The organism is Bradyrhizobium sp. NP1 (assembly GCF_030378205.1).
In the GTDB taxonomy this organism is placed as follows: Bacteria; Pseudomonadota; Alphaproteobacteria; order Rhizobiales; family Xanthobacteraceae; genus Bradyrhizobium.
In genome coordinates, this window is sequence record NZ_CP127385.1 from 4,881,810 (window position 1) to 4,994,951 (window position 113,142).

Annotated in this window: 108 protein-coding genes and 2 pseudogenes (1 of these 110 cut by a window edge); 50 read left to right on the forward strand and 60 right to left on the reverse strand. The window is 60.0% G+C overall.

Going from position 1 to position 113,142, the window contains the following annotated elements:
* Positions 1 to 318 precede the first annotated feature (318 nt).
* On the forward strand, positions 319 to 1,188 hold the full coding sequence (locus QOU61_RS23660) for an SDR family oxidoreductase (RefSeq protein WP_289653611.1): 870 nt from the start codon (positions 319 to 321) through the stop codon (positions 1,186 to 1,188).
* 384 nt (positions 1,189 to 1,572) lie between these two features.
* Here QOU61_RS23660 and QOU61_RS23665 read toward each other — a convergent pair whose 3' ends face one another.
* Complete coding sequence (locus QOU61_RS23665) at positions 1,573 to 1,752, reverse strand: hypothetical protein (RefSeq protein WP_289653612.1); 180 nt, start codon at positions 1,750 to 1,752, stop codon at positions 1,573 to 1,575.
* A 559-nt stretch (positions 1,753 to 2,311) separates the two neighbouring features.
* Between QOU61_RS23665 and QOU61_RS23670 the strand changes: the two are divergent.
* Together QOU61_RS23670 and QOU61_RS23675 are read left to right on the forward strand one after the other, a co-directional pair.
* Positions 2,312 to 2,551, forward strand: a pseudogene (locus tag QOU61_RS23670) (tyrosine-type recombinase/integrase); the annotation flags it as partial.
* A gap of 270 nt (positions 2,552 to 2,821) precedes the next feature.
* Positions 2,822 to 3,952 (forward strand): L,D-transpeptidase family protein, encoded by a 1,131-nt coding sequence (locus QOU61_RS23675; RefSeq protein WP_289653613.1) that lies wholly within the window; start codon positions 2,822 to 2,824, stop codon positions 3,950 to 3,952.
* A gap of 93 nt (positions 3,953 to 4,045) precedes the next feature.
* Here QOU61_RS23675 and QOU61_RS23680 read toward each other — a convergent pair whose 3' ends face one another.
* Positions 4,046 to 4,441 (reverse strand): YciI family protein, encoded by a 396-nt coding sequence (locus QOU61_RS23680; RefSeq protein WP_289653614.1) that lies wholly within the window; start codon positions 4,439 to 4,441, stop codon positions 4,046 to 4,048.
* 298 nt (positions 4,442 to 4,739) lie between these two features.
* Here QOU61_RS23680 and QOU61_RS23685 point away from each other — a divergent pair, with 298 nt between their 5' ends.
* Entirely contained in the window at positions 4,740 to 4,967 is a 228-nt protein-coding gene (locus tag QOU61_RS23685) for a hypothetical protein (protein ID WP_289653615.1), read from the forward strand.
* Positions 4,968 to 5,340: 373 nt separating this feature from the next.
* On the opposite strand, the gene QOU61_RS23690 is transcribed toward QOU61_RS23685, so the two are convergent.
* Both QOU61_RS23690 and QOU61_RS23695 read right to left on the reverse strand, forming a co-directional pair.
* Positions 5,341 to 6,069: a sulfite exporter TauE/SafE family protein gene (locus QOU61_RS23690; RefSeq protein WP_289653616.1), complete on the reverse strand. Its 729-nt coding sequence runs from the start codon at positions 6,067 to 6,069 to the stop codon at positions 5,341 to 5,343.
* A 33-nt stretch (positions 6,070 to 6,102) separates the two neighbouring features.
* Complete coding sequence (locus QOU61_RS23695; RefSeq protein ID WP_289653617.1) at positions 6,103 to 6,507, reverse strand: hypothetical protein; 405 nt, start codon at positions 6,505 to 6,507, stop codon at positions 6,103 to 6,105.
* Positions 6,508 to 7,238: 731 nt separating this feature from the next.
* Between QOU61_RS23695 and QOU61_RS23700 the strand changes: the two genes are divergently transcribed.
* The gene (locus QOU61_RS23700) at positions 7,239 to 8,933 is read left to right on the forward strand and encodes an alpha-keto acid decarboxylase family protein (RefSeq protein WP_289653618.1); all 1,695 of its coding nucleotides are present in this window, start codon (positions 7,239 to 7,241) and stop codon (positions 8,931 to 8,933) included.
* 47 nt (positions 8,934 to 8,980) lie between these two features.
* Here the strand turns inward: QOU61_RS23700 and gor are convergent, their stop codons facing one another.
* The 3 genes from gor to rpiA are packed head-to-tail and all read right to left on the reverse strand — an operon-like array spanning position 8,981 to position 11,657.
* Positions 8,981 to 10,366: a glutathione-disulfide reductase gene (gene gor, locus QOU61_RS23705; protein WP_289653619.1), complete on the reverse strand. Its 1,386-nt coding sequence runs from the start codon at positions 10,364 to 10,366 to the stop codon at positions 8,981 to 8,983.
* A gap of 27 nt (positions 10,367 to 10,393) precedes the next feature.
* Positions 10,394 to 10,921: a DUF2059 domain-containing protein gene (locus QOU61_RS23710; RefSeq protein WP_289653620.1), complete on the reverse strand. Its 528-nt coding sequence runs from the start codon at positions 10,919 to 10,921 to the stop codon at positions 10,394 to 10,396.
* Between the two features lie 37 nt (positions 10,922 to 10,958).
* Entirely contained in the window at positions 10,959 to 11,657 is a 699-nt protein-coding gene (gene rpiA / locus QOU61_RS23715; protein WP_289653621.1) for a ribose-5-phosphate isomerase RpiA, read from the reverse strand.
* 304 nt (positions 11,658 to 11,961) lie between these two features.
* On the opposite strand from rpiA, the gene QOU61_RS23720 reads away from it, so the two are divergent.
* The 10 genes from QOU61_RS23720 (at position 11,962) to QOU61_RS23765 (ending at position 21,763) form a co-directional block, all read left to right on the forward strand.
* The gene (locus tag QOU61_RS23720) at positions 11,962 to 12,648 is read left to right on the forward strand and encodes an HAD family hydrolase (RefSeq protein ID WP_289653622.1); all 687 of its coding nucleotides are present in this window, start codon (positions 11,962 to 11,964) and stop codon (positions 12,646 to 12,648) included.
* Between the two features lie 146 nt (positions 12,649 to 12,794).
* The gene (locus QOU61_RS23725) at positions 12,795 to 13,274 is read left to right on the forward strand and encodes a hypothetical protein (RefSeq protein ID WP_289653623.1); all 480 of its coding nucleotides are present in this window, start codon (positions 12,795 to 12,797) and stop codon (positions 13,272 to 13,274) included.
* Positions 13,275 to 13,366: 92 nt separating this feature from the next.
* A complete protein-coding gene (gene moaA, locus QOU61_RS23730) occupies positions 13,367 to 14,401 on the forward strand; it encodes a GTP 3',8-cyclase MoaA (protein WP_289653624.1) in 1,035 nt (344 codons plus the stop codon).
* Positions 14,402 to 14,679: 278 nt separating this feature from the next.
* Positions 14,680 to 15,219: a TRAP transporter small permease subunit gene (locus QOU61_RS23735; RefSeq protein ID WP_289653625.1), complete on the forward strand. Its 540-nt coding sequence runs from the start codon at positions 14,680 to 14,682 to the stop codon at positions 15,217 to 15,219.
* Positions 15,216 to 16,817 carry a TRAP transporter large permease gene (locus tag QOU61_RS23740; protein ID WP_289653626.1) on the forward strand — a complete coding sequence of 534 codons (1,602 nt, stop codon included), beginning with the start codon at positions 15,216 to 15,218 and terminating at the stop codon, positions 16,815 to 16,817. Before QOU61_RS23735 ends, QOU61_RS23740 begins: the two co-directional genes overlap by 4 nt.
* 338 nt (positions 16,818 to 17,155) lie before the next feature.
* The gene (locus QOU61_RS23745; protein WP_289653627.1) at positions 17,156 to 18,088 is read left to right on the forward strand and encodes a catalase family peroxidase; all 933 of its coding nucleotides are present in this window, start codon (positions 17,156 to 17,158) and stop codon (positions 18,086 to 18,088) included.
* A complete protein-coding gene (locus tag QOU61_RS23750; RefSeq protein ID WP_289653628.1) occupies positions 18,085 to 18,633 on the forward strand; it encodes a cytochrome b in 549 nt (182 codons plus the stop codon). Before QOU61_RS23745 ends, QOU61_RS23750 begins: the two co-directional genes overlap by 4 nt.
* A gap of 280 nt (positions 18,634 to 18,913) precedes the next feature.
* Positions 18,914 to 19,210 carry a hypothetical protein gene (locus tag QOU61_RS23755; RefSeq protein ID WP_289653629.1) on the forward strand — a complete coding sequence of 99 codons (297 nt, stop codon included), beginning with the start codon at positions 18,914 to 18,916 and terminating at the stop codon, positions 19,208 to 19,210.
* A 748-nt stretch (positions 19,211 to 19,958) separates the two neighbouring features.
* Positions 19,959 to 20,477 carry an MEDS domain-containing protein gene (locus QOU61_RS23760; RefSeq protein WP_289661710.1) on the forward strand — a complete coding sequence of 173 codons (519 nt, stop codon included), beginning with the start codon at positions 19,959 to 19,961 and terminating at the stop codon, positions 20,475 to 20,477.
* Between the two features lie 89 nt (positions 20,478 to 20,566).
* On the forward strand, positions 20,567 to 21,763 hold the full coding sequence (locus QOU61_RS23765; protein WP_289661712.1) for a sensor histidine kinase: 1,197 nt from the start codon (positions 20,567 to 20,569) through the stop codon (positions 21,761 to 21,763).
* 194 nt (positions 21,764 to 21,957) lie between these two features.
* On the opposite strand, the pseudogene QOU61_RS23770 reads toward QOU61_RS23765, so the two are convergent.
* Both QOU61_RS23770 and QOU61_RS23775 read right to left on the reverse strand, forming a co-directional pair.
* Positions 21,958 to 22,185, reverse strand: a pseudogene (locus tag QOU61_RS23770) (sensor histidine kinase); the annotation flags it as partial.
* 189 nt (positions 22,186 to 22,374) lie between these two features.
* Positions 22,375 to 22,800 (reverse strand): cupin domain-containing protein, encoded by a 426-nt coding sequence (locus QOU61_RS23775; protein WP_289653630.1) that lies wholly within the window; start codon positions 22,798 to 22,800, stop codon positions 22,375 to 22,377.
* Positions 22,801 to 23,056: 256 nt separating this feature from the next.
* Between QOU61_RS23775 and QOU61_RS23780 the strand changes: the two genes are divergently transcribed.
* From QOU61_RS23780 to QOU61_RS23790, 3 genes are all read left to right on the forward strand, one after another.
* Positions 23,057 to 23,572: a phosphate-starvation-inducible PsiE family protein gene (locus tag QOU61_RS23780; protein ID WP_502876814.1), complete on the forward strand. Its 516-nt coding sequence runs from the start codon at positions 23,057 to 23,059 to the stop codon at positions 23,570 to 23,572.
* A 402-nt stretch (positions 23,573 to 23,974) separates the two neighbouring features.
* Positions 23,975 to 24,187, forward strand: a complete 213-nt coding sequence (locus tag QOU61_RS23785; protein ID WP_289653631.1) for a hypothetical protein — start codon at positions 23,975 to 23,977, stop codon at positions 24,185 to 24,187.
* A gap of 331 nt (positions 24,188 to 24,518) precedes the next feature.
* Positions 24,519 to 24,782 (forward strand): hypothetical protein, encoded by a 264-nt coding sequence (locus tag QOU61_RS23790; RefSeq protein WP_289653632.1) that lies wholly within the window; start codon positions 24,519 to 24,521, stop codon positions 24,780 to 24,782.
* A 661-nt stretch (positions 24,783 to 25,443) separates the two neighbouring features.
* Here QOU61_RS23790 and QOU61_RS23795 read toward each other — a convergent pair.
* Positions 25,444 to 26,745, reverse strand: coding sequence for a sensor histidine kinase (locus QOU61_RS23795; RefSeq protein ID WP_289661716.1), 1,302 nt, complete (start codon positions 26,743 to 26,745; stop codon positions 25,444 to 25,446).
* A 22-nt stretch (positions 26,746 to 26,767) separates the two neighbouring features.
* Positions 26,768 to 27,442 carry a response regulator gene (locus QOU61_RS23800; protein ID WP_289653633.1) on the reverse strand — a complete coding sequence of 225 codons (675 nt, stop codon included), beginning with the start codon at positions 27,440 to 27,442 and terminating at the stop codon, positions 26,768 to 26,770.
* A 536-nt stretch (positions 27,443 to 27,978) separates the two neighbouring features.
* On the opposite strand from QOU61_RS23800, the gene QOU61_RS23805 reads away from it, so the two are divergent.
* From QOU61_RS23805 to QOU61_RS23820, 4 genes are read left to right on the forward strand one after another with little or no spacing between them, the layout of a single operon-like run.
* Positions 27,979 to 29,208 (forward strand): efflux RND transporter periplasmic adaptor subunit, encoded by a 1,230-nt coding sequence (locus QOU61_RS23805; RefSeq protein WP_289653634.1) that lies wholly within the window; start codon positions 27,979 to 27,981, stop codon positions 29,206 to 29,208.
* A gap of 40 nt (positions 29,209 to 29,248) precedes the next feature.
* Positions 29,249 to 32,491, forward strand: coding sequence for an efflux RND transporter permease subunit (locus QOU61_RS23810; RefSeq protein ID WP_289653635.1), 3,243 nt, complete (start codon positions 29,249 to 29,251; stop codon positions 32,489 to 32,491).
* A gap of 8 nt (positions 32,492 to 32,499) precedes the next feature.
* Positions 32,500 to 34,080, forward strand: a complete 1,581-nt coding sequence (locus tag QOU61_RS23815; protein WP_502876815.1) for an efflux transporter outer membrane subunit — start codon at positions 32,500 to 32,502, stop codon at positions 34,078 to 34,080.
* Positions 34,064 to 34,432, forward strand: a complete 369-nt coding sequence (locus QOU61_RS23820) for a hypothetical protein (RefSeq protein WP_289653636.1) — start codon at positions 34,064 to 34,066, stop codon at positions 34,430 to 34,432. The genes QOU61_RS23815 and QOU61_RS23820 overlap by 17 nt, the downstream gene beginning before the upstream one ends.
* A gap of 52 nt (positions 34,433 to 34,484) precedes the next feature.
* On the opposite strand, the gene QOU61_RS23825 is transcribed toward QOU61_RS23820, so the two are convergent.
* The 5 genes from QOU61_RS23825 to QOU61_RS23845 form a co-directional block, all read right to left on the reverse strand.
* On the reverse strand, positions 34,485 to 34,805 hold the full coding sequence (locus QOU61_RS23825; RefSeq protein WP_289653637.1) for a hypothetical protein: 321 nt from the start codon (positions 34,803 to 34,805) through the stop codon (positions 34,485 to 34,487).
* A 327-nt stretch (positions 34,806 to 35,132) separates the two neighbouring features.
* Positions 35,133 to 36,221: a TRAP transporter substrate-binding protein gene (locus QOU61_RS23830; protein WP_289653638.1), complete on the reverse strand. Its 1,089-nt coding sequence runs from the start codon at positions 36,219 to 36,221 to the stop codon at positions 35,133 to 35,135.
* A 195-nt stretch (positions 36,222 to 36,416) separates the two neighbouring features.
* Positions 36,417 to 37,505, reverse strand: a complete 1,089-nt coding sequence (locus QOU61_RS23835) for a TRAP transporter substrate-binding protein (RefSeq protein WP_289653639.1) — start codon at positions 37,503 to 37,505, stop codon at positions 36,417 to 36,419.
* Positions 37,506 to 38,194: 689 nt separating this feature from the next.
* Positions 38,195 to 39,319 carry an Mrp/NBP35 family ATP-binding protein gene (locus QOU61_RS23840; RefSeq protein ID WP_289653640.1) on the reverse strand — a complete coding sequence of 375 codons (1,125 nt, stop codon included), beginning with the start codon at positions 39,317 to 39,319 and terminating at the stop codon, positions 38,195 to 38,197.
* Between the two features lie 72 nt (positions 39,320 to 39,391).
* Positions 39,392 to 39,829 carry a VOC family protein gene (locus QOU61_RS23845; RefSeq protein ID WP_502876816.1) on the reverse strand — a complete coding sequence of 146 codons (438 nt, stop codon included), beginning with the start codon at positions 39,827 to 39,829 and terminating at the stop codon, positions 39,392 to 39,394.
* A gap of 197 nt (positions 39,830 to 40,026) precedes the next feature.
* Here QOU61_RS23845 and QOU61_RS23850 point away from each other — a divergent pair, with 197 nt between their 5' ends.
* From QOU61_RS23850 to QOU61_RS23865, 4 genes are all read left to right on the forward strand, one after another.
* Positions 40,027 to 40,896 carry an NAD(P)-dependent oxidoreductase gene (locus QOU61_RS23850; protein WP_289653642.1) on the forward strand — a complete coding sequence of 290 codons (870 nt, stop codon included), beginning with the start codon at positions 40,027 to 40,029 and terminating at the stop codon, positions 40,894 to 40,896.
* Positions 40,897 to 41,028: 132 nt separating this feature from the next.
* A complete protein-coding gene (locus tag QOU61_RS23855) occupies positions 41,029 to 42,627 on the forward strand; it encodes a sensor histidine kinase (RefSeq protein ID WP_289653643.1) in 1,599 nt (532 codons plus the stop codon).
* A 63-nt stretch (positions 42,628 to 42,690) separates the two neighbouring features.
* Entirely contained in the window at positions 42,691 to 42,888 is a 198-nt protein-coding gene (locus tag QOU61_RS23860; RefSeq protein WP_289653644.1) for a DUF1289 domain-containing protein, read from the forward strand.
* 28 nt (positions 42,889 to 42,916) lie between these two features.
* The gene (locus QOU61_RS23865) at positions 42,917 to 43,489 is read left to right on the forward strand and encodes a TIGR02281 family clan AA aspartic protease (protein WP_289653645.1); all 573 of its coding nucleotides are present in this window, start codon (positions 42,917 to 42,919) and stop codon (positions 43,487 to 43,489) included.
* Between the two features lie 19 nt (positions 43,490 to 43,508).
* Here the strand turns inward: QOU61_RS23865 and QOU61_RS23870 are convergent, their stop codons facing one another.
* From QOU61_RS23870 to dusA, 6 genes are all read right to left on the reverse strand, one after another.
* Complete coding sequence (locus QOU61_RS23870; RefSeq protein ID WP_289653646.1) at positions 43,509 to 44,279, reverse strand: ABC transporter permease; 771 nt, start codon at positions 44,277 to 44,279, stop codon at positions 43,509 to 43,511.
* The gene (locus tag QOU61_RS23875) at positions 44,276 to 45,070 is read right to left on the reverse strand and encodes an ABC transporter ATP-binding protein (RefSeq protein WP_289653647.1); all 795 of its coding nucleotides are present in this window, start codon (positions 45,068 to 45,070) and stop codon (positions 44,276 to 44,278) included. Before QOU61_RS23875 ends, QOU61_RS23870 begins: the two co-directional genes overlap by 4 nt.
* 10 nt (positions 45,071 to 45,080) lie before the next feature.
* A complete protein-coding gene (locus tag QOU61_RS23880; protein ID WP_289653648.1) occupies positions 45,081 to 46,067 on the reverse strand; it encodes an ABC transporter substrate-binding protein in 987 nt (328 codons plus the stop codon).
* A 23-nt stretch (positions 46,068 to 46,090) separates the two neighbouring features.
* A complete protein-coding gene (locus QOU61_RS23885) occupies positions 46,091 to 47,479 on the reverse strand; it encodes a dihydroorotase (protein WP_289653649.1) in 1,389 nt (462 codons plus the stop codon).
* 16 nt (positions 47,480 to 47,495) lie between these two features.
* Positions 47,496 to 48,293, reverse strand: a complete 798-nt coding sequence (locus QOU61_RS23890; RefSeq protein ID WP_289653650.1) for an IclR family transcriptional regulator — start codon at positions 48,291 to 48,293, stop codon at positions 47,496 to 47,498.
* Positions 48,294 to 48,606: 313 nt separating this feature from the next.
* Positions 48,607 to 49,620 carry a tRNA dihydrouridine(20/20a) synthase DusA gene (gene dusA, locus QOU61_RS23895; RefSeq protein WP_289661719.1) on the reverse strand — a complete coding sequence of 338 codons (1,014 nt, stop codon included), beginning with the start codon at positions 49,618 to 49,620 and terminating at the stop codon, positions 48,607 to 48,609.
* 184 nt (positions 49,621 to 49,804) lie between these two features.
* Here dusA and QOU61_RS23900 point away from each other — a divergent pair, with 184 nt between their 5' ends.
* Both QOU61_RS23900 and QOU61_RS23905 read left to right on the forward strand, forming a co-directional pair.
* Positions 49,805 to 50,734 carry a tyrosine-type recombinase/integrase gene (locus tag QOU61_RS23900; RefSeq protein WP_289653651.1) on the forward strand — a complete coding sequence of 310 codons (930 nt, stop codon included), beginning with the start codon at positions 49,805 to 49,807 and terminating at the stop codon, positions 50,732 to 50,734.
* Positions 50,727 to 51,278, forward strand: coding sequence for a hypothetical protein (locus tag QOU61_RS23905; protein WP_289653652.1), 552 nt, complete (start codon positions 50,727 to 50,729; stop codon positions 51,276 to 51,278). Before QOU61_RS23900 ends, QOU61_RS23905 begins: the two co-directional genes overlap by 8 nt.
* 657 nt (positions 51,279 to 51,935) lie before the next feature.
* Here QOU61_RS23905 and QOU61_RS23910 read toward each other — a convergent pair.
* Positions 51,936 to 52,100 carry a hypothetical protein gene (locus QOU61_RS23910; RefSeq protein WP_289653653.1) on the reverse strand — a complete coding sequence of 55 codons (165 nt, stop codon included), beginning with the start codon at positions 52,098 to 52,100 and terminating at the stop codon, positions 51,936 to 51,938.
* A 435-nt stretch (positions 52,101 to 52,535) separates the two neighbouring features.
* A complete protein-coding gene (locus tag QOU61_RS23915; protein WP_289653654.1) occupies positions 52,536 to 53,423 on the reverse strand; it encodes a sugar phosphate isomerase/epimerase family protein in 888 nt (295 codons plus the stop codon).
* Between the two features lie 250 nt (positions 53,424 to 53,673).
* On the opposite strand from QOU61_RS23915, the gene QOU61_RS23920 reads away from it, so the two are divergent.
* Positions 53,674 to 54,579 carry a polysaccharide deacetylase family protein gene (locus tag QOU61_RS23920; protein ID WP_289653655.1) on the forward strand — a complete coding sequence of 302 codons (906 nt, stop codon included), beginning with the start codon at positions 53,674 to 53,676 and terminating at the stop codon, positions 54,577 to 54,579.
* A gap of 141 nt (positions 54,580 to 54,720) precedes the next feature.
* Here QOU61_RS23920 and QOU61_RS23925 read toward each other — a convergent pair whose 3' ends face one another.
* The 5 genes from QOU61_RS23925 to QOU61_RS23945 all read right to left on the reverse strand — a co-directional run bounded on the left by QOU61_RS23925 (position 54,721) and on the right by QOU61_RS23945 (position 59,946).
* A complete protein-coding gene (locus tag QOU61_RS23925; RefSeq protein WP_289653656.1) occupies positions 54,721 to 56,160 on the reverse strand; it encodes an amidase family protein in 1,440 nt (479 codons plus the stop codon).
* 184 nt (positions 56,161 to 56,344) lie between these two features.
* Entirely contained in the window at positions 56,345 to 57,214 is an 870-nt protein-coding gene (locus QOU61_RS23930) for an ATP-binding cassette domain-containing protein (RefSeq protein ID WP_289653657.1), read from the reverse strand.
* Positions 57,207 to 58,091 carry an ABC transporter ATP-binding protein gene (locus QOU61_RS23935; protein WP_289653658.1) on the reverse strand — a complete coding sequence of 295 codons (885 nt, stop codon included), beginning with the start codon at positions 58,089 to 58,091 and terminating at the stop codon, positions 57,207 to 57,209. The genes QOU61_RS23930 and QOU61_RS23935 overlap by 8 nt, the downstream gene beginning before the upstream one ends.
* Positions 58,088 to 58,939 carry an ABC transporter permease gene (locus QOU61_RS23940; protein WP_289653659.1) on the reverse strand — a complete coding sequence of 284 codons (852 nt, stop codon included), beginning with the start codon at positions 58,937 to 58,939 and terminating at the stop codon, positions 58,088 to 58,090. The genes QOU61_RS23935 and QOU61_RS23940 overlap by 4 nt, the downstream gene beginning before the upstream one ends.
* Positions 58,939 to 59,946, reverse strand: a complete 1,008-nt coding sequence (locus QOU61_RS23945) for an ABC transporter permease (RefSeq protein ID WP_502876817.1) — start codon at positions 59,944 to 59,946, stop codon at positions 58,939 to 58,941. Before QOU61_RS23945 ends, QOU61_RS23940 begins: the two co-directional genes overlap by 1 nt.
* A 388-nt stretch (positions 59,947 to 60,334) precedes the next feature.
* On the opposite strand from QOU61_RS23945, the gene QOU61_RS23950 reads away from it, so the two are divergent.
* Positions 60,335 to 61,288 (forward strand): polysaccharide deacetylase family protein, encoded by a 954-nt coding sequence (locus QOU61_RS23950; RefSeq protein WP_289653661.1) that lies wholly within the window; start codon positions 60,335 to 60,337, stop codon positions 61,286 to 61,288.
* A 169-nt stretch (positions 61,289 to 61,457) separates the two neighbouring features.
* Positions 61,458 to 61,958, forward strand: a complete 501-nt coding sequence (locus tag QOU61_RS23955; protein ID WP_289653662.1) for a MarR family winged helix-turn-helix transcriptional regulator — start codon at positions 61,458 to 61,460, stop codon at positions 61,956 to 61,958.
* Between the two features lie 59 nt (positions 61,959 to 62,017).
* On the opposite strand, the gene QOU61_RS23960 is transcribed toward QOU61_RS23955, so the two are convergent.
* The 5 genes from QOU61_RS23960 to QOU61_RS23980 form a co-directional block, all read right to left on the reverse strand.
* Entirely contained in the window at positions 62,018 to 63,244 is a 1,227-nt protein-coding gene (locus QOU61_RS23960; protein WP_289653663.1) for an NAD(P)/FAD-dependent oxidoreductase, read from the reverse strand.
* A 14-nt stretch (positions 63,245 to 63,258) separates the two neighbouring features.
* Positions 63,259 to 64,569, reverse strand: a complete 1,311-nt coding sequence (locus QOU61_RS23965) for a Rieske 2Fe-2S domain-containing protein (RefSeq protein WP_289653664.1) — start codon at positions 64,567 to 64,569, stop codon at positions 63,259 to 63,261.
* Positions 64,570 to 64,989: 420 nt separating this feature from the next.
* Positions 64,990 to 65,526, reverse strand: a complete 537-nt coding sequence (locus QOU61_RS23970; RefSeq protein WP_289653665.1) for a flavin reductase family protein — start codon at positions 65,524 to 65,526, stop codon at positions 64,990 to 64,992.
* 40 nt (positions 65,527 to 65,566) lie between these two features.
* Positions 65,567 to 67,102 carry an ABC transporter substrate-binding protein gene (locus QOU61_RS23975; protein ID WP_289653666.1) on the reverse strand — a complete coding sequence of 512 codons (1,536 nt, stop codon included), beginning with the start codon at positions 67,100 to 67,102 and terminating at the stop codon, positions 65,567 to 65,569.
* Positions 67,103 to 67,209: 107 nt separating this feature from the next.
* Positions 67,210 to 68,331 (reverse strand): LLM class flavin-dependent oxidoreductase, encoded by a 1,122-nt coding sequence (locus tag QOU61_RS23980; protein ID WP_289653667.1) that lies wholly within the window; start codon positions 68,329 to 68,331, stop codon positions 67,210 to 67,212.
* 517 nt (positions 68,332 to 68,848) lie between these two features.
* Between QOU61_RS23980 and QOU61_RS23985 the strand changes: the two genes are divergently transcribed.
* Positions 68,849 to 69,640, forward strand: coding sequence for an SDR family NAD(P)-dependent oxidoreductase (locus tag QOU61_RS23985; protein ID WP_289653668.1), 792 nt, complete (start codon positions 68,849 to 68,851; stop codon positions 69,638 to 69,640).
* Between the two features lie 407 nt (positions 69,641 to 70,047).
* Here QOU61_RS23985 and QOU61_RS23990 read toward each other — a convergent pair whose 3' ends face one another.
* Genes QOU61_RS23990 through QOU61_RS24000 form a run of 3 tightly spaced genes read right to left on the reverse strand, consistent with a single transcriptional unit; the run spans position 70,048 to position 73,928 of the window.
* Positions 70,048 to 71,217 carry a CaiB/BaiF CoA transferase family protein gene (locus QOU61_RS23990; RefSeq protein WP_289653669.1) on the reverse strand — a complete coding sequence of 390 codons (1,170 nt, stop codon included), beginning with the start codon at positions 71,215 to 71,217 and terminating at the stop codon, positions 70,048 to 70,050.
* Positions 71,214 to 72,746: a class I adenylate-forming enzyme family protein gene (locus QOU61_RS23995; protein WP_289653670.1), complete on the reverse strand. Its 1,533-nt coding sequence runs from the start codon at positions 72,744 to 72,746 to the stop codon at positions 71,214 to 71,216. The genes QOU61_RS23990 and QOU61_RS23995 overlap by 4 nt, the downstream gene beginning before the upstream one ends.
* Positions 72,747 to 72,803: 57 nt before the next feature.
* Positions 72,804 to 73,928, reverse strand: coding sequence for an ABC transporter substrate-binding protein (locus QOU61_RS24000; protein WP_289653672.1), 1,125 nt, complete (start codon positions 73,926 to 73,928; stop codon positions 72,804 to 72,806).
* 303 nt (positions 73,929 to 74,231) lie between these two features.
* On the opposite strand from QOU61_RS24000, the gene QOU61_RS24005 reads away from it, so the two are divergent.
* The 4 genes from QOU61_RS24005 (at position 74,232) to QOU61_RS24020 (ending at position 77,999) form a co-directional block, all read left to right on the forward strand.
* Positions 74,232 to 75,254 (forward strand): zinc-dependent alcohol dehydrogenase family protein, encoded by a 1,023-nt coding sequence (locus QOU61_RS24005; protein ID WP_289653673.1) that lies wholly within the window; start codon positions 74,232 to 74,234, stop codon positions 75,252 to 75,254.
* Positions 75,251 to 76,042, forward strand: a complete 792-nt coding sequence (locus tag QOU61_RS24010; RefSeq protein WP_289653674.1) for an enoyl-CoA hydratase/isomerase family protein — start codon at positions 75,251 to 75,253, stop codon at positions 76,040 to 76,042. The genes QOU61_RS24005 and QOU61_RS24010 overlap by 4 nt, the downstream gene beginning before the upstream one ends.
* A 14-nt stretch (positions 76,043 to 76,056) precedes the next feature.
* Positions 76,057 to 77,244, forward strand: a complete 1,188-nt coding sequence (locus tag QOU61_RS24015; protein ID WP_289653675.1) for an epoxide hydrolase family protein — start codon at positions 76,057 to 76,059, stop codon at positions 77,242 to 77,244.
* Between the two features lie 95 nt (positions 77,245 to 77,339).
* Positions 77,340 to 77,999: a TetR/AcrR family transcriptional regulator gene (locus QOU61_RS24020; RefSeq protein WP_289653676.1), complete on the forward strand. Its 660-nt coding sequence runs from the start codon at positions 77,340 to 77,342 to the stop codon at positions 77,997 to 77,999.
* A gap of 424 nt (positions 78,000 to 78,423) precedes the next feature.
* On the opposite strand, the gene QOU61_RS24025 is transcribed toward QOU61_RS24020, so the two are convergent.
* Positions 78,424 to 79,497: a hypothetical protein gene (locus QOU61_RS24025; RefSeq protein ID WP_289653677.1), complete on the reverse strand. Its 1,074-nt coding sequence runs from the start codon at positions 79,495 to 79,497 to the stop codon at positions 78,424 to 78,426.
* Between the two features lie 539 nt (positions 79,498 to 80,036).
* On the opposite strand from QOU61_RS24025, the gene QOU61_RS24030 reads away from it, so the two are divergent.
* Complete coding sequence (locus QOU61_RS24030) at positions 80,037 to 80,753, forward strand: GntR family transcriptional regulator (protein ID WP_289653678.1); 717 nt, start codon at positions 80,037 to 80,039, stop codon at positions 80,751 to 80,753.
* Here QOU61_RS24030 and QOU61_RS24035 read toward each other — a convergent pair.
* The 13 genes from QOU61_RS24035 to QOU61_RS24095 form a co-directional block, all read right to left on the reverse strand.
* Complete coding sequence (locus QOU61_RS24035; RefSeq protein WP_289653679.1) at positions 80,750 to 81,115, reverse strand: RidA family protein; 366 nt, start codon at positions 81,113 to 81,115, stop codon at positions 80,750 to 80,752. The two genes, QOU61_RS24030 and QOU61_RS24035, sit on opposite strands and share 4 nt — an antisense overlap.
* 46 nt (positions 81,116 to 81,161) lie before the next feature.
* Positions 81,162 to 82,028: an alpha/beta fold hydrolase gene (locus QOU61_RS24040; RefSeq protein ID WP_289653680.1), complete on the reverse strand. Its 867-nt coding sequence runs from the start codon at positions 82,026 to 82,028 to the stop codon at positions 81,162 to 81,164.
* Positions 82,029 to 82,046: 18 nt separating this feature from the next.
* The gene (locus QOU61_RS24045; RefSeq protein WP_289653681.1) at positions 82,047 to 83,264 is read right to left on the reverse strand and encodes an MFS transporter; all 1,218 of its coding nucleotides are present in this window, start codon (positions 83,262 to 83,264) and stop codon (positions 82,047 to 82,049) included.
* A complete protein-coding gene (gene dmpG / locus QOU61_RS24050; RefSeq protein WP_289653682.1) occupies positions 83,257 to 84,306 on the reverse strand; it encodes a 4-hydroxy-2-oxovalerate aldolase in 1,050 nt (349 codons plus the stop codon). The genes QOU61_RS24045 and dmpG overlap by 8 nt, the downstream gene beginning before the upstream one ends.
* Positions 84,303 to 85,238, reverse strand: a complete 936-nt coding sequence (locus QOU61_RS24055; protein ID WP_289653683.1) for an acetaldehyde dehydrogenase (acetylating) — start codon at positions 85,236 to 85,238, stop codon at positions 84,303 to 84,305. The genes dmpG and QOU61_RS24055 overlap by 4 nt, the downstream gene beginning before the upstream one ends.
* Positions 85,231 to 86,031, reverse strand: a complete 801-nt coding sequence (locus QOU61_RS24060; protein ID WP_289653684.1) for a 2-keto-4-pentenoate hydratase — start codon at positions 86,029 to 86,031, stop codon at positions 85,231 to 85,233. Before QOU61_RS24060 ends, QOU61_RS24055 begins: the two co-directional genes overlap by 8 nt.
* Complete coding sequence (locus tag QOU61_RS24065) at positions 86,031 to 86,750, reverse strand: class II aldolase/adducin family protein (RefSeq protein ID WP_289653686.1); 720 nt, start codon at positions 86,748 to 86,750, stop codon at positions 86,031 to 86,033. Before QOU61_RS24065 ends, QOU61_RS24060 begins: the two co-directional genes overlap by 1 nt.
* Before the next feature lie 98 nt (positions 86,751 to 86,848).
* Positions 86,849 to 87,601, reverse strand: coding sequence for a dienelactone hydrolase family protein (locus tag QOU61_RS24070; RefSeq protein WP_289653687.1), 753 nt, complete (start codon positions 87,599 to 87,601; stop codon positions 86,849 to 86,851).
* Positions 87,598 to 89,784 (reverse strand): hydantoinase B/oxoprolinase family protein, encoded by a 2,187-nt coding sequence (locus QOU61_RS24075; RefSeq protein WP_289653688.1) that lies wholly within the window; start codon positions 89,782 to 89,784, stop codon positions 87,598 to 87,600. Before QOU61_RS24075 ends, QOU61_RS24070 begins: the two co-directional genes overlap by 4 nt.
* 14 nt (positions 89,785 to 89,798) lie before the next feature.
* Positions 89,799 to 91,883, reverse strand: a complete 2,085-nt coding sequence (locus tag QOU61_RS24080) for a hydantoinase/oxoprolinase family protein (protein ID WP_289653689.1) — start codon at positions 91,881 to 91,883, stop codon at positions 89,799 to 89,801.
* A gap of 211 nt (positions 91,884 to 92,094) precedes the next feature.
* A complete protein-coding gene (locus QOU61_RS24085) occupies positions 92,095 to 92,925 on the reverse strand; it encodes a GntR family transcriptional regulator (protein ID WP_289653690.1) in 831 nt (276 codons plus the stop codon).
* 240 nt (positions 92,926 to 93,165) lie between these two features.
* Positions 93,166 to 93,423, reverse strand: a complete 258-nt coding sequence (locus QOU61_RS24090) for a hypothetical protein (protein ID WP_289653691.1) — start codon at positions 93,421 to 93,423, stop codon at positions 93,166 to 93,168.
* Positions 93,420 to 94,229 carry a DODA-type extradiol aromatic ring-opening family dioxygenase gene (locus tag QOU61_RS24095; protein WP_289653692.1) on the reverse strand — a complete coding sequence of 270 codons (810 nt, stop codon included), beginning with the start codon at positions 94,227 to 94,229 and terminating at the stop codon, positions 93,420 to 93,422. Before QOU61_RS24095 ends, QOU61_RS24090 begins: the two co-directional genes overlap by 4 nt.
* 221 nt (positions 94,230 to 94,450) lie before the next feature.
* Here QOU61_RS24095 and QOU61_RS24100 point away from each other — a divergent pair, with 221 nt between their 5' ends.
* The gene (locus QOU61_RS24100) at positions 94,451 to 94,810 is read left to right on the forward strand and encodes an autoinducer binding domain-containing protein (protein WP_289653693.1); all 360 of its coding nucleotides are present in this window, start codon (positions 94,451 to 94,453) and stop codon (positions 94,808 to 94,810) included.
* Positions 94,811 to 94,928: 118 nt separating this feature from the next.
* Here QOU61_RS24100 and QOU61_RS24105 read toward each other — a convergent pair whose 3' ends face one another.
* A complete protein-coding gene (locus tag QOU61_RS24105; protein ID WP_289653694.1) occupies positions 94,929 to 96,341 on the reverse strand; it encodes a tetratricopeptide repeat protein in 1,413 nt (470 codons plus the stop codon).
* A gap of 141 nt (positions 96,342 to 96,482) precedes the next feature.
* Entirely contained in the window at positions 96,483 to 96,893 is a 411-nt protein-coding gene (locus QOU61_RS24110) for a hypothetical protein (RefSeq protein ID WP_289653695.1), read from the reverse strand.
* Between QOU61_RS24110 and QOU61_RS24115 the strand changes: the two genes are divergently transcribed.
* Both QOU61_RS24115 and QOU61_RS24120 read left to right on the forward strand, forming a co-directional pair.
* Complete coding sequence (locus QOU61_RS24115) at positions 96,882 to 97,397, forward strand: tyrosine-type recombinase/integrase (protein ID WP_289653696.1); 516 nt, start codon at positions 96,882 to 96,884, stop codon at positions 97,395 to 97,397. The genes QOU61_RS24110 and QOU61_RS24115 overlap by 12 nt on opposite strands.
* Positions 97,301 to 97,522: a tyrosine-type recombinase/integrase gene (locus QOU61_RS24120; RefSeq protein WP_289661721.1), complete on the forward strand. Its 222-nt coding sequence runs from the start codon at positions 97,301 to 97,303 to the stop codon at positions 97,520 to 97,522. The genes QOU61_RS24115 and QOU61_RS24120 overlap by 97 nt, the downstream gene beginning before the upstream one ends.
* Before the next feature lie 90 nt (positions 97,523 to 97,612).
* On the opposite strand, the gene QOU61_RS24125 is transcribed toward QOU61_RS24120, so the two are convergent.
* Positions 97,613 to 98,392 (reverse strand): IclR family transcriptional regulator, encoded by a 780-nt coding sequence (locus QOU61_RS24125; RefSeq protein WP_289653697.1) that lies wholly within the window; start codon positions 98,390 to 98,392, stop codon positions 97,613 to 97,615.
* Between the two features lie 33 nt (positions 98,393 to 98,425).
* On the reverse strand, positions 98,426 to 99,514 hold the full coding sequence (locus QOU61_RS24130; RefSeq protein WP_289653698.1) for a mandelate racemase/muconate lactonizing enzyme family protein: 1,089 nt from the start codon (positions 99,512 to 99,514) through the stop codon (positions 98,426 to 98,428).
* 140 nt (positions 99,515 to 99,654) lie between these two features.
* On the opposite strand from QOU61_RS24130, the gene QOU61_RS24135 reads away from it, so the two are divergent.
* From QOU61_RS24135 to QOU61_RS24180, 10 genes are all read left to right on the forward strand, one after another.
* Positions 99,655 to 100,626, forward strand: coding sequence for a Bug family tripartite tricarboxylate transporter substrate binding protein (locus QOU61_RS24135; RefSeq protein WP_289653699.1), 972 nt, complete (start codon positions 99,655 to 99,657; stop codon positions 100,624 to 100,626).
* Between the two features lie 20 nt (positions 100,627 to 100,646).
* A complete protein-coding gene (locus tag QOU61_RS24140; protein WP_289653700.1) occupies positions 100,647 to 101,189 on the forward strand; it encodes a tripartite tricarboxylate transporter TctB family protein in 543 nt (180 codons plus the stop codon).
* Between the two features lie 10 nt (positions 101,190 to 101,199).
* A complete protein-coding gene (locus QOU61_RS24145; RefSeq protein ID WP_289653701.1) occupies positions 101,200 to 102,750 on the forward strand; it encodes a tripartite tricarboxylate transporter permease in 1,551 nt (516 codons plus the stop codon).
* A gap of 31 nt (positions 102,751 to 102,781) precedes the next feature.
* The gene (locus tag QOU61_RS24150; RefSeq protein ID WP_289653702.1) at positions 102,782 to 103,852 is read left to right on the forward strand and encodes an amidohydrolase family protein; all 1,071 of its coding nucleotides are present in this window, start codon (positions 102,782 to 102,784) and stop codon (positions 103,850 to 103,852) included.
* Between the two features lie 3 nt (positions 103,853 to 103,855).
* A complete protein-coding gene (locus tag QOU61_RS24155) occupies positions 103,856 to 104,221 on the forward strand; it encodes a Rieske (2Fe-2S) protein (protein WP_289653703.1) in 366 nt (121 codons plus the stop codon).
* On the forward strand, positions 104,218 to 105,276 hold the full coding sequence (locus tag QOU61_RS24160) for a 2Fe-2S iron-sulfur cluster-binding protein (protein ID WP_289653704.1): 1,059 nt from the start codon (positions 104,218 to 104,220) through the stop codon (positions 105,274 to 105,276). Before QOU61_RS24155 ends, QOU61_RS24160 begins: the two co-directional genes overlap by 4 nt.
* Positions 105,260 to 105,580, forward strand: coding sequence for a Rieske (2Fe-2S) protein (locus QOU61_RS24165; protein ID WP_289653705.1), 321 nt, complete (start codon positions 105,260 to 105,262; stop codon positions 105,578 to 105,580). The genes QOU61_RS24160 and QOU61_RS24165 overlap by 17 nt, the downstream gene beginning before the upstream one ends.
* Positions 105,581 to 105,831: 251 nt before the next feature.
* On the forward strand, positions 105,832 to 106,572 hold the full coding sequence (locus tag QOU61_RS24170) for a sulfite exporter TauE/SafE family protein (protein WP_289653706.1): 741 nt from the start codon (positions 105,832 to 105,834) through the stop codon (positions 106,570 to 106,572).
* Positions 106,573 to 106,584: 12 nt separating this feature from the next.
* Entirely contained in the window at positions 106,585 to 107,574 is a 990-nt protein-coding gene (locus QOU61_RS24175; protein ID WP_289653707.1) for a quinone oxidoreductase family protein, read from the forward strand.
* A gap of 31 nt (positions 107,575 to 107,605) precedes the next feature.
* Positions 107,606 to 108,379 carry an SDR family NAD(P)-dependent oxidoreductase gene (locus tag QOU61_RS24180; protein ID WP_289653708.1) on the forward strand — a complete coding sequence of 258 codons (774 nt, stop codon included), beginning with the start codon at positions 107,606 to 107,608 and terminating at the stop codon, positions 108,377 to 108,379.
* A 163-nt stretch (positions 108,380 to 108,542) separates the two neighbouring features.
* Here QOU61_RS24180 and QOU61_RS24185 read toward each other — a convergent pair whose 3' ends face one another.
* The 5 genes in view from QOU61_RS24185 to QOU61_RS24205 are tightly spaced (at most 49 nt apart) and all read right to left on the reverse strand, a layout consistent with a single transcriptional unit that may run on beyond the window.
* Positions 108,543 to 109,265 (reverse strand): sulfite exporter TauE/SafE family protein, encoded by a 723-nt coding sequence (locus QOU61_RS24185; RefSeq protein ID WP_289653709.1) that lies wholly within the window; start codon positions 109,263 to 109,265, stop codon positions 108,543 to 108,545.
* A gap of 8 nt (positions 109,266 to 109,273) precedes the next feature.
* Entirely contained in the window at positions 109,274 to 110,023 is a 750-nt protein-coding gene (locus QOU61_RS24190) for an SDR family NAD(P)-dependent oxidoreductase (RefSeq protein ID WP_289653710.1), read from the reverse strand.
* A 39-nt stretch (positions 110,024 to 110,062) separates the two neighbouring features.
* Positions 110,063 to 111,373, reverse strand: a complete 1,311-nt coding sequence (locus tag QOU61_RS24195; protein WP_289653711.1) for an MFS transporter — start codon at positions 111,371 to 111,373, stop codon at positions 110,063 to 110,065.
* Positions 111,374 to 111,422: 49 nt separating this feature from the next.
* Positions 111,423 to 112,244 (reverse strand): 3-oxoadipate:acetyl-CoA acetyltransferase, encoded by an 822-nt coding sequence (locus QOU61_RS24200; protein ID WP_289653712.1) that lies wholly within the window; start codon positions 112,242 to 112,244, stop codon positions 111,423 to 111,425.
* Positions 112,241 to 113,142, reverse strand: partial view of a pyruvate carboxylase subunit B gene (locus QOU61_RS24205; protein ID WP_289653713.1) — the 3' portion only. 550 nt of this gene lie beyond the right edge of the window; 902 of the gene's 1,452 nt are visible here — the last part of the coding sequence; the start codon falls outside the window, past its right edge; the stop codon is at positions 112,241 to 112,243. Before QOU61_RS24205 ends, QOU61_RS24200 begins: the two co-directional genes overlap by 4 nt.

Consider the following 113,142-nt stretch of genomic DNA (forward strand, 5'->3'; position numbering starts at 1 on the left):
AAATCACCCGTGACAGGCCATGTGCTCATAGACTGATGATGTCCGCCTAGCCCCGAACAACGGCGCAAAAGCAGACATGCTCTTATCGGCCCTATGGGTCCAGAAGGCGACCTCGCGTACTCGGCCGCTTCTGACGCAAAGCGAATATTGGCACTCGTGCTGGCCAGTAGCGCTAGGCGGCCAGTCCATTTCTTCCCTCTTGTGGGGATGATCCGGGAGGGGATAGCCTTGGGTCCCATTCTTGCGGTACCCCGACTGCGCCCACCCGCAGGGGGATTAAGCGCAGTTGCTCGGTGCGTCCCTTACAGGAGTCCTCCGATGTCATCCCTCAGAGGCAAGACGCTGTTTATCTCGGGCGCGAGCCGCGGGATTGGGCTTGCGATCGCGCTGCGGGCCGCACGCGACGGCGCCAATATCGCAATCGCCGCGAAGACGGCGGAACCGCATCCGAAGCTGAAGGGCACCATCTTTACGGCCGCCGACGAGGTGCGCGCGGCCGGCGGCAAGGCGCTGCCAGTCATCTGCGATATTCGCGATGAGGCCCAGGTGATCGCGGCGGTTGATAAGACCGTCGCCGAATTCGGTGGCATCAATATCTGCGTCAACAACGCCAGCGCCATCAGCCTGACCGACTCCCAGGCAACCGACATGAAGCGGTTCGACCTGATGATGGGCATCAACACCCGCGGCACTTTTATGGTGTCGAAGTATTGTATCCCGCACCTGACGAAGGCCGAAAACCCGCACATCCTGATGCTGTCGCCGCCGCTCGACATGAAGGCGAAATGGTTCGAGCACTCCACCGCCTATACGATGGCGAAGTTCGGCATGAGCATGTGCGTGCTGGGACTATCGGCCGAACTGAAGAGTGCGGGCGTCGCGGTCAACGCGCTGTGGCCGCGCACTACGATCGCTACCGCCGCGGTCGGCAATCTTCTGGGGGGCGATGCCATGATGCGCGCGAGCCGCACGCCCGAGATCGTGGGAGATGCGGCTTATGTCATCCTCACAAAGCCGTCGCGCGAGTTCACCGGGCAGTTCTGTATCGATGACAAGCTGCTGTATGCCAGCGGAGTGCGTGATTTCGACCGCTATCGCGTCGATGCCTCGGTCCCGCTGGCGTCGGACTTCTTCGTGCCTGACGATGACGCGCCGCCGCCCGGCGTCACGGTAATGCCCCTGCGCTAAGCCGGCGCCTTTGCCACTGCGTCAACGTCGGCTTCGGGGCCAATGACAGACATCAGGCTGCGGGCCATGGTGCAGGAGCGGCCTGTCCGGGTCATCCGGACGAGGATCGATAGCCCGGGATCAACGAAGTCGACGCTTATGCACGGGGCACGATCCGCAAAAATCGGACTACCAACTTGTTGGCGCGCGCCAGATCCTCCAGTGCGTCGGCCAAATCAAGATCGGCTCATCGGCCCAAGCATTGTACCAAACCCCCAATTTTCGGCGGCATGGAAAACGCAGTGGCGCAACGCCAGTCTTATCGAGTTCGCCGACTTCTAAATCGCAATCTTCCGGCGCGAGTTGGATCGGTAGCCACGGCATGGCCCACACGAAATCTAGCGCCTAGAGGGTGCGTGTAACTAATGCCGCCACCCGCCTCTGGAAGCCACTGATCTGTCTGAACGCATCCCGCCGCTCTGACCCTTCAGGCAGCCGTTGTGCGGCTTCCCATAGGGTCACCAGCAACCGCGCCATATCTATCAGTTCATTAAATTCGAGCATTCCAACGATGCGTTGGCTCAATGTTGAGTCCTCCTGGTAGGAACGGATCAATGTAAGGGAGGATCGCGGCTTGATGGCGCGGTCAGTAAGGGAAGAGAGTAAAGTGCAACTCGCCGTATCGATGCAGTTGCCGCGCGGAACTATTGGCGCAGCAAAAGGTGCTCTTCTCCACGCACGTCGCATAGCATCGATGTCCTTCTCCTACCCATGTCGAATACGAGGATCAGCCAGCATTTGCGGCATTCCGCGCGTCATGAAGTTGTCATACGCAGACTGGCGCATTCCACCCGGCCCTCTGGGTTTCGAAGTGGTAATCGGCGCGACCGGGGCTATTTAAAAAAGCAGTCCCCAAAATCTCCAAATCTTTGAGCGCTGCACCCGAATTGGCGCGGCCGCAGGTGAGCGAAAATTTGCCCAATGTGCGCTGGCAGGCACCGCCCCTTGGCCCCAGACAGCTGAAACGACTGCATCCATCACGGAACCGCTGCTGTTGGGCCAACAACCGACCTTTCTATAATCAGTTCGACGCCCGAGCGTTGAGCATCCACAACGATCTCACCGTCGCGGTGCAAACACCAGTGTGACTACCCGCCAATATGCGCGCCTCGTTTCAGAGTGGATCGGCGGCGTGGGGCTGAACCCGAGGCTGTTTGGGACTCATTCCCTGAGACGCACCAAAGCAACCCTGATCTATCGGCGTACCGGCAATCTCAGGGCCGTCCAGCGCTTGCTCGGGCATACCAAGATCGAAAGCACGGTCAAATATCTCGGCATCGAAGTAGATGACGCCCTCGCAATAGCGGAACAAGTTGATGTCTGAAGTGCCCGGGCAGAGCGGACATGCTCTGCCCGTCCTCTAACCGCCGGTTTGTGCCATGAACGGACTCATGCGCCGCAGCAAAGGGCATCTCTGTTCGATCACCTTGCTTCCAAGCAGTGAGGGCCGCAAGGCGAGACTGGGTACCTTGGCGGTCTTGAGGTTGACGATAAGCTCGGACTTCGTCGGGGCCTGCACCCATCTGGGTTTGCCTTACGAAAGCCACCGACTATAGGCTCCAGATAGGAAAGGTTCCACGTCGGAGGTCCAGCAATGATCCGCGCCATGGTACTCCGTGCACTTGTGCTGACGGCGGCTTTTGCCGCGGGCTTGACGCCAGTCACGTGCCTTGGCGAAAACAACAATCGGTTGCCGACCAAGGCAACAAAGGAGCTACCGCCCGAGCTGCTCTCGCTGCTCCGACAAAAGAAGATGCCAAAATATTCACCTATCGTTGTGCGCCTTTTCAAGGAAGAGGCGGAACTCGAAGTCTGGAAACAGGACACCGCCGGCCGTTTCCAGATCCTCAAGATCTATCCGATCTGTCGGTGGTCGGGCGATCTTGGGCCGAAGTTGCAGGAGGGCGACCGTCAGGCTCCAGAGGGATTCTATACAGTTACACCCGAGTTGATGAATCCCAACTCCAACTTCTATCTTGCGATCAACGTTGGCTACCCCAACAGCTTCGACAAAGCGAACAACCGCGACGGCAGCTTGCTCATGATCCACGGCGACTGCTCGTCGAGTGGTTGCTATGCCATGACCGACGCGCAGATAAGCGAGATCTATTCGCTGGCGCGCGACTCATTCCTCGGCGGCAGGCCGTCATTCCAGGTCCAGGCCTATCCGTTCCGCTTGACGCCGGCGAACCTGGCGCGGCATCGAAATAATCCGAACTTGGCCTTCTGGAAAATGCTCAAGATCGGCAACGATCACTTCGTGACGACGCATCTCGAACCTAAGGTAGATGTGTGCAATCGCCTCTATGTATTCGATGCGCAACCTCCCCCAAATTCGCCCAATCCACTTGTGTTCAATCCCACCGATAAATGCCCCGCCTTTGTCGTGAATCCGAAAATCGCGCGGCGGGCGCTGGAGAAAAAACGCACCGACGAGCTCGAATACGCGCAATTGCTCAAAGACGACGTGCCAGCCGCCCCAATCTACAGCGGACTGGACGGCGGAATGAACAAGGCTTTCCTCGCACAGTATCCGGGCAGAGTGACGCTTGCGAAAGTGATGCCGTATGCATCTTACCTGCCGCAACTGCCACCGATCCCTTGGGTCGACAACGATGCTTCGTTGACGAGTAAATGGTTTGGCACCTTGTTCTCTAAACCGATTGTATGTGACCTGGCTGGTGCCAGCTTCCTATCGACCGTCGTGGAAGGAGACGGGTGCTAAAGCAAGCGCTGGGAGACGGAGTAGTGATGCCCTTCCGACCGTAAGTCTCAGCGGAGCTAAGCGACATTGTATGCTTCTCTCGGTCGCATTTGATCAGATTGTGACTAGCCACCGGTGTACCGTGAATTCATTCTCAATGAACCCCGCCTTGTATAAGGGGTCTTCCTCCAAAACGCGCCGGGCCTCGCGCTCGTTCGTGGCGTTACAGAGATACATCCCTTCCTTGAGGCCCTCGAAGGGTCCGGCCGCACGCAAGACGCCAGCTTGCCGCAACCCCACTAGGTAACTGAGCCGCTCGGAAAACAATCTCGCAAATTCTTCTGTTTGCCCCAAGGACACTAGTTCCCGAACGGTCGGGGCGTGGCCCGCGCCGGCTGCCTTCGCCACGGCGCCTCTCACGCCGGGACGAGCAATTTGCGCGGTGAACTCAGGCGAGAGCTTGAGGATGATGGCATAGACCGAGGCTCTTGGCTGCTGTTGTGTATCCATAGCTGGGCATCCCATCGCTTGACCCGTCACTTCCGATCTCCCCCGATGATTCGACGGCTTCGGTATCGGTCGCCACTTCGCGAAAGGGCCAAAAGGCGACGTCGCTTTGGCCACCTTGGAGCTATCAGCTCGTCCTTGACACCAGCTACGAGATTTCGCCCGCGCCCCTCGCGCATCGCTTTTGCTCGCCTGCGAATTGATCGGTGCAATCGGTCAGAACGAGCTTAACAATCGGTTGGACCGTTGCACCCTTGGCGTTGCACGTTCTTAACCGGCGTATTGATAAGGAGAGGGTCAAGTGACATTGCAGACTTCGGCGGAATTCGTGCGCACCTATAATGCGCAAGCCCACGAGATCGTCGACGCGATCACGGCGGCGGTCCATGGTGCACAGGCCGGATTAAACTGGCTGCGCACTGAACCGCCGGATGTAGAAGAAGTGCGGCGCATGCTCGACGGTATCATTAACGATGGTAAGCGAGCAGCCGAAATCGTCGTTCGACTTCGAGCGCTGGCGGATACATAGGCACTTCAAGTAGCCGATGTCTCTTGTGGTTCACGAGCGACAAAAACTCCCATTGAGCACAACGAGTCCGCCCTTACCCTGATCGCCGACATATCGACGGACACGGATTTTCGTCGCTACGGGTCACACCCGGAATAGCTCGCGCCGAGCATAACGAGTCAGCCTTACTCCGAGCAGCCGACATAGAGCTGACATTACGCAAGGTCTGCGTCGGGCCAAAATCGGTAAATCTCACATTGAGGACAACAATTCCGCTTCGCCTGCCAAAGCAGACCTGGGCTGGTCAAAACACTCCGGCGAGCAACCTGGCGCAGCGAAAATTCAACTGCTTTGTTCGACGACCGAGCAAATCAGGGCGATCGTTGAAAGCCGCTCACACGACGAGCAGCAGGCCTGACACCAGCAATAGGCCAAGGATGACGCGCCGAAACATCGCCTCGTTGACGCGCCGGAAAGCGAGGATGCCGAGCGCCGACCCGGCCGCCAAGGCCGGAATGCTCAAGGCCAGATCGACCAGCATCCTGGACGACAGGTCATGCCGCAGCATCATCATGACAAGCGCAAAGATCTGCATGGCGGCGATGAACGGCTGAACCACGCCGCGCTGCTCGCTTTTCGGCAGGCCGTGCAGATCGCACCAGATCGTCGGCAATGCCCCCGGCATCGCCGTCAGCCCGCCGACCAGGCCGCCGCCGAATCCGATCAGGGCATTGCGGCTTCGGTTCATGAGCCGGAGGTAGTTCAGGCTGGGCTTGAACAGCATGTAGCCGGCGTAGACTGCGACGGTCAGCCCGAACACCTGCTGGAACACGCGGCTGTCCGCGTTGTGCAACAGCCAGAGCGCCACCGGCACGCCAAGCAGCCCTCCCAGGATCAGAACGAGGCTCTGCTTCCACAGGATATCCTTGCGCAGCGCCCACAGATTGGCGGCCTGCACGCCGACGCTGCAGGCCATCATCAGGGGTACCGCCTCCAGCGGCTCGAACATGTGGAGCAGGATTGCGCCGGCCACGGCCGAGAAGGCGAAGCCGGCAAGGCCGGAGACGAATGCGCCGAGAAAAACGGCCGCGCTGAGCCATGCGAACGATCCGAGCCCGATCATCAGCGATCTCCAACCGTTCGAAGCGAAGCACGCTCAATCATAGAGCTGCGATTGCATGTCCGCGTCGCGGGGCGGATCGCGGGGCGCGCCATCGCGCAGCAGAATCACGCCCGCGAGAATGTGGAGGAGCAGGAATGCGGCCAGCACGGCTGCCAGCAGCAGCCTTTCGGTCAAAACCGGCGCTGGCGCCGACGATTTGGGCTCAAGCCGTTCACCGACGGGGCGTTCGGAACGCGCGGTCAGCTCGCCAAGAACGCCGTTGCCCTCGGCCGTGTCCATCAGATGACGGTATTGCCGGAGAGTGCGTGTTGCCTGCAGGCGCCGCGAGCGATGCAGCGCCTCAACGATGGCAGCGAAAATGCTTGTCCTGATTGGCCGGCGGCCCAGCGAAGAATTCCTGGAAGTAATTTCTGCTGTAATGGATTGAGCGTGTCTCATCCTTGAAAAACTCCGGCTCTCGAAAAAATGGCGCGGACCTTATCTGATGCGCTCTACGACACCTGTGAACCAGATCACGTGGAGTGCGCCATTCCCGGTCACACACGCGCACGTTGAAAAACTCCCGTGCTTTGACGATGGACCGTCGACGGCTCAAGATCCTTGCTAAAATCCTAAAGGGAAGCAGCGAACACGATCGATGGCGTGCGCACCTGCTTTGGCAAATTCCGGCGCGCATGTCGTCATCCCAACAGATGACGATGTGCCCGCCCGTCAGCGAGCATCGGCCAAGCCTTCGCGTCGGAGTTGTTCTGCCCGCTTGATTGCCTGGTGTGACCCCTGCCCGCGGCGCCCCGCCATGGGGGTCAGGCATCGCGCTTCAGATGCGGACATATTTTTGCGTGAGAGCCGGACATGGCCTTTTAGCGATCTTGCTCGGTCGGCCAATCGGCGTCGAGGCATTGATCCCGCACCACGGACTTGCGCAATCCGGTTACCATGGGCGAAGATGACAGCTCAGGGCCAGGCCATGGTCCGCCGGTTATGCCAGGAGCTGCAACGTCCGCATCGCATATCAGGTCGCCGATGACGGGCCTTCCGACCTCGCGTTGTCCGTGGCCGGGTCTCTCACCTCGAACATCAGTCGGAGGAGTCCGCACCAGCTCGATTTTCTCGCCAAGAAAAGATCGTTTCTCAAGCTGCGCTCGCATCATGCTGAACAGGAGAACGTCATGGCTAGACAAGTTCAAGAGACCGAGACGTCGGGAATGGTGAAGGCGGCCAGCGTGGCCGATTACATCGTCGAGCGCCTTGCCGCGGAGGGAATCAATCACTGCTTTGGCGTTGCCGGCGATTACGCATTTCCGATCTGCGATGCGGTCGACAGCAGCGCGAAAGTGAAGTGGATCGGCTGCGCCAACGAGTTGAATGCGGCCTACGCGGCGGACGGCTATGCCCGCGTCCGGGGCGCGGCGATGCTGGTGACGACCTATGGTGTCGGCGAGCTATCGGCCTTAAATGGCGTGATGGGCGCCAAGGCGGAACGGTCGCTGGTCTTCCACGTCGTCGGCATGCCTTCCTATCAGAACCAGCGCCTGCGCAAGATTGCCCATCACACACTCGGCGACGGCGTCTTCGGCAATTTCGTCGACCTCTCCGCTGGTGCCGCGTGCTGTCATGCCATCATCAATCCGGAGAATTGCATCGTCGAGATGGAGCGCGTCATCGGCGAAGCGCGCCGCAACAATCAGCCCGCCTATATCGCCGTGCCGTCAGACTACGCCCTGTCCCCGGTCATGCCGGCCGACGTGAAGCCGATGGTGTCCCGGTCGAATGAGGTGGCGCTAAAGAAGGCCATGGCGATCATCGCAGAGCGCATCAGCAAGGCAAAATCCGTCGTCGCGTTTCCGGCCTTCACGATTTCACGGCTCGGCTTGCAGAAGCAGGCACAGAAGGCGATCGAAGCGCTCGGCTGTCCTTTCGTCACGACGCTCATGGAGAAATGCATCATCGACGAGGGTCATCCGCAGTTTGCCGGCCTTTATGCCGGCGCCATGTCCAATCCGAAAACGCGTGAGATCATCGAAGGCGCCGATCTCGTCCTTGACCTGGGCGGCGTCAATCTGAACGACATCACCACGGCGGCCTATTCCGCCCAGCTCGATCTGTCCCGGTTTATCACCGTGGGTCTCGACGATGTCAGGATCGGAGACAAGGTCATCACCGGCGTCCGGCTTGCCGACGTTCTGTCCGAGCTCGCCAGGCTCAAACCCTCATCGGCGCCATACCGGGGAACACCGCAAGGTGTTGCGCCGGTGAACGGGAGCCGTTCCGACAAGATCACGATGGCCGCGCTGTATCCTCGTTATGCAGCGTTCCTCCGCCCGGGAGACACGGTCGTTCTCGAGACCGGCAGCACGAGCCTCGGCGTGACGCCAACGACCCTTCCTGACGGCGTCCGGGTGGAAGGACAGGTTCTGTGGGGATCGATCGGCTGGGCGACACCGGCCGCGTTCGGCATCGCGCTTGCCGATCCGGCCAGGCGCACCGTTCTGATTACGGGCGAAGGCTCCCATCAGCTGACCGCGAACGACATCGGCAGCATGGGGCGGTTTGGAGCAAACGTCATCGTCTTCGTTCTCAACAATAGCGGTTATCTGATTGAGCGCGCGCTGGAAGAGAACCCGGACTGGACCTACAACGACCTCGCACCGTGGAACTACGCCGAATTGCCGAAGGCGCTCGGGTGCGCAGATTGGCATACGGCGCGCGTGACCACGCTCGGGGAGCTCGACGATGCGATGAAGGCCGCGCGCGCCAGCAAGACCGGCGCGTATATCGAGATCATCGGCGGAAAAATGGACATGCCGCCGATCCTCGCGTTCGCGAACAGCCGCCTCAAGGAAATGTACGGCGCCGCGCCATAAGCCGCACGCGCGGCTACAGCGAATGGCGAGCGCGGTTCGCCCGAATGCTATTCCGCCGCCTGCCGCACGTGGCGCGCGGTCGGCGTGCGCATGGTCACGAGCTCCTCGGCCGCGGTCGGATGCAGCGCGACGGTCGCGTCGAAGTCGGCCTTCGTCGCCTTCATCTTCACGGCGATCGCCACCGCCTGGATCGTTTCCGCGGCGGCCTCGCCGACGATATGGCAACCGAGCACGCGATCGCTCACGCCATCGACCACGAGCTTCATCAGGATACGGGTGTCGCGCCCCGACATCGTCGCCTTGATGGGGCGGAACGTGGTCTTGTAGATGTCGACATGGCTGAATTGCGCGCGGGCTTCGGCCTCGGTCAGCCCGACCGTGCCGACTTCCGGCTGCGAGAACACCGCGGTCGGAATCGTCGCGTGGTCGACCTGCACCGGGCGGTTGCCGAACACGGTATCGGCGAAGGCGTGGCCCTCGCGGATCGCGACCGGCGTCAGGTTGATGCGGTGGGTGACGTCGCCGATCGCGTAGATGTGCGGCACCGAGGTTTTCGACCAGGCGTCGACCGCGACGCCGTTGTTGGTCGGGCTGATCGCGACGCCGGTCTTTTCCAGGCCTAGATTGGCGACATTGGGATGGCGGCCGATCGCGAACATCACCTTGTCGGAGGCAATGCTCGATCCGCTCGACAGATGGCTGGTGAAGCCCTCGCCGTGCTTGTCGACGGAGGTGATCGTGCAGCCGGTGAGGATGGTGATGCCGCGCTTCTCCATCTCGGCCCGCACGTGCGTGCGCACATCCTCGTCGAAGCCGCGCAGGATATTGTCGCCGCGATAGACCACCGTGACGTCGCTGCCGTAGCCGGCAAAGATGCCGGCGAACTCCAGCGCGATATAGCCGCCGCCCTGGATCACGATGCGCCTGGGCAGCTCCGGCAGATGGAATGCCTCGTTCGAGGAGATCACGTGCTCGATGCCGGGAATGACGGGCCCGTGGTTGGGTGCGCCGCCGGTGGCGATCAGCACGTGTTTCGCCGTGATGGTCTCGCCATTGGAAAGGCGCAGCGCATGCGCGTCTTCCAGCACCGCACGCGCCTTGATGACGCGGGCGCCCGACTTCTCGACATTGCTGGTGTAGGCGGCCTCGAGCCGGGCGATCTCCTTGTCCTTGTTGGCGACAAGCTTCCGCCAGTCGAACGCGACCTGCCCGATGGTCCAGCCGAACCCGCCCGCATCCTCGATCTCGTCATGGACATGGGAGCCGATCACGAACAGCTTTTTCGGCACGCAGCCGCGGATCACGCAGGTGCCGCCCATGCGGTACTCTTCCGCGATCACGACCTTCGCACCATGGCCGGCCGCGATCCGGGCGGCGCGTACCCCGCCGGAACCTCCGCCAATCACGAACAGGTCGACGTCGAAACCGGCCATGTCGCGCCTCTCCCGACCGCTGCCCGGTCAGATCTGCTTGCCGCGCTTGCGCATCTCGGCGCGGAATTGCGCGTTGACGGTTTCGGCGAAGGTCTGCGCCCACTGGTTCATGAAGCTCATGCTGAGCTGGATCGCCTTGGGCTCGTTGGTAAGCAGCTTCTGGCCCAGCGGCGACTTGTAGAACGTCAGCAGATCCTTCAGCTCCTGCTCGGTGAACTCGCTGGCATAGACCTGCGCCATGCCTTCGCCGATCTCCTTCTCGCGGCCCGCCAGTTGCTGGGCCACGATCACGGCGACCTCGTTGAGGTCCTTCTGGTAGTTGAGATTCTGCTGCAGCAGCGAATCCTTGGTCTGGGCGACGAGGTTGGGAACGGCGTTGGCGTACATCGCGCTCGCGTTCTTCATCGCGAGGATTTCCTTGGCCGCGGCGATCGCGGCCGGCGAGGCCGGCTTCTGGGCCGGCGCGGCAGGCTGCTGGGCGAAGCTGGGGACGCTGGCGAGCGCCAGTCCCAGCGCGAGGCCCACGGCCGGCAAAATCCTGAAAACGCTTTTCATTCCGTTTCTCCTGAGGTTGCGCGAGTGGGAAGTACCACTAGCGCGCTTCGATAACGCGAATTCCCTGCTTGCCTGCCAGAATGGCCGTGCTGGCGAGCCCGACGAACAACCCGTGCTCGACGACCCCCGGAATCGCGGCCAGCAGGCGTGCCAGACGCGGGGGGTCCGCGATGCATCCGAGGTGGGCATCGACGATCCAGTGGCCGCCATCGGTGACAAAAACGTGGCCGTCCTTGGCCCTGCGGAGGTCCATTTGCCCGGAAACGCCGGCTTCCGCAAATGCCCCGTTGAGCGCGCGCCGGGTCGCCGCCAGGCCGAACGGGATGACCTCGATCGGCAGCGGAAAACGACCGAGCGTATCGACCCATTTGGTGTCGTCGGCGATCACGATCATGCGATCGGAGGCGGCCGCCACGATCTTCTCCCGCAGCAGCGCCCCGCCGCCGCCCTTGATCAGATTGAGCTTCGGATCGATCTCGTCGGCGCCGTCGACGGTCAGGTCGAGGCGGTCGATCTCGTCGAGCGAGGTGAGGCTGATGCCGCAGCGCAGCGCATCGGCACGGGTGGCTTCCGATGTGGGAACGCCGACCACGTCGAGGCCCGCGCGCACCTTTTCGCCGAGCAGCTCGACAAAGTGCTTGGCGGTCGAGCCGGTGCCGAGACCAAGCTTCATGCCGTCGCGCACCGCTTCCAGCGCGCGCGCCGCCGCCTGGCGCTTCAGTTGATCCATCGTCACGTGCCGGTCACCCCTGTTGCCCCTTTGGGCGCGCCTATGTAGCCCCGTTTGGGGCGCAGGAACAGCGGCTAGTGGTCCTTTGATTCGGACATTCGCATACCCGCTTGAGGAGGCACGTTTGCGAATGTCCGAACCAAAGGACCCCTGGCAAGATATTGATGCCAGTGGGGCGTTCGCTCAAGGCAATCGCGGCGGACGGGTAGCGAACGTCAAATCCGCTCCACTAAAGCTACCGATATCGGGACTTTTTGCGGGTCCGGCCGCCTTGCCAGATCGCATCAAGGCGGCTAGCGCTTGCCTGCCCATGAATCCGCCCCGCACCATCGTGTTCGACCTCGACGGCACCCTGGTCGACACCGCCCCCGACCTGATCAATGCGCTCAATTTCGTGCTTGATCGCGAGGGCCTGCCGCCGGTCCCGCCCGCTTCCGCCCGCAACATGATCGGCGCCGGCGCGCGCAAGCTGATCGAGCGCGGGCTGGAGGTGGACGGCCGCGCCGTCACGGTCGATGAGCTCGAGCGGATGACGCGCGACTTCATCGACCACTATGCCGAGCATATCGCCGACCAGTCGCGCCCGTTCGACGGGCTGGAGGACGCGCTCGACGACCTCGGCGCGCGCGGCTACCGCTTCGCCGTCTGCACCAACAAGCTCGAATGGCTGTCAAAACGCCTGCTCGACCGGCTGGGCTTGAGCGCGCGCTTTGCCGCCATCTGCGGCGCCGACACGTTCGGCATTTCCAAGCCCGATCCGGCCTTCCTGCGCGAGACCGTCGCGCGCGCCGGCGGGCAGTTGTCGTCCAGCGTCATGGTCGGCGATGCCGGGACCGATATCGGGGTGGCGCGCCGCGCCCGGGTTCCCGTCGTCGGCGTCAGCTTCGGCTATACCGACGTACCGATGGAAGACCTCAAGCCGGACCGCCTGATCAGCCATATGGAAGAGCTCGCGAGCGCCGTCGAAGGATTGATGCAAACGCATGATCAAAGTTAAGGAACTGATATTACTTTACTTTATTTCATCGCGCACGTTAACCAATTATTAACGATAAGGTTGCGCTGACCTGCCGAGGCTCCTATGGTCGCGGCCGGGGACTGCGGCGGCTCGCCGCAGCAAGTGGCGATTTAAGCGGATTCACCATGCGTCGTGTCATCGCGATTGCGGTAGCGGGGGCAAGCCTCGGCGGCTGCTCATCGATGCCGTCACTGTCCTGGGATTATTTCAAGGCGACGCCGCCGACCATCCAGGTGCAGCTGGAATCGACGCCCTCCGGCGCCGACGCCAAGACCTCGCTCGGGCCCGGCTGCAAGACGCCCTGCTCGGTGAGCATTGCCCCGCCCGACGCCGGCTTTTCCGTCACCTACAGCCTGAACAAGTTCCAGCCGGCGACCGTGCCGGTGACGGTGGTCCGCACCCCCGGCGACGTCACCACCCCGGCCTCGACCGCGACCGATCCCAATCCGGTGTTTGCGGAACTGCAGCCGGCGGCCCCGCCGCCGAAGGCCGCGCATACCGCGCATCGGGTGAAGAAGCCGAAGACCGCCGCCGCGCCGGCGCAAGCGGGCGGTACGGCCTTCCCCGATCCCAACACGCCGCCACCGCCCGGCACCTCGCGCTGAATCGTGGACGTTGTCCGCGGATGGCATAACGCCTACATGGTAAGGACGGAACGCGCGGCACAGGCTACGCACCGCAGCGACAAGGCTTTTGAATGAGCGACGGACTGCCCGGTCCCCTGCCAGTCGTCTCCCGGCCGATGGTCGACCCGTTCGGCCGGACCATCACCTATTTGCGGGTGTCGGTCACCGACCGCTGCGACCTGCGCTGCTTCTATTGCATGTCCGAAGACATGACGTTCCTGCCGAAGAAGGACCTGCTGACGCTGGAAGAACTCGACCGGCTCTGCTCCGCCTTCATCGCCAAGGGCGTGCGCAAGCTCAGGCTGACCGGCGGCGAGCCGCTGGTCCGGCGCAACGTGATGTCGCTGGTCTCCTCGCTCTCGCGCCACCTTCGCAGCGGCGCGCTCAACGAGCTGACGCTGACGACCAACGGCTCGCAGCTTGCGCGTTTTGCCCAGGAGCTTGCCGACTGCGGCGTCCGCCGCGTGAATGTCTCGCTCGATACGCTCAATGCCGACAAGTTCCGCGCCATCACGCGCTGGGGCGAGCTCGACAAGGTGCTTGCCGGCATCGAGGCGGCGCGCGCCGCGGGCCTCGCCGTGAAGATTAACGCGGTGGCGCTGAAGAACCTCAACGAGGACGAGATCCCCTCCCTGATGCAGTGGGCGCACGGCCTGGACATGGCGCTGACCCTGATCGAGGTGATGCCGATGGGCGAGATCGGCGAAGGCCGCATCGATCAGTATGTGCCGCTGTCGCTGGTGCGGGCGCGGCTCGCCAAGCAGTTCACCCTGACCGACATCGACGACAACACCGGCGGCCCGGCGCGTTATGTCCGCGTCGCGGAAACCGGCGGCAAGCTCGGCTTCATCACGCCGATGACCCACAATTTCTGCGAATCCTGCAACCGGGTGCGCATCACCTGCACCGGCACGCTGCATACCTGCCTCGGCCAGGAGGACGCCGCCGACCTGCGCAAGCCGCTGCGGGCCTCCGCCGACGACGAGCTCTTGAGCAGCGCGATCGACCGCGCCATCGGGCTGAAGCCGAAGGGCCACGATTTCATCATCGACCGCCGCCACAACCGCCCGAGCGTCAGCCGCCACATGAGCGTGACCGGCGGCTAACTGTCCCCGGCTCACCTTCCCGGCTCCCCGCGTCAATATGCCCATTTTCCGATTGACGGCGTGAAATCGCGCTGAAATGGTGCGGCTTGCTTTTCGCCTTCGGCGGGACAAGCCGCTGCGCCTTGTGGGCGCAGCCAATATGGCAAAAGCGACACAGGGGGAGGACTTTCGTTGCAATCGCTCCAGCAGAGCCGTGGCTTCGCGCGACCGCCGCGTTGTGATGCAGCGCTGTCCCTCGAGCCAGCCGGCGCCCTTTAGGCGCGGCCGCGGAGAAGATGATGCGCCCATTGTTGGCAGTCAGTAGTGCCATCGATCTGCTCAACGAGAAGATCGGAAATTTCTGCAACCTGCTGGTCCTGATCTCGTGCCTGGTGAGCGCCGGCAACGCCATGATCCGCTACGCCTTCGGCTACTCGTCGAACGGCTGGCTGGAGGCGCAATGGTACATGTTCGCGATCCTGGTGATGTTCGGCGCCTCCTACACGTTCAAGCGCAACGAGCATGTCCGGGTCGAGATCTTCTATCTGTTCCTGTCCGAGCGCGGCCAGCTCCGGCTTGACCTGATCGGCACGCTGTTCTTCCTGATCCCGTCCTGCCTGCTGCTCGCCTACCTGTCCTGGCCGTTCTTCATGCAGGCCTACAATGTCGGTGAGATGTCCGGCAATGCCGGCGGCCTGATCCGCTGGCCGATCAAGTTCGTGATCCCGGCCGGATTCGTGCTGCTGGCGCTGCAGGGCGTCTCCGAGGTGATCAAGCGGATCGCAGCACTACAGGGCTACGTCACGATCGACGCCAAATACGAGAGACCGACCCAATGATTACGCTGGAGATGATGCCGCCGCTGATGTTCGGCGGCCTGGTTCTGGCGATGCTGATCGGGTTCCCGGTCGCCTTCACGCTCGCGGCCGTCGGCCTGTCGTTCGGCTTCCTCGCCATCCATCTCGGCTTCTTCGACCTGAATTTCCTGCAGGCAATTCCCGGCCGCGTGTTCGGCAGCGTGCTGTCCAACGAACTGCTGCTCGCGATCCCCTTCTTCACCTTCATGGGCGCGATCCTGGAACGCTGCGGGCTCGCCGAGGACATGCTGGATTCGATGGGCCAGCTGTTCGGCCCGATCCGCGGCGGGCTCGGCTATTCCGTCATCATCGTCGGCTTCATCCTCGGCGCCATCACCGGCACGGTGGCGGCCCAGGTCATCGCCATGGCGCTGATCTCGATGCCGGTGATGATCCGCTACGGCTACAACATGCGCTACATCACCGGCGTGCTGGCGGCCTCCGGGACGATCACCCAGCTCGTGCCGCCGTCGCTGGTGCTGATCGTGCTCGCCGACCAGCTCGGCAAGTCGGTCGGCGACATGTACCTCGGCGCCTGGGGCCCCTCGGTGTTCCAGATCATGCTGTTTGCCGGCTACACCTTCCTGCTCGGTATCTTCAAGCCCGACCATGTGCCGCCGGTGCCGAAGGAAGCGCGCACGCTGACCGGCTGGGCGCTGTGGAAGAAGTGCCTGATGGGCATCATTCCCTCGGCGGTGCTGATCTTCGTGGTGCTCGGCACCATGATGATGGGGCTTGCGACGCCGACCGAAGCCGGCGCCATGGGCGCGGTCGGCGCCATCGTGCTCGCCGCCATCCACCACAAGGATTTCAGCGCAGCCGGCCACAAGCTCCTGATCATCGGCACGATCGCTGCGGGCGTCGGCACCATCATCGCGATGCTCTACAGCGAAAACATCTATTTCAAGCTCGCCTACGCCGTCACCTATTTCGCGGTGGTCTGGATCGGGCTCGAGGCGGTGCGCATTCCCGACCTGCGCGCCCTGATCAAGCAGGGCTACGAGACCACCATGCGCATCACCTGCATGGTCACCTTCATCCTGATCGGCTCGACCTGCTTCTCGGTGGTGTTCCTCGGCGTTTCCGGTGGCGTCTGGCTGGAGCACCTGCTCACCTCGCTGCCCGGCGGCGTGTGGGGCTTCCTGATCTTCATCAACCTCTTCATCTTCTTCCTGGCGTTCTTCCTCGACTTCTTCGAGATCGCCTTCATCATCCTGCCGATGATCGCGCCGATCGCGCAGAAGATCCTGGCGCCGTCGGTCGGCGCAGATGCCGCGCTGATCTGGTTCGGCGTCATGCTCTGCGTCAACATGCAGACCTCGTTCCTGCATCCGCCGTTCGGATTTGCGCTGTTCTACCTGCGCGGCGTCGCGCCGAAGGAGGTCAAGAGCTCCGACATCTATTGGGGCGCGATGCCCTGGATCGGGCTGCAGGCGATCATGGTCGCCATCGTGATCGCGTTCCCGGTCACGGTGACCGGCCTGCTCGACAAGCCGCTCAACGTCGACCTCAACAAGGTCAAGATCGAGGTGCCGCAGATCGACCTGCCGCCGCTCGATTTCGGGCCGCCGAAGCAGTAGCGGCTCGTAGAGCGGATTTGACGTTCGCCCGCCGAAAGCGTGGGGCGAATGTCAGGATCGGACCGCTACCCGAGATTGCGGAGCCTCCTCCGCCGCCGTGCGAATTGGACATTGCGACGTAACCCGCTCCCATAGGTTCCCGTCGACCTGCAAAGATTGCTGGAGGTCGAATGTCTGACGAAGAGAATCTCACGCGGCCCCCTCCACTCTCGCCCGCTGCGGCGGCCGGCCGGCTTGCCGTCATTGGTGGGGTCGTCTTCGCATCGGCGCTTGCGTTTGCCTATGCGGGCGGATGGCTCACCCAGGACCGTCTGACCCCGACGCGCATGGTTGAAGCGTTGGGCGACCGTGGCGGGAACCCTCTCGGTCATCGTCGCAACCATTCCAAGGGAATCTGCTTCACCGGCTTCTTCGAGGCCAACGGGGCGGCTTCACAATATTCAGTCGCGCCCATGCTGGTCACGGGCAGATATCCCGTGGTCGGCCGGTTCGCCATCGCAGTCGGGAACCCTGACGCTTCCGATATGATGGGACGAGTCAAAAGCATGGCCGTCCGCATCGTCTCGCCCGACGGCCAGGAATGGCGGAGCGGGATGAACAATTCTCCGGTTTTCGTCGTCTCCAATCCGCGCGACTTCTACGAACTGACGCTCGCTCAGGACATCGATCCGACGTTCGGCAAGCCGGACCCGAGCGCCATGAAACGCTTCTCCGCGACCCATCCGGATTCCGCGCCCTTTATGGAATGGAGCCAAACCGCGCCCTGGACGACAAGTTGGGCGGACCAGGCCTATAACAGCCTCAACGCTTTCCGCTTTATCGACGCCGGCGGCGCGAGCCATCTCGTGCGCTGGTCGATGGAGCCGACGGTTTCGCCGACACCTGTCCCGCACGAGGCTTTGACCTCCATGGGACCGGATTTTCTCGAGCACGATCTGGTCCGCCGCCTCACCGACGGTCCCTTGACGTGGCATCTCATGGTGACCTTCGCCGAACAGGGAGATCCTTCGAGTGATGCCACGAAAGCCTGGCCGTCGGACAGGATGCGCGCGGATGTCGGAACGCTGGTCGTGCAGAAGGCCGAGGCCGAAGCTGATGGTCCGTGCCGCGATTTCAACTACGATCCAACGATCCTGCCAACCGGCATCGCTGTTTCCGATGATCCGCTGCTCGCCGCGCGGTCTGCGGCCTATGCGAAATCGTTCGATCTCCGGACGGCAGAGACCGCAGACTATCCATACTCTCCTCGCCCCGCAGGAGGCCGGCCATGAGACCCGAGCGGGACGGTTTCTCGGGCACGCAACGGGTGCTGCACTGGCTGATGGCGATCATGGTGCTCGCCATGCTTTTCATCGGCGTGTCGATGGTATCGACGCTCAAGCCTCGCTTCCTCATATTGATCTCGATCCACAAGCCGCTCGGGATCGCGATCCTGGTCCTGGCCTTGCTTCGTCTCGGCGTCCGCTTGCGGCTTGGCGCACCCAAATTGCCTGACGATCTGCCGCGGACCCAAGCGCTGGCAGCACAGCTCTCGCACCTTGTCCTCTATGCGCTCTTGATAGCGATGCCACTGGTCGGCTGGGGGATGCTGTCCGCAGGCGGCTATCCCGTCGTGCTCTATGGCTCTTTCCACCTGCCTGCAATTCTGCCGCACGACGACCAGTTGCACGCGATCCTGCGAACGACGCATACAGTGCTCGCCTACATGTTTTTCGCCACCATCCTGCTGCACGTCGCAGCCGCGCTCTTCCACGCCTTGATTCGTCGGGACGGAGTATTTCGAGCCATGGCGGGGGTCGGGCCTCGAAGCCAGTAACGCCTGGGCGTCAAACCTTGGCGGCCACAGATCGACCTGCCACCGCTCGATTTCGGGAGCCTGCTGCAACGGGATGCGAATGTTAGAATTGGACCACCAGGGCGTGTACCTGTAAGCGCCTGACGTCCGCTTTGCCGATCGTTGTCGGGATAGAAGCGGACGTCGTAGGGACATCACAAACTGATGCTTCCGACTCCCGTTTCGGAAGTATGCCCTAGTCCAGCAGCGGCCCGATATGCTTTGATGCGCGGGGCTGTAACTGCGACGCATGGGTGGCCCGATGTACATGTTCATTCGAAAGTACACCAAGGTTCGTTCGGTTGCGGACGCTGCCCGCCGCTCCAAGAGCGGTGTCGGTCAGATACTGAGGGAATCTCACGGATTCAGATCTTATCATGTATTGGATGGGGGCGGCGGCGTCGGCGTCGCGGTGATGATCTTCGAGGACCGCGAAAGCGCTAATGCGGCGAACACCAAAGTACTGGAGTTTGTTCAAGCAAGCCTGCACGATCTTGATCTTGGCGACCCCGAAATCATCGCCGGGGAAGTTTTGGTGAATATAGAATCCGGTGCGTAGCTGTTAGCAGGCTACTCATCCGCTACGTACGCAAGCACGGCGTCGAGAGGCGGCTGTAGCGTTTGCCAACAAGAATACAACAAGAATAGTTGTGTTCACTTTGGCCTCTGCGCGTGAACGCGAAGCCTTCACCCAAATAATTGGCCAGAGGATGCACGCGATGTCGCGTGTTGGCCCATCGCGACAAATTTGGCGGGTCTCGCTTAAGTCTCCTTCCGGAGGCGGAGCTGACGTGATTTGCTGGCCGCGAGTATTACGGCTCGTGACCCGGAGCGGACCTCCCCGAGTGGGGTCACGGTTGGCGCTGCCATGCGGCGGGAATGACCACGTCGGGCGAAGCTCTCGGCAATTCCACCGGCAGCTCGGGCGTGAAAGCGTTGGAGCAAGCGCCTCGGTGCCCAATCTCCGTTGGAGCAGCCAAAACGTGGAACAACGGAACCATTTGAAAATTCGGCCTTGAAAGAATGACTTATGCTCTATGTCGCTGCTGCCGTTAGAGCGTTGGACAAGGTGTCGACAACGACCCGCACCATGTCCGCGCCCGCGGTTCTCACGTCTTGACCGACGGCATTGCGTGGGTGCAAGGTTTGGCATGGGCAGTGGGCACTGGATCATCCTCAGGGAGCGGTGCCATGTCAGGATTGAGATCGGTCCAGCTTGGACAGTCAATATTTAACTGTCCGTGTCACGCCTGCGCGTTTTTCCATAGCCAGGACGAAGAATACGAGCTCCTGCTGCCATTTTCGAAATCCGGAGAGGCAGCCCACGACCGGCTTTTCCAGGTGGTCGATCACGCGCACCTGGCGGAACGGCGCCGAAGGCTTGCCGAAGGCTTGCCGAAGCGGGCGTCGACGTCGAGCAGGCCGAGCGCAATGGGCAGCTTGAGTTGCGGGCATGGGAAAACATCTATTTGCGCGAGAGCCGCTTTGATCAGAATGCGATGCTGACGCTGATTCAAGACGTCCTCAAGGAGGGCCGCTCCAGAGGCTTCGGCATGACCAGGCTTTGGGCCGACATGGAGTGGGCGCTCGAAGACCTGCCAGGGGTTCACGACCTCGTCGAATATGAGACCAGGCTCAACAAATTCCTGCCTGATTACGATGACGTCGTCGTATGCACCTACGACCTCAACAAATTCAGCGCGCCCATCGTTATGGACATCATGCGCACGCACCCGCAAGTGATTATCGGCGGAGTGCTGCAGGAGAATCCGTTTTATGTTCCACCGGAAGAACTTCTCGATGAATTACGACGTCGAAATCATTAGCGGTGCAGGAGATAGTGGCAGCACAGGCTCCGCCAACGCGGGAATCATCGGAAAGACCTGAAGCGGAGCTGCGGCGATGCTTGCGGGACGTGGTGGCATTATCCACCCTTCCGATGATTTGGATCGGGGCAAACCCCGAGCAGATCGCGAACAGCCTCGCCCAATTGATCGTAAGCGTCGTCGATGTCGAGTTCGCGTGGGTCACCATGGGTGAGCCTGCGGTCAACGTGCTTCAAGCCCATAAACGAGCAGACGCGCAATTCGCGCCGCGGACACCCAAGTCAGACTGGGCTAAGCCAAACGCTAGGTTTGCGACGGAGGTCCAGCCTCAACGTAAGATGTATGGAGTCTCGGTGCCGATCGGACGCGAGCCCGGCTCAGTTCTGGTAGCGCTTTGCGGCCGATCCGAGTTTCCAACCGAACTTGAGCATCTCCTCTTGCGCGTGGCGGTCAATCAGGCGGCGGTCGCAGTCCAGCAGTGGCGAACCGAGCAATCACTGAGATCGGAAATGGAGCGGCGGGAAGCACTCGAAGCGCGCGAAAGAGAGCAGCGACAGCGGGAAATGCAGCGGGAGCTTGCGCACGCGAACCGGGTGGCAACCATGGGGCAGCTCACGGCCTCGATCGCCCATGAAGTCAAACAGCCAATCGCCGCGACCGTCGTCGGAGCCATGGCGGCACAGCGCATCGTGAGCGCCAAGCCCGCGGACCTGGACCAAGTACGACGGGTTCTCGATGAAATCGAGAAAGCTGGGAGGCGAGCGGGCGATGTCATCGACCGGATTCGCGCCCTTATCAAGAAGGAACCGCTACGGAAGGATCAACTGGAGATCAACGGTGCAATCCGCGAGGTGCTTGAGCTCACTCGTGGCAAAGCGGCAACGAACGACGTTTCGGTGCAGGCGAAGTTAGCGGACGAGTTACCGCTCGTTGAAGGCGATCGGGTCGAGCTGCAGCAAGTGATGCTTAACTTGATCATCAATGCCATCGAAGCGCTGAGTGAAACGAGCGAAGGGTCACGAGAATTGCTGATCGGCACCGCGAAAACAGAGTCAGGCGACGTGTTCGTGGCGGTGCAAGATTCGGGCCCGGGGCTCAGCCCGGTGACTCTCGAGCACGTCTTCGATGCGTTCTACACGACCAAGCCGAGCGGCATGGGCATGGGATTGTCGATCTGTCGTTCAATCATTGAAGCGCATGGTGGACGATTGTGGGCGAGCGCAAACGTGCCCAACGGCGCTACCTTTCAATTCACGCTTCCTGGCCTCCCATACATTACATCATGATCGGTGGTGGTTTGGCCAACGACCCCAATTTCTGAGCCGGTCACGATCCACGATGGGCCGGAATTGCTGAAGCAACCTTGCTTTCGCCGGCCTCGCACAGGTCATGACCGGTTGTGCCCTTCTCGGACCTCGCGCAATGTCCGCTTCCGCGCCGTTGTTGGAAGCCAGGCGGACATCTCCGATTTATGAGTATGTTACTCCGCAAGCCGGAAGCCGAGCGTGAACTGCGCGCCGCCGCTCGGCAGGTTGGCAACCGACACCGTCGCCGAATGGTCCTCGGCGACGCGCTGCACGATCGATAGTCCCAATCCCGCACCGTCGGTGCGTCTTCGGTCGCCGCGCCAGAAGCGCTGGAAGATCGGGCCGCGCTCATCGGCAGGAATGCCGGGGCCGCAGTCGCGCACGCGAAGGCGCGCACCATCAACCGCGCGCGCACCTTCCTGAAGCGGCATCAGACGGCATAGCGAAACCTGAATCACCAGGATTGTTGCGCTCTGGCGATGTTTGCCGGCATCCCAAAGGGGTTCTCCACGGATTGGAGGCTATCGAAAACTCTGTTGTGGTCGAGATCAAGTCGCCGGCGCCCGAGATCGGCGCCTCCAGAGCCGACTTCAAGCCCGGCGGTAGCCTGCGAGCGAGGAGTCCTCGACATCGGGCAGGTTCACCACGATGTTCTCCGGTGTCCGGCAGGCCAGCCACCAAAGTTCTTCGGTCGTGCTCATGTTGACTTCGAGGTGTGGGATGTAGGGTGGCACGAACATGAAATCGCCTTCCGATAGATCGACGTACTCTTGGAAGTCCTTGCCGAAATAGACACGGGCGCAACCCGACAGCACATAGGCGCCAGTCTCGGCTTCGCCATGATGGTGCGGCAAGGAACGAAAGCCAGGCGGGTTGCTGGCCTTGCCAAACCAGATTTTGGTCGCCGCTGTATGCTGCGGTCCGACCCCGGTCATGAGCTTCAAACCGCCCGATTGACCCGTGTTGCCGTGCTCGTAACCTTTCTTGGTCACTTGCGGTCGATCATTCGCCGTCATTCACGCTCTCCGACTATGCGGTGTGCAGCTGGTGGACTGATTTTCGAGCGCAGAGTGCAATCGAACTGTTGCGCATGCAAGCGCGGCTTTCGGCCGTGTCCGGCATGGTGAAGGTTTGGCATAATGCCCGCTTCTGGCGCATTCCGGTGTCCGCTCGTGACGGTCGAAGGGCATGCTGTTTGCGCTGGCCAGCTTCCGTTTTTGACCCTCAGCGGGCGTCACGACCGTACGGCACTATCATTGTGAAAATCATGCTATGCCTAAACCCCGCTGGCTGACGGAGCCGACGATGCCTTTGAAAAAGGAATTTTCCGATCTGCGCCTGTCGTTCGAGCCGCTGACGCTCTACCAGAAATTCGAGCAAGTTTGCGTCCTGATGCTGACCACGCTGATCGCCATCATCATTGCCCTCGCGCTGTGGAATCTGACGCTGAAAATCCTGCTCAGCGTCTGGGCAACCAATTTCGATCCGACCGAGTATGGTGTGTTCCAGACGGTGTTCGGCATGATCTTTACCGTCATCATTGCACTCGAGTTCAAGCGCTCCCTGCTGGTGGTGGCGGAGCGGCGCGACAGTGTTGTGCAAGTACGCTCTGTCATCCTGATTGCGTTGCTGGCGGTGGTACGCAAATTGATCATTCTCGATCTGTCGAGCACGGATGCCTTCCATCTGCTGGCGCTCGCCGCAGCCATCCTCGCGCTGGGCGCCGTCTATTGGCTGGTGCGCGACCAAGGGCAGCCGCGCGAAATCATCGCGGCGGGAGACGGATGAGGTTGCATTGCGGGGCGGTCGCTACAAAAGCTGACAAAACGAGTTCAAATTCGAAGTTCCTAGCCTGACGCGAGGAAACAGGTTGCCAGCAAACCGACCTGCACTTCTGTCGTTGGCCCTTCTCGGACCTCGTGCGAGGTCCGCTTCCCGTGCGCCCGGCTCGGACAGGCGCGATCGCGATGGGCGCGTCTGCATCCCAAATTCCCACATTGGAGCGTCTGTCACTTTTCGAACAGACAGGTCAAATCCGAAACCGCGTTGATATCGACGTCGGCCACGCCATCATTCGAGGTTGATGTGGACAAATTTCCTGCGCAGTCCTAGAGCTTGATCCCTATCAAAAATGCTCATGTCGGATGAGCTTAGAAGAGGGGGCGCTCACAGAAGTCGCAGGAGGCCCCGATGTCGCACTTCGTCGTCAGTTTCATGAAAGATGTGCTCGGCGAAAACGGTCGGCAGGCCGAGATCTGCCAGAGGATCCTGGAGATCGACGCTCCGACTGAGGGCGAGGCCAAGGAGATCGCCAAGCAGAGCTTCTGCAAAGCCGAAAGGCTTTGCGAATGGTCGCTGCATGCCGACCGCATCCAGGTCACGTCTGCTGACTTTCCGTTGTAGAGACCAGGCAGGTTTGCGCGTGAACGCGAAGTCTTCACCCAAATAATGGCCAGAGGATGCGCGCGATGTCGCCTGTTGGCCCATCGCGACAAATTTGGCAGGTCTCGCTTAAGTCTCCTTTCGGAGGCAGAGCCGACGTGATTTGCTCGCCGCAAGTATTAGGGCTCGTGACCCGAAGCGGACGCACGGTCTCGTGGCCTGGCGCTAGGCAAATCCTCCGTTGATCTAGGTCAAACGTCAGCGATCCTTTGGCGCTCACGCTATGTTCAGCCGCATCTGAGGCGGCTCCCGTCACCTTTCAGTTCCGCAAACACGAAGAGGGAGGTTCGCCATGCATCCGAGGAAGCGTCTTTCGATCAAGTCAGCGACAGTTGCCGGGATTGCGGCTAGCGTCCTGTTGGGGCTTGCAGGTCTCACTCTCAATCCAGCGCCAGCCAGGGCGGTCGTGTACTGCCAGTACGTCAGCTATCCTGCCGGTTGCGTGGCGAGGGCCGGCGTCGTGCTCAGGCCTCGTCCGGTGGCGCGCGCTGCGGTCCGTCATAACGCCGGTGGCAATTTAAATGGCGGCGTCAATCGCGTTGGGGTGCGGCGGTAAAGCACTTGTTTGCGGGTCACGACCTTGGCGCGGCAGACGGCAAGCCAGGTTTGTGACCCGTTAACATTTTTGTCATCAGCTATTCTTCTCGGAGGACGGAAGCCTGTTTATGGCACCTTTGAGACATGCCTGCCTATCCTGAGAATGTCCGTTCACCGGGGTAGACCGGAAGTCGCCGTGATCCGGTCAAACCGACGCGAATGACCCAAGAGCCGACCTCAGTACAGCCCGAGCGCTCAATCCCTATGTCGCTGACAAGCGTCATTGAGGGCGCTGGAGAACTTCGCCGAATTAACTCGCGACAAGAGTGACTATCAAGAGACTCAGCGTTAGCCCAATAGACGACATCATAAGCACCGGCGCAAAGGATTCGAAACCGATTTCTGGATTTGCGCCAACTGTTTCGCGCCCATGAACTCGATGTACGCTTGTCTGCATCGTCATTGTGATTTTCTGTCCCAAGACTCGTCGAATTTGCCGCCGCTTGAAAAACGGTGGAGAGACGCCTTAGCTGGAGCGAATTAGGTGAGACTTAGAGAGGGCTTGCCTCCCTAAGGCATCACTTCCGCACATGGCCCTTCTCGGACCTCGTGCAAGGTCCGCTTCCGCGCCCTTGTCGGGAGCCAGGCGGACATCTCCGAATTATGAGTATACGTCCCAGTTACTCCGCAAGCCGGAAGCCGAGCGTGAACTGCGCGCCGCCGCTCGGCAGGTTGGCAACCGACACCGTCGCCGAATGGTCCTCGGCGACGCGCTGCACGATCGATAGTCCCAATCCCGCACCGTCGGTGCGTCTTCGGTCGCCGCGCCAGAAGCGTTGGAAGATCAGGCCGCGCTCATCGGCGGGAATGCCGGGGCCGCAGTCGCGCACGCGCACCGAACCATCGTCAAGCACCTCGACGTCCACGGAGGTGTCGCGCGGGGTGTATTTGATGGCGTTCTCGGCGAGGTTGAAGATTGCCCGCTGCAGCATCTCCGCATTGCCCCGCACCCGCACCGGCTCCTCGGTGCCCTTGAGCGCGATCTCCTTGTGCTGGGCCAGCGCGTAAGGCGCGATCGAGCCCACCACCTCGGCGCAGACCGCGCGCAGATCGGCAACCTCCGACGGGTTGACCTCGAGCGTGTCGAGCTCGGCGATGTCGAGCAACTGGCCGACCAGCCGGCTCATGCTTTCGATGTCGGCATGCAGCGCCCGCATCTCGTTGCGGTCGCCGAGCGTCTCGATGCGCGTGCGCAGGATCGCAAGCGGCGTGCGGAGCTGGTGCGCGGCATCCGCGGTGAACTGCCGCTGCACCCGGAAGCCGTCCTCGAGCCGGTCGAGCGCCTGGTTGACGGCGGTGACCAGCGGGATGATTTCGCTCGGAATCCGCTCGGTCGGCAGGCGGATGTCGGTCCGCGCCGGGCCGATGTTCCGGGCCGCCTCCGACGCCCTGATCAGCGGCGCCACCGCGCGGCGGAAAATGACGATGTCGATCGCAAGCAACAGCAGCAGGATCGGAAAGGTGATCCACCCCACCCGGCGGAAGAAATTGGCCACGATGTCGTCGATGATGACGTCGCGATGCGACAGGTCCTCGGCGACCTGGATGCGCACCGTCTGCCCGTTGATGGTCTTGCTGACGCCTCCTGCCGACACCGTGCCGGGCGCGGCGTTGCTCGGACGCACGATCGCCGACCCGTTCTTGTGCGACGAGAACAGCACCCGCCCCGAGGCATCGACGACCTCGTATTGGTAGCGGCCGTAGGCCTCCGAATAGAGGTCCTTCAGGCTCTCGGGCAGCGCAAGGGTGATGGAGCCGTCCGGCGCGACGCCGAGATGGTCGCCGAGCGCGTCAGCCTGGTCGCGCATCGCGTCGCTCTGCAGCTGGTTGACCTCCGAGCTGAGCAGCCAGAGCAGGACCAGCGGCAGGAAGATCGCCGCGGTCGCGACCGCCACGATGTGCAGCAGCACGATCCGCGACATCAGCGACTTGATGCGCAGCACGCTATTTTTCCCCGGCCATCATGTAACCGACCCCGCGGATCGTATGGATGACGATTTTTGCGCCGTGCTCGGCGAGCTGCTTGCGCAGCCGCGACACGTAGACCTCGACCGCGTTCGAGGCGACGTCGCCGGCGAGCCCGAAAATGTGGTCTTCGACGTTCTTCTTCGGCACCACGCGGCCGTGCCTGCGCAGCAGGATCTCCAGTACCGAGGTTTCGCGCGCCGAGAAGATCTTCGGCTCGCCCTCGATGAAGATCTGACGGCTTTCGGTGTCGTAGACGAGGTTGGCAAGGCTCAGCGAGGTGCCGAGCAGCTGGCCGGGACGGCGCAGGATCGCTTCGAGCCGCGCCACCAGCTCTTCGAGCGCGAACGGCTTTGCCAAATAGTCATCGGCACCGCTGCGCAGGCCCGTGACGCGGTCCTGCAGGCCATCGCGCGCGGTCAGGACCAGCACCGGCAGCGGGTTGCTGCGCTGCCTCAAGGCGCGCAGGAGCGTCAGGCCGTCGCCGTCAGGCAGGCCGAGGTCGAGGATCATCGCGGCATAGGAGGTGCTGCGCAGCGCGTGCGTTGCCTCCTCGACGCTGGACAGGCAATCGGCCTGGTAGCCGGCGGCATCCAGCCCCTTTGCCAGCAACTCGGCCAGCTCTTCATTGTCCTCGACGATCAACAGCCGCATCTTCCAACCAACGGTCCCGCGACGATTTCGGCGCGCGGCGCAAGCACCGAAATCGCGCTGCGATCCGGCTCGCCGCGGGCAGTGTAGACCCACGGCAAAACGGGGCAAGAAATTCGGCCCGCGCCGTGCCGGGCGCTGCTGTTTCGCGTGGCCGAGCGAGTCGGCGCGCGTCTGTAAGCTTCATGTAAGCTTCACGACATTCCGCGCATTTCGAGCACGGATTGTGTTGATCGAACGAGCGAAATTGTCGCGCCGGAGCGGCCGCCGCCGACTCAGCGCTTGCCCGCCCCTGGAGGAGGAACTATGGAGGTTCTGCCCTGCCCGGAGGGGCCCCGGCGGGCCTTCCGGGCTGAGGCGAATCAGTGGAGCCGCCACGGGGAAAGGTGGGCCCGAATCAAAATGACTGAGATACTTCATGGGCGTGCCAGCGGCGTCTTTCGCAGGGGCCGCTGCCGGGCAGGCCAATCCAGGGGTATGAAGGTGACGCGGCTTGAGCCAATCGTCCGATCGATGGCGGCCGCCTCGGGATATTCGCAATGACGTTCTTCAAGCGGTCTCTGCCAGCCAAGATCGTTGTGACGATCCTGGCAACGATCGTCGTCGTTGTGCTGTTCCTGGCGAAGATATTCGTGCTGCCCTCCTCCTCCGAGGTTACCGACAGGTCGCGCAACGGGGCGCGCCAGCAGGCGCAACGGGCTCCCGCCGCCGACGCTGTCGCATCCATCGACCTGTCGGAAAAGCAGGTCGCCGCGGTCAAGTTCGCGCCGGTTGTGACGCGCGAGTTCACCCTGTTCAAGTCCGCGGTCGGCACCATCGGATTCAACGAGAACATGCTGGTCCAGGTGTTCTCGCAGTATCCGGGCAAGATCATCAAGGCGTCGTTCAATGTCGGCGACGACGTCAAGAAGGGCGACACCCTCTTCACCATCGACAGCCCCGATCTCCTGCAGGCGGAATCGGCGCTGCTGGCAAGCGCCGGCGTGCTCGAGCTGCAGAAGCGGACGCTGGCGCGGGTGTCGGGCCTGCTGAAGGCCGGCGGCAGCGCGCAAAAGGACGTCGACCAGGCGACATCCGACCAGCAGACCGCCGAGGGCAACTTCAAGGCTGCGCGAAACGCGGTGCGCATCTTCGGCAAGACCGACGAGGAAATCGACGATATCCTGAGCCAGCGCCGGGTCGATTCCACGCTGCTGGTGCCGAGCCCGATCTCGGGCCGGATCGTGACCCGCAGCGCCGCGCCGGGCTTCCTGACCCAGCCCGGCAATGCGCCGGCGCCCTACTCCATCGCGGACATCTCCACGATGTGGATGGTGGCGAACGTCATCGAGACCGACGCCCCCGCCTACCGGCTCGGCCAGGAGGTCGAAGTGCGCGTGCCGGCCTACCCGGGCCGCACCTTCAAGGGACATGTGACGGCACTGGGCTCGACGATCGATCCCAACACCCATCGGCAACTGGTGCGTTCGGAGGTCGCCGATCCCGATCACCTGCTGCGCTCGGGCATGTATGCGAGCTTCGTCATTCGCGTCGGAACGCCGGCGCGTTCGCTTGCCGTGCCCGTGAACGGGGTCGTGCGGGAAGGCGACGGCACCATGACGGTCTGGGTCACCAGCGACGGCCGGCGCTTCACGCAGCGCACCGTCAAGGTCGGGCTTCAGCAGGACGGATGGAGCCAGATTCTGGAGGGTCTTCACGGTGACGAAGCGGTCGTTACCGACGGCGCGGTGTTTCTGAGCAACAAGCTCGCCCTGGGCGAAGCCGGCTAGGCTTCAGTCGGGAGCCATCACCAAATGCACGCGGGGTCGCTTGATTAAGTCGCTACTAGCCTTCGGACTGACGCGCAGCGCCATCGTGGTGCTTGGCATTGTCGTATTCTGCGCGGCCGGGCTTGTCGCCTTTTCGAAGCTCAACATCGAGGCCTATCCGAATCCGGCGCCCGTGATCCTCGAGATCACCGCGCAGGCGCCCGGCCTTTCCGCCGAGGAGATGGAGAAGTACTACACCATCCCGATGGAGGTCGGCCTCTATCCGACGCCCGGCGTTGTGAGCGTCAGTTCGAAGTCGTTCTATGGCCTGTCGTTCGTCCGCGTCACCTTCAAATACGGCACCGACTACTACTTCGCCCTGTCCCAGGCGTCGATCAGCCTGCAGCAGAACGTCACGCTGCCGGGCAATCTGGTGCCGACGATCCAGTCGTCGAGCCTGGTCGGCGAGATCTACCGCTACCAGATCGTCGGTCCGCCGCATTTCGGCCTGACCAATCTGCGGACGGTGCAGGACTATATCGTCACCCGCCGCCTGCTCACGATTCCCGGCGTGGCCCAGATCAACTCCTGGGGCGGCACCACCAAGCAGTTCAACGTCGATGCCGACCTCGAGAAGCTCGAGGCCTACAACATCACGGTGCCTCAGCTCATCAGCGCGCTCGGCAACGCCAACATCAATGTCGGCGGCCGCGAGATTTCGATCGGCCAGCAGTCGGTCAACATCCGCGGCATCGGCCTCGTCGACTCCGGCGGCGCCGACGACATCACCAAGGGATACCGGGTCGAGGACGTCGAGAACGTCGTCCTCACGCAGTCGAACGGCCTTCCGGTCCAGGTCAAGGACGTCGCGACCGTCTCGGTCGGCTATGTGCCGCGGCTCGGCATTGCCGGCCGGGATCACGAGGACGATATCGTGGCCGCCATCGTCGTGATGCGGCGCACCGAGCACACCAACGACATCATCCCGCGTGTCGAGGCCGAGGTTGAAAAGCTCAACAACGACGGCAGCCTGCCTCCCGGGGTCAAGGTCGTGCCGTATTACGACCGCAGCTCGCTGGTCGGTGTGACCACGCACACCGTTCTCCACAACATGATCTTCGGCTGTCTCCTCGTCTTTCTGATTCAATGGGTCTTTCTCGGCGACCTGCGCAGCGCCATCATCGTCAGCGTAAACATCCCGTTCGCGCTGTTCTTCGCAATCATCATTCTCGTCCTGCAGGGAGAGGACGCCAACCTGCTGTCGCTCGGCGCGGTCGATTTCGGCATCATCGTCGATTCCGCCGTGATCATGATGGAGAACATCTACCGCAACTTCCAATCCTCGCCCGAGCAGCGGCGAACCCTGCTCAGGCAGCTCACCGAGGGCTATTGGGGATCGGATCCGACGGCGCCCACCGGGCCGGGAGCAGGCCAGCGATGGCCCGAGCGGCTGCGGATGATTTTTGCCAGCGCGTTGCAGGTCGACAAGGCGATCTTCTTCAAGACCGCGATCACCGTAGCCGCCTTCGTCCCATTGTTCACAATGCAGGGCGTGGAAGGCCAGATTTTCGGTCCGATGGCGCTCACCTACGGCTATGCGCTCGCCGGTTCGCTGCTCGCGACCTTTACGGTGACGCCCGTTCTGGCGGCATTGTTGTTGCCGAGGGACATCGCGGAGGTCGAGACAGTCATCGTGCGCGCCTTGCGCGCGGCGTACACCCCGGTGCTGCGATGGGCGCTCACCAATCTCCGGGCTGCCGTCATATTGGGGGTGGCATTCCTCGGGTTGAGCGCACTGGCAGCTTCGCGGCTTGGCAGCGAGTTTCTTCCCGCGCTGGAGGAAGGCAATTTCTGGATCAGGGCGTCGCTTCCGCCGACCGTCTCGCTGGAAGCGGGCACGGCTGCGACCCACAAGATGCGGGAGATCCTGCTGCGGCATCCCGAGGTCATCACCGTGGTGTCGCAGCACGGCCGTCCCGACAATGGCAGCGACGCCTCGCCCTTCTCCAATGTCGAGCTGTTCGCACCGCTGAAGCCGTTCGACGAATGGCCCGCCAACCTGACGAAGGACCAGCTCACCGACGAATTGCAGAAGGAGTTTGCCGAGGCGCTCCCCGGGGTGAGCTTCAATTTCTCGCAGTACATCCAGGACAACGTCGAGGAGGCGCTGTCGGGGGTCAAGGGCGCCAATTCGATCAAGATCGTCGGTCCGAACCTCGAGGTGCTGGAGCAGCTGGCGACCCAGGTGATGGCCGAGATGAGCGGCGTCCGCGGCGTCGCCGACCTCGGCATCTTCCATCTGCAGGGCCAGCCCAACCTCAACATCAAGATCAATCGCGAGAAGGCGGCGCGCTACGGCCTCAACACCGGCGACGTCAACACGGTGGTGCAGGCGGCGCTGGGCGGCACCAACGCCACCACCATTCTCGAAGGCGACCGGCAGTTCGCGCTGGCAGTTCGTCTCGATTCCAAATACCGCAGCAGCATCGACGCGATCCGCACCGTCAAGGTCGCCTACCAGACGCCGTCGGGCATCAATGCCTACATTCCCTTGAGCGAGCTCGCCGACATCTCGCTCGATACCGGCACCGCCTTCATCTACCGCGAGCGCAGCGCGCGTTATATCCCGATCAAGTTCAGCGTCCGCGGCCGCGACCTCGGCAGCACGGTCGCCGAGGCACAGGAGCGCGTCACCAGGACCATCAAGCTGCCCAACGGCTACCAGATCATCTGGGCCGGCGAGTTCGATAATCTGCAGAACGCGAAGAAGCGCCTGCTGGTCGTGGTGCCGATCACGCTGCTCTTGATCCTGGCGCTGCTGTACGGCCTGTTCAACTCCTGGCGCGACAGCCTGCTCTCGCTCGCCGGCATTCCCTTTGCGATCGGCGGCGGCCTGATCGCGCTCTATTTCGCCGCGCTCGACTTCAGCGTCTCCGCCGCGATCGGCTTCATCTCGCTGTTCGGCGTCGCCGTCATGGACGGCATCCTCAACATCACCTATTTCCGCGAGCTCAGGGCGCAGGGCATGACGGTTGCCGAGGCGGTGTTTCGCGGCGCCGAGCAGCGCATGCGGCCGATGCTGATGACGGCGTTGTCCGCAGGCGTGGGCCTTGTTCCGGCGGCGATCTCGCACGGCATCGGCAGCCAGGTGCAGCGGCCGCTGGCGACGGTGGTGGTAGGCGGCATGTTCATCGGCCCCCTGCTCCTGCTCGTGGTCGCGCCTGCACTGCGCAGGATCTTCCTCACGGGAGAACTCGCGAGTTTGCCTGACGAGGAGGAGACGACGGATGCTGAACAGATCTAGCCGGAGCAATGGACGGTTTCGATGACGATGACGAGCATTTGGGGCGGACAAGTCTGATGTTCGGCATGGGCCATCACCGGCGACGGATGGCCTGCGGCGTGCTGCTCGGCACGCTGGCCGTTTCCGGCTGCGCGGTCGGCCCGAACTTCAACCCGCCGCCGGCGCCGGACACCACCGGCTATGTGCCGGGCAAGCTCGCATCCCCCGATCCCGGAAAGGGCCCGCCAAAGGTTGCCGGCCAGCACTTCGTTACCGGTGCAGAGGTTTCTGCCAAATGGTGGGCCGCCTTCCGCTCCCAGCCGCTCAACGATTTGATCCGCCAGGCCGTCGATCACAATCCGAGCCTGCAATCGGCAGAGGCCGCGATCAAGGTCGCCTACCACAATGCGCTGGCCCAGCGCGGCGTGTGGTTTCCACAGGTTGGCGCAAACTACGCGGGCGCCCAGCAGCAGATTTCCGGCGCCTCGCCCGGGGGGCCAGGCAGCCAGACGCCGTCGGTATTCATGCTCCATACCGCGCAAGTGACCGTCGGCTTCGTGCCTGACGTCTGGGGCGCCAACTTCCGCGCCGTCGAGAACCTCGATGCGGTCACCGAGCAGCAGCTGTTCCAGCTCGAGGCCGCCTACCTGACGCTGACCAGCAACGTCGTGGCCGGCGCGATCCAGGAGGCTTCGCTGCGCGGCCAGATCGCGGCGACCGAGCGCATCATCGCGATCGAGCGCCGCCTGCTCGATATCCTCAAGCGCCAGCAGAATCTCGGCCAGGCCGCGCTGGCCGACGTGCTGGCGCAGGAGGCAGCGCTCGCCCAGGCCGAGCAGCTGCTGCCGCCGCTGCAAAAGCAGCTCGCCCTGCAGCGCGACCTCTTGACCGCGCTCGCCGGCCGCCTGTCGGCCGACGAGGTGGCCCAGAAATTCGACCTCACCCATTTCAGGCTGCCGGCCAACCTGCCGATCAGCCTGCCGTCAAAGCTCGTCGATCAGCGGCCCGACGTGCGGGCGGCGGAAGCCAACATGCATTCCGCAAGTGCGCTCGTCGGGGTTTCGATCGCGGCGCGGCTGCCGAACATCACGATTTCCGGGAATGCCGGGTCTGCCGCGTTCACCCTTGCCGAGCTGTTCACGCCGGGAACCAACTTCTACACCATCGCGGCGAGCGCAACGCAGCCGATCTTCGACGGCTTCACGCTCTACAACAAACAGAAGGCAGCCGAAGCTGCGCTCGAGCAGGCCGAGGCGCAGTACCGCTCGACCGTGATCACCGCGTTCCAGAACGTCGCCGATGCGCTGCGGGCGCTGCAGGCGGACGCGCGCTCGATAAAGGCCGCAGTGCATGCGGAGGAGACGGCGAAAGCAAGCCTCGACATCGTCGAGAAGCAGCTCAATGCCGGCCAGGTCAACCAGCTCGCGGTGCTCAACGCCCAGCAGACCTACCTCACCGCCTCGGTGATCCGGGTGCAGACCGAGGCCAACCGGCTCGCCGACACCGCGGCGCTGTTCATGGCGCTCGGCGGCGGCTGGCCAGTGACCTGCACCAGCCGGGTCTGGCGCGAATGCGCAATGGGAGATGAAGCCGTTGCAACAGGCAATTGAGCGCGTGACCGACCGGGCGAGGCCAAATGCCGTGAAGCGCGCGATCCTGGCAGGCGCCCTGCTGCTCGGCGCTGCGCCGTTCGCCTGCGCCGCCGAGCCGGGCCGGCCCGACGCAGGCGCCGACCGCCGCGTCCCCTGCACGATCGAGGTGCTGCAGTCCGAGGAATTGCCGGGGGCGCCGATCTTCAATCACCACCTCAGGGCGGTCCTGCGGGTCACGCTGCCGGATCGGGCGCCGTTCGAGACCACGGTCGAAAGGATCATGCCCTGGCAGGTGCCGCCGCCGCGCCGCGGACAGCGGCTGCAGATGCTCTGCGACCCCGCGACGATGGGCTGGCCAGCCTTCTACTGATTGCCATGAGAAACGTGATCGAGAGCGGCAGCGTTGCGAGGCCGCCGTCGACCTACCAGATCACGAAGGCGCAAAGCAGCGACAGCGGCAACAGCGCCACGCCGAGATAGAGCCAGGTGCGAAACCCGCCCGGATCCTTCGGCAGGATGAAGAGGTGGACGGCCAGCCATACGCACACCACAAGGCCCAGAAGGACGCGAACAAGGTCGCTCGGGGTTTCGTGCAGCGAAGACAGGTGCTCGAGCTGCGGGCTGGCGACGCGGATCGTGATGACGATCAGGATGCTGATGAAAAGCGTTCGAAGCACCAGCCCGCCGAGCCACACGGAGGTGGGCAGCTTGGCCTGAGGCAACTTCTGGTTCGCCGTATTCACTGGCAACTCACTTTGAGCAAATTGCGCGCTTTTCGACGCTTACCCAGAATAGATATAGCTCGCTCCCACCCGCGGCAAGGTCGGCCCCCTTTGCGCCCCCGGAAATACGCCGCCTGGCTCACGGAATCGGCCGCGGCGGCCCAAACAGCAGGCCGATTGCCTCCGGAACGTGCGCCATGCGCCGCAAAAAGCGGCGCCCGGCCGCCCTTCCCGGGCCCAGGCGCCGTGCGATTCCGCGGCGGCCTCGGGGCTGATTCGCCCGGCCACAGCGAAAACCCCGGCGCGCAAGCGCCGGGGTTTCATCTGCCTGTCAGGTCTCGGTGGCAGCTAGCTCTGCGAGTGGCGCGCCATGAAGTTGTCGTAGCCGACCTCGGCGACCTGGAACCACGAATAGCTGTTGTTCGAGTAGTTGGTCAGCGATTCATAGACCTTCTTGAAATTCGCGTTGGTCGCGGCGACCTCGTTGTGCAGCTCCTTCGCCGCCTTGAAGGAAGCTTCCATGATCGGCGGCGAGAACGGATGCAGCTTGGTGCCGTTGGCGAGCAATTTGCGCAGCGCCATCGGATTGACGCTGTCGTACTTCGCCATCATCCAGTTGTTGGCGAGGTGGCCGGCCTGCTCGAGAACGCTTTGATAGGATTTCGGCAGCGCGTTCCATTTGTCGAGATTGACCATGGCGAGCAGCATCGGACCGCCCTCCCACCATCCGGGATAGTAATAGTGCGGCGCGACCTTGTAGAGACCGAGCTTTTCGTCGTCATACGGACCGACCCATTCGGCCGCGTCGATCGTGCCTTTTTCCAGCGCGGGATAGATGTCGCCGCCGGCGAGTTGCTGCGGCACGCAGCCGAGCTTCTGCATCACGCGCCCGGCGAAACCGCCAATGCGGAATTTGAGGCCGTTCAGGTCGGCGACGGTATTGATCTCCTTGCGGAAGAAGCCGCCCATCTGGCAGCCGGTGTTGCCGGCGAGCAGCGAGATCACATTGTAGTTCTTGTAGAACTCGTTGAGGATTTCCCGCCCCCCGCCGAGCAGGTACCAGGCCTGGTTGATGCGCATGTCGGGACCGAACGGCACCGACGAGCCGAAGGTGAAGGTCGGGTCCTTGCCGAAATAGTAATACGAGGCCGTATGCCCAATTTCGACGGTGGCGCTCTGCACCGCGTCAAGCACCTGCAGGCCCGGCACGATCTCGCCGGCGGCAAAGGTCTGGATCTGGAATTTGTTGTCGGTGGCCTCGCCGACTACCTTCGCCATCATCTCGGCGCCGCCATGCAGCGTGTCGAGAGATTTGGGCCAGCTCGTCGTCATGCGCCATTTGATCTCCGGCATCGATTGGGCGATCGCCGGCGCCGCCATGCTCGCCGCGCCCGCCGCCGCCAGTCCGGTGACCTTGATGAAATCTCGTCGCTTCATACGCTTCCCCTCCTGATATGTTCCTGACGGCCTTCTTCGAGGCCTGCCCTCAGCATGGAACATCCGCCGGCCGATTTCTATTCCCATCTTCAAAAGCGAACGCGAAAAAGCCCGGCCTCTGCGAGGCCGGGCTTTTCCCGTCTACGACTTAAGGCTTAGAAGCCGGCGCGGCCGGCCGCCCTGCCCGCCTCCGGATCAGCCGCGCGTGCGCGAGCGGATCATGAAGCTGTCGAAGGTGTATTCGGCGACCTGCCACCACAGATATTGGTCGGAGCGATAGGCCTGCATCGCGTCGATCGACTTCTTGAAGTCGGGATTCTTCGACGAAATCTCGGCCCACAGCTCGTTGGTCGCCTTGAGGCAGGCTTCCAGGACTTCGTTGGTGAAGGGACGAAGCTGCGTGCCGCTGGCAACGAGCCGCTTCAGCGCCGCCGGATTCTGCATGTCGTAGCGCGCCGCCATCCAGGTGTTGGCGTTCGCCGTCGCGTTGGTGATGATCGCCTGATAGCTCTTCGGCAGCGAATTCCACTTCTCGAGATTGCAGAAGGCGTGCACCGTCGGGCCGCCCTCCCAGAAGCCGGGATAGTAGTAATACTTGGCGACCTTCTGGAAGCCGAGCTTCTCGTCGTCATAGGGGCCGACCCACTCGGCGGCGTCGATCGTACCCTTTTCCAGTGCCGGATAGATGTCGCCGCCCGCAAGCTGCTGCGGCACGACGCCGACCTTCTGCAGCACCTGGCCGGCAATGCCGCCGATGCGGAATTTCAGGCCGGAGAGATCGGCGACCGTCTTGATCTCCTTGCGGAACCAGCCGCCCATCTGGGTGCCGGTGTTGCCGCAGGGAAAGCCGATCACGCCGAACTTCTTGAAGAACTCGTTGCCGAGCTCCTGGCCGCCGCCCTGGTACCACCAGGAGTTCTGCTGCCGCGCGTTGAGGCCGAACGGTACCGAGGCGTAGATCGCAAAGGTCGGATCCTTGCCGACGTAGTAGTACGACACGGTGTGGCTCATCTCGACCGTGCCGTTCGAGGTCGCATCGAGCGCCTGCAGGCCGGGGACGATTTCGCCGGCGGCGAAGACCTGGATCTGGAACTTGTTGTCGGTCATCTCCGCGACGTATTTCGCGAACTGGTCCGCGCCGCCATAGATGGTGTCGAGCGATTTCGGAAAGCTCGAGGTCATGCGCCATTTGATCTCGGGCGAGGACTGCGCGATCGCGGGCGAGGCCACCGCGGCCGCTGCGGCGCCGGCCGCCGAAACCTTCAGAAAATCACGACGCTTCATTGTAAGGCATCTCCTTAGTTTGGGGCGTTTCCCAGGTTATGGGCATTCTTGATGGGCATTGACGGGCCTTCTTCCGGCAAACGAGCTTTCGTCTCAAACCGGAGGGCGCCCAGTGTGGCGGTTCAGAAGTCCGCATCATTCTAACCAGCGAGTTCGTCATGCGGACTTCTGAACCAAAGCCACACTAGATTGGTGAGTTGCCAGTGTCCTTCGATTCCGAAGTTCGCAAACGAGCATGCCGGACAATCATGCGAACTTCGGAACCGGGACACCAGGCCGGGCTTTAACATGAACGGGCCGGCACGAAAACGCGACAAAGGCATGACAGGCCCCAACAAAAGTCGCATATGGGACCGGCCTAGTGCCCGCTTTCCGAAGTTCGTGATACATCGCTGCGACCCCTTTCACGAACTTCGGAAAGCAAAGGGCACTGGTGGTCCGACGCCAACATTCGCATCCTCTTTGTAGCAGACACGTTTGCGAATGTTGGCGTCAAAGGACCACTAGCAAATTATTGATTCTAGTGGAGCTTTGGATTTGACGTTCGCATAAGGGAATCGCGGCAAATGGGTAGCGAACGTCAAATCCGCTCCACTAGCAAACTTATGATTCCAGTGCCGCTTTCGATCTGAAGTTCCTAAGAGATGATCGCAGCGGGTGGTGTAGGAACTTCAGATCGGCGGCACTAGTCAGGCCGCGGCGATGGCGCCCTTCAGGCGGTCGCGGACTTGCCCGGCGATGGCGCGGTAGATCGCCGCATGCGGCCCGTCCGGCTCGCTCGCGACCACCGGCGTCCCCGAATCGGAGGTCGCGCGAATAGCCATATGCAGCGGGACTTCGCCCAGGAACGGCACGCCGAGCCGCTCCGCCTCGTGGCGCGCGCCGCCATGGCCGAAAATGTCCGACCGGGTGCCGCAATGCGGGCACTGGAAATAGCTCATGTTCTCGACGATGCCGAGCACGGGCACGTTGACCTTCTTGAACATCGCAAGCCCCCGCCGCGCATCGATCAGCGACAGGTCCTGCGGGGTCGAGACGATCACCGCGCCCTTCAGCGGCACGTTCTGCGCCAGCGTGAGCTGGGCATCACCGGTGCCCGGCGGCATGTCGACCACGAGCACGTCGAGCGTGCCCCAGGCGACGTCGCGCAGCATCTGGGTGATCGCAGACATCACCATCGGGCCGCGCCAGATCATCGCGGTGTCTTCCTCGACCAGGAAGCCGATCGACATGATCGCAAGCCCGAAGCGCTCAATCGGGATCATCTTCTTGGCGTCGTTGAGCTCGGGCTTTTCGCGGATGCCGGTCAGCCGCGGCACCGAGGGGCCATAGATATCTGCATCGAGCAGGCCGACCTTCAGCCCGAGGTCGCGCAGGCCCAAAGCGAGATTGAGCGCGGTGGTGGATTTGCCGACGCCGCCCTTGCCGGAGGCGACCGCGATCACCGCGGAGACGCCGGGGATTTCCGCCTGACGCGCCATCGGCGAGGGTCCGCCCTGCGGCGGGCGATGCGATGCGGCGGGCGGCACGCCCGTGCCCGGCCGGCGCGGCGCAGGCGCGCTGCCTGGCTTGCGCTCCGCGGTCAAGGCGATCATTGCGGCGGTCACACCCGGAATGGCGCGCACGACGCTTTCTGCCTGCGCGCGCACGCTCTCCCAGGCGCGCGCTTCCGCTGCGTCGACGTTGATCGAGAAGAACACCTTGCCGTCGCTGACCGATATCTCCGACAGGACATTGGCATGGGTCACGGCGACGCCGCGGGGCGACATCACCCTGGAAAGCTGATCCAGAACCTGCTGCTGCGTAACGCCCAAAAGCGCATCTCCTTGAGGCCTTGCGGATGCGTCCTATAGAGCGGTCCCGCGCGAAAGGCTACCGCGCCAAGGCTATCTGGCACCCACGTCATCGTGGCGCTCGGCCGGCGCGCCGCCGCCCTGCTCCTTGGCGGCCTCGTAGTTCAGCTCGATCATGACCCCGTTGGGGTCGTTGACGAAGATCTGCCAGAGGTCGCCGCCCGGAACCTGCCGCGCATCGAACGGCATGCCTTTGGACTTGAGCCGCTGCTTCATGCCGTCAAAGCCCTGGCTGACGAAGGCCACGTGGTGGACAACGCCGGAATCGGGCTTTTGCGGCTCGTCGGTGGCGGAAATATCGACCAGATGCACGACAGCCTTGCCCTCGCTGTACATCCAGGCGCCGGGAAAGGCGAAGTTCGGCCGGGCCCCCTTTTCGAGGCCCAAGACATCCTCATAGAACCGGACCGTGTCGGCGAGTTTCCGGGTCCGGATGTTGAAATGATCGAGCACGCCTACGCTCATGCCCATCCGCTGCGCTCCCATTTTTGTGAAGTTTGTTCAGGCTCTTGGTGAAGATTGTCGAGGCCTCATCCTAGCACAAAACCCGCCGCCGAACGAAGCCGTTGCCCTTCGCCCGCGAGGGTTTATGGTGCACTCCCTGCCCGCACAAGGCCAGCCGCCCGGCGCCGGCCGAACCCCAAGGTTGCAAAAACAAGGTAGCAGACATGGCCAAAGTCGCTTTTCTCGGTCTCGGCGTGATGGGTTTTCCCATGGCAGGACACCTCGTCAAGAAGGGTGGCCATGAGGTGACGGTCTATAACCGCACCGCCGCCAAGGCCAAGCAATGGGCCGACAAGTTCGGCGGCCGCACCGCGCCGACGCCGAAGGCTGCCGCCGAAGGCCAGGACTTCGTGATGTGCTGCGTCGGCAACGACAACGACCTGCGCGCCGTCACCATCGGCGCCGACGGCGCGTTTTCCGGCATGAAGAAGGGCGCGACCTTCGTCGACCACACCACCGCTTCCGCCGAGGTCGCGCGCGAGCTCGATGCGGCCGCGACCAAGGCCGGCTTCAAATTCGTCGACGCGCCGGTCTCCGGCGGACAGGCCGGCGCCGAGAACGGCGCGCTCACCGTGATGTGCGGCGGCACCGCGGACGCCTACAAGGGTGCCGAGCCTGTCATCGCGGCCTATGCGCGGATGTGCAAATTGCTGGGACCGGCGGGCAGCGGCCAGCTCACCAAGATGGTCAACCAGATCTGCATCGCGGGCCTCGTGCAGGGCCTTTCCGAAGGCATCCACTTCGCCAAGCAGTCGGGGCTCGACGTCGCCGCCGTGGTCGACACCATTTCCAAGGGCGCGGCGCAGTCCTGGCAGATGGAGAACCGCTACAAGACCATGAACGAGGGCAAGTATGATTTCGGCTTTGCCGTCGAATGGATGCGCAAGGACCTCTCGATCTGCATCGCGGAAGCCCGCCGCAACGGCGCGAGGCTCCCGGTGACGGCGCTGGTCGATCAGTTCTACGCCGAGGTCGAGAAGATGGGCGGCAAGCGCTGGGACACTTCCAGCCTCCTGGCGCGGCTGGAGCGGTAGCCCCGCCGGCGCCGAACTTAACCTCCCGTTAACGAGATTTCTTAGCCATCTAAGGCAGCTCTTAAGGATTTCGGGCCAGAGATAGACAATGCAGTAAGTCCGCGCGTTCGCGGGCAGGATTTGTGTTGTTTGATGAGTGACGCCGCCGAAAAGCCCGAAGTCGTCCAGCTTCCGGCCGAGGCGCCGAGCCCGGCGCCGGTTAACAGCCGCCGGGTCGCCGCGCAGCGGGTGCGCGAGGCCCGCGACCGGTTAACGTCATCGAGCGGAACGCGCCCCGCCTTCGACACCGAGCTGCTCCGGCAATACGCGCAGACCCGCATCTCGGCGTCCTACGTCGTGATGCTGCTGGTGGTTGCGACCGGCATCCTGTTCTGCTTCTGGCTGCCGCCGGTCGTGGCCGGCGCCTGGACCGTGGTCCTGCTCTGCATCCACGGCATCATCATCCGCAACTGCGTCAGGTTCCTCGCCGCGCCCGTCTCCACCGCCGCCACCCGCAAATGGCGCACGCGCTTCGTGCTGCTCGATCTGGTCTACGGCATCGGCTGGATGGCGATCCTGATCCATCCGGCGCTGGATGCGGTCTCCGACACGCTGATGATGTTCCTGATGCTGCTGGTGATCGCGGTATCCAGCATGCTCGCCGCCAACCTGCCGATCGCGGCGCTGGCGGCGACCGCGCCGGTGACAGCGGCGATCGCGCTCAATTTCGTGCTCGGCGGCAAGCTCGACGACTATGTGCTCGGCGTGCTGGTGGTTGCCGCGGAAGGCTATTTCGCGCTGCTGGCGCTGCGCCTGCATTCGACGACGCTGGCGACGCTGGAGGCGCGCGCCGAAAAGGACGCGCTGATCGGCGAGCTCGAGCAGGCCAAATCGATCTCGGACGAGGCGCGCCATCGCGCCGAGTCGGCCAACGTCGCCAAATCGCGCTTTCTCGCGCAGATGAGCCACGAACTGCGCACGCCGCTCAACGCCATCCTCGGCTTTTCCGAGGTGATGAAGAGCGAGATCTTCGGCGCCCATGCGGTGCCGGTCTACAAGGAATATTCCGCCGACATCCATAATTCCGGCGTCCACCTGCTCAATCTCATCAACGAGATCCTCGACCTGTCACGCATCGAGGCGGGCCGCTACGAGCTCAACGAGGAAGCGGTCTCGCTCGTCAACGTTGTTGCCGACTGCCATCATCTGTTGAAGCTGCGCGCCTCCAGCCGCGGCATCAACATCCACGAGGTGTTCGAACAGGGCATGCCGCGGATCTGGGCCGACGAGCGCGCGATCCGCCAGATCGTGCTCAACCTGCTGTCGAACTCGATCAAGTTCACCCCACAGGGCGGCGAGATCTGGCTCAAGGTGGGCTGGACCGCTTCCGGCGGACAATATCTCAGCGTCAAGGACAGCGGCTCCGGCATCGCCGAGGACGAGATCCCGATCGTGCTCGCTTCCTTCGGCCAGGGCTCGAATTCGATCAAGTCGGCCGAGCAAGGCGCGGGCCTGGGGCTGCCGATCGCCAAAAGCCTGGTCGACATGCACGGCGGGACGTTCACGCTGAAATCGAAGCTGCGGATCGGCACCGAGGTGATCGTCACCTTCCCGCCGGAACGCGTGATGAGCGCACTTGCGCCCATGACGGAGGAATCGCCGCCGCTGCAACCGGAGCCGGCTGCGCCAGTCAGCGAAGACAAGCGCAGGCCGCGCCACAAGCCGATCATGAATGCCGGGACGGGACTGTAGGAGAAGAAAAATCATCGCTTGCGATGCCTTGCGCAGGCGGACGAACGGGCCTCACTATCAGGAATGAGCAAAGAAACGCCGTGCATCGCAGTCTGTATGATCGATCCCAAGACCGGCCTGTGCTTTGGTTGCGGGCGCACCCTTCCCGAGATCGCGCGCTGGCATCGCATGGACAGCGCCGAGCGGCTCGCGGTGATGGCGCTATTGCCTGCGCGCATGGCGGAGGCCGGGCTCACATGCCCGGCCGCGAAGCCGGCCTGAACTTCGCTCTCGACCGCGGAGGCGCCGCATGAGCCGTCTGCTCCTTGTGCTGCTGCTGCTCGCGGCCACGGCCGGCGCCGTCGTCGCCTATCGCGACCCCGAGCAGGTGGCGCGCGCCAGCGACAGCGTCTCGGACCTGTTGCGCCGGCGCGCCAAGGCGCCCACGCATGCGGTGCAGGTCGCCCGCGGCCCGGGCGGCGAATTCGCCGTGCAGGCCAAGATCAACGGCGTCGCCACGGCAATGGTGGTGGATACGGGCGCCACCTCCGTCGTGCTGACCTACGAGACGGCCAAGGCCGCCGGCCTGCCGCTCGAGCTTCTGGAATATGACGTCGACGTGCAGACCGCGGGCGGCCACACCAAGGCGGCGCGGCTGACGCTCGACCGCCTGTCGATCGGCAAGCTCGTGGAGCGCTCGGTGCCGGCGCTGGTGGTGGCGCACGGGCAGATGAAGACCAACCTGCTCGGCATGAGCTTCCTGGATCGCCTGGAGAGCTGGGAGGTGCGGTCCGACACGCTGGTGCTGCGCGGCTTTCCGGAGCCCAAGATGCCGCGCAGGCTGTCACGCAGCGACCGCAGCCGCGGCACCGTGGCCAACTAGGGGACCCGCCTGCACCGCCCTAGCCGCGCAGCGCCGCCGCCTGCCGCCAGTGGGAAAACCGCCTCTCCATCTGCCGCACGCATTCGGTCAGCAGGACGCCGAGGGCCGCCAGCGCGATCACCACGACGAAGACATAGTTGGTGGCGAACTGGTTGCCGTAGTTCACCAGCATGAAGCCCATGCCCGAGATGCCCAGGAACATCTGCGCGACGATCATGCCGATGATCGCCTGCCCGATACCGAGCCGCAGGCCGGACATGATGAAGGGGACGCTCGCCGGCAGGATGATCTTGCGCACCAGCTCGGACTCGCTCGCCCCGAACGAGCGAGCGGTCTCGATCAGGTCGTTGCTGACGTTCCTCACGCCGGTGTGGGTGCTGATCAGGATCGGGAAAACGCTGGTTCCGAACACGACCGCGATCTGCGCGGGAATGCCGAGGCCGAGCCAGACGATGATCAGCGGAATGAGCGCGATGCGCGGCACCACGTAAAGGGCGTTCACGTAGATATCGAGCATGTATTCGACGGTGCGCGAGCGGCCCATCGCCAGGCCCAAGGGAACACCGACGAGGATCGCGGCCAGAAAGCCCGAGAACACCACGCCGAGGCTGACCAGCATCGCATAGGGCAGTTCGCCGTTTCCGATCACGACGAAGGCCGCCTGCGCGACCGCCAGCGGGGTCGACAGGAAGATCGGATTGAGCCGGCTTCCGACGACCTGCCAGATCGCGATGACCGCGATCAGCGACAGCGCCCGCAGCACCCAGCGGTTTGCGAAAAAAGCCTTCATCGCGATCCAGCCCTGCCCTCGGCGGTATTGAAGATGTGCGCGCGAAGCCTGCGCCGCAGCTCGGAGAACCCCGGCTCGGCGCGCACGTCATAGGTCCAGCGCGGCCTCGGGAAGTCGACCTTGATGATTTCGCGCACGCCGGCGGGCTGGCCGCCCATCACGACGATGCGGTCGGAAAGATAGATCGCCTCGTCGATGTGATGGGTCACGAACAGGACCGTCTTGCGGGTTTCCGCCACGATCTTCGACAGCTCGTCCCAGAGGAATTCGGCGGTCTGCGCATCGAGGCTGCCGAACGGCTCGTCCATCAGCAGGATGGCCGGATCGGTGGTCAGGGCGCGCGCGATGCCGACGCGCTGCTGCATGCCGCCGGACAGCTCATGCGGAAAGGCATGGCGATGCCTGCCGAGGCCGACCAGATTGACGAAGTGCTCGGCGCGCGCGCGGCGCGCGGCCTGCGGGACCTTGCGCATCTCGAGGCCGAACTCGACATTGCCGAGCACGTCCCGCCACGGCAGCAGGTTGATCGCCTGGAACACCATGGCGCGCTCAGGCCCCGGCCCGCAGACCGCGGCGCCGTCGATCTCGATCGTGCCCGCATCGGCCTTGGTCAGGCCGGCGACGATGCGCAGGAACGTGGTCTTGCCCGAGCCGCTGGCGCCGACAATGGAGACAAATTCATTGTCGGCGATATCAAGGTCGACGCCCTTGAGGATGTCGACGCTGCGCGCGCCGTCCCGGTCCCTCACCAGGAAGCGCTTGCCGATGTCTTTTGCGACAAGTTGAACCATTATCTTCCGGTCACTTCCGTCCGAGCGCGGCCACGGCTTCCTTGACGAAGCGGTCGGTCGCCCATTTCTCGAAGGGAGCCTCGCGCTCGATCACCTTGAAGCGGACCATCTCCGTCACGGTATGGTCGCCGGCCGTCTTGTTGAGCAGGTCGTCGTTCGGATCCCACACGCCCATGTTGCGCAGGATGTCGTAGGCGCTGCCGATGGTGGCTTCCGTCATCGGCTTGAGCCGTTCGGCCGCCAGCTTGACGAAGGCCTGCTTGTCGAGCGCCTCGCGCGTCGCCTGGAGATGCGCCTTGACGATCTCGGTCGCGAGCTTCGGATTGGCCTCGAGGAACGAGCGCCTGGCCCAGAACGCCTTGAAGATGAAGTCCTCGTTCTTGGCCGGGGGATCGATGATGTGGAATCCCTTATCCGCAAGCTCGAGCGCCTGCCCGACCTGGAAGGCGGCGGCCTGAATGCCGCCGGATATCAGCGCATTGCCGCGCCCTGCCCCACCGCCGACCGGCTGCCAGCGCACCTTGCCGGTGTCGACATTCGCCGCGCGCATCTGCATGACCGGCAGATAGTAGGTGGAATCCACCAGCGCGATCACGCCGACGGTCCTGCCTTCGAGCTCCTTCAGGCCCTTCACGTCGCCCGTCGCGGTCAGCACCAGATATGGACGGGCACCGGAGGCGAGCGCGAACACGACGATATCCTGCCCCTGCAGCACGGCAGCAAGCCCGGCGTTCAGCGTCGCGATTCCGACATCCGCCTGATCGGCAATGACGGCCTGAATGGCACGCACCGCGCCCGGCAGATAGGACACCTCGCTCGCAATGCCGGTGTTCTGCTTCAGGAAATGATCGAAGGCGCGCACATCCGGCACGGTGAGGATGTCGGGTGTCGTGCCGTTGGCGACCCGAACCTTGTCGGGTCCGGCGGATGCCGGGCCCGACAAGACGGCAAGCGACATGACAGCCAGAACGGCTGTCCGGATCAGTCCACGGATCATCAGGGTCCCCCGTCCAACGTCTTTCACTGCGCGCGCAACGCCGCGCCGTCGATGTACTGCCCCCAGCCGGGCTCCCCGACCACGGCACCGTCACGCATGACGATGCGGCCGCGCGAGATGGTCATCACCGGCCGCCCGGTAAAGGCGCGCCCGGCATAGGGCGACCAGCCGACCTTGGTCTGAATGCCGTCGTTGGAGAACGTGCCTTTGGCGCCGAGATCGAGCACCGCGAAGTCCGCGTCCGATCCGACCTGGATCGCCCCCTTCTTCGGATAGACGCCGATCAGCCGGGCGGGATTCTCGGCGAGCGTCCGCACCAGCGTTTGCAGGCTCAGGATTCCCTGGTCGACATAGGTGAGCAGCGCGGAGACGAAATGATCGAGCTGCGGGTTGCCGAACGGAATCCGCCAGGCGTCCTTCCAGCCCGGCTCGAGCTCTTCGCGCGTATGGGGCGCGTGGTCGCTGCCGAGAACATCGACAAAGCCGCGCTCGATATCGCGCAGGATGTTCATCCGCACCGCGTCGGGAAGGCCATACGGCGTGCACAGCGGCCCCATCCGCTTCATGTCCTCGGAGGTGTGCAGGACATATTTCGGATTGACCTCCATGGTGATCGGCAGGCCGTCCTGCTTGGCGCGCTGGATCAGCATGACGCCGGTCTCCGAGCGCAGGTGCAGGACGTGCAGGCGCGCGCGCGAGGCGCGGACCATCTCGATCAGCGTCGCCATCGCGGTGTGGTCGGAAACGCAGTTCTCGCCGAAATAGGCCTCGACGAAATCATCGGGCGTCGTGGTGCCCGCGTCCCATTTCTTCTTCGATTCGTGCGTGAAGATCTCCTGATTGGTCGGATGCACCGCGCAGAACGTGCCCTCCGAATTCGCGACCTTGAGCGTGTCGTAGAGCACGCCGTCGTCGCCGGTGAACAGCTCCGGATCGTGCGGATAGCCGGACTTCGGATCGGTCACCATGAAGATCTTCACGCCGATCGCGCCGGCCTTCAGCATGCCGGGAATCTGGTCGAGCTTGGTCGCACCCGCATAGAGCGCATAGTCCACCATCGCCTTGGCACGGACGTCGTCGCGCTTCTGGATGTAGGCATCGGTGCGGTTGATCGCCGGCTTGTTGTTCGGCATGTCGACCACGGTGGTGATGCCGCCGGCGGCTGCAGCCCGCGTGCCGGTCGCGAAATCCTCCTTGTAGGTCAGACCGGGATCGCGGAAATGGACGTGGGTGTCGATGAAGCCGGGCACCACGACCTTGCCGGAGACGTCGACCGTCTGGCGCGCCTTCGGCGTCCACTGCCCTGTCGAGATGAAAACGATCCGCCCGTCCTGCACGCCGACGGAGGCGTCGCAGAGCCCTTGCGGGGTCGCAACCTTCCCCCCTGCCAGAACGAGATCCAGATCAGCCATGACTTACCCTTTCCTGCTACTTGTCTTGTTTGCTTGTCTTGTTGGGACGTGACGGCTGCACTGGCGCTTCAGGCGCCGAACGCCGGCCAAATTCCGCCGAGATTTTCTCGGCGCAGACCACCACCGCCGCGCCGAGCTGCGGCAGCTTCTTCGCCAGCCGCTGATCCGGTCCCCAGACGCCGACCCCGGCGATGACGCCGCCCACGCTGTTGAGGATCGGCGCGGCGACGCCCGCCACCTGATCGCGGAATTCGCCGCGATTGATCGCGTAGCCGCGCTTGCGGATCGCCTCGAACTCGCGACGAAGCGCAGCTTCCTCGTGAATGGTCGCCGATGTTCTCGGCCCGACGCGCCGCGCGATCTCCGCCTCGATGCCTGCCGGCTGGAAAGCCAGCATCGCCTTCCCGGTGCCGACGCAATGCGCCGGAACCCGGCTGCCCACGCGCGTCATCGCCTGGATCGCCTGATCGGACTCGATCTTGTCGACATAGACGACGTCCAGACCGTCGAGGATCGCGAGGATCGCCGACTCACCGGTCGCATCGACCAGCGCCCGCATGTGCGGCGACGCGACCTGCCTGATGTCGACCCTCGACATCACGGCAGTGCCAAGCTCCCAGAGCTTGAGCGTCACCGCGTAGCTGCCCTCAGCGGTCTTGCGCACATAGCCGAGCGCTTCGAGCGTCGTGACCACACGATGCACGTTGCTCTTGGGCAGGCCGGTTTCGCGCGCGAGGTCGGAAACCCCGCGCGGCGCGCCGGCGGCGACCAGCGTCTCCAGGAGACGGAAGGCCTTGACTGAGGTCTGGTCCATTGTTCCAATATTTAGAACGACTGTTCCAATATCTAATTCCGCAATCGCCTTCCGATGTCAACGCGCCGCGCCCGCCCGCCCGCGCTAGCGCGGATGCGTGCGCGCCTCGTCGCGGCTTCAGCCGCGCCGCGCAATCGATTGAAGTTGTTGGGCTGTTTCGGCGCGACCGCGATCAGGATGATGCGGAGGATCGACAGGCGATTTGCATCCGGCTGCGCCGATTGGTCACACGCGCCGGCGCGGCCGCGGGACGCAAAGCGGCAGATGCGGCCGTGCGGCGCGCAGACCGCCCGCGATCGCGTCGGACGACGGACTAGATTTCGAAATTGGCGAGCGGCTCTTCGATTCCGGCATGCGCAAGATCGCCCGCCGAAACCGGCGGCGAGTGCTGCACTCGGTCCACGAGCGCGATGGCATCCCGCAACACCTCGATGCCGGCGCCGGCCTTGACGCCGTACACGGAAAGATGGCGGCGAAAGGCGCGCGCACCGGGCACGCCGTGGAATGCGCCGACAAAATGCCGCGTGATCGTGTGCAGCCGCATGCCGCGCGCGAGCTCGCGCTCGATATAGGGCATCATGGCCTCGAACGCGCCGCCCACGTCGTCATGCGGCGCGTCTTCGCCGAAGATCTCGGGATCGACCGCAAGCAGCCGCCACGGTTCCTGATAGGCGGCACGCCCGAGCATGACGCCGTCGACATGTGCGAGATGGCGCTTCGCCTCGTCGAGGCTCGCGATCCCGCCATTAATGATGACGGGCACGTCGCGAAGCGACTGCTTCAGCCGGTAGACCCGCGCGTAATCGAGCGGCGGGATGTCGCGGTTCTCCTTCGGCGACAGCCCGTTCAGCCACGCCTTTCGGGCATGCACGATCAGCGCGTCGCTGCCGGCGGCGACCACCGCGCGCGCCAGCACATCGAGCGCCAATTCCGGATCCTGGTCGTCGATGCCGATCCGGCATTTCACCGTGACCGGAATTTTCACCGCGCGCTTCATCGCCGCGACGCAGGCCGCGACCAGATCCGGCTCGGCCATCAGGCAGGCGCCGAAGCGCCCATCCTTCACGCGATCCGAGGGGCAGCCGACATTGAGGTTGATCTCGTCATAGCCGAAATCCTCGCCGATCGCGGCCGCGGCCGCGAGCTCACGCGGATCCGAGCCGCCGAGCTGAAGCGCGACCGGATGCTCGCTTTCGTCGAAGCCAAGCAGGCGCTTGCGGTCGCCATGGATGATGGCGCCGCTCGTCAGCATCTCCGTGTAGAGGCGCGCGCGCCGGGTCAAATGGCGGTGGAAGGCGCGGCAGCGCGTATCCGTCCAATCCATCATGGGCGCCACGGAAAAGCGATAGTCTTGATATTCCAAGCACTTACCCTATCATTACAATGGACTAGAGCGGGAACAAGTGCACACGTGTGCACTCCAAACTAGCCAAAATTGCACACGTTTGTACCGCATTTGATCTCCCGGTGCACACGTAGCGCACACGAAATCGGGGTGGAGTGCACACGCAATGCCGACCTTTACGAAGCTGAAATCGGGGCGCTGGCGCGTTCAGGTCAGGAGGAAGAACGAGTACGTCGCGAACACCTTCATTCGGCGGCGTGACGCCGAGGAGTGGGCAATTGACGCGGAGCGTTCAATCGATCGCGGCGCTCCAATCCGGCGCTCGCGACCTCACGAGCGGCCGCGCATCTTTGCCGACTTGATCGCACTGCACCTCGATGATCTGGCTCAGGTTGGCAAGCCTATGCGACGATCGAAGTCCATGGTGCTCAAAGCGCTCAAGACCTCCCTCGGGCGCGTAAGTCTCAAAGACATAACCCGTGAGAAATTGATCGAGTTCGGAAGAAAGAGAGCCGCGCAAGGCGCCGGCCCGGCTACCCTTGCCATCGATTTTTCTTTCATTCGAGCAGTGCTGCTGCACGCGGCAGCCGTGCACGGCATCACGGTGTCTGTCGAGAGCGTTCAGTTAGCTCGAGCGCCGCTTAAGCATCTCGACCTCGTTGGAAAATCAAACGAGCGCGACCGTCGCCCCACCCAAGACGAACTGAATCGGTTGATCGAGTATGCTGAATCCAATCCCCATCAATTCATCCCACTCGGAAGAATTATTCGCTTCGCGGTAGCGACCGCAATGCGCCAGGCTGAGATCTGCCGAATAGAATGGTCTGATGTCGACATGACGAAGCGAATGGTCACGATCCGCGATCGCAAAGACCCACGACGAAAGGACGGAAATCATCAGATAGTCCCCCTCCTCAATTCGACGGGCTACGATGCGTGGCAAATCATGATCGAGCAACGCATCCTCACGCGCGGCCTCTGGCCATCAGGCGTGTGGCACCAACGTGGAAGGCATCACCACGCCGAACACCACCAGGGTGATCGCCGAGCGGATCAGAAAAAGCGGCGGAGAGCTGCGTTACGTCGCCATGGATGAACCTCTCTGGTACGGGTATCATTTCAACGGCGCGAATGCGTGCCACTTCACGCTGAACGAGCTGGCGGGCGCCATCGCCCCAAATGTCGCCGCGTTGCGCGAGCTATTCCCCGCGGTTGAAATCGGCGACGTTGAGCCTATTGGCGCGGCGAAGAATGTACCGCCTGACTGGGTTGACGAAATCGCCCAATGGACTCAGGTCTATCAGCAGGTTGTTGGGCAGAAGCTGAGCTTCTTCCACGCCGACATTGTATGGACCAGCCCGTGGCAACAGCAGCTCGGCGCCATCAAGCGCGTTGCACACGAGCACGGACTGAAATTCGGCGTCATCTACGACGGCGGCGGCGCCGGAAAGCAGGAGAGCGACGCGTTGTGGACGCAGGAAGCCGTCGAACGCTTTCAGATGGTTGAATCGAATCCGGCAACACTCCCCGATCACGCCATCTTCCAGAGCTGGGCACGGTGGCCCCACAACATGCTACCGGAAGACCAGCCGGGCACGATGACGTGGCTGGTCAATCAGTATGTCGGTTCGAAACACTGAATAGATATCCGGGGGACCACGTATCACAGTTCTGCCCACCACTGGCGATGCTGGGTAAGATGCAGCCCAATGTGAGGACGAGATTTTCCATCGCCGCGGGCCGCGACCGATGGGTAGCCGACCCCCGCCGCGATATTGGCGGTCGGATGGCCCAGCAAACATAGTGCAACATCGTGGGCTGCCGCAGCCTTGCCGAGTGGAGCGATTAGCCGCCCATAGCCTCATAGTGCCACGGCGAAAGAGTAGCGCCCGTCTTCATCTGCCGTGGCGCGCCAGTTTCTCTTATTCCACAATGTGATATGCGCGCCCGAAGCGAAACGCCGCTTCGCTTTTATTCGAACGAGTAAGCAGTCTGAAAGTCATGGGGGACACGCAATTTGTGAGGCAGACGGGGAACTTGGTCAGCAAGTTGAAGTTTGCGGACGATAATGCGACTTCACGCACGCTCGTCTGTCGGCGTAAGAATCCGCGATTCCGAGCGAGCCGCCGATCAAGAGGCATCCAATTCGCATTGATCTCTCAAGCAGATTTTTCCAACCAAGCCAAAACGCAATTCTTCATACGGGTCAACGGCCCGTAGCGAAAAAAACCCAATTGCGAGAGCGCGTTGGCGACCGACCAAAGGAAGCGCGAGGTTCGAGTACTGTAACTGCTCCTTTATCCAACCTTCATTTGTGCAGCCGGAGACTGGTCAAACTTGGAAACGACTTCAGTTGCTATCTCGCGCAACCGCGCCAGTGCGGGATCCTTGTGAAACGATGCCGGCCATTGAAGGGCCTCCCGAAATGCAGGGATGCGAATCGGCGCGCGCAGCAGCTTCAACGAAAAGTTTCGCGCAATGATTGCAGCGAGTCGATGATGCATGGTTGCGATTCGGTCTGCCGATCACGATGGCAGCCGTCGCGGTAAAGTTTGGGGAAGCGGTCTGAGGCGACCACGTAACAGCCTGCGCAGTTGCCCCGCAGCGAGGAGTCACCGAACTATCAAAACCTATCCAACGCGAGTGGTAGATGGCGCTATAGAAATTAACATTCCGGAGCATGATTAGTTCACTTGGGACACTGCGAACATGCAGGCTAAGCGGCGGTCCTTCCAGGCGAAACCTCACACGCACCCGGATGCCGAAGTCGTCCGACCTGGTCGGGGTATCCCATCGTCACGCAACACCGTGTAGTGCGCTGCCGTCGGCGTACCGAACATGTACGAACCTTCGCCTACGAGCGCGGCTCCTGAAGAGGTGCCCACCGGGAACGAGTGTTACTTCTCCCCTTCCCTGTTCAAGTCGTCATGCAGCTCGATTGACTGTCCAACTCGCTCGACAACAAGCTTTGACGCAACAAGCGCTCTCTCGGCCCACGACTTAGGACCCAGTTCAGCAAGCCGAATACTGTTCGGCACCTCTACCCCAATACGAAGACCGTTGGGCAATCGCGATAGTATTCCTGGGATATCGACGTCGCCCTCGCCCGGCAACAATCGTCCATACCGTGCCGATTGCATCATCGCTTCGGGAGACATGACTCCACAATTATTACCGTCGCAAATCTGCACCGATTTAATCATGTCCGCCGGGATTGCACTCAAATCATCAAGCGTGGTCTGTGACCTCGCGACATGCAAGGTGTCGACTAGTATTTTTGCGTTCGATTTCCCGATGCTACTAACAATTCTGAGCGCAGTACGTGCGTCTGGCACGGCGGTCCATGGCATGAACTCGAGCTGGACGTCGAGATGGTAAGGAGCCGCAAGTTCGCATAACTCACCGAAGCGATCCCTCAGCCGCAATTCGTCTGGATCGTCGCCAATTGCGAGAACCACGGCAGCACCGAGCATGGCAGCGACCTCAAAAAGTCGCTTGTGCTCTTTCACCTCGAAGTCTGGATCAATCCTGAGGACCTCTACATCCAAAATGCCAACGCCCGTCGCTTTGATGCAAGAGATGGTTGCTCTTTGTAGAGAGGCATCTTCAAGCAGAGCGCTGGGTTCATTCGGCGCTGTCGACGTCAGACGCGCGCCGATTGTTTCAAACCCAACATCTCGCGCCAGTTGTATCATCTCTGGAGCTTGCATAGGGGCAGTCGTTAGATACGCCAATGAGTATTTTTCTACCCTATTCCTCACCGATTTTCGGGCTCCTTTGAACACGATATTCTCGACAGACTTTGGCGCGCTTCTCGAATAGCCTCGACGACACTTTAAGAGAGCTTCCGTTACGCCGTCAGGTCTTTGTCTCAAAACGCGCCCTCAGACTGAGGTCTGCCCGCTGTTGGCACCGAGGCCCCGCGCGACTTTCAGCGGACTTCCACGTCACGCTGGGAGCCAAATGGCGTTGCCGTTTTGACAAAAGCGCGATTGTTTGTTATTTGCAACTAAAATATTAGCGTGGGGAAACCGGATGGACACGCACGATTCCGTTTTTTACGAAAACACCACTGTAATTTCTCGCCGTCCCCTGATCTGGCCGAATGGGTACCGAGTTGCGTTCGCAGCAGTGGTCAGTGTCGAGTATTACGAACTCCGGCCACCCTCGAACGCTTTCATCCCTGCAAACGTCCCGGGCGGGTTCGGCCGCGCGCCGTATCCGGACGTTCGCGCGTTTTCCCAAAGGGAATACGGCAACCGCGTTGGCGTTTTCAGAGTGATCGAAGCGTTTGACAAATCCGGTTTGTCGGCGACAGCTGCTGTCGACGCCGCGGTGGCCCAGAGCTATCCGTACCTGGTACGTCAATTTCGTGAACGGCGTTGGCCTATCGTTGGCCATGGATACAGCCTTACCCGCGTCATATCGAACAAGATGTCAATCGACGAGGAGCGCGAATACCTCAATGTTTCGCTCACGGAGGTCCAGAAGCAATCCGGCGCGCGCCCAACAGGCTGGCACGGCCCGGAGTATGGAGAATCTGAGCGCACGCCTGCCCTTCTCGCGGAACTCGGGATTGACTATCTGCTCGATTGGCCCAACGACGAGCAGCCCTATGTCATGCGGACGCCGTCTGGTACGATTCTTTCTTTGCCGATGGCGCTCGAGCTCGATGATGTCGTCGCCCATTACCATCGCCGTATTAGCATGAAGCGGTGGAAGCAGGCAGTTCTCGATGCGCTCGACCAGCTAACAGGGGACGGCAGACAAAGTGGTCGTCTTCTTATTTTGAACTTGCATCCGTGGCTGATTGGACATCCGCACCGGATCGGTTATCTTGAAGAGTTGCTGGCGGAAATTGCTAGCCGCAATGACGTCTGGAAAACGACGACACAGCAATTGGCCGATCACCACCGCACCCTCAACAGCCACGCAATCTAATGTGCGAGCCTCGCGACCCATGGCGCATCACAGCCGCTGGTTAAGCAGCGCGAGCCGTCGCCAAGCTTCTTGACGCTGGCGTAAGCTCTCCAGGCGTCCGCAAGGGGGAAGCAAGTTTGATCGCTTTCGCCTTCAATCCGGTTAGATTGCTGCGCGTATCCGTTCTCCGACGATGGAGAACACCGTTAAGCCGACTTGAAGGAGCTGGGCGTCCTTTCCGCGCGGCGCATACAAAGTTATACCGAAGGGAGCGCCATCCGGACCTTTTCCGACCGGGATCGCCAAGACCGGAGCTCCAGCCTTGCCAGTGCATTTGGCCGCAGCAGCCATGGGAGCCATAAGGACGTCCACATCGCCCAGCTTGGTCGCGGCATCGATGCCGGCATCTCTTGCGAGGTAGATGTCACGACGCCGATCAAGCCGATATTGGCTATCATCAAGCCCCCTCGTGGCTTGTGCGGCCAGCAGCAATGATTGTCCATACGGAATGGCTTCCGGACGCGCTTCGTTCCAATTGATCAGGCTCTGCAGGGAGTCGATTCCAGATGGGGACCCGTTCTCGGCTAAGAAGGAATTAATAGCCGCCTTGAACTCGGTCGGGAATACTGATGACCGCACGTCTTGCAACTGCTCTGCAGCTGGCAAGTCACAGGGATCGACGATCGAGACACCCGATTTGCGGAGCTCGTCGAGCACGGCCTGAAAGGTCGGCATTAGACCCGCGAAATCGGAGCGATCGGCCATTGCTCGACGGGGAACGCCGATGCGTATTTGACGTGGAGCCCTCGGTTGCAACGCGCTCGGAATGTCGTGCAAACATTCCAATCCCAGAGTGTCAGCAGCGTCCGGTCCCGCCAAGGCCGTCATAACGAGAACAATGTCTTCGACGGTGCGCACGAGTGGGCCCGGGGAATCCTGGCTCGGTACCAAGGGTATAATCCCGGCCCGGCTGACGACCCCTGTGCTCGGCTTGTATCCGACCACCGACGAGGCCAGCGCTGGCGACTGGATCGAATTCTGCGTCTCACTCCCTATAGCGAAGGGTGCTAGCGAAGCCGCCACAGATGCCGCAGAACCGACGCTTGAGCCGAGGCCTCGACCGTATTCGTCCCCGCTTTGAGGATTCTTCACGCGACCGCCCGCGCCGCTAAAGCCGGATGGCATGACGTCAGACACGTAATCCGCGAATTCTGTCAGATTGGCTTTCCCCAGCACAAGGGCACCTGCCGCCCGGAGCCGTCTCACGATCGTGGCCTCACGGCCTGGTTTGAAATTCGCCAACGCTGCAGCTCCTCCGGCGGCTCCCAAACCATCCGACGTCAGAATATTGTCCTTCAACAACACGGGGATGCCGTGAAGAGGTCCGCGAGACTTTCCTGTGGCGAGTTCTTCGTCGAGATGGGCGGCTTCGCGCTCGACATCAGGCACGAGCTCACGAACGGCATTGAAAGCCGCTCCGGCGCGATCCACGGAGGCGATTCGCCGAACGTACCAACTCGCAACCTCCCGGATACTCATTTTACGTGCCTGGATGGCATCCGAGAGGTTACTGATCGTTCCGTGCAGCAGCAGATCGTTCATGTCGCTTGTCTCCGGAGTAGCCCCTGACTCTGTAAGGATGTCGATTATGAACTCGAATTCGAGGGCTAGTCCCTCCTCGAGGGCATCAACCGCTCCCTGTCTAAGGATTTATCAGCGACATGCGCATCTTCAAAAGCTACGGCGACGGCTACCGCCCTACTTTCGATCGCCTCTCGCTGTTGTCTCACCGCAAGACGGCAGCGACCGCAGAAGTCTGCGAAATACTGGTCTCGTAAGCGCGTCCGCATGATTCACCCAACCAGTCCTTCTCCACCACGGGCAATGGGACGGCGCGCAACAACTTCTTCGTATAGTCGTTGCGCGGGTCATTAAATACGCTCGTGCACTCTCCTGCCTCCACGACCCGCCCGTGCTGCATCACAATGACATGGTCGCAGAGCGTCCGAACGACCGAGAGATCGTGACTTATGAAGACCATCCCGAGAGAACTCTCGGCCCGCAACTCCCGAAGCAGCGCTAGAACCTGCGCCTGTACCGATACGTCCAGTCCGGACACGATTTCGTCAGCCACGATGTAACTCGGTTCGAGCGCGATCGCTCGTGCAATCCCCACTCGTTGGCGCTGACCGCCGGAGAGCTGATGCGGGTAGCGATCGCCGTGGGTCGATCGCATCCCTACGCGTTCTAGCAAAGCGAGAGCCCGCTTCCGTGCTTCACTTCGGCTCGCTCGACGATTGGCTACAAACGGATCTGAAAGAATGTCGATTATCTTTCGTCGCGGGTTCAGCGAAGACTGGGAGTCCTGGAAAATCATCTGGACCTTTAAGCGAGCTTCTCGAAGTTGCTCCTTTGAGAGCGACGAGAAATCCTTGCGCTCGAGCATCACTTTTCCCGCGACCGGGCGGTGGAGGCCGAGCAGCGAACGACCCAAGGTGCTTTTGCCAGAGCCAGACTCGCCGACAACGCCAACCACCTTTCCTCGATCAATTGTCAGATCGACGTCCTGGATAATTTGCAGTAGTGGCGCGCGTCCAAGCAGCGGCCTTCGGCTACGATCGGGCAGCGCGATCGAAACATTGATCGCTTCAAGCACGGCTATGCTCCAGATCAGACGCCATCGCATCGTTCCAAAGACTAGTAGTAAGTTCGCCAGGCACCGGATGTAGCCCGGCGTCCGGCCGATCAAGGCGAGGGGACGCCGCTATTAGCGCTTGAGTGTAGGGATGACACGGACGTCCAATAACGTCTTCCGTTCGACCTTGCTCAAGAATGCGTCCGGCAAATATGACGGACACCTCGTCGCAAATCTTGGCGACCACGCCCAGGTCATGCGTGACGAATAGGACCGCAGTTCCTGTCTTGGTTTGCAGCTCTTTGATGAGCTTTAGAATCTCAAATTGAACCGTGACATCCAGCGCCGTTGTCGGCTCATCTGCCACAATCAGGGACGGCTTCCCGGCGAACGCAATTGCAATCACCACGCGCTGACACATTCCACCCGACAGCTCGTGCGGATATTGGCGAAGGACCCGTTCGGGAGCGCGGATGTGGACCATGCTCAGGAGTTCGAGGGCGTAGTCGCGCGCTCCTTTCTTATCGTAACCTAAACGTCGTGTAAGCACGTCGGTAATTTGGTTCTCAATGCGGAGAACCGGATTAAGGGCTGAGCTGGGCTGCTGCAAGATCATTGCGATTTGCTTTCCGAGCAACGCACGGCGGTTCTTCGCCGAAAGCTCGAGCAACTTCTGCCCTTGGAAAACTATATGCCCTGACGATACAACCGCGCTGCTTGGAAGTAGCCCGGTGATGGCTTTACCGACCATTGTCTTTCCGCCGCCGGATTCGCCCACCAACCCTCTGATTTCACCGGGTTTGATCTCGATATTCACACCACGCAAGATCGGCGTGGCGTGTCCTCCCGTTCCAATCTGGACCCGGAGGTCTGAAACTTGAAGAAGCGCTCCACTCATCGTCGGATAACCGGATCGAGTGCCAACCGAAGCCCATCGGCGAGCAGACTGAGCGTTAGAACGGACAGCGTGATTGCGACGATGGGTAGCGTCATGATCCACCACGCCTGATATACGTAATTTCTTCCGTCTGCTAAAATTCCACCCCACGTGGCCATGTCGCTTGTACTGAACCCAATGAACGCAAGGATCGCCTCTACGACAATGGCGCGCCCCATTTCCAGGGCCAGAAGCGCCAACACCATTGGAACGATATTTGGCAGCAGTTCCTGGAACAAGATCCGGAACCAGCGATAACCCAGCAGGTGCGCTGCCGTTATGAAGTCCTGTTCGCGTAGCACCAAAACCTCGGCTCGAACAACGCGGGCAAATCTGGTCCACCCGATTAAGGCGATCGCGAAGACGACGGCATAAAGCCCTGGGCCAACGACCGCGACGAGCACAATAGCCAGAAGCATGGGCGGGAAAGCCATGAAAATCTCGATGACGCGACTTAGAACTGCATCCGTCCCTCCCCCTAGATAGCCAGCTACTAGCCCGACGATCACGCCAGCGATCCCTGAAAGAGCGGCTCCCAAAACCATTACGATCAACACGGGCCGCGCGCCCCATACCAGCCGCGAAAGCAGATCACGACCTAAGCTATCCGTTCCAAGCAGGTACGACGAGTCGTGGCCCGGCAGCCAGAACGGCGGGAGGTTCTGAGCGAAGAGACTTTGATCGAGCGGATCCTGGAGCGGCAGCAACGGCGCCGCTAGCGCGATAGCCGCAATGGCCGCAAATCCTAGACCTCCGACCAACAGTTTAGGATTGGCAGAGGCAAGCTCAACTTGTCGTATGAGATTCATCAATCTAGCCGCACTCTGGGATTGATCAGCCCGTAGCTCATGTCGATGCATATGTTGACCAAGATGAAGACAACCGCGAAAATGATGGTGATACCCTGCATCAACGGAAGATCACGGTTGATGGCGGCGCCGAAGAGCATGTTCCCAATTCCGGGGTAGGCGAAGATTAGTTCGATCAGCACCGTGCCACCAATCAGCAATGTGAACTGGGTACCCGTGATCGTAATGGCCGGAATGAGCGCATTTGGAAGCGCATGTCTCAACAGGACGTAGAGCGGGGAAAATCCCTTGGCCCGCGCCAGAAGCACATAGTCCTGATTGATTGCATCCAGCAGTGAGCTCTTCAGGACGCGCCCTATGACAGCCGTTAGGGGTAGAGCTAGCGATACTGCCGGAAGAAACATGTGACGCAGCACCTCCGAAAGTTCGGAGAACCTACCGGTGAACAAACTCTCGAAGAGGTAAAACTGCGTGTGAAACACCGCAGCATTTGAAGGATCTGTCCGTCCCGAAATTGGAAACAGCGGTATAGATACGCTCAACAACAGAATGAGCAGCAACGCCCAGAGAAACTCAGGGAGAGCCAACGCTAAGGCGTTAGCTGTATCCACAGCGACCTCAGGCCAGCGGCTCCGCCAGTAAACGGCGATTAGCGCAAAGGAAACACCCAATACAGTCGCGATGAAGAGCGCCAGAATAGCGAGCTCTAGAGTTGCAGGGAGCCGCCCCATTATCAACTCGAGCACATCCTGATGCAGACTGATTGATGTCCCCAAGTTCCCCGTCGAAACACTCTTCAGAAAATAGAGAAACTGGACAGGTATCGATCGGTCTAACCCGTAGGCTTCGCGCAACTTGGCAATGTCCTCAGGCGACGCCTCCCCCGAGATCATCATCGAGATCGGATCCCCGGGAACGACTCGGATCAGGACAAACACAACGACCATGACGCCGAGCAGCGTCGGCAAAGCCATTGCCAACCTTCTTAGTAAGTAAGCTAATCGCATTTGATCCCGGAGCACCCCTGCTGCCGCTTCGATAACTCCCTACGGGTCACCGAGCACCGAGCACCCTGCGCGCGCCGCAACGAGCGTCAGAAGACGCGACACGGTCTCGCCCGCGAACCGCAACCTCACCTGACGAGCAAGAGTAACCCGCCACATTACCAGCTGTTGACATAAATCCTCCCCACCTCAGCCGATGATTGCTTTTTTAATTTCGTGCTCGGCACGCGCGGCGAAAACCAAGACCGCAAGAAACTTGCCAGCCCGCGCCAATCGCCTATGACAGAACTGTATCTCTTTTATTTGCGACTTACAACAACTGTGATTCACAACTAAATTAGGCTAGCGTGTCCGCTTTCGAGGCAGCCATCCGGAAGCAAGGAGATTATTCGTGCTGCAATACAGCTACAGGCCGCAATTTCCTGAAACCGACGTCCAGCGACAGGGTGCCGACCAAACATGGATTGACTATCTTCCGATCACAGAGCGACCGCCGCTCAAATGGCCCGGTGGCGCTCGCATGGCCGTGATGGTTTGCCCAAACGTGTTGTATTACGAGTTGATGCCGCCCCGCGATCCGTGGATTGACCCGTGGGCTCGCATGACCCCGGACGTGATGATGTATGGACGTCAGGAATTCGGCGCTCGCGTCGGATTCTGGAGAATGGTCGATGTGCTCGACAAGTACAATTTGCCGTGCACGGCTGTCCTAAATGTCGCCGCCCTCGCGAAGTTTCCCGAGATTCGCAATGCTCTCGTGGAACGCAAATGGGACATTCTCGGGCACGGCATGTACAATACACGCTTCATCTGTGGATACAGCGAGGAGCAGGAGCGTCAGTACTATCGGGACATGCGACGGATCGTATTCGACGAAACGGGAGTGGACATGAAGGGCATGGGGGGACCCGGCCCTCAAGCTGCCACTGAGAATACTCCCGATCTACTGGCTGAAGAGGGGTTCTGGTACTACAGTGATTTCTTTCATGATGACCAACCTTTTCCCATCCGAGTGCGCTCGAACAGGTTGATCTCGATGCCCTACTCAGTTGAGAGCAACGATGTCCCCGTGCTTGCGACTGCGTACGAGGCTGACGATTTCGCCGATCTGGTGAAGAGGCAATTCGACCGTCTTTACACTGAAGGAGGCCGCATAATGTGCTTCACGGTCCATCCAGCACTCATCGGCCAGGCTCAACGAGCGAAGTACCTCGATGCGGCCCTGCAGCATATCACGTCTCAATCAGACGTGTGGTTCGCTACGGGGAGGGAAATAGCGGACTACTACCTGACTCACTGCTATGAATCGGTAGTGAGACTTCTATCGACTTGGCAGAATGTCTAGGCGAGATCCCGGCCCTGAAGTGCCCGGGAGCGCGCATTTTCGCGCGGGTTCTGCCCTAATATGCCTTTTCCTAGTTGCGAGGGGGGGCTTCTCGGTCTAGTTCTGGTCGAGCGCCGATTAGACCCTTCCACCAGCGCTTTACTCTATGAACCTATAACTGGATTATCTGATGGCCCTCAAAACCAAACCTCGAGAGGAGGCTGACAATATCCGCTTGGAACTAGCGGAACGCTCCTTCTATCGTTTTTCCCTCCTAGCCGCTCAGATCAATAGAGCTATCGGTCGCGCCTACGTACAGCGTTATGGTCGTCCTGCCCATGGATGGAGGGTTCTTACAGTTCTCGGAAATTTTGGTCCTTTATCCGCGACAGAGATTACGCACCGCAACACTCTCGAAACCGATAAGGTTACGCGTATCGTCGATAGCTTGGTGGAACAGGGCCTTGTGACCAGGCAACAGGATAGCGAAGATCGTCGAAGGGTCATCGTTGCACTCACCGCCAAAGGAAAGCGCATCTACGTCCAAATTGAACAGATGATCGGTGAGATGGAGCACGAGTTTTTGATCGTTCTTTCAAACCAAGAGCGCGAGATGCTCTACGATATCCTGGACCGGCTCAAGCAGCGCGGCGACCAGGTATTTCGCACAGTGAGCCGCTGGGCCACTTAGCTAGAATTGTTCCGTCGGAGTGTGTCGAAACGAACTCCGCATTTCGTACTCCTCCCTGCTTACGGAGAGGCGACGAAAGTCTTCAGCGGAATTGACTTATCGGTCGCCTGATCGATTGGAATTGAGGCCTCAGCAGCTATTAGCTTTCGAGCGGCCATATGCTCGGCAGGCTTGTTGACGGACTCGACGACTTTGAGCCGGCCGTCGCGATCGTATCCAAGTACCGAGAATGCACGGTCAGAAAGGTCGCCGCGCACCGCGAACCTATCGCAGTTCGACCAGATGCCAGCAATTTGGAGCTTGAGATCGGATTGGTCGCTCCAAAACCATGGCACCGCATCATAGGCCGCTTTCTTTCCGGTCAGGCGGCGCGCGACCGCCTTAGCTTGGTCAAGGGCATTTTGCACACACTCCAAGCGAGCAAGGCCCCCTGGCACGAATTTGTTTGGGTGTCGTGTACAGTCGCCGACGGCCGAAATGGAATCGTCCGCTGTCAACAAATCCGAATCGACAATGATTCCGTTATCGCAAGGCAGGCCGGCCTCAATCGCCAAACTGTCTTCCGCTGTGGTGCCGATGCCTGCAACCACGAGGTCTGCCTGCATCGCCAAACCATCAGACAATCGGAGTTCAAACTCAGAGCCACACGATCGAATGCCAACAACAGTCCTCGAGAGTCTGATATTGACGCCCATCCTTCGGTGCTCGGCCTCGAAGAACGAAGATATGAGCGGGCTCACACTCCGGGCCAGAAGTCGATCGCTTTGCTCTACGACATGAGGTTCGCACTCCATCTGCAAGGCCACAGCAGCGAACTCTAAACCGATAAAACCAGCTCCGATGATCACGACCTTCTTTGCCTTCGTCAGACGATCGCGCAAAGTTTCCGCATCCGGCAAACTTCCGAGATAGTTAATCTTGGCGCCATCTGTTGCGAACGGTAGCCGCCGTTGGCGAGATCCAGTCGCCAAAATGAGATGCCCATAAGAAAGCGTAGCCCCGGTTTGGAAGCGAAGGGCTTTTTGGTGCCTATCAATGCGAACTGCTTTTCCGTGAAGAAGTTCGATGCCTCGCTGCGCGTAGAATCCCTCTCCACGAAGTACAAGCCCACCCGCATCCACCTCGCCCTTCATGAACGCCTTGGACAATGGCGGGCGTTGGTACGGAAGGTTCTGCTCGCCATTTACGAGCCGAACCGGTCCGTCGAAGCCCTCATCTCTGAGGGCTGCGGCGGCGCCCACGCCGGCATGACCAGCGCCTAGAATTACAACCGGTTCGGCGACCATCGATGCCCGCAGCACTACTGAGCCATGATCACATTCGCGGTCGACAAGTGTCGCTCATCGACACCCAAGGACCGCTCGTAGTCCTCCTGTGCCTTTACGACTTCCTGCCAAGGCTTTCCGGTTGGAAGATCAAATGAACAAGCACGCTGGTTATAGTCGAGCGAGGGATCCTGGCCCGGCAGCGGCTTTCCTTCATCCATCTCCTTGAGCTTGTTCAACAAGAGCTTACGATAAAACATCACCGCCTTGTCGCTGGTCCCAAGGTGTTCTTTCGTGCGATCAACGATGGGCAGCATGCTTTCTTGGACAACGCGATCCTGGACGGCAGCACCAGACACACCTGAGAAGTTTCCGCGCTTCATTCTCTCGCGGTCCTGCAAGTGCATGTTGGCTAAATTATGCGGCGTTTTGTACTCCGGTGGCGAGGTCCGATGGCCCCAGTTCGAGTACGCAGCCTCCTTATCGATCGGCTTTTCGAAGTCAAAGTGGATGTAGAAGGTATAGCAGTTGTGGTCGTCGATGGGATGCCACGCCTTAAACAGCCTGGACTCCCGCGGGCCAGTCGCAATGTAGCAATAGAATGGTGCGATCCACTCAGTTGAGCGGACATAGTGCACGTCCGGCTTATCGGTATTGCGAATCGCGCCCACCCGCATGAGGTACGGCGTCTCCTCGCAATGGATGACCGGCGTACCGTCCGACATCAAATGAGCGATCGACTGCCAACCCGCACCAGCCCAACTTTTTTTGTCATCGAGATCGAAGTCGCGATGCAGATAATTCGGGTGGGCCGGATCCAGATCGCCTTCAACGCCCTGCAAGTAGTTGCTCGCCTGATGCATCTTCACGACAAGCAGCTGGCTTTCGGGCAGATCCAGCCACGGAAACTTGGGGAACGGCGGCTCGAGCTCGGGCGGCCCCATATACGCCCAAAGAAGCTGCCCAGCCTCCCTAACCGGATAAGAGACGTGCTTAAGCTTTTTGGCGAACGTGCGAGTTGGCGGCTCGGGGGGAGATTCCAGCACGTAGCCACATCCCATCTTCCACCCGTGATAGAGACACCGAAGGCCGTCCTCTTCGTTTCGGCCGTATACCAGCGAAGCTCCGCGATGCGGGCAATACTCACCAACAAGACCGACCTTCCCATTGGGATCGCGAAACGCGACGAGGGACTCGCCCAGCAGCTTCACTCGGACTGGCGCACCGCCCGGCTCAGCGATTTGCTCCAGCTTGGCCGCGGGAATCCAGTACCGCCGCATGAAGCGCCCCATGGGAGTTCCAGGGCCCACCTGCGTGAGCGCCATATTGTCTTCATGTCTCAGCATAGAGGACCCTCCGTTCGAAACCTGTTGCTGACGATACTAGCTCCTTTATTTGTGAAACACAACTATCGTGGATCTTCTGATGAACGATGGCTGCACAAACGATGCGATATCTTCAGCGCAAAGCGGCATGTCGTTCACAACGACCATAAGAACAAGAAGCCAACCGCATAGGCGACTGCGAGGGCTCCTGCGACAGCAAGAGTCCCGAGGACGTCTTTGCTGAAGGACCTATAACCCTTCTCTTCTGGCGCCGGAAAAGAGCTCCCACATGCCTCAACTCATTGAATCGTGAGCACTCGCTTCAACACCACAGCATTCACCTGCGCTGCCCCCGCACCGACGCCTCTTCCAGAGCGCACGTACAGCTCAAGACCTTCCGCCGATGACGTTGGGCAACGCTACTGACTCCATGCGTGGAGATCAGCTGGCTAATCTTCGATAAGCTCCGTCGAAGTATAGAAGCGGATCCTTCTGCTCCACCCCGGTATCGACAACTCGACCTACAAAGATCGTGTGTGTATGCACATCGATTCTCGTTTCCAGTTCGCACAACAAGTAAGCTATCGCCTCCGAAAGGACCGGCGTCCTTCCGTCTACCAACTTGTGCGGTACCGCTTCAAATGGGTTCATCTTTTTCGACGCAAACAGCTCCGCGAGCCCTTCTTGAGACGCTCCCAACACGCTCACGGAAAATGCACAACTACCCTCTACAAAGGCATGCGTCCTGGACGTCTTATTGAGAATGATCAATAGAGTTGGCGGGTCTGCGCTAGCGCTGCATATTGCCGTGGCGGTCATCCCATGCAATCCATCAGGACCGCCAACGCCAACAACGCAAACGGCACCGGTCAGCTTCCTCATCACGCCCTTAAACGTTGAGCTGTCTACGCCTACGTTTTGCGCCTCGTTCTGAAAATGCATTCCCAGGACGCGGTCCCCTGTTCGCTCAATTTTCATGTCGACTGACTCGAAGACCTCGCCGTTACGGCTCGCCGCCTTACGCCTTGGAAAAGAGCGACGGCATTACATATCCCGCCACATGGGGCTTGAACTTCAGTGTCGGCTTGTAGACGACTGGCTGGAAGTACTGAAACAGAGGGATGATGTAAGCATTGTCAGAGACTGTCTGATTGATCGCTGCGTACTGCTCGAGGCGCTTGCCTTCGTCCTTCTGTACAAACGTGGCCTTCAACGCGTCGTCCAGCTGGCCGCCCTTCCATGAAGAGTGTGCGCTGTTCGTGATCAACGCTGTACCAAGTGAGCTTTCCGGATCAGCGGTCGAATTCCCCCAATCATAGAAGGCCGCCGGAGCCAGCTTGTGCTGCGCTCGCAGCTCGAAGTGCTTCGCAATCTCGTATACTTCGATATTCGCGTGGATCCCAACCTTTCTCCACATCTGGACGATCGCCTGGATGATCTCGTAATCCTTGGGCTTGTAACCCTTCGTTGTCTGAATCGTCAGCTCCACAGGCTTGCTCGGCGAATAGCCCGATTTGGCAAGCAGCTCGCTCGCCTTTGCCGGATTGAAAGGCGTGTAGATCGATTGATCGAAGCCCTTGTACTCGGGAGCCAAAAGCGTCCCAAGCGGCTTTGCGTATCCGCGCAATAGACGTTCAACGATCGCCTTCTTGTCGATTGCAAAGACCGCGGCGCGCCGCACGTTATCATCGGCAAACGCGCCCTCGTTGTTCACGAAAATTAGAGCGACGTCGGCGATCGGGTAACAGCTGCCCGCAAGCCCGCGGCTTTTGAGCCGCTCGTACTCCTCATACGGAATATCGGAAGTTGCATCGGCACTTCCACGCTCAAGTTCAGCGACCCTGCTGGGCGAATCGGTGACGAATTTGAAAACCACCGTTTCAAACTCTGGCCGGCGTCCCCAATACTCACTGAACTTCTTCAAGCGGAGGAACGATCCGCGTTCGTACGTATCAAACATGTACGGCCCGGTTCCGATCGGCCTCTTCTCGAAGCCCTCAGCACCCACCTTCTCGTAGTACTTCTGCGGGAGCAGGTAGCAACCGAGGAACGTGAAACGCTCGAGCATGTTTGCACGCCAAGGTGACACATCAAATGTGATTGTATTGCCATCGACAACAAAGTTCTTGTTACTTGCAAAGATGGGGGCAAGCGGCGCCTTTGGATCAGTGAGGCGCTTCAAATTCCAGAGGACGTCATCGATCGTTACGGCTTCGCCATCGTGCCACTTCACGCCCGCACGGAGCGTCAAGAATATTTTCGATTTGTCTTCGTTCCAGCCAAACTGATCGATGACACCCGGACTGAGTGTAAGATCGGGGTTTTGGGTTATGTAAGGGTCATAGATTGTCCGAAAGATGGACTGATTTCCGGGGCTCGTTGTCTGAGGACCGGTGTTGGGATCGAAGGCTGCCGGCGCAGCCGGGTAGGCGATTGTCAGAACATCTGCAGGAGCGCTTTTGGCCTCCCCATCAAACAAAGCAAATTCCCCTCCGACCGCTAGCGTACTCAAGCCCGCAAGCCGCAGCAAAGAACGTCGTGACAAATTGCTCATGTTCGGCTCCTCTTGTGCTCCACGGACCCTCCAACTCGGATCGCGCGCGACTGACCTTCGACAACAACAACACCTCAGGTACGAAGCCCCCAAGACTTCCCTTCGACCTATTGTGCACGCAGACCTTTTCGGGCAAGACGTGGCAGCACCTCTTGGACGAAGAACGGCATTTCCTCGAGGTAATTCACGAATGAAATTGCGACCCCGTCGAATCCCGCGTCGGAAAGTCGAGCAAGCTGCTCGGCCACGTCATCGGGAGATCCGCATAGAGAGTAGCTTCCGCCGTAGCCGAGCACTGCCCTCACCTGCTGTTGATGACGGACATACTCTGTCTCCGCGGATGAACGGGTCTTCGAGCCGAATGCACCAGTGTACAATCTGTACTGCTCGTCCAACGCTTCCCAGTCGGCGTTGTTCACGCAGTGCATCGCATATTGCTGGGCAAGTTCACGCGTTTCCCTGCATACCACTGATGCCGGGATCCAAACATGGATGTTGCGACCAGCAGCTTTCGCCAGGGCTTTTGTTTCAGTGATGCGATCGCGACTCTCCTCGGGCGTCCGGCAATAGTCGTAATGCAAATCGACGTTGCGGATCGCAAAAGCGCGGCCTGTTTCGGACGCCCCAGCGCTCATCGTAATCGGGGCAACTCCGCCGTGCGGAGCCGGCTCTCCTGTCAGTTTCTTAAGATCAAAAAATTCGCTCGTATAGTCTTGCGGCTCCTTAGCGGCCCACACTGACTTTACGACGTTGAACCAATCCTCGCCGTACTTGTAGCGCCGGTCGTGAGCAAGAGCTTGAACGCCGAACATATCGAATTCGCTCTTATTCCAGCCGCAAACAATGTTGAGGCCAAACCGACCCCGGCCGACATGATCGGCTGTTACCATCTGCTTCGCGGCAAATACGGGATGTACCATTGGCGCATGGACGGTGCCGAAGACAGTGATCCTCGTGGTCTTCGCCAACAGGGCGGTCGCCCAGGTGAGCGTTTCCCACGATTTCGAATTGACGTTCGAGGCGCCACCGAAACCGCTCCAGCGCGCAATCGGCACCATGCACTCAAATCCGGCCTGGTCGGCGAAAATGGCGAGACGCTCGTTCCCCTCCCAGCTCCCATTCCATCGCTCCGGAAGCCTGATAAAGGCCAACCCTCCGCTGCAGTTCGCTCCGAAGAGACCCAGCTTCAGCTTGTTGCCGTTGAGCAAACCTGGATTTCGCGTAACCATGTCGATCCCTCACCGCCGGTCACCGTCGCATTCTCGCCAGGAAGCTTATAGAGTTTTATTTGCGAAACGCAATCATATAATTGTGCACCCAACTACCTGGTTAAACCGACTCGGATGACAGCCCCACCCGTCTCACACGTAGGACCCCGCGAGTGCCTGCCCCAGTCAAAGGGCAATTCGTCCAAATGGCAGGTCTGAGGGATTTTGTGGCAAGGCGGCATTGCCCGAGGGGCGCCCAAGAAGCGCCCCTATTAACCCGTTTGCTGCGCGTCCCCTTTTCATTGCGTAACACAAATATGTCTGATTAAAGCTGCGGAGCACCAGAGCTGCTTTCTCGTCGCATTCACGTTGGCTGTCTCTTGGGATCTCGGGTTACGATGCAATCAACTTGCCTTATGCGGTTTGGCGCTTTTGCCGCCAGTTGGGACGACGCGTTTCATGGGGGCATCGACTTACCTCAGCAGATTCTGCGCTCCCGAAGATGCGGAAGAAGCCCTGTGCTCCAAGGAGGAATATCATGGTGACTCCAAACCAAGAGGTTGGCGGCAAGGTCGTTCTTGTCACAGGCAGCAACGGTGATATCGGACGAGAACTTGTTCTCGCCTTTCGTGCAGCTGGAGTGGCGGAAGTCATCGAGGTCGGCGGCCGCAATGCGCCGGATGGCGTCAATCGTCTTGACGTGACAGACGCTGCCGGTGTCTTTTCGCTGGCATCTTCGCTTGAAGGAAAAGTCGACATATTAGTTAATAGTGCCGGCATTAACGACAATGTCGGCATACTCAGCGCGGAGTCCGCCGATCATGCTCGTCGAGAGATGGAGGTCAATTATTTTGGCCTGTTGAATGTGGTTCGTGCATTTGCGCCCCCAATGCGGGATCGCCGACAGGGCGTAATCGTAAACATGCTGAGCATCTTAAGTCACGTGAACTTGCCGATTTGCGGTTCGTATTGCGCCAGTAAGGCTGCGGCTTACTCGCTGACGCAAGCAATTCGAGGAGAGCTTGCGCCGTACAATGTACGAGTTTGCGGCGTTTTCCCTGCTGCGGTCGACACTCGCATGAGCATCAAGTCTCCGCCACCAAAGCTCGCCCCAAAAGAGCTCGCTAACCACGTAATCCTGGCCCTACGGGAGGGTATTGAGGATCTGTATCCAGGAGTGGTGGCTGAGCGCATGCACGCCGCACTGCGGTCCGCCCCAAAATCTTTGGAAAAGGCGCTATCTGCACGTCTGCCCGAAGGCACGCTTCAATCGACGGCGCGAGGTCTTCTCGCTCGCACCATTATCAAGCGGCCATCGGACTTGACATAGAGAAGCCACCTGCGAGTTGTGCCTACCGTAGATCACATCCGGCCATATTGATGGTGCAGTCCGCCCAGGATCGGGCGGCAGACGATGTTTCCGGCCCACTCGACGCCGCGAGGGACCGGGGCATCCTGGTTCAATGACAAATGAGTACGCGTGGCGTTGTAGTAATCCTTGTACGCAATGTCGGGGGAACGCTCGAGCACACCCTCGTAGGCCAAGGTCGCGATTTCGAATCGTGTCGGGTGTACCAAAAAGCTAGCTATCTGCTCGGCCTAAGCCGCCAATTGGTAACACATCTTCGTCATGCATTTCTGCATCGTCGAGGGATCGCGTCGCCCGCAAAGTAGCGATTTCAATATCGCCCTCCCGGAAGCGAGCTGCAAATCGTCGCCGCGTTTTGAGGCGCAGATTCAGCGACCGACTTCGGTCGCCTGAAAGACAACTCCGTTGCCTACGAGTTTAGCGATCGCGTCTTGGTCCCATCCCCAGTCTCGCAGGACTTCGCGGGAGTGTTCGCCAATGCGAGGGGCGCTGCTCACCCCGACATTGGAGGCAAGGCTGAGGCGCGGCGCCGGTGACGGCTGCTGAACGCCGTTCAATTCGCGATAGATACCTCTGGCCTTGATATGCGGATGTTCCGGCGCCTCGTGCATGCTCAATACCGGCGCAAAGCAGGCGTCGGTTCCCTCGAGAAGACTGGACCATTCGTCCCGCGTTTTCGTTCTGAACACAGCCTCAAACGTTCTCCGCTGTTCGGACCAGAGGGCCCGATCGGTGTGCGGACGCATGTGCTGGAGCTGCGAAAGCCCTAGTTTTTCGAGCAGCAGCTCGTAGAACTTCTCTTCCATGGCGCCGATCGCAATGAACCGATCGTCAGCGGTTCGATATGTGCTGTAGTACGGCGAACCTCCGTCAACGACATTGTCACTTTTCCGGTCACTCCACTTGCCTGCCTTGCGCCAGCCGAGGACAAGGCTCATCATCAACGTTACGCCGTCAATCATTGCGGCATCCACGACCTGCCCCTGCCCGCTGCGATGCGCATGGAAAAGCGCGCTGACGACGCCGAACGCACAGTGCAGCGCGCCCCCACCAAAATCTCCCAATAGATTGAGCGGCGGCTGCGGACACCGATCTGGCGCTCCCATAGCATCGAGCGCGCCCGACAGCGCGATATAATTTATATCGTGCCCCGCCATGCCGGCATATGGCCCGGTCTGTCCCCAGCCAGTAAGGCGGGCATAGACCAGGCGCGGATTGACGCGAAGGCATACGTCGGGTCCAAGACCAATTCGCTCCATGACGCCTGGCCGAAAGCTTTCCAGGAGTGCATCGGCCCGAGCGATCATTTCAAAGACGACCTCGCGCCCTGTCGGCGACTTCAGATCGATGGCCAGGGAGCGGCGGCCGCGCATCAGGAAGTCGAATTTGGGTTCGACTTCGACGCCGAGCCCGGCCGGCTGCAACCGGTCGATACGAACGATTTCTGCACCCATATCGGCGAGCATCATTGCGCAATGCGGCCCGGCTCCGATGCCTGCGAATTCGACGACCTTCAGACCGGACAACGGTCCCATCATTGAAGTCCCTGATCCTTCGAGGGAGAGCGTTCAGCGCGGACCGTCGACAAGTCCCGCAACTCGCGCCGCAGGATCTTTCCAGTCGGCCCTTTCGGAAGCTCCGCGACAAATTCGATCTCGCTGGGCAGCTTGTATTCCGCGAGCGTGCGGCTGCAGTGGGAAAGAAGTTCCTGTTCGATCAACCGATCCGTCCGCCTGACGACAAACGCTTTCACGCGTTCGCCGAACACGGCATCCGGCAGACCAATGACGGCGCATTCGGCGACATCGGGATGGGTATAGAGAACTTCCTCGATCTCGACCGGATAAACATTCGCGCCACCCCGAATGATGAGGTCCTTCCTTCTGCCGACGAGGAACAAATGGCCGGCATCATCCCTGATGCCGAGGTCGCCGCTGCGGATCCAGCCGTCAATCATGGTCTCCGCAGTCGCCTTTGGATTCTTGTAATAGCCCGACATGATCATCGGCCCGGTCAGCATCACCTCGCCAACAACGCCGTTGGCAACCGGCCGCAAATTATCATCGACGATCCTGAAATCGCACCCCGGTAGCGCGCGACCGCAGGAATCCGGGACGCCGCGGTCATCTCGGGCGGGATCGTAGGATGTCACCGGCGTGCACTCGGTCATTCCCCAGAGATCGAAGATTTCGAAGCCGAGCGTATCCTTGGCGCGTCGACACAGCGCATCCGGAAGACTGGCGCCGCCGGAAATGGCAAGACGCATTGAGGAGAAGTCGTATTGCTCGAGTTCGCCGAAGTTCATGAGCATGACAAACATGGTTGGCACGCCCATCGTCACAGTGACGCGCCGCATCTCGACCGCCTCGCATACGAATTTTGGATGAAAGCGCTCCTGCAGGACCACAGTTGCGCCGCCTCTGAAGGAAGCGAGGCAATTGATTGCCAAGGGATAAATGAACGCCAACGACCCCATCACCAGTGAGGTATCGGCTCGTCCGATCCGCATATGTGTCGAGGTCATGGTGGCGATGTAGTTTACCGCGCCATGACTGATGATGACGCCTTTAGGCGCGCCGGTCGTTCCCGACGTGTAGAAGATCATGCTCGCGTCGGACGCGTTTACCTGGGTTGCCTCGCGGTCAGCTTCCGCCCCGACAACCACGGCCGTCCAGTCGCAAGGACCGGACCCAGCCCGAACAAGCATTGGAAATCGATCGGCCAATGGCTCTAAATATTCGACAAACTCGTCGTCGACGATCGCCATGCTTGGCTCGCAATGCGTCGCGATCGTGCACATCTCCGCCGACTTCAGGCCGGGATTGACGGGAACAACAATCGCGCCGACCCGCAGAATGGCAAACAAGCTAACGAGCCATTCGGCCGAATTGTTCATGACGAGCAGGACGCGGTCGCCCCTGGCGATTCCGCGCGATCTGAGCCAGCCTGTCAGCTTGCGCACATCCGCGTCGATGCGGGCATGCGAGATCGGCTCTCCACGCACATACAGCAAGGGCTTGCCGGCATAGTAGGAGGCGACGTCTCCGAGCAGGTCCGAGACGTTCATGTGCGTCTTCCTATCATCGGTGCAGCGTCCTGAATTGGCGTGGTCGCGAGCGGATGGTTATCTTTGCGGCTGCGCCACCGACGGACATCCTCCTTCGCTCATGGGCCGGTAGGCATCCGCGCCCGCCAGTTTGCTAAGCACCTTATAGTCATCGAAGCGATACTTCGACTCGGCAGGGCTTTTGACCTGGACGAGGTACATTTCGTGCAGCACCCGACCATCATCGCGCAGCTTGACCTGCTTGTTGTAGAAATCGTTGACCGGAAGTTCGCGCATCTTCTTCGACACGGCCTTCGCGTCCCTTGTACCGGCCGCCTCGACTGACTTGAGATAATGCAGGACACCCGAGTAGAGCCCCACCTGCAGCATGTTCGGCGGCCGCTGCCCGCCGGTGCGATCGAGAAACCGCTTGGTCCAGGCTCGCGTCTCGTCCGTCAGGTCCCAATAGAATGACGTCGTCAGCATCAGGCCCTGCGCGCCGTTCAAACCAAGTGCCTCGACGTCGTTGATATAGATCAGAAGTCCGCCAAGCCGCTGTCCGCCGCCCTGAATGCCGAACTCTGCCGATTGCTTGATGGCGGTGATGGTGTCGCCGCCGGCAGTTGCGAGGCCAATGATCTTGGCCTTCGACGCCTGCGCCTGCAGCAGGAACGATGAGTAGTCGCTCGTGCCAAGCGGGGCTCGGACCGAGCCAAGAACCTTACCGCCACCCTTCTCCACAAAAGCCGACGTGTCCCGCTCCAGCGCATGACCGAACGCATAATCGGCGGTGATGAAGAACCAGGTGTCGCCCCCCTGTTTGAGGATCTCGGTCGCCGTGCTCTTCGCCAACGAATAGGTATCGTAGGCGAACTGCACCGTTGTGGGCGAGCAGGCCTTGCCGGTCAGGTCCGAGGTCGCTGCGCTGGCGACAATCATTACTGTGTTGCGGTCGCGCAGCAGCTCGTTGACGGCCAGGGCCACGCCGGAGCCTGTCACGTCGGCGATGGCGTCAACGTGGTCCACATCGACCCACTTGCGTGCAATCGAAGTTGCGATGTCGGTCTTGTTCTGATGATTGGCGACCAGGACTTCTATCTTCTTGCCGAGAACCTTTCCGCCGAAATCCTCGACCGCCATCCTCGCCGCCTCGACGGCCTTTGCGCCCGTGATGTCTTCGTAGACGCCGGACTGATCGTTCATGATGCCGATCCTTATGACGTCATCGGAGGCCCGCGCCTGCGCCGCAGGTGTCGTCAGGACAGCGATGGCGAGCGCAACGTGCCCAATGAGCTTCATTCCCAGCCTCCCACATTTCCGCGCAACGATACGCGCCTGGCGGTTCGGCGCCGAGCAAGGCGTGTTCCCGCTTGCCCAACATCCCGTCATTTCTGGCCCCTCCATCGAAATCTCCGGTCAACCACTTTGTCAAGAACAAAAAAGAATTGTGAATCGCTATTCTACTTTGTAGTCTCCCAGTCGACCCTGCCGAAGGAGGCGCGAGTAATGCGCGTGATGGAGCTCAAATCCGATTGGGGACTTAAGAATTTGACAGCCGGCGAACGGCGCGCGCCGCCGCTGCCGGGACGGCGCGAGGTTCTTGTCGAAATGCAGGCCGCCTCGATCAACTTCCGCGATTACGTGATGGTCGCGGGCGGCTACGGGCGGCGCGGCGGCAAGCTGCCGATGGTCCCGGTCTCCGACGGCGCCGGCCGCGTCGTCGCTGTCGGTCAGGACGTCAGCACCTTGGCTGTGAACGACATCGTATGCCCGAACTTCGCGCAGACCTGGATTGACGGCGCCCTGCAGCCGGACACCTGGAAGGGAATGTTAGGCGGCTATTGCGACGGTGTCCTGCAGGAGACCATGCTGTTCCCAGAACACTGTGTGGTTCGTGCCGCCTCCCACCTTAGCGCGGTTGAAGCCGCCACCCTGCCCTGCGCAGCGCTGACGGCGTGGAGCGCGCTCACGACGGCCGGCATCAAGCCTGGCAGCACAATCCTGACCCAAGGCACCGGCGGCGTCTCGCTTTTCGCACTGCAATTTGCCAAGCAGTTCGGCGCCAAGGTCATCATTACCTCGTCGAGTGACGAGAAGCTCAAGCGCGCGCGCGAGCTTGGAGCGGACGAAACGATCAACTATCGGACGGAGCCAGCGTGGGAAAAACGCGCGCGCGAGATTGCCGGCCCGTCCGGCATTGACCTGGTCATGGAGTTGGCAGGCACGCTCACGCATTCGATCAAGGCCGTCAGGGAGGAAGGCACGGTCGCCATGATTGGCGTACTCGACGGGCCGTCAGCGACGATACCGTTGGGGCAAGTGGTGACGCGAGCGATCCGGCTGCAGGGCGTGACGGCGGGACCAAAGCGCGCGTTCGAGCAGATGATGCGCGCTGTCGATCTGCACAAGCTCAGGCCGATCTATCAGATATCCGGCCGTTCGCTCACCGACGCGCCATCGGCAATTGCGCAGATCGCGAAAGCAAAGCACTTCGGCAAGATCTGCCTCGAATTCGGGAGCAGCTTGTGATCACGCCGGACGTGCTGTTTGAGCGACGTGGACAGGTCGCGCAGGCCACGCTCAACAGGCCGGATTCGCTTAACGCCATCACGTTACCGATGATCGTACATTTCGAGGGCATCCTGGATGAGGTTGCAAGGGACAATGCGCTTTGCGCGTTGGTTATTGCGGGCTCCTCCCGGACATTCTCTGCCGGCGCCGACCTCACGGCATTGGCCGTCGACCAGGACGGAATACCAGTCAGTGGGCCCGATTCCTTTCCCGACCGGCTGATGCGCTTCCTTTGCAAGCTTGAGAGGTGCCCAGTTCCGGTGATCGCTGCCGTTCAGGGTTGGGCCCTCGCAGGTGGACTCGAAATTGTCCTTTGTTGCGATCTGGTTATTGCCGGAACGAGCGCAAGGTTCGGCGACGCTCACGCAAAGTATGGACTGCTGCCAAGCGGCGGAAGCTCAATCCGGCTTCCGCGACGGATCGGCGCGATGCGCGCCAGGGAGCTGATGTTCACCGGCGATTGGGTTACGGCAACCGCCATGCGCGAAGCCGGCCTTGTCACGCGCGTCGTCGATGACAGCGAAGTTGAGGCAGAGACGACCCGGCTGGCTGACACGCTCGCCGCCCGCAGCCCGTTGTGCCTGCGACGGATGAAATCGCTCCTCACGCTCGGCAGCCAGCAAGGACTGCAGGAGGGACTTGCGGCCGAGCAACGCGAATGGGCCGCCCATGCCGCATCCGAGGACATGCGCGAGGGATTGTCAGCCTTCCGCGAAAAACGCCCGCCGCGCTTCACTGGATTCTGACTGGAGGAAAAGCAATGCCACCGTCGAGACGCGAAGACTTCCGTATCGATCCCTTCCAAATTCGCGTGCCGCAGGAGGAGCTCGATGATCTCGGACGGCGATTGCGCTCGGCGAGATTGCCGCCTCGTACATCGGTTGCGCCCTGGTCGCTGGGCACGGATCACGACTTCATGCAGGAATTCCTGACGGAGTGGCGGGACAAGTATGATTGGCGGGAGGTGGAAGCGCGCCTGAATCGGCTCCCGCAGTTCACGACCGAGATTGACGGCTTCACCATTCACTTCGTTTACGAGAGGGGTAGCGGTCGCAGTCCCCTGCCGTTGATACTCACCCATGGCTGGCCCGGTTCATTCGTCGAGTTCGAGAATGTCATCGCGCCGCTGGCGCATCCGGAGCGTTTTGGTGGCAACGCTGATGATTCCTTCGATGTGATCGTTCCGAGCATTCCCGGTTACGGGTGGTCGTCTCCGCCGAGCGCGCCGATCACAACGCGAGAGGTTGCCGCGCTCTGGCACCAGCTGATGACCGAGACGCTCGGATACAACAGCTATTTTGCGCAAGGCGGCGACTGGGGCAGCCTGGTGGCGTCGTGGTTGGGTGTCGACCACCCCGACGCGGTAAAGGCAATCCACATCAACATGATGGGGCTCCGCCCCTATACCGGAAGCGGAAGCGCTCCGATCGATGCGGATGAAGCACGATGGCTCGAACAGGCGCGTGCAAGACTGCGCAAGGAGGGCGGATATCAGGCCATCCAGGGTAGCAAGCCGCAGACGTTGGCATACGGGCTCAACGATTCGCCGGTGGGACTGGCCGCCTGGATCGTCGAAAAATTTCATGGCTGGAGCGACAGCAGCGGTCGACCGCCATTTACGATGGAGCAGTTGATCACCAACATCATGATCTATTGGCTCACGCAGTCCATTCACACGTCCATCTGGCTCTACACCGCCGCAAGGCTCAAGGGCGGCATGGGCCTCGGGCCGAGAGAGTTCGTCGGCGTTCCCACTGGATTTCTGTCATGCCCGAACGACCTGTTCCCGCCGCCTCCCGACGCGTGGATCAAGCGGACTTACAATCTCGCAAGACGAACTAACTGGACCACAGGTGGTCACTTTGCCGCCTACGAACGGGGGGAAGCCCTGATCCGCGACGTTCGCGACTTCTTTGCCGGCTTCCGCGGCGACCTTTCGAGGCACTGAACCGAGAAGCAGAACAGTGCTCGCGATTGACTCTTGCAAGCTGGCTGGAGACTATGCAGATCTTGACTAACGACATTGTCAATCGGAGAGCCTTCGTGCATTCGGCGAACGCACGCCTAGCAATCGAGCAAGCTTCTAAGAAAGCGCCGAAACGCAAAGCACGGAGAACACGTGAGGAGCGCTCTGAGGAAACGCGCAGGAATCTCATCCAGGCCGGCGCCCGAACCGTGGGACGCTACGGCTACGAGAAAGCCTCTGTCGCCCGAATCACCGCGAAGGCGAAGGTTGCGCTCGGTACGTTCTACCGGCACTTCAATTCGCGCCAGGAATTTTTCGATCAGTTGTTGCCTGCGATGGGTGATCACCTGATGGACTTTCTCCGTACCAGAGTAGACCCCGGCGTCGTTGGTGCGGAGCGAGAGGAGCAGCGCCTGCGTGCGTATTTCAGCTTTCTAGAGGAACATCCCTGGTATCATCGCCTCCTCAACGAGTCGGAGGTGATGGCCCCGCGCGCTCACGCGGCCTATCTCGAATTGATGGCGGCTGGCCTGGTGCGGAGCTTTCATCGCGGCCAGAAGCGCGGAGAAATGGCGGCGTTCAAGGAAGCGGAGCTACGCACGCTCGCTTACATCGTCATGGCGTCGCGCGTTTATCTGGCCACCCAGTGGGGCGGATACAAAGGCAAGAACGTCACGCCCCCCAACGACGTCCTGAACACCTACACTAAGTTCATTCAGCGCGCACTGTTTGACTAGAAGGACCTTCATCCATTGATGACTGAAGACTCACTAGTTTGCCTTCAAGCTTTGGGCAGCAGTTGTCTGGTTGCGCACGTGGACATCAAGACCGTGAACGCGCTTGCGGAGACATCGCCTAGGCCACGCCGGCGCAGGTAACGACCGCCGTTCGCTGATCGACGATTTCCGGGCGCTTGTGCAGAGTCTCATCGTCCACCCGAAGGGACCATGGCAGGGCTTCGAGGGAAAGAAAACTAGCTGCGCTGGTAGGAGGACGCAACCAACAGCGCGACGCCGGCGATTGCGAGAACAAGGAACAGCTTCGTCTTTATCCGAATCTTATTGATCATCTGAGGCTCGCCGATCGAAGATGAACGCATCATCGCAAGGGTCAAGCAGCAGCCTGCGCAGCCGCTTGACGACGCGTCCGCGCGATGCGACCTCAGAACTTCACAGTTACGCCGGAATATACAGAGCTCTCTGTGCAACTTCCGTTGCTTACGCCAGGGGCGACATTACAGATCCGGCTGTTGGTATGATCCATGCCGTACTTATTCTGCCAGTAACGATAGGCGACCCAGACGTCGACGAGGTGGGTGTATTTCGGCCCCATGAACGCGCGACTGGCGTCAAACGTCAGACGTATTGGCTCGCTATTGAACTCGGTCTTGGTCTGAATGTTGAACGGGGGTGCAAACGGAAGCGGAGAGTTTTCAGGCCCCTTGGGGCCGTACCAACCGGCTCGACCGCTAATCGAGAAATACCGGATGGTCTCGGGAAGGAAGCCGAGGTCCATATAGTAGTTCGTTTCGAGCGCCCAGGTCCCTTTGTACTCGGTGTTTCCATCCGACAAACACACTGGCGAAACTGTAAAGCCACACTGAACGAACGCGTTGTGGTTGATCTCCTTATAATATAGCGGCGCAACGTTGAAGAAGCCGTGGTACGGCAGATCGAAGGCGAATTGAAGACCGGCGACGACGTCGCGCTTGGAGGGGGCCAGTGCGATGTTCTCGACCTGGGCATCAGCACCGATCTCAAACGAGATGTTGCGGAGTGGCCCAACGCTGAATGCCTTTGTTCCGAATATTTCATTGAACCCAAAGGTACTGCGGATCAGGCCGTAGACATCCGTCGCCCCAGCGCAACTCCCGTTGTTGAACACACATCCGTTCGCCGGATTGTTGTGATCCGACTTAAGCATCGAAATGGTGAAAAAGTTCGTGCCGTAGGCCCAGATGTCGAAGTGCGTGAACGAATAGACCTGCTTGGCGGTTTTGCCGTTGATCGTTCCGTTCGGCTGAATTGTGAAACTACCCGGGTCCGTACCCTTCGGAAGATACGAATAGGTGACACGGTTATCGATCAAGAGAAAGAACGGTTGGTCGGCCACCGGCTTGGCCTTCATCGCCTTGGTCGGAACGTCAGTATCGGTAGCGCTTGCCGGATCGAGCGAGCCGAGAGTCACAAGCGACAGCGCCCCGATTATCGTCAATGCACGAAAAGTAGTCGTCATCCGAAATCCCCCCTTTGCGGATCTGCATCGAGCGCGGCTCGAGTACAGAGCTCGCCCCAATTTCCCCCGATGACGATTCGATAACATCGAAGCACAACCAAATCAACTAGTATGATAGAAGTCTATCCCTTTATACGTTCGATAATTTAGCTGTTTTGAAGCCAGCTAAGTCATTCAAATTTCATTTGTTTTCTAAAGAATCGATGCGGATTGGATCTGGCCGAAAGTGTGCGATTTCTGGTTAGCGACGCTCGAACGGCGCACGTTCGGCGGCTCAACTTAACGCCTTGCAGCAAGTTTTTTGTCGCAGACGCTCAAGACGTTAGCGGTGATACCGGTGTAATTCGTCTGTTATTCGACCAGTCGATCTGATAATTCGGGTCGATCGCAACCGAGCGCTTTTGGAGTCGACGATGCCGTCTAAGAGTCCAAGCAATCCCGTCCGGCGGGAGCTTCAGGACAGGCGAACGTCAAGGGAAACCAACGATCGGAACCTGCGAAGCGGACTTAGGGTGCCCACCGTTCCCACGCATACGTCGTTGAACGAGCTAGCGACGCCTATCTACGTTCAGCTCGTCACTCTCTTTCGAAGAAGGATCGAAACGGGCGAGTGGCAGGTCGGCGATCAGATTCCCTCGCTTGACGAACTCGCCGAGCAAGTTGGAGCCGCGCGGGCCACTGTAAGGCATGCCATCGGTTTTCTCGAGATCGAAGGACTGATCGGCCGGTATCGCGGTCGCGGAACGTTCGTCCTCGAGAAACCGAAGGCCGATATTTGGCACGACATTCCGTCAGACTGGTCTGCATCTGTGGACCAGTCCTCTTCCTCCGAAACAAAGATGGAGTGGATCGAGTGCCGCCCTGCACTGCGGCTCCCGAATCCTTCTCATCCAGGAGGGAAGCTCGCTCCGGCTTACCAATTCCTGCGCCGCCTGCACCGGCGCAACGGAATTCCCTATCTTGTCGGATCGACGTTCGTCGAAAAGGAGCTGTTCGATCGCATTGGCAAAAAAAACTTCAACGATGCTCCTTTTCGCGTACTTCAGCGCGAATTGGGTAATCAAATCGCGCGCGCGGAACAAACGATCGTCGTCGGCACCGCCGACCTGGAGCTCGCCGACTATCTCAACGTGCCGGTCAATTCTCCTATCGTGATACTCAACCGTTCCGTGTTCGATCAATCCGGCGTCCTGATCTACGAATCCGTAGGCCATCACCGAGGTGACCTCGTGCGCATTCGCATGAAGCTTCGCTAGATGCTCCTGGTCGGTTCTGATTCTGGATCCACTGCGATTACGTCGAGCGCAAAGTAGGCGTTGCCGCCTGGCGCCGCATTCGCGTTCGCGATACAGACGGCGATGCGAGCTGGCGGATCTTCAGGGAAGGCTTCGACCCACGCCCGGTGAAACGGCGTTCGGTTCTCCAGATCCGACAAGTAGAGCGTCACCTTCACGACATGTTTGAGCGATGCACCCGAGGCCGCGAGTATGGCAGCGGCGTTTCTGAGCGCCTGGACCGCCTGCAAGTAGGGATCGTCTGACATGTTGTTGTTGTCGGGATCCCGCCCCCGGATGGCAGACAGAAAGAGGAATCCCCCCGCCCGCACTCCCGGCACCATTCCCGGCATTCTCTCGGGTGTGCCGGGCCCCCGCGGCATCGTCCTCCTATCCATTAAGGAAGGTCCTGACCAATTCGGCGCAACGCTCCGGCTCGTCGGTCTGGACCTGATGGCCAGCGCCCTCGACCCACTCGAAGAGCGCGTTCGGTAGCTTGGCGGCTACTGCTTGAGCGGTCTCCTTTGTAGCGAACGTGTCTGCGGTACCCCACAGGATGAGGGTAGGAATGTTCGCCGTCAGCACCGGCAATAGAGTCTCCCAACGGGTCTGTAACGACAGGATCGGATCCGTCCGCACGTATTCGATCGCTCTTCCCATCTCCCGAAAGGCTTCCAAGGCGCCCGGACGGGTCGCAGCAGCCTGTCGCTCGTCGACGAGTTGATCCGTTATCCGCTTCTTGTCGACGATGATCGCCTCAAGCAACCGCTTCATGCCTTGCCTCGTGCCGTCGTACCCGATCAACGCCTCCATCGCGGCGTTCGGGGCCTGCTTGATTCCGAGCGAGCCGGCGATCGTAAGAGAAGATACTATGACGATCTTCTCCACTCTGTCAGGATGCAGCATAGCGTAATAGCAAGCCGACCAAGCACCCTGCGAATTGCCGATGAGACTGAATCGCTGGAGGCCAAGGGCGTCGACCACGTCTGACGTATGATAGGTACGGCTAATCAGACCGTATGGAGTCGACGCCTTTGGATCTGTGAGGCCGAAGCCTCCGATCGAGTCCGGTGCTACCACGCGGAAATGCTCTCCGAGCAAGGGCATGACCAGGCCCATGCCCGAGGCACCCGAGGAGCCCGCTCCGCCGCCGTGAAGCGCGACGAGGGTTTTCTCTGCGTCGCCGGCCTCCGAGTAGTGCGTCCGAATGCCGTTGGCGACAATCCACCGGGAGCGAATCTGAGAAGACTGCATCATCTAAAACTCCGATCGTTATCAGGCTTCGGAAGCCAAGGCACTTCGTGCCGAGAAAGACAGAAGGAAGATTGCCAACCCCGCACACAGGACGAGCGGAACCATGAGAGTGAGGATCGTGCTTGCTGTCGCGCCGGCTCCGATCATCTGCCCTGCAACGATAGGAGCGACGATCGCGCCGATCCTGCCTGCAGCAGCAGCAGCGCCAACCCCGAAACCTCGTGATTCGGCCGGATAGATTTTCGGTGCTAGTCCGTAGAGAACGAATTGGGCGCCGAGAACCACAACTCCCGCCAGGAAAGACCAGGCCAGAATCTCGGAATAGTGGGTGGCGTTTCCGAGTCCGACCATAGTCGCCATCATAGACGTGTACACCAGAGCCATCGGCCATCTGGCTCCGTACCGATCGCACATCCAGCCAACAAAACTCGACCCCACCAAGCTTCCGACGTTCACGAATAGAAGTGCCGTAAATGCCTCGGCAGCCGAGAGTCCTTTCGCGATCACCAAGGTCGGAAGCCAATTCAAGAGAAGCGACAGCTGGAAGAGAGTGAGGGCAAAACCGATCCAGAGCGAAACGGTCGAGACGGCTCGTTGCTCGCTGAACAATGCCGCTGCAACACCGACATGCACGGCGTTGGCTTCGTTCCTGCTCCGCGTTTCCTTCAAAGCGAACGCCAGCACAGGGACGATCAGGACTGGAAGAACCCCTCCCACCACGAAGAGGCCGCGCCAACCGAGTTCCGGCAGCGCAAATCTTCCCAGCAACGAGATGATGACACCGCCAAGCGCCAAGCCGCAGGAAATTATTGCGACGAAGAATGTGCGGCGCTTTTGATGGACGGCCTCCGACACGAGCGCGATCATGTTGGGCAACGCTCCGCCCAAGCCTACTCCTGTTAGGAACCGCATCACCAACAACGACATGAAGTTGTCCGTCGCCGCAGCCCCTAACGTAAATGCACCCATCACCAGTATTGCGCCGACGAGCGTCGGTTTGCGTCCTATCTGATCCGCCAGTTTTCCGCCGATGAGAGACCCAATCGCGAGACCGACGAGGCTCGAGCTGAAGAGTTCGCCGATCTGCTGAGGCGAGAATCCCAGCGTCTTAATTAGTACCGGAGCGACAACGCCGATAATCTGAAAGTCGACTCCTTCGAGCAAAGCAACCAACATACCCAAAACAATAGTCATTTTCGCATGACCATTCGCGTCGATCGTTCGTTCGTCATTAAGCATCGCTATTTCCTCCTCCTCGTTCTTTTTTTAGCAAGTCCAGAGCTACGTCCGTGATCATGTCCTCTTGTCCGCCGACCATGCGTCTTGCCCCGAGTTCGACAAGAATCTTCCGCGTATCGAGATCAAATTCATGCGCCGCCCGCTCCGCATGCCGCAAAAAACTCGAATACACGCCGGCGTAGCCCAACGTCAGCGTCTCGCGATCTACGCGGACCGGTCGATCCTGCAGAGGTCGGACGAGATCGTCGGCAGCGTCCATGAGCCGAAAGAGGTCAGTGCCGTGCGACCAGCCGTAGATGTCCGCGCAGGCGATGAAGACTTCCAGGGGAGTGTTTCCGGCGCCTGCTCCCATTCCGGCGAGACTGGCGTCCACACGAATCGCGCCCGATTCCACAGCCGCAATCGCGTTGGCTACACCGAGCGAGAGGTTATGGTGGGCATGAATTCCGCGTTGCGTTTCCGGTCTCAAAACTCGATCGTAGGCCTGGAGCCGAGCGGCCACGCCAGACATCGTCAGGGCGCCTCCACTGTCGGTCACGTAGACGCAGTGTGCCCCGTAGCTCTCCATCAGCTTGGCCTGTTCGGCTAGCGCCCCTGGCTCCGCCATATGGCTCATCATGAGAAAACCTGAGACGTCCAGTCCAAGCTTTCTGGCGGTCTCGATATGCTGCTTGGCGACGTCGGCTTCCGTGCAATGGGTGGCGATCCTGACCGATCTGACGCCGGCCTCATGCGCTTGTTTGAGGTCGTGAACAGTTCCGATGCCCGGAATAAGGAGTGTCGTCAGCTTGCTGTATTGGAGCGTTTCCGCAACGGCGCCGATCCAATCCCAATCGGTATGAGCACCGAAACCGTAGTTGAAGCTGGAGCCGCCAAGTCCGTCACCGTGAGCGACTTCAACGGCATCCACCCGCGCTTCGTCCAGCGCCCGCGCGATGAACTTGACCTGGTCGAGACTATATTGGTGCCGGATAGCATGCATTCCATCACGAAGCGTGACATCTTGGATGTACAGCTTCTTGCCCGGGCTCGGAGCCTTCATTGTACTGTCCCCATCATCGTCCGGCCCGCGAGCTGCTCGCCGATGCGAAGCGCTGCCGAAGTCATGATGTCGAGATTTCCTGCGTATGCAGGCAGATAGTGCGCAGCGCCTTGGACTTCGAGAAACACGCTGATCTTCATTCCGGAAGACGTTGGATCAGTCTCAGGAATTCGCGTTTTCGACCCCAGCGATTCGATCTGAACCTTCTGTTTGAGCCGATAGCCCGGAACATACGACTGGACCGCGGTGACCATCCTCTCGACTGATTCCACGATCCGGTCACGATCGGCGCGGTCGGTGAGACAATAGACCGTGTTTCGCATGATCAGAGGGGGCTCGGCCGGATTGAGAATGATGATAGCCTTGCCGCGGCGCGCGCCGCCGAGGATCTCTATCGCACGCGACGTCGTCTCGGTGAATTCGTCGATATTCGCGCGCGTTCCTGGGCCGGCCGACCGCGATGCGATCGACGACACGATCTCGGCATAGTGAACCTTCGCGACGCGGCTAATTGCGGCCACGATCGGAATGGTGGCCTGTCCGCCGCACGTGACCATGTTGACATTCTTGCTGTCCAGCTGAGTCTCTCCGTTCACCGGAGGTACGACGAAGGGCCCGATCGCAGCCGGCGTCAGGTCGATCACCGTCTTTCCGTGTTCTCGCAGGATCCCATCATGTCGCTTGTGGGCCGAAGCCGAGGTCGCATCAAAGACGAGTCCGATCTCCGTAAATTCTGGCATCTCAAGCAGGCCATCGATGCCTTTCGTTGTGATCGGCACTCCCATCCGGGCCGCTCTCGCTAGCCCGTCCGACTTTAGGTCGATTCCAGCGAGTGCGCTGACTTCGAGGTTGCTCGAAAGCCGCATAATCTTGATCAACAGATCCGTTCCGATGTTGCCGGAGCCGAGGATCGCTACCTTGGTCTTAGCCATCGCTTTCTCCGAAGCTGGTCTCAACGGTCCCGAGGCCCTCGATCTCGGCCTCGAAGCGATCTCCCGGTTGCACCGCCACCATTGGCCCAAGTGCGCCGGAAAGGACTACGTCTCCAGCGCAAAGCGGATGACCTCGCCGCACCATGGTTCGGGCAAGCCACCGAAGCGAAGACAAGGGACTCCCCAGACAAGCCTTGCCGGAGCCGGATGATGCGGGGTCGTTCGCTCGTGACAGCTTCATGCGCAGACCCACGACGTCGATTTCCGACAGCCGACGCGGAACATGACCAAGAACAAAGAGACCAGACGACGCGTTATCGGCGACCGTATCAACGATCCGTATGTCCCAATTGGCGATACGCGACCCGACGATCTCGATTGCGGCGACGGCGTATTCGACCGCTGCCAGGACTTCCGCCGCCGTCACTTCGTCGCCCCTAAGGTCTTTTCCCAGAACGAACGCGACCTCCGCCTCTACCTTTGGTTGCAACACGTGGTGCCATGGCACTGTCTCACCTTCAGGGACATCCATGTCGGCGAACAACACGCCGTAATCGGGTTGGCCGACCCCCAATTGGCGCTGCACGGCAACGGATGTAAGCCCGATCTTTCGGCCGACTATCCGACCCCCTCGTTCTACGCGTGCCTTGGTCCCCAACTCCTGAACCGCGTACGCCGCATCGACGTCACCTGCCGGCAGAAGATCGCGTATCGGGCTACAGGGTACGCCGCTCCTCACTGCATTGCTCAACGCCATCGCGGCTTCGTTGATCTTCTTGGTCTCCAGCGTCATCAACTTCTTATCCTTCTCAACCGCAGGGCGCTCCGAGCATTCTTGCTGCGATCCACGAAATAGGCCCACGCTCGCTCCGATGGCACCTGCGCAAGAAGCGTTTCGTCGCTAGCCGCGATCTCGCCTTCCGAGAGGTAGCGCACTTCACCCAAGTGGCGGGCTTTCCAGTCCAGCTTTGCATTGAGCTGGAGATAGATAGCCGTTAGCACTGCGCTCTTGATGCTGTGACCCGTGACGACAGCGCCGTGCCCCCGCATCAGGATTGCGGTGGCATCCCCTAAAGCGCCGGAAAGATCCCGCGCCTGCGTCATGTTCGTGACAAGTAGCGAGGTGTCGCCGAAGCTGTCACGGATGTCCCAGATAGGCACCTCCTTCCCGATCGCACCGGCGACGTGCAGCAGCGGTTTGACCGGCGTGTTAGTGACACCAAAGGGAATGAGATCGGCGGAATGATTGTGCACGACGCTGTGGATGTCGTCTCTCGCTTCATAGATAGCGCCGTGGATGAAGCGCTCCAGGTATGGCTTTCTGTCGTCCGGTCCGCAGACAGTGCCATCCAGGTTGAACTCCATGATGTCCGACATGGAGACCAGAGCGGGGCTCCGCGAGCAGGACAGGAAGAAGCGATCGGGCTTTTGCGGATGGCGCACGCTCACGTGGCCGAACGCGTCCACCACGTTCTCGCTGGCCAAGACATGGTTGGCGGTCACGAGATCCATCTTGGTCGTCCGAAGGAGAACCTTCATAACCTTTGCTCTGCGATGATTTCGGTATGCGGGCCGAGAACAGCCGCGCGGGACAAGACACGCAACATCGGTCAGCCCAGGTGCAGATGGAAGAACCGGCAGAAGCGCGAAAACGTCAGCTCTGCGGCGGCTTTGTTGTAGCGTTCGAGCGTACTATCCATGTACGCGTGTCGAGCTCCGGCATAGATGAAGAACTCGATGGGGCCTGGCGCTTCGGCTTCGAGGGTCGAGCGGAGCGCGCGCGTCTGCTCCGCGGGGATCGCTTCGTCGGCGTCACCGAAGTGGAGCTGCATTGGACAGCCGATCTTCGGTGCGAGTGACAATCGCGACCGTTCGCGACCGTCAGGCGTGTAGGCTGCCGGGATGATCGGCAGCGCATAGAGTACCACGGCGCACGCCAGGTTGCTGGTGGCGGCCGCCCACGCGAGTATCGTGCCGCCACCCAGGCAGTATCCGAGCGCCCCGATCTTGTCAGCATCGACTCGCGGATACGCTTGAAGCCATTCGAGCGCGGCCTGGCAGTCGGGAACGGCCTGCTCATCGCGCGCAGCAATGAACGCCTTGCTTCTCCGCTCCTCGGCAGTCTTAAAGTCCTGCGGAGGGCGCCCGCCAATCCGACTGTATAAGTCTACGGAGAGGACGACGAACCCCTCTGCCGCGAGGCGCCGGGTTTCATCCTGCCGATGATCTGTCACGCCGAGATTTTCCGGAGCGCACACGATGGCACCCAATCGGTCTTCACCAACCGGTTCAGCAAGGTAGCCCCGTATGCGATCACCACCGCGGGTGAACTCGATCCATCGTCCTTCAACTATCCGGCTCATGACGCAACCTCGATGTCGAACAAGGAAACCTCGCTTTTCCGCTTCACTTCGACATCGAGAAGTCGCGCACACGAAGGACACGCATGCTGGACCACCTCGAGGTCCGAATGGATCCGGACCCGCGGACCAAGTTCGGACGGCTTCGCCGCCGCATGCCGCGCGTACTTTTTCCAGTTCTCGCTGGCTGGGCCTAGGGTCGTCCCGCAATTACAAGCGAAATAGTTGTTGCCGCCGTATTGGACGATCTTCGCAACGTCCCCGACGATTGCGACGACCTTTCCTTCGTCCTTCTTCGAAGGCAGGTCCATCGCGATCTTAGCAACGGGCCACTTCAGCCGCGCGCCTCTAATTTCCGCGCGAAGCGCTTTCGTCGCATCCGTGTCCGGCTCGCTATCTTTGAGAGCTACGCCAAATATCGTGCGTGCGACATCCGCAGAGAAAGCTCCCTTCCTGACGTCCGCTGCGACATCGGCAGGCGACCGATCGATCGGATCGCCCCAGCCACCGCCCGCAGTTGGATTGCACTCATAGACGTCGTTGTGTTTGATCTCGAACTCGGGAGGTTTCGCGGTAAAGGACGTCTCCTCGCCCTTTAGCTCATCAATTCGATCGGGGAAGACCCCGCGTCGCATCAACTCCCTGATGTTGCTGTTGCGGACGAGACGCCGATGGTTGCATCCGCTCGGAAATCCACCAAAGAGGCCGCGCGACGTAGGCGATTCGTACCCGTGGCAAGCTACAAGGGATTCAACCTCTTCGACGTCGTGCAAGACGAGGGCTGCGCCGGCGGATTGCCCGCCGATCTGCCGGCCAGGTCCAGAACTGTTCTCCACGATCCTTCGGTACAGGTAAAGCACTGGCAGCTTCAGCTCGGTCGCTTCGACATTGGGCGCCTTTCCGGCCGTGATGTTGCGTTGGCCCGACACATTGATCCCGTCGCGATGGGAATACGCTCCGCCTCCCGAAAGCATCACCTCGAGGATAGGCGCGGTGGCAGGCTCTCCGTATTGGTTCTTGCCATGGATATGGAACAAGTCGGGTCCCGACGCGGGCGCAGCCTGTGCCTCAGCGACAAAATCAGGATGCGTCGCCATCATCTTCGAGATCGCTTCGGTGGCCGTGACCTCCACCAGCCACATCGCGCCGAGCGGTCCCTGGCTGCAGGGAGCCGGAAACCTGCAGGACACGATCGAACCCTCACGCGCGATCACTTCGACAGGTCTGAAGATTCCCTCGTTCCATGGAAGGTCGTACGCGATGATGGGAAGGAGACCGGCGTAGATGCCGGCGAGCAACCCCGTCCGCGTCGCATTTACGAACCCGGGCGCCTGATCATCCGATTCGGAATAGTCGAACACGATGTGATCGTCTTCCTTCCGGAGGGTCACGTGAATCTTGTAGATCTTGTTGTCGAACCCGTCGTGGTCGAGAAATGCCTGGGCTCGGAACACCCCGTTGGGGAGCATCTTCAGCCGACTTCTCATCTTCGTTTCGGACAAATCCATCATTCCATCCATGACGGTGAGCACGATGTCCGCGCCGTATTTCGCGATGGTGTCGAGAATTCCCTTGATGCCGACGCGACTGGCGGCCATCAGACCCTTGAGGTCCAGATTGATGTTAATTGGCAGCCGCGACATGCCCGTGATGAATTCGAGGACGTCTGTCCGGACGATGCCTCGGTCGACGATCTTCACAGGAGGAATGAGTATTCCCTCTTGGCGGATGTCGCGTGCCATCGAGGCAAAGCTACCCGGGACCATTCCGCCGACGTCAAGCTGATGCGCGCATGCTCCGGTCCAGCCGATGCGCTTTCCGTCAACGAAGATTGGAGCGACGATGCCGACGTCAGGGCAATGCAACGCGCCCTTGTGCGGATGGTTCACGATGAACATGTCTCCGTCGTTGATGCCCGGCGATTCCGAGCAGTCCTGAACGACATGTTTGACCATCTGTGACAGCGAGGCAGCGTGGAAGGTCACGGTCTTTCCCATCGTGACCACCTCGCCGAAGGCCCTGTAGAGGCCGGTGTTGAAGTCTGTTGCCTCGTTTACCAACATGGAGCCGGAGACCGAGGCAAGGGTCGTCGCCTGTTCGTCCGTGATCGAAAGCAGGCGATGGCGAATAACCTCGAAGGTGATCGGGTCGACTTCCTTCGTGGCATACTTGTACACGTCGTTCATGTTCGAGGTCACTTTCATGCGATCTGAATGACGATGTTGCCGTAGGCTTCCATCTCGGCAGATTGGTTGGGGCCAGTCACGATCGTCGTATCCGGCCGCTCGATGATGCATGGGCCTTGCAGCTTCACGCCTGGTCCCACGTCTTCGATTCGGTAGATGTCGGTTGTTACGAAGCCGTGTCCGTAGAAAAAGACCTCGCGGCGATCGATCGGTCGGTTCGAACGATCTTTGGTGCCCATCTTGCGCGGCTCTGGTCGCGTTACGGGCGACGTCGCCTCCACACGAAGAACATTGAATTCAACGCCGGAGATTCGCAGCGCGGTATTTTCGCCGTATATCTTTTCGTACTGGGCTTCGAACTGATCGACGAGCTTGTCGATCTGCGCCAAAGTTACGGCGCCCGCTGCCAACTCGACGGCGATCTCGTGGACCTGTTGCCGGAACCTCATTCCGATAAAACGACGGATATGAGCACTGCTGCCGAGAGCCAATCGAGCGCGATCTTCGAGAGACTGCAAACCTGAATTCAGTGCGCTCAGGTCGATATGTTCAGACGCCTTCTTGAAGCGCGCCGGAGCGTGCTGACCAAATGCAAGGGAGAACGACCTGTGCCGGTCACCGGTTACGGTACCGTAGGCCGAGTGAGCCGGACCAGTCACCGGCACGACCACACGACTGATCCCTGCAACCTCGGCATACTGGTGGGCATGCGTTGCGCCCGCCCCACCATAGGCCATCAGAACGAAGTCGCGCGGGTCGTAGCCCGCTCGTAGCGTCACACGGCGAAGAAGGTCCGCCATCTGGTTGTTGGCTACTTCTCGAATTCCGGCTGCCGCCTGGGCAACATCGACGCCTAGCGGTTCGGCGACGTATTTTTTCACTGCATTCTTCGCCGCCTCGACATCCAGTGCCATGGCACCGCCGAGGAAGTATTTTGGGTCGATGATGCCGAGAACCACATCCGCGTCGGTAATAGTAGGCTCTTTACCTCCTCGGCCGTAGCAAGCGGGCCCCGGCGTCGATCCTGCGCTCTCCGGTCCGACCGTCAGATGCCCGTCCTGCACGCGCGCGATCGAACCACCACCCGCACCGATTGCGGTCACCTTGATCGATGGCAACGCGACATGGAAGCGCCCCTCCTCTCTTACGGTTTCGAGGAGCGGCTGACCGTTTACGATGAGGCCGACGTCGAAACTCGTGCCCCCCATGTCTGCGGTCAGAATATTTTGGTAGCCGAGGAGCTCGCCGAGCTTTTGCGAGGCGAGGACACCACCGGCCGGCCCAGAAGTGAGCAAATTGGCAGCCTGGAATGCGGCTTCAGATGCTGGAAGAACCCCGCCGCCAGATTCCATGATCGAGATTGGGCCTTCGAAACCGAGGCCTCGGATAGCGTTTTCGAGCCCGTTTACATATCTGTGAATCACGGGGCCCAGGTAGGCGTTGATCGCGGTCGTCGACGTTCTCTCGTACTCGCCGATGATTGGCACGAGTAGCGATGACGCCGTCACAAACAGTCCAGGCGCTTCCTCCTTGATAAGCTCGATCAGCCTTTGTTCGTGAGCCGGATTGCGGAACGACCAGAGTAGGCTGATCGCGATCGCCTCCACTCCTTCTTTCAAGAGCGCGCGAATCGCGGCGCGGGCATCCTCCTCGTCAAGGCGGACGATAACCTTCCCCTTGTAGTCGACGCGCTCGATGACACCCCTGATCAGCTCCGGAGGAACGATTTGGGTCGGGACGCGTCGCTTGGAGAAATGAGAGATTTCGTGGATAGGCAGCCCGATCCACCCCGCCATCGCGCGCTGGATGCGCAATGTGTCCTCGAAGCCGCGCGTCGTCAGCAATCCAGTTCGAGCGCCTTTGCGCTCGATGAAGGCGTTGGTGGCCGCCGTGGTGCCATGAGAGAAGTAACGCAGCTGTTCGATCAATGCCTGAGACGAAATCCCTTTGGCTTTGGCTGCCAGCTCAAGAGCATCGATCACACCGCGCGTACGATCGTCGGGCGTCGTGAGTGCTTTGAAGATTTCGGCCTGACCATCGTCTGAGAGCAGGACGAGGTCAGTAAATGTACCTCCGATATCTGTTCCGATATATGCCACTCGACTCGTCTCCGCGCTTGCGTTCGATCAAGCCTGCGGACGAACAACATCGGGCAATACCAAACGGCGCGCCGGTCACGTGACCGTCGACATCCATCCCTGGTGTTTCCCTGTCCCCCGCCAGCACGGCGTGATCCGGCCCTATCCGAGCCGCACGCGATCCCTATATGGCAAAATCGGTCCTATGTATAGGACCGTTTTGGCGGAGTGGTCACTTTTTTTCGGACCGCCGATTCTTGGTGGGTGTGGGACACTTCTCATCCGGATTGAACTCGGTGTGGATTTCCACAAAGTCGCCGCGGAATGTCCCCATCGACTCGTAGAGGAGGACACCAGACTTCGAAAGAATCGAACGCGTGACGATCATCACTGGAGCATGGGACGACAGCCCGAGCAGAGATGCGACTTCTGCCTCGGCGATTCCCGCGCGCACCGTTTGTTCGGTGTCGCCTATCTCGCCCTTTAAATGAGTGTCGATCAACCTGAGCGGAACAGGCAAGTTGAACGCATCGCGTCCAATTTTTTGAAAGAGGTTTTCTTCGACGTAGGTAGCGCCGATTCCGTAGGGAATATGGTGTCTCAGCAGTAGCCGACGCATGAAGTGGTAATCTTGAGCAACTTTGCCTTTCCCATGGAATGGCGACGGGGGATGTTCGGCGCGACGATCGATCAGCGAGACAATTTCAATGTCAGGCGTTGTTCCGACCAGCTTTTCCCACGTGAGCGGTATCCGATACCAAATCGGAGAGTCCGGGCGCTTTAGGACGTAGGTTCCGCTGCCTGGATAGGAGCCTATGAGCCCCTCCTCTTGCAGAAGGCCAATCGCATGGCGGACCGTAACTCGGGCGACGTCCAACTCGTCGACCAACTGACGCAACGTCGGAATGCGCTTCCCGACTGCCCACTCACCATTCTCAATCCGCCGGCGAAACACAGTTAGGAGCTGCGCGTAGAGCGGCAAACCCCCGTGAGTACGCAGCAATGTGGTTGACCAATCGAAAGTTTTTTCGTTCCGTCCGGACGCAGCCTTCCGCTTCGGCATTTCGACCAATTCTTTTACTTGAGCAATTTCGGGCAAATTCCCTGAAACAAAATGCACTTTCAGATGAAAAGCGCAACTCCGCGCTCGGCGGATGCTGCTCCACCGGTCGAAGTCGAACGGGAATTACTGACGCCGGTTTCGACGCAATTTTGGGAGCAGATTGATGCAATGCCGAAGAATAATTCAGCGGTCGGTTGACCGGAGCTGCGACCACCTTGGAAGCCGCGAATTCAGGCGACGCTAATCGGCAATTCCGGCTTCCCTGAATAAGGAGACGTAATCAATCTTCAGGAAGCCCGCGAAATTGCGAACCAGCAGGGCGTGAAGACCCCACATGTGAAGCTGAACGACATCGCGCCGCTCCAGTGCGTCGCGCTCTTCATCTGATAATCCGAAATCCACCTGCACAGCGCGCGGATCGGCGGCAAACTTCTGTCTGAGATCCGCGTCCTTGTCGTAGTGATAGAGAAACTTTTCGACCCCACGACGCCGACTCATTGCCCCAACTCCACCAGCCCGATGCCCGTCTTCCAGGCCGCCACAGGCTCGTAAGCAATTCGTCTCGCCATACGGTTGCCGGCCGCCGCAGATGCGGCCAACCAATTCCGAATCTCAGCTGCGCCGTTGCCGGCGTCGGAAATCACACGGTCCGATTCCATGCTCGCAATGGCTTCGAGATTGCCAGCCTCGAAGAGCTCAAGGAATGACCTATCGAAGTCCTCATTGATCAATCCGGACTTTGGCAGCCCTATCCAATGGCTCAGACCACCCGTTCCAACCAAGGCGACTCTTTGCGCGCTTTCTTGATCCCGCAGGACCTTACCGAGCTGCACGCCGAACGAGTGGCATCTCGCGTGTGTCGGGAGGGGCGGGACTGTACAGTTAATGTAGATCGGCAGAATTGGAATTTCCGTGTCATCCATAAGAAAGCTCAGCGGACACGCGAAAGCATGGTCTATCCGCATTTCGGCCATGAGACATACGTCGAAACCGCCTTCTATCATTCCTTCTCCGACGCGGTCGCCGAATTCGCCGATCCCTTTATAGGTTGTTTTCCTCGAGCCTGCCTCACCCCACGTCGGAAATGCCTCGCCGGTCCCTAGCGCGAACGTTGGAACGCCTTCATATGAGAAGGTCATCATGTGATCGGTGCCGATGATCACGAGAATATCCGGCTTCGCTTGTTTAAGAGTGGCCTTCAGGTAATCGAAGCCTGCAAAAATGCGCTTCGCTTGTTCACCCTCAGGGTCTCTGAGCATTGCAGCGGTGTGCGCGGTGCAGGCGCTCCATACGAGCTTTCCCATTGTTGCGTTTCTCCCTCGTCAACCATTGCCCTAGCCGCCCCCGTCGGCCGCCCTTCGGGGTATCTACCAAACGAAAACTCGAGGGTAAAGTAAAGATATAGAAGTCTATCCTTTTGTCACTTATCATGGACCATCGTGGAAATTGGTGGGACCGACAACCGGAACGGTGCCTGCGGAGATAGTGGAATTCCACCGCACTACGAGCGCTCCAGCTCAACTCCATGCGCATTATTGATGCATCTGATATTCCAGCGATTAACGATATTCTTTCGAGCGCCGAAACGGAGTCAGCTGTCTCCGAGGCGACAGACGTCACATCCTCGGCTTTAGACCTTTCCTGCTTTGCGTATCTGTCGCTTCCGCACAAGCCGAACGGCAAACCACATCTGATCTCAACATACCCAGTGAGGTGGACCACGCACTACATGCAAAATCACTATCATCGAATCAATCCGGTTGACCGTTGGGAAACAGGGAAAATGGGATCGCGTGGTCCTCGCGGCGCAGCGCGCCATTGCCGCTCGCGGTCCTTCCGTGCTCGGTCCCAGTTCGTACAGACGCCCCCCAACACTCTGTCCTGAGCAGCAGAAAGCGGGCAGTGAGATTCCCCGCCGACAGCTGGGCTGCTCTCGTAGGCTGTCGAATGGATCGGCGAAAAGACCGAAGAACGATAATATGATAGATGCCTTAGACGAGAGCTCACGCAAGCTTTGCGAGTGTCATCAGTTCGGCGGAAGCGGAGTCGAAGACGTAGTCCCAGTCCCCTGCGGCTCGGGGTCGGAAAAGGCGAAGCGATGGATACCAAGGGCTTTCGACGCGATCGAGCAACCACAGCCAGTGGGCTACGTGTCCGAGTAGGACCCAGACTCGTTTACCCATTGCACCGGCGAGATGTGCCACAGCACTATCGGTCATGATGACCAGGTCGAGCGCAGCGATGGCTGCAGCGGTGTCGGCGAAATCATCGATGTGGGGTGCGAGATCAATGATTGGGCCACCGTGCGGAAGGGCACGAAGCTCTTGCTCGGGCGGCCCCTTCTGCAAACTGTAGAGCTGGATTCCTGGTAGCGCGAACGCCTGTAGGAAACGCCGTAGTGGTTGAGCGCGCTCTGAGTTACGCTGGAACGTAACGCTCCCTGACCATACGATTCCGACCTTGACCTTCCCAACTGTCGGCTGAAAGATTGTTTCGAATTTCGCTCTCCGATCACTAGGCGCCTGGAAATAGGGAGTGGCAGGTATCGAGGCGAATTCATGCGTGAACAGCCCCGGCAGACTGCAAAGATAACAATAAAAATCTGCCTCCGGGAGCGGATGATCGCGCGGGATCAGCCGATCCACCGCTCCTAGGCCCTCGATTAGCGGAATGAGTTCGCTTTGGCATTCCATCACGAGCTCTCCGCCCAGCGCCTTGACTTTGGGCAGATAGCGAGCCGCCCAAATAGCATCGCCGAAGCCCTGCTTGACCACCAGGACGAGCCGTTTTCCTGCATAGGGCTCGCCGGCCCAAGGCTTCCCCGGCAGCTTCTTTGCTGGCAGTTGTCCAGTGAAACGGCGCATCTCATAATCTGGCCAAGCCTGCCGGTAATTGCCGAGATGGAGATAGCTGCAGCCGCGATCCCACTTTGCCGTCGATCGGTCAGGATCAAGCTGGATTGCCCTAGTGAAGGCTCCGATGGCCTCACCATGCTGGCCAGCTTCCGCTAGCGAAGCACCGAGATTATGCCAGAGCAGCGGATCATCCGTCTTCGCGAGCGCGATGGCGCGCCGATGAGCCATGATAGCACTCTTGAGGTGCCTTAAACGAGTGAGGCTATTGCCTAGGTTAGTCCAAATGCCAGCAGAAGTCGGGTCACACGCAATTGCATCACGATAGCAGCACACCGCATCGAACTGCCGATTCATCGCGGCGTACATCACGCCCCGTGCATTACGCAGTTCGGGATTCGTAGGATCGCGCGCAATCGCAGTACGCAATACGGATTCGGCCTCGTCGAACCTACCGGCATCATGCAGCGCGCTCGCCTGACGAAACGCTTCTGGCGTACTCGGAACAGCTTTCGTTGCAGCGCCGGTCAGCACGTCGGCGAGGCTAAAATCCTCAACCAGCACAGATCTTCACCAAGTCGTTTCCAATTCCTGCAAAGTCATAAACATAGGCGTGTGAAAAACTTCCTCGATGAACAGTGCTTGGCATCGCTTACGTCGTCTGACGCCATTTCGTTCATTCTAGTTCCTCACTCTCCTTCACAATTAGGAATGCCAAGCCGACGCAATTGCGCCTTGCAACGTCGTCTCGTTTGGCATCTGAGACGCGGCAGCCGGATCGAACCCAGGGTTGTTCGACTTGTACGTCGCCATCGCTTGTACAAGCTGAGCGACCTGAGAATCTAACTTCATGCCGCCGGCCGTGATTTCGTTCAGTTGGCTGCTCGGATTGCTGAACCAGCTACTTACGGTGACCGAGCTGTTAGTGCCCACCAAGTCTATCTGTAGATCATTTCCTGATCTCATAAACCAAAGATCATCGTCGGTAACTCCGGAGCCGAAATCAAGCTCGCTCGAAGATCCGGAGCCTCCCGCTATCTGAATCGTCGCGTTTCCATCACCTCTTGAGTAATCAAAGTATTCGGTGCCTCCTCCTTGCGAAGCTTGATCGATCATCACTGTGGAGCCGGTCCCTGCTACAAGGGTAAATCAAACGAGCGCGATCGCCGTCCCACTCAGAACGAACTGAATCGGTTAATCGAATACGCAGAAACTAATCCCCAACAATTCATCCCGCTCGAAAGAATTATTCGCTTTGCAGTAGCGACCGCAATGCGCCAGGCTGAGATCTGCCGGATAGAATGGTCTGATGTCGATATGTCGAAGCGAACGGTCACTATCCGCGATCGCAAGGACCCGCGACGAAAAGAAGGAAACCATCAGATAGTCCCCTCCTCAATTCCACGGGCTACGACGCATGGCAGATCCTTCTCGAGCAACGTATTGTTACGCGCGGCATCGGGCGCGTGTTCCCTTACCACTCGAAATCCGTTGGAGCTGCTTTCCGTCGATCGCGCAATGCTATTGATCTCGACGATTTGTGTTTTCACGATTTGCGCCATGAAGGCACAAGTCGCCTCTTTGAAGCGGGTTTCTCGATACAGCAGGTTGCCATGGTGACGGGCCACAAGGATTGGCGGATGTTACGGTGCTATACGAACCTAAAGCCCGAAGATCTGCACAAAATGCAGACCACTGCACAGCCTTCGCTGGAGCAATTCCTCGCAACACTGGTTGCGAACTAGAACAACAGGGAAACGATCTTCGGGAGCGGGGAACCCAATCAAGAAGAACAGGGAATATATTTCGAGCAGCGTCATGGGTTCGAGGCGAGATCACAATCCGAGTTCGGCCACGATTTCCGCCGCAGACTTTTTCAGGAGCGGCACGTAGCTCAAGGCTGTCTCAACGGACATGCGGAAGCTCGGTGCATGAATGGAAAGGGTGGCGATGACGCTGTTATCCGCGCGACGTACGGGAACAGCAACGCCAATCAATCCACGATGATATTCCTCCTTGTTGATCGAGAGGTCATTCTCGCGAATGATGCGGCACTCCTCCTCCATCTGATCAAGATCGACGATCGTATTGTCGGTGAATTTTTCCCGACGCACACTCCTTAAAAGCGCCTTCCTGTTCTTTTCGGACATCTGCGCAATAAGGAGCTTGCCGGATGCCGTGGCATGGATCGGAACGCGAGAGCCGGCGTGCAGCTGCACGCGTAACGGCCAGTCGCATTCGACACGCTCCAGATAGAGCACTTCCTGGTTTTGAAGGACGGCGAGATTGCAGGATTCCCTCACTGTATCCACGAGTCTCTGCATGATTCCGTGCACGATCGGCTGTCTTGCCCGCACGGCCAATGCATCGACCGACAGGCGCAACCAGGTAGCGCCGACGGTATAAGCCCGTCCGCTCAAATCGCGCTGGACAAATCCGACCTCCTCCAGCTGCAGCAGAAGCCGGTGAACGGTCGGCTTGGGCAGGGCAACCTGCTCGGACAGGTCGGCCAGCGCCGGCGGCTGGTCCGCCGAAACAATCGCCTGCAAAAGACGGACCGCCTTTTGAATGGCGGTTATCTTGGTGTCCTGGTCGTCATCCGGCTTGGTCAGCATGATCACCAAATCATTCAGCAGGCCGCCACGTGCTCAATTCAACTCGCTCCACGCCCCTACTCGCTCCAATGCGTGGGATCCGACAGCAGCCAAATCAATCTTGCGTTCAGTTTCGTCGAGAATAACAGACGCCCCATCGCATTTCAGCCTGGGGACGAGAAGCTGGACCGGGGTTTTCAAAAATCCATTCATTTCGCCTGCGGTTGAAACCATACCAATTGCGACACAAAGCTCCATCCAGCATCCGAGGTCTGTGGCGACGCCGTTGCCGAGTACTGCCTTCATGCCACGGTCGGCAATTCGACGGAGACCTTTGTCCAGGGTATCCAGCCTGCCAAACTTCATAAGCTTGAGCTTGATATAGTCGGCGCATTTCAGATCGGCAGCCCGGTCTATCTCGTCGAGAGAATAGATGGATTCGTCGAGCATCAAGGGCACCTTGCTGACGCTGACAAGCGCCTTCGCCGATTCCCAGTCGTCCGCCGCGCAGGGCTGCTCCACCAACTCTATGTCGTCCGGATCGAGGTGGCGCAGAAAATGAATCGCCTGATCGCAACTGTAACCCTGGTTGCCATCGATACGAAGCTTTGCCCGACCTCGTACAATCCGGCGAATTGTATCGACCTGCTTGAGGTCCGCGTCGGGCTCCCAGCCGATCTTGACCTTGAGAGTTTTATAGCCGCGGTCGAGCAGGTTCTGGATTTCCTGCTCGAGCTCGGCGCAGTGATCTGCCTTGCCGTTCACGGTTCCTAATAGATCGAAGCGGCCGGTCCGCTTCAGGATCGGGTGCCCATCCAACCAATCGAGCGCGGTGAGAAATGCTGTCGCGGTGAATGGGGCCTGACGAAGCAAGGCGTCGCATGCCGTCGTCAGTTCGCCAGTCGTCAAGCAGCGCTCTGTCAGCTCCTTCGCCAGCGACCAGCTCTGATCCATCGTTTCGTCGGTGTAGCCCGGAAGGATCGTAGCCTCCCCCCATCCAAAACCGCCGTCACCGCGTGCTGCCACCAGCAGAACGTCGAAATGCGTCTGCTCTCCGAATGCGAGCCGATACGGGACGGTGAGTGGAAGGCGCAATTTGGCGGCCGCGAGAGCGATCTTGGAATTCGGTCGGCTCAATGTCATCGTCCATCGTTCCATTTTCTTATATATTTCGTACCATTTTTTTGTAGACTCGTGTGATCTTTACTGTCAAGGTTGCGTCGAAATTCAAACCAAGCATCAAGGCTTGGACAAAAACCAAATAAAAACAGGAAGGTACGTCAATGAAGGGTTGGATCTGTGCGCTCGGTTTAGCGACCGCCGCGATTTTTTCGTCGTCACCGTCCTGCGCCGACAATTACCCGTCTCGACCCATCACCTTCATCGTGCCGTGGGGACCGGGCGGCGGCGCTGATCAGGTTGCCCGCATGGCCAGCAAGCTGATCGAACCGGAGCTCAAGGTCTCCGTCCCTGTGATCAACATGCCGGGCGCGACCGGTCAGACTGGCCTGACCAAATTGGTGACCTCGCCAGCGGACGGCTACAGCATCGAAGTCATGACGGGCGATACGTTCGCCTTGTTCGCCGCGGCCAATCCCCGGTTCAAGCTCGATCAGATCACGCCGATCGCAATCCTGATCCAGCAGCCATCGGGATTCTTCGCGAGCGCGAAGGGCCCGTATCAAAATTGGGATGAAGTCCAGACAACTGCGGCGACCAACGAACTGCGGATGGCTGTCACGGGCTACGGCAGCCCCGACGATCTGAGCGCGAGTTACTTTCGAACCCGAGGTTTCAAATTCCAGGAAGTCGCATTCGCCGAGCCCGGGATGAGATACGCCTCGGTCGTCGGCGGTCAAAGTGAGCTTCTTTACGAGCAGGCCGGCGACATCCGAAGTTTCATCGATGGCGAGCAGATCAAGCCGGTTCTATTCTTCAGCAAAAAGCCGGTCGAAGGCTTTGAGCACGTGCCGTATTCGGGCAAGCTCGGTTATGACGTGACACTTCCCCAATTTCGCGTGGTGATTGTCCGCGCGGGCACAGACCCGGCGATCGTCAAAAAGCTCGCGAATGCCTTCGCGGAAGTCGCGAAGACCAAGGACTACTCCAACTACCTCAAGCTGCAATATGCCAATGCCGACAGCTATCTCGGCCCGGAAGATAGCTTGCAGTTCATGAGGGAATGGCTCTCTGAAGCGGACCGGCTCTCGAAGCTGAACGCGTCCGCGGCGAGCCCCGGCGTCAATTCGAAGTAACGACACGCCGGAGCGACGTCATGGATCTTAGCAGCAAGTATCGCGGTGTATTGCCCTATCTGGTCGTACTCGGGATCGCAATCTGGCTCTTCTACGCAGCTTGCAATATCGCCTACACGCCGCTTCCCGACCAAATGGGACCCGATCGCTGGCCAAAGATGATCACGGCGATTCTCGCATTCGTGAGCGCCTTCGAGATCGTACGCCGGCTCGTCGCTTCGGCACCGGTCCAAATTGCGGCTGGGGAAGACAAGCTCAACGAAGATCTGCTTCATGCGAAGCAGACCCACATTCCCATGGTGCTCGGCACCATCATCGTTACCGTCGTTTACCTGTTGGCGCTGGAACGTTGCGGGTTTGCGCTTTCGACAGCGCTCTATTCCTCCTGCCTGATGTGGCTCGGCGGATTCCGGAAACCGCTTGTGATTATGATATGCGCCTGCGCGCTGACCGTCTTCTTCACGTTCGTCTTCATGAAGCTGATCTTTGTGGCTCTGCCGCTCGGTCAGGGCCCCTTCGAGAATATCTCGCTCGCCATCATGCGGCTCGTCGGAGTTCACTGAGGAGAGCGACATGGAACACCTTCATCTCCTAATTGCCGGCTTTGCCGAAGTCTTCAAATGGCAGGATTTGATCGCCCTCTGCATCGGCCTGCTCATCGGCATGGCAGTTTCGATCATGCCCGGTCTCGGACTGGTCATGGGCGTGGTGCTTGCGCTGCCCTTCACGTTTTCGATGGATCTGGAGACCTCAATCATTCTGCTCACCGCTATTTACATGGCGGGAACGTATGCCGGCTGCTTCACCACTATTCTCTACCGCATACCGGGTGAGCCGATGGACGTGCCGCTCCTTTGGGACGGCTGGGGAATGACCCAACGCGGTGAAGCGGCCAAAGCACTTGGCTGGGCGCTTGTTGCCGCGCTTACAGGAGGACTCCTCTCGTCGGCCGTGATGGTCAGCATGGCCGGCCCCCTTAGCAGCCTGGCATTGAGCTTCGGCGCGCCCGAGTATTTTGCTGCTGTCTTCTTTGGCCTGACGACGGTCGTTGCCCTCGCAGGCAAGTCGCTTCCAAATGCCTTGATCAGCCTTTGCATTGGACTGCTGGTCTCGACCATCGGCATAGATAGCACGTACGGCGCCGAGCGTTTCACCTTCGGATCCAACGTCCTCATCAATGGCGTGCCATTCGTGATGGTGCTCGTCGGAATGTTCGGCTTTGGCGAGATTCTCACAAAAATCGGCCAAGGGCCAAACCTCAAGCTCAGTTCATCGTCCGTTAGCACGAAAACAAGTTTCCCGACCTGGAGCGAGCTGTGGGCATTGCGCGCCACGTTTGCGCGCAGCTCCGTGATCGGGACCTTGCTGGGCCTTGTTCCCGGCGCGGGCGCAACAATCTCGTCGTTCGTATCCTATGGTGTCGAGAAACAGTACGGACGCCGCGGCAGCGAAATCGGCACCGGCATCCCTGAGGGGATCGTCGCTCCGCAGATTGCTTCGACGGCTTCCGTTGCGGGCCACATCGTTCCATTGCTGACGCTCGGACTTCCGGGAAGCGGCGCAACAGCCGTCATCCTTGCAGCTTTCCTGCTCCACGGTGTTCAGCCTGGTCCCTTCATGCTTAAAGACCCGGCATCGGCTCTGACCGTCTATACGATCCTCTCGTCGATGTTCGTGTCGGTGATCGGCATGTGTCTTCTGGGCTTTCTCTGGATCCGCCTGGTCGTCCGGGTTCTGACGATCCCTCAAGGCATTCTTGTTTCGATCATCGTCATGTTCGCCCTCGTCGGTGCATTTGCAGACCGGAACAGCATTTCCGACGTCTGGACAGTCGTCGTCTTCGGATCGATTGCGTGGACGATGGAGCGGGTGAAGCTGCCGACCGCTCCCATGGTTCTCGGCGCGATCCTGGGACCGATCGCTGAGGATTCGTTCACACGGAGCATGATCACTTTTCACGATGACTGGACGATATTCGTCAAGTCTCCGATCAGCGCGACACTGATGTCGCTGGCCATCGTTTCCCTGGTCTTCCCCAAACTTCGGCCTCTCCTGTTCCGCAAAACAGAAGCCAGGGACCACCGCGTTCGGGATATCGCGGTTTCGACCTCGCCGAATAGCTGACCTTTAAAGCATCCTATCGAAAGGCACGATTATGCCCTTGATCGACACTGACGTTCACGAAAGCTTTTCGAGCCTGAAAGACCTGGTTCCTTATTTGCAGGAACCGTACAGGGGCTGGATTGCAACTGGTGCGTGGCGTGGATTCAGTCAGCCATTTGCCTATACGTCACCGGGCCTCGGCAATCGCGCGGACGTCCGCAGCGCCGACGGTTCAGCGTCGGTATCTGACTATTCGCTTATGCGAGGGCAACTGATCGACGAATACGATCTCACCTACGCGGTGCTGACAGGTTACTTCTATCCGACCGGCTTGAAACTCCAATACGGATTCGCGACAGCTCTCGCCGCCGCCTACAACGACTACGTTGCAGAGCACTGGCTCTCCAAGGACGACCGTTTCCTCGGCAGCATTCAGATTAACGCGCGTGATCCGGAAGCGGCCGCGCGTGAGATCGATCGAATGGCCGCGCACCCGAAGATGCGGCAAGTCATGCTGCCTGTTGTCGATGACATTGCCTACGGTCATCCGATGTTCAAGCCGATCTTTGCTGCGGCCGAACGCAATCGTCTGAACGTTGCCTTCCACCACACCACTTTTGCCCAGGGGCCTTATGGCATGGGCCTGCACTACATGGAGCGGCACTGCCTGATTCCGATTTCGCTGATGCCGCAGATCATCAGCCTGGTATGCAACGGGGTCTTTGATGCCTATCCGAATCTGCGTTTCATGATTCTGGAAGGCGGCTTCAGCTGGCTGCCACACGTGATGTGGCGGATGGATCGCGAATATCGACAGGGCCGCATCGAAGTACCTTGGCTCAAAAAGCTTCCGAGCCAGCACTGCCGCGAACGGCTGCGGCTATCGACGCAGCCCACCGAAGACATCTCGACCGACGAGTGGATGAAGCTGATCGACCTTATGGGAACGGACGACATTCTCGTTTTTTCGACCGACTATCCGCATTTCGACTTCGACGACCCCAATGCGGCCATACCGAAATCGCTGCCGTCAACCACGCGGGAAAAAATCCTCTGGCGCAACGCTGCTGCATTCTACGAACTGAGCGACTGCAAGACGAGAGCCAGCGAGGCGGCAATATAAGTCATGGCGAAACACGTTGTTTGCAAACTCGAAGAGCTTGATGTCGGCAAGATTACCTCGGCCAGGATCGGGAGATCGCCGATCATTCTGTCGAAGTTGCCTTCGGGGGAAATCCGGGCTGTCGGAGGGCGATGCCCGCATCAGGGAGCGGACCTCAGCTATGGCTGCATCTCGGGAACGACCGCGAGCGATAGGCTGAACGAGATGACGTTCTGCAATTTCGGAGAAACCCTGCGTTGTCCCTGGCATGGCTTCTCGTTCTCGCTGATTGACGGACTTCCGGTGGTGAAGGACGCCACGCAGATGCCGATGAAACTTCGCTTCTACGACGTCAAGGTCGAGGGTGGCGATGTCGTGATCACGACATGATTCCGATTGAGGTGGTGGATCGAGGCGGTCGGCGCGCAACCTTCGTCGTGGAAGAAGGCCAACGTCTTCTTCATGCCGGTCTCATGGCGGGCATCGGCCTGCCGCACGAATGCGCGACCGGCACCTGCGGCAACTGCAAGGCGTCGGTCGTTGCGGGCGATGCGTTGCACCTGTGGCCCGCCGCTCCAGGCGCCAAGGTCTGCAGGCGACCTGGTGACGTCCTGCTATGCCAGACTGCCGCTCGCAGCCCGCTCGAATTGGCCTTGCCGTCCGCATTCATCCCGCCATGTCAACCGTCCTGCAGCAGAAAGCGCGGTCGTCTGGTCTCGACGCATATGCTGACGCCGGAAGTTGGGCTGTTCGAGGTCGAACTGAGCGAGCCTGTCGCCTACAAACCCGGCCAATTCGTCCTTCTGTCCGGCCTCGGGGTTCGGGAACCCCGAGCCTATTCGATGACGCATCATGAGCCTGAAGAGACTCGGCTGCGTTTTCTCATCCGCCGCAGTCCAGGCGGCGGCTTCACGACCAGGCTTTTCGAGGCCTCGTCCGGTGATGAGGTTGACGTTTTCGGTCCACTTGGACGGGCAACCTTCGACTGTGACGAAAGGCGTCCTTTCGTGGGTGTCGCAGGGGGATCAGGCATCGCCGGAATTATGTCGATCATCCGGCACTCGCTCGAGAGAGACCACTTTCGCGAGCATCCGTCGCGCCTTTTCTTTGGACTGCGTGACGCCGATGGAAGTTATCTGCTCGACGATCTCGCGGATATCGTTGAACGGTCCGGCACCCGGCTTCGCGTCACGATCGTATTCTCCGATGCTCAATGCTCTCCAGGTCTTGCTGCAAAGACTCCCCTGCTCGATTTCAGACAGGGCTTCGTTCACGACGTGGCGCGGGAATGCCTCCTGAAGGGCGAAATGCCGGAACTGCGAGATAAGCATCCGCCCGTGTTCTTCGTGGGCGGTCCTCCGCTCATGGTCAATGCCACCATGCGCGCCCTGATTTCCGACTGCAAGATAAGCCCGACTGAGATTCGCTATGACCGTTTCGGCTGATATTTGGCAACCGCTTGGACGACTGGATCACCTTGAAGACGGTGAGAAGCGAGAAGTGACGTTGCCCGGCGGAAAGATCGTTCTGCTGATCAAGACTGAGGGAACCGTCCATGCGGTTTGCGCCGATTGCCCGCATCAGGACACGCCGCTGGCCGAAGGATCGATCGACGGAACGGTTCTGACGTGCCCCCTTCATTTTTGGCAGTGGGACATCCAGACCGGAGATCCAGTTGGGATCGCTGAGCTCCCGCTCCGGATTTTTGAGCTACGTCAGGAGGACGGCGCGTGGTTCGTCCGCATTTGATTACAGTCGACGAAATGGCTCGCGCCAAGCGAGCCTCGAGAACGAGGAAAAAGCCGATGAGCTATTGGGGCGAGCGGATTCGCTCAACGTCCGCAAGGCACTGGGCCATGCATGAACTGGGAGTCGGCACCTCCTCGCTTGCCGATCGAATCACGGGCTATCTCGCGACGCTCTCGGCACAGCCGGAGTTCCAGAAATATGTCGCGATAGGAAAACCCTAGGTCGGTCATGCAAGTCATCGGGGGCACCAGATGAATTGGCTCGCCGTTTCCGAAGCGGCCCTTGCGGTTGCGATGGCATCATTTGTTCGCGGCTTGACGGGCTTCGGATTCGCGATTGTTGCGACGCCGCTTCTGGCGCTCGTCTATCCACCAGCCATTGCCGTCCCGGTCGCAACGCTGCTTCAAATTCCGTCAGGCCTGCCGACCGTCCTCCGGGATTGGAGAGACACGGATTTTCGCGCTGCGGCCACCGCCTGGATTGGCGGGCTTCCCGCATTGATTCCAGGCGTATTTCTCCTCGGCATCTTATCGGCCGACGTCATGCGGCTGGCTGTCGGAGGCGCTGTCATTTTCTCCACGGTCGCGCTGGCCTTCGGAAAGAAAATCGGTCGCGATCCCAAGCCGTATGAGCTGATGGGCGCGGGCGCACTCAGCGGCTTGATGCAGGGCGCCGTCGCCATGGCGGGACCGCCGGTGATTCTACTTATCCTGTCATCGTCGTGGAACGCTGCACGTTGTCGCGCGACCCTCTCGTTCGTCTTCTTGCTTCTTGGAACAGCGAGTTTGGTGTTTGGCACCATCCACGGGATCGTAACCAAGGAGAGCATTCTCATAGCGGCGGTGACGGTTCCTGGGCTTCTTTTGGGGCAAATGGTCGGTTCGCATCTGTTCCAACGCATCGACGCAAAGCGATACCGAAGCATTTCGACGATCTGCGTAGCAGTCACCGGTGCCCTCGTGGTCATCCGGGGCCTGATGTCCTTCCTTTAGGAAAGCGTAACCATGAAAGCAATCAGCATCAACCAATTCGGCGGACCCGAGGTCTGTAGAATAGGCGACGTCACTTCTCCGAAAGCCATGGCTGGGGAAGCTGTCGTCAAGGTAGCCTTCGCAGGGGTTAATTTCATCGATGTATATATGCGCAACGGTACCTACGCACGGTCACATACCTACAAGACGCCGCTACCGATGGTCATCGGCATGGAGGCCGCCGGGACGATCGAATCGGTGGACGAGAGCATATCGGATCTGAAGATTGGACAGCGTGTCGCATTCTGTCTCTCACGCGGTTCCTATGCCGAACGAATCGCAGTGCCGGCCTGGAAGCTGGTGCCGATACCCGACGATATTTCCTTTGAAATTGGCGCATCCATCATGCTGCAAGGATGCACCGCTCACTATCTGTCTCGTTCGGCGTTCCCGTTGCAGCGCGGCCAAACCTGTCTCATTCATGCGGGCGCAGGCGGCGTCGGCCAGTTGCTGATCCAGCTCGCGAAGAGCGTCGGAGCCACAGTTCTTACGACGGTTAGCACCCCGGAGAAGGCAGACATCGCCCGCGCTAGAGGCGCGGATTACTGCATTCTCTATCGCGACAGCGATTTTCGCGAAGAAGTCATGCGATTGACGTCCGGCACGGGCGTCAGTGTGGTCTATGACTCGGTCGGAAGAGATACGATTGCCAATAGTATTCGCTCCGTTTACCGCAGGGGCCTCTGCGTGCTGTTCGGCGCAAGTTCGGGGGTTGTCGACTCCATCGAGCCGCTCGCGCTCGCAGAAGCAGGTTCGGTATTCTTCACGCGGCCCCATTTGGCCGACTACATGTCAAGCGCCGAAGAGATACGCGGTCGCGCGGCAGAGCTCTTCAAGCTCGTGAGACAGGGAATGCTGACGCTTTCGATCGATAGAATTTTCCCGTTGGCGGATGCGTCATCTGCCCACCGCTATATCGAAGCGGGCAAGACGCAAGGCAAGCTTCTGTTGCGGGTCCAATAGGGACTGAAAAGAAAACAGGAAAGGAAGGGCTATGCGCCTGAAAGACAAAGTCGCCATTGTCACCGGCGGCGCGAGCGGCATCGGCAAAGCAATAAGCGCGGCGTACGTTCGGGAGGGGGCTCAGGTTTTTGTTGTCGACATTGACGAGCAAAAAGGCCAAGCGGCCGCAAGCGAAATTGCAACAAATGGAAAAGCAATATCCATTCGAGCGGACGTCACAAGCTCGGCGTCGATGGAAGCAATGGCCCGTGAGGTCGATCGTAAGTCCGGCCGCATAGATATTCTCGTCAACAATGTCGGCGTGCGGATCGTCAAACCATTTTTGGAACATTCGGACGCCGATTGGAACGCAATGATTCAGGCCAATCTAACCGGACCGTTTCTCTGTTCTCGGGCCGTCGCACCGTTCATGATCCGTGCAGGAAAAGGCCGCATCATCAATACTGCATCGATTGCGAGCTTTGTCGGTCGACCAAACCGGGTTGCCTATGTTGCGGCAAAGACGGGATTGCTGGGCATGACTCGCGCGATGGCAATCGATCTTGGACCCATGGGTATCACCTGCAACGCACTGGCGCCTGGATCGATCAATTCGCCAATGAATGCCGCCCAGGCCGGCGATGCCGAGCATGATTGGGGCAAAGAAACACCAATGGGACGTTGGGGAACCCCGGAAGATATCGCCAATGCCGCGGTCTTTCTCGCGCTTGATGAATCGAGCTACATAACGGGAGCCGAGTTGAAGGTCGATGGAGGCTGGGTGTCGACGAAGGCGCGAGCCGGAGAGTTGGCTGAGGTACGATGACCTGATCCAGTGTCGTCTCGACAGCGGACGTCAATTGGGTAGCAGACGGAGAGCGCTCCTAGACGCTGCGATGAAAGTGCGCCTCACGTCGCATTCGTTAATCAAACGATGCAGGTCAGCTCTACGGAATGGCGCTCCTAGCGCCTTTTATCTGAACGTGACATCAACTAAGCAGGCTAATGATGCCTGCTGTCATCATTAGCCCTAATGCAATGTGCCGCGCGATTGCATCGTTTAGTCGCGTAAATAGTTTGCCTCCGAGCCAGGTCGAAAGCAGGAACGGCACAACAAGTAGCGCTGCCGTTAAGGCGAGCTTGACCGTTATCGCGCCCGCTATCGCAAGCATCACGAGACCAATCACGGATATTGCTGTAACGAAAATCGACAGATTGGCCCGCGTAACGGCAGCCGGGTCAGGGCCGGATAAAAGGTAGAGAATGACAGGTGGGGCGCCTACACTGGTCGCACCTAACATCGCACCCACAATGCTACCCAATAGAAGCGAAGTTGTCGCTCGTGGTCGCCCGCTGTAGCGAATGCCGAACAGCAGAGCTGTACTGCAAACGATAACGACGACGGCAATGACTTTACGCGCGAGTACAGGGTCAAGGGTCAACAAGAGGTAGCCACCGAGTGGTACCGTAAAGATTGTAGGGATTGCAAGATAAGCCAGAACTTTCCAATGAGCTTTGGGAATGGCATCGGCAAACATCACGAGGGCTGCCGAAGTCTCAAGAATAAGAGCAATCACAACGGCCGGTACTGGACCCGCGAGGATGGATAAAAGCGGTGTAATCATCATGGCACCACCAAAACCAGTAATGCCGCGCAAAACTCCCGCGAACGTGACGACAGCGAGGGCCCCAGCGAGTTCGGTTGGAGTCATTTCCAGCGCTATGTCGTAAGTATTCCCCCATCGACGGGAATTGTTGCCCCCGTGATGAAATTCGCCCGATCTGAGGCGAGAAAAACGGCAAGATCTGCTATATCTGACAAAGCTGCCAGCCGACCGATCGGGATGCGCGCCAGGATCTTCTTGAGCGCATCGTCGGTCAACAGCTTGTGGGTCATGGCCGTATCGGCGATCGCAGGTGCAATGGCATTCACTGTGATCTTGTCGGGGCCGAGTTCTCGAGCGAGCCCTTTGGTTAAAGCGACGACGCCCGCTTTTGTTGCGCCATACAGCGTATTGCCTACAGAACCTCCGCCTCGCTCAGCCGAAACGGAAGCTATGTTGATGATGCGACCACCATTTTGTTTTTTCATTGCTGGAATAGCTGCCTTAACACAGTAAACGATGCCAGCAAGATTTACCTGCGAAACTCGCTGCCATTCCGTTACTGGAAGATCGGCAACGAATCCCGTCGAAAGCACTCCTGCCGCATTAACGAGAACGTCGATGCGACCATGGTTTTCAGCGACTTTTTCTAAAGCATTTGACACCAAATCTGCATTGCTTACGTCGACAGCGCTCGACAGCGCTCCATTGCCAAGCGATTCCGCCGTCCTCCGTGCGGCATTCTCATCACGATCTAAGATGCATAGCTTGCAACCTTCATGCGCGAGCGCACGTGCAATGGCTTCGCCTATCCCCGCTGCGCCGCCGGTTACGACCGCGACGCGATCCTTCAGGTTCAATTCCATGGTGATCGCACCGCGGTTTTCGTCACCGATTCTCTTGAGTTACGCTCGATTATTGTCGACGGTCATATCTCGCTTGAACGACTCCGCCATCGCGTAAACCGAAAGCGCGCTGATGATGCTGACCACCAGGACATACAAGCAGATCAGCCAAGGTTTCCCGCCGCCGCTCGGCAGCAAAGCCGTAGCGATGATCGGCGTCAGGCCGCTCGCAAAGATGCCGGAGAACTGATAAACGAACGAAATTCCGGTGTATCGCACGCGCGTGTCGAACAATTCCGAGAACAACGCCGCCTGGGGCCCATATACCGCAGGGTAGATAATGGCGAATGGAATAGCGATGGCGATCCAGATCAAGATTGGCGAAAGCGTTTGCATCAGCCAGAAGGCCGGAAACGTCACCAATCCGATAAAAAGACCGCCAATGGCGAACAGTTTCCGGCGGCCAATCTTGTCCGACAGACTGCCGTAGATTGGTAGCATGATGATCATCACTACGGATGAAATCATGACCCCGGCGAGGGCTGTTTGACGCGGAAGCCCTAGCGTATTGGCGATATAGCCGACGGCGAAAACACCGTAGATATTGAACGTAACACCTTCGATATATCGTGCACCCAAGCCGAGCAATGTGTTCTTGCCATGCGTCTTGAAGAGATCAAGCACCGGCACGCCGGCGACCTTTTTCTCTTCCTTAACTCGATTGAAGGCAGGCGTTTCCATCACCTTCAACCGGATGTAAAGGCCGACCACGACAAGAACGGCGCTGATCAGAAATGCAACACGCCACCCCCAGGAGAAGAAGTCGGCTTCGGGCAGATAGGATAGAAGATAGACCATGCCGGAACTTAACAAGAGGCCTGCGGGTACGCCGATCTGCGGCCAGCTTCCATAAAAGCCGCGGCGGCCAGTCGGCGAATGTTCGACCGCCATCAAAACGGCGCCGCCCCATTCGCCGCCCAGGCCGATGCCCTGAAAGACACGAAGCACCAACAGCATGATTGGTGCCCAGATCCCGACTTGTTCGTAGGTGGGCAACAGCCCGATCAGGAAGGTCGCGATGCCCATGATCAGAAGTGTGAGAATGAGCACGGCCTTGCGGCCGATACGGTCGCCGTAGTGACCAAAAATGACGCCGCCGATAGGCCGGGCGATGAAGCCGACAAAGAAAGTAATATATGCGAGCAGAGTACCAACCAGCGGATCGAAATTTGGAAAGAAAAGCTTGTTGAGTGCAAGCGGCGTCACCACCCCGTAAAGGAAAAAGTCGTACCATTCGATCGTCGTGCCCACCGCACTTGCGAAGGCGACTGTGCCAGGCGACACAACCCCTTCCTCGGATTTTATTGGCATGTTTCCCTCCCCCTTTTGTTGTCCGCTAGCATCAGACCCATCAGACCAACTACAATTGCAGTATTTTTCTTGCTTCAGTTGGACTTGCTGCGTGCCGCCCGTATTTCTCGCATAGGTCGGCTACACGCTGCACGAATTCGGCGTTGCTCCTCGCTAAACGGTCTTTGTCGAACTTGATGTTGTCTTCGATACCGGTGCGGACATGGCCGCCGAGTTCCAGGCACCAGTGGTTGATCTCGAGCTGTGAGCGGCCGATGCCGGCCGCCGACCAGGTCGCGTCAGGCATTAGTTCTTTCAACTCAGAAACCAGGAACTCCAAGAGCTTGCGGCGCGGCGGCAGCGCATTCGGGATCCCCATCACGAACTGCACCTGGCACGGTCGCTTTAGAAGACCGCGGTCGGCCATAGCCCTTGCGTTGTAGAGCATCGCGGCGTCGAAGACTTCGATCTCGGGCTTCACGTTGTTCTCGAGCATCGATTTCGCAAGATCTTCGACGAGCTGGGGCGTATTCTCGTAGATCAGTTTGGCGAAATTGACAGAGCCAGTCGCAAGCGACGCCATGTCAGGTTTTAGATGTAGCATGCTGCCGCGCTCGCTCTGATCACGTCCGCGTCCGCCAGTCGAGAATTGCACAATCATGCCGGGGCAATGCTTGACGATCCCTTCTTGTACTTGTGCGAACAGTTTCGGGTCGGAACTAGGGCTCTCGTCCGGATTCCGTACATGGATGTGCGCGACCGTGGCGCCGGCTTCGAACGCTTCATGCGTGGATTCGATCTGTTCGGAAGGCGTAATGGGAACCGCAGGAGTATCAGCTTTGCTCGGAATGGCTCCGGTGATCGCTACGGTAATGATGGCGGGAGTTGTCATGTTAAGCCCTTACCACGCTCAATAAAATGGAAGGAACGGATATCAGGCCGCAGCGCCACTTCCTTGAGAAGGGTCGCGAGCGGCGTGGAAGCGAGAGGATAATTCGTATTGATCGGCCCGGCGGCTTTGAGCGCCTTGCACTCCGCGTCAGAATAGAAGGCCGCGAGCAGGAGGTCGTCGTCTGATTCGAATGGCCCGCGCTCGCGCCGGATGCGCGGGATGCCCGGCTCGAGCAAGTCGGCGGGACGGGCTTTCGTTGGTTCGGCACCCCCGGTGATGCGGTCAAACAGGTCGGGATCGATGGGACCCGCGATCTCACCATAATGGCCAAGCACATATTTGCGGACTTCGTCCGGCACCGTCGCGTAGCGCTCCTTGCCCACCACGTTCAATACCGCCTGGGTCATGACGAACTGCGCGAAGGGACTTACGATGATTGGATAGCCGAGTTCGCACCGGACACGGGCAGCCTCCTCGAGAACTTCAGGCAAACGGTGCGCGAGCCCTAACGGGGTGAGCTGCGATTTCAAATTTGAAATCATGCCCCCCGGCATTTGATGTTCGTAGTGGAATTCGTCGTATTCAACGATGTCACCAAGCGGCCTGCCTTCGCGCTTTGCGATGTAACGCACGCGTTCCGCGACTTCGTCGACATGCTTGAGATCGACGGGCGTGTCGTATCCTAGCCGCCTAATATTGTTCACGAACCACTCTGTCGCGGGATGGGAGGCGCCGTTGGCCAGGGGAGAGGTGGCCGTGTGCACGACGTCTACGCCGAGCTCCACCGCGCGGCAGGCCGCATAGGGGGCAAGCCCGGTGAGGCAATGCGAATGCAGGTGCAGCGGCAACTTGCCGCAGACCTTTTTGAGCGCGGGAACGAGCGTTTTAACACGTTCCG

What these genes read in the sequence shown, in the direction of transcription:
- QOU61_RS23660 (WP_289653611.1), top strand. Translation starts at nt 319, where the DNA reads ATGTCATCCCTCAGAGGCAAGACGCTGTTTATCTCGGGCGCGAGCCGC.
- QOU61_RS23675 (WP_289653613.1), top strand. Translation starts at nt 2,822, where the DNA reads ATGATCCGCGCCATGGTACTCCGTGCACTTGTGCTGACGGCGGCTTTT.
- QOU61_RS23680 (WP_289653614.1), bottom strand. Translation starts at nt 4,441, where the DNA reads ATGGATACACAACAGCAGCCAAGAGCCTCGGTCTATGCCATCATCCTC.
- QOU61_RS23690 (WP_289653616.1), bottom strand. Translation starts at nt 6,069, where the DNA reads ATGATCGGGCTCGGATCGTTCGCATGGCTCAGCGCGGCCGTTTTTCTC.
- QOU61_RS23695 (WP_289653617.1), bottom strand. Translation starts at nt 6,507, where the DNA reads ATGAGACACGCTCAATCCATTACAGCAGAAATTACTTCCAGGAATTCT.
- QOU61_RS23700 (WP_289653618.1), top strand. Translation starts at nt 7,239, where the DNA reads ATGGCTAGACAAGTTCAAGAGACCGAGACGTCGGGAATGGTGAAGGCG.
- gor (WP_289653619.1), bottom strand. Translation starts at nt 10,366, where the DNA reads ATGGCCGGTTTCGACGTCGACCTGTTCGTGATTGGCGGAGGTTCCGGC.
- QOU61_RS23710 (WP_289653620.1), bottom strand. Translation starts at nt 10,921, where the DNA reads ATGAAAAGCGTTTTCAGGATTTTGCCGGCCGTGGGCCTCGCGCTGGGA.
- QOU61_RS23720 (WP_289653622.1), top strand. Translation starts at nt 11,962, where the DNA reads ATGAATCCGCCCCGCACCATCGTGTTCGACCTCGACGGCACCCTGGTC.
- QOU61_RS23725 (WP_289653623.1), top strand. Translation starts at nt 12,795, where the DNA reads ATGCGTCGTGTCATCGCGATTGCGGTAGCGGGGGCAAGCCTCGGCGGC.
- moaA (WP_289653624.1), top strand. Translation starts at nt 13,367, where the DNA reads ATGAGCGACGGACTGCCCGGTCCCCTGCCAGTCGTCTCCCGGCCGATG.
- QOU61_RS23735 (WP_289653625.1), top strand. Translation starts at nt 14,680, where the DNA reads ATGCGCCCATTGTTGGCAGTCAGTAGTGCCATCGATCTGCTCAACGAG.
- QOU61_RS23740 (WP_289653626.1), top strand. Translation starts at nt 15,216, where the DNA reads ATGATTACGCTGGAGATGATGCCGCCGCTGATGTTCGGCGGCCTGGTT.
- QOU61_RS23750 (WP_289653628.1), top strand. Translation starts at nt 18,085, where the DNA reads ATGAGACCCGAGCGGGACGGTTTCTCGGGCACGCAACGGGTGCTGCAC.
- QOU61_RS23755 (WP_289653629.1), top strand. Translation starts at nt 18,914, where the DNA reads ATGTACATGTTCATTCGAAAGTACACCAAGGTTCGTTCGGTTGCGGAC.
- QOU61_RS23775 (WP_289653630.1), bottom strand. Translation starts at nt 22,800, where the DNA reads ATGACGGCGAATGATCGACCGCAAGTGACCAAGAAAGGTTACGAGCAC.
- QOU61_RS23780 (WP_502876814.1), top strand. Translation starts at nt 23,057, where the DNA reads ATGCCTAAACCCCGCTGGCTGACGGAGCCGACGATGCCTTTGAAAAAG.
- QOU61_RS23785 (WP_289653631.1), top strand. Translation starts at nt 23,975, where the DNA reads ATGTCGCACTTCGTCGTCAGTTTCATGAAAGATGTGCTCGGCGAAAAC.
- QOU61_RS23790 (WP_289653632.1), top strand. Translation starts at nt 24,519, where the DNA reads ATGCATCCGAGGAAGCGTCTTTCGATCAAGTCAGCGACAGTTGCCGGG.
- QOU61_RS23795 (WP_289661716.1), bottom strand. Translation starts at nt 26,745, where the DNA reads ATGTCGCGGATCGTGCTGCTGCACATCGTGGCGGTCGCGACCGCGGCG.
- QOU61_RS23800 (WP_289653633.1), bottom strand. Translation starts at nt 27,442, where the DNA reads ATGCGGCTGTTGATCGTCGAGGACAATGAAGAGCTGGCCGAGTTGCTG.
- QOU61_RS23805 (WP_289653634.1), top strand. Translation starts at nt 27,979, where the DNA reads ATGACGTTCTTCAAGCGGTCTCTGCCAGCCAAGATCGTTGTGACGATC.
- QOU61_RS23815 (WP_502876815.1), top strand. Translation starts at nt 32,500, where the DNA reads ATGGACGGTTTCGATGACGATGACGAGCATTTGGGGCGGACAAGTCTG.
- QOU61_RS23830 (WP_289653638.1), bottom strand. Translation starts at nt 36,221, where the DNA reads ATGAAGCGACGAGATTTCATCAAGGTCACCGGACTGGCGGCGGCGGGC.
- QOU61_RS23835 (WP_289653639.1), bottom strand. Translation starts at nt 37,505, where the DNA reads ATGAAGCGTCGTGATTTTCTGAAGGTTTCGGCGGCCGGCGCCGCAGCG.
- QOU61_RS23845 (WP_502876816.1), bottom strand. Translation starts at nt 39,829, where the DNA reads ATGGGCATGAGCGTAGGCGTGCTCGATCATTTCAACATCCGGACCCGG.
- QOU61_RS23850 (WP_289653642.1), top strand. Translation starts at nt 40,027, where the DNA reads ATGGCCAAAGTCGCTTTTCTCGGTCTCGGCGTGATGGGTTTTCCCATG.
- QOU61_RS23855 (WP_289653643.1), top strand. Translation starts at nt 41,029, where the DNA reads ATGAGTGACGCCGCCGAAAAGCCCGAAGTCGTCCAGCTTCCGGCCGAG.
- QOU61_RS23860 (WP_289653644.1), top strand. Translation starts at nt 42,691, where the DNA reads ATGAGCAAAGAAACGCCGTGCATCGCAGTCTGTATGATCGATCCCAAG.
- QOU61_RS23865 (WP_289653645.1), top strand. Translation starts at nt 42,917, where the DNA reads ATGAGCCGTCTGCTCCTTGTGCTGCTGCTGCTCGCGGCCACGGCCGGC.
- QOU61_RS23870 (WP_289653646.1), bottom strand. Translation starts at nt 44,279, where the DNA reads ATGAAGGCTTTTTTCGCAAACCGCTGGGTGCTGCGGGCGCTGTCGCTG.
- QOU61_RS23875 (WP_289653647.1), bottom strand. Translation starts at nt 45,070, where the DNA reads ATGGTTCAACTTGTCGCAAAAGACATCGGCAAGCGCTTCCTGGTGAGG.
- QOU61_RS23880 (WP_289653648.1), bottom strand. Translation starts at nt 46,067, where the DNA reads ATGATCCGTGGACTGATCCGGACAGCCGTTCTGGCTGTCATGTCGCTT.
- QOU61_RS23885 (WP_289653649.1), bottom strand. Translation starts at nt 47,479, where the DNA reads ATGGCTGATCTGGATCTCGTTCTGGCAGGGGGGAAGGTTGCGACCCCG.
- QOU61_RS23890 (WP_289653650.1), bottom strand. Translation starts at nt 48,293, where the DNA reads ATGGACCAGACCTCAGTCAAGGCCTTCCGTCTCCTGGAGACGCTGGTC.
- dusA (WP_289661719.1), bottom strand. Translation starts at nt 49,620, where the DNA reads ATGATGGATTGGACGGATACGCGCTGCCGCGCCTTCCACCGCCATTTG.
- QOU61_RS23900 (WP_289653651.1), top strand. Translation starts at nt 49,805, where the DNA reads ATGCCGACCTTTACGAAGCTGAAATCGGGGCGCTGGCGCGTTCAGGTC.
- QOU61_RS23905 (WP_289653652.1), top strand. Translation starts at nt 50,727, where the DNA reads ATGGATGAACCTCTCTGGTACGGGTATCATTTCAACGGCGCGAATGCG.
- QOU61_RS23920 (WP_289653655.1), top strand. Translation starts at nt 53,674, where the DNA reads ATGGACACGCACGATTCCGTTTTTTACGAAAACACCACTGTAATTTCT.
- QOU61_RS23925 (WP_289653656.1), bottom strand. Translation starts at nt 56,160, where the DNA reads ATGAACGATCTGCTGCTGCACGGAACGATCAGTAACCTCTCGGATGCC.
- QOU61_RS23935 (WP_289653658.1), bottom strand. Translation starts at nt 58,091, where the DNA reads ATGAGTGGAGCGCTTCTTCAAGTTTCAGACCTCCGGGTCCAGATTGGA.
- QOU61_RS23940 (WP_289653659.1), bottom strand. Translation starts at nt 58,939, where the DNA reads ATGAATCTCATACGACAAGTTGAGCTTGCCTCTGCCAATCCTAAACTG.
- QOU61_RS23945 (WP_502876817.1), bottom strand. Translation starts at nt 59,946, where the DNA reads ATGCGATTAGCTTACTTACTAAGAAGGTTGGCAATGGCTTTGCCGACG.
- QOU61_RS23955 (WP_289653662.1), top strand. Translation starts at nt 61,458, where the DNA reads ATGGCCCTCAAAACCAAACCTCGAGAGGAGGCTGACAATATCCGCTTG.
- QOU61_RS23960 (WP_289653663.1), bottom strand. Translation starts at nt 63,244, where the DNA reads ATGGTCGCCGAACCGGTTGTAATTCTAGGCGCTGGTCATGCCGGCGTG.
- QOU61_RS23965 (WP_289653664.1), bottom strand. Translation starts at nt 64,569, where the DNA reads ATGCTGAGACATGAAGACAATATGGCGCTCACGCAGGTGGGCCCTGGA.
- QOU61_RS23970 (WP_289653665.1), bottom strand. Translation starts at nt 65,526, where the DNA reads ATGAAAATTGAGCGAACAGGGGACCGCGTCCTGGGAATGCATTTTCAG.
- QOU61_RS23975 (WP_289653666.1), bottom strand. Translation starts at nt 67,102, where the DNA reads ATGAGCAATTTGTCACGACGTTCTTTGCTGCGGCTTGCGGGCTTGAGT.
- QOU61_RS23980 (WP_289653667.1), bottom strand. Translation starts at nt 68,331, where the DNA reads ATGGTTACGCGAAATCCAGGTTTGCTCAACGGCAACAAGCTGAAGCTG.
- QOU61_RS23985 (WP_289653668.1), top strand. Translation starts at nt 68,849, where the DNA reads ATGGTGACTCCAAACCAAGAGGTTGGCGGCAAGGTCGTTCTTGTCACA.
- QOU61_RS23990 (WP_289653669.1), bottom strand. Translation starts at nt 71,217, where the DNA reads ATGATGGGACCGTTGTCCGGTCTGAAGGTCGTCGAATTCGCAGGCATC.
- QOU61_RS23995 (WP_289653670.1), bottom strand. Translation starts at nt 72,746, where the DNA reads ATGAACGTCTCGGACCTGCTCGGAGACGTCGCCTCCTACTATGCCGGC.
- QOU61_RS24000 (WP_289653672.1), bottom strand. Translation starts at nt 73,928, where the DNA reads ATGAACGATCAGTCCGGCGTCTACGAAGACATCACGGGCGCAAAGGCC.
- QOU61_RS24005 (WP_289653673.1), top strand. Translation starts at nt 74,232, where the DNA reads ATGCGCGTGATGGAGCTCAAATCCGATTGGGGACTTAAGAATTTGACA.
- QOU61_RS24015 (WP_289653675.1), top strand. Translation starts at nt 76,057, where the DNA reads ATGCCACCGTCGAGACGCGAAGACTTCCGTATCGATCCCTTCCAAATT.
- QOU61_RS24025 (WP_289653677.1), bottom strand. Translation starts at nt 79,497, where the DNA reads ATGACGACTACTTTTCGTGCATTGACGATAATCGGGGCGCTGTCGCTT.
- QOU61_RS24035 (WP_289653679.1), bottom strand. Translation starts at nt 81,115, where the DNA reads ATGGTGCCGGGAGTGCGGGCGGGGGGATTCCTCTTTCTGTCTGCCATC.
- QOU61_RS24040 (WP_289653680.1), bottom strand. Translation starts at nt 82,028, where the DNA reads ATGATGCAGTCTTCTCAGATTCGCTCCCGGTGGATTGTCGCCAACGGC.
- QOU61_RS24045 (WP_289653681.1), bottom strand. Translation starts at nt 83,264, where the DNA reads ATGCTTAATGACGAACGAACGATCGACGCGAATGGTCATGCGAAAATG.
- dmpG (WP_289653682.1), bottom strand. Translation starts at nt 84,306, where the DNA reads ATGAAGGCTCCGAGCCCGGGCAAGAAGCTGTACATCCAAGATGTCACG.
- QOU61_RS24055 (WP_289653683.1), bottom strand. Translation starts at nt 85,238, where the DNA reads ATGGCTAAGACCAAGGTAGCGATCCTCGGCTCCGGCAACATCGGAACG.
- QOU61_RS24060 (WP_289653684.1), bottom strand. Translation starts at nt 86,031, where the DNA reads ATGACGCTGGAGACCAAGAAGATCAACGAAGCCGCGATGGCGTTGAGC.
- QOU61_RS24065 (WP_289653686.1), bottom strand. Translation starts at nt 86,750, where the DNA reads ATGGATCTCGTGACCGCCAACCATGTCTTGGCCAGCGAGAACGTGGTG.
- QOU61_RS24070 (WP_289653687.1), bottom strand. Translation starts at nt 87,601, where the DNA reads ATGAGCCGGATAGTTGAAGGACGATGGATCGAGTTCACCCGCGGTGGT.
- QOU61_RS24075 (WP_289653688.1), bottom strand. Translation starts at nt 89,784, where the DNA reads ATGAACGACGTGTACAAGTATGCCACGAAGGAAGTCGACCCGATCACC.
- QOU61_RS24085 (WP_289653690.1), bottom strand. Translation starts at nt 92,925, where the DNA reads ATGCCGAAGCGGAAGGCTGCGTCCGGACGGAACGAAAAAACTTTCGAT.
- QOU61_RS24090 (WP_289653691.1), bottom strand. Translation starts at nt 93,423, where the DNA reads ATGAGTCGGCGTCGTGGGGTCGAAAAGTTTCTCTATCACTACGACAAG.
- QOU61_RS24095 (WP_289653692.1), bottom strand. Translation starts at nt 94,229, where the DNA reads ATGGGAAAGCTCGTATGGAGCGCCTGCACCGCGCACACCGCTGCAATG.
- QOU61_RS24100 (WP_289653693.1), top strand. Translation starts at nt 94,451, where the DNA reads ATGCGCATTATTGATGCATCTGATATTCCAGCGATTAACGATATTCTT.
- QOU61_RS24110 (WP_289653695.1), bottom strand. Translation starts at nt 96,893, where the DNA reads ATGATCGATCAAGCTTCGCAAGGAGGAGGCACCGAATACTTTGATTAC.
- QOU61_RS24125 (WP_289653697.1), bottom strand. Translation starts at nt 98,392, where the DNA reads ATGCTGACCAAGCCGGATGACGACCAGGACACCAAGATAACCGCCATT.
- QOU61_RS24130 (WP_289653698.1), bottom strand. Translation starts at nt 99,514, where the DNA reads ATGACATTGAGCCGACCGAATTCCAAGATCGCTCTCGCGGCCGCCAAA.
- QOU61_RS24135 (WP_289653699.1), top strand. Translation starts at nt 99,655, where the DNA reads ATGAAGGGTTGGATCTGTGCGCTCGGTTTAGCGACCGCCGCGATTTTT.
- QOU61_RS24140 (WP_289653700.1), top strand. Translation starts at nt 100,647, where the DNA reads ATGGATCTTAGCAGCAAGTATCGCGGTGTATTGCCCTATCTGGTCGTA.
- QOU61_RS24145 (WP_289653701.1), top strand. Translation starts at nt 101,200, where the DNA reads ATGGAACACCTTCATCTCCTAATTGCCGGCTTTGCCGAAGTCTTCAAA.
- QOU61_RS24150 (WP_289653702.1), top strand. Translation starts at nt 102,782, where the DNA reads ATGCCCTTGATCGACACTGACGTTCACGAAAGCTTTTCGAGCCTGAAA.
- QOU61_RS24155 (WP_289653703.1), top strand. Translation starts at nt 103,856, where the DNA reads ATGGCGAAACACGTTGTTTGCAAACTCGAAGAGCTTGATGTCGGCAAG.
- QOU61_RS24160 (WP_289653704.1), top strand. Translation starts at nt 104,218, where the DNA reads ATGATTCCGATTGAGGTGGTGGATCGAGGCGGTCGGCGCGCAACCTTC.
- QOU61_RS24165 (WP_289653705.1), top strand. Translation starts at nt 105,260, where the DNA reads ATGACCGTTTCGGCTGATATTTGGCAACCGCTTGGACGACTGGATCAC.
- QOU61_RS24170 (WP_289653706.1), top strand. Translation starts at nt 105,832, where the DNA reads ATGAATTGGCTCGCCGTTTCCGAAGCGGCCCTTGCGGTTGCGATGGCA.
- QOU61_RS24175 (WP_289653707.1), top strand. Translation starts at nt 106,585, where the DNA reads ATGAAAGCAATCAGCATCAACCAATTCGGCGGACCCGAGGTCTGTAGA.
- QOU61_RS24180 (WP_289653708.1), top strand. Translation starts at nt 107,606, where the DNA reads ATGCGCCTGAAAGACAAAGTCGCCATTGTCACCGGCGGCGCGAGCGGC.
- QOU61_RS24185 (WP_289653709.1), bottom strand. Translation starts at nt 109,265, where the DNA reads ATGACTCCAACCGAACTCGCTGGGGCCCTCGCTGTCGTCACGTTCGCG.
- QOU61_RS24190 (WP_289653710.1), bottom strand. Translation starts at nt 110,023, where the DNA reads ATGGAATTGAACCTGAAGGATCGCGTCGCGGTCGTAACCGGCGGCGCA.
- QOU61_RS24195 (WP_289653711.1), bottom strand. Translation starts at nt 111,373, where the DNA reads ATGCCAATAAAATCCGAGGAAGGGGTTGTGTCGCCTGGCACAGTCGCC.
- QOU61_RS24200 (WP_289653712.1), bottom strand. Translation starts at nt 112,244, where the DNA reads ATGACAACTCCCGCCATCATTACCGTAGCGATCACCGGAGCCATTCCG.